The sequence below is a fragment of the Arthrobacter sp. 7Tela_A1 genome (genome assembly GCF_049311065.1).
In the GTDB taxonomy this organism is placed as follows: Bacteria; Actinomycetota; Actinomycetes; order Actinomycetales; family Micrococcaceae; genus Arthrobacter_B.
In genome coordinates this window covers 1-113848 of record NZ_JAXIOO010000002.1, presented here as the reverse complement: position 1 = coordinate 113848, position 113848 = coordinate 1, and the positions used below count along the sequence as shown (strand labels likewise).

The 113848-nt window shown below is 65.4% G+C and carries 105 protein-coding genes, 2 tRNA genes, 2 pseudogenes and 1 riboswitch (1 of these 110 cut by a window edge); of the genes and pseudogenes, 45 read left to right on the top strand and 64 right to left on the bottom strand.

Going from position 1 to position 113848, the window contains the following annotated elements; genetic code table 11:
* The 4 genes from TVB01_RS01440 to TVB01_RS01425 all read left to right on the top strand — a co-directional run.
* A protein-coding gene (locus TVB01_RS01440) for an ABC transporter ATP-binding protein (protein ID WP_422453547.1) crosses the window boundary here: on the top strand, positions 1-833 show its final stretch. Its footprint begins 988 nt before the window's first position; the window shows 833 of its 1821 coding nt (coding positions 989-1821); its start codon lies off the left edge, out of view; its stop codon occupies positions 831-833.
* 11 nt (positions 834-844) lie between these two features.
* On the top strand, positions 845-2686 hold the full coding sequence (locus tag TVB01_RS01435; RefSeq protein ID WP_422453604.1) for an ABC transporter ATP-binding protein: 1842 nt from the start codon (positions 845-847) through the stop codon (positions 2684-2686).
* 103 nt (positions 2687-2789) lie between these two features.
* A tRNA-Pro gene (locus TVB01_RS01430) sits at positions 2790-2866 on the top strand.
* Between the two features lie 146 nt (positions 2867-3012).
* Positions 3013-3654, top strand: coding sequence for a dihydrofolate reductase family protein (locus TVB01_RS01425; protein WP_422453545.1), 642 nt, complete (start codon positions 3013-3015; stop codon positions 3652-3654).
* Positions 3655-3676: 22 nt separating this feature from the next.
* On the opposite strand, the gene TVB01_RS01420 is transcribed toward TVB01_RS01425, so the two are convergent.
* Positions 3677-4570, bottom strand: a complete 894-nt coding sequence (locus TVB01_RS01420) for a phosphoribosylaminoimidazolesuccinocarboxamide synthase (protein ID WP_422453544.1) — start codon at positions 4568-4570, stop codon at positions 3677-3679.
* Entirely contained in the window at positions 4567-5877 is a 1311-nt protein-coding gene (gene purD, locus TVB01_RS01415) for a phosphoribosylamine--glycine ligase (protein ID WP_422453542.1), read from the bottom strand. Before purD ends, TVB01_RS01420 begins: the two co-directional genes overlap by 4 nt.
* Positions 5878-6002: 125 nt before the next feature.
* Between purD and TVB01_RS01410 the strand changes: the two genes are divergently transcribed.
* From TVB01_RS01410 to purM, 5 genes are read left to right on the top strand one after another with little or no spacing between them, the layout of a single operon-like run.
* Complete coding sequence (locus TVB01_RS01410) at positions 6003-7007, top strand: asparaginase (RefSeq protein ID WP_422453541.1); 1005 nt, start codon at positions 6003-6005, stop codon at positions 7005-7007.
* Positions 7008-7009: 2 nt separating this feature from the next.
* Positions 7010-7387 carry a sterol carrier family protein gene (locus TVB01_RS01405; RefSeq protein WP_422453539.1) on the top strand — a complete coding sequence of 126 codons (378 nt, stop codon included), beginning with the start codon at positions 7010-7012 and terminating at the stop codon, positions 7385-7387.
* Positions 7388-7412: 25 nt separating this feature from the next.
* Positions 7413-7733, top strand: a complete 321-nt coding sequence (locus tag TVB01_RS01400; RefSeq protein WP_422453537.1) for a hypothetical protein — start codon at positions 7413-7415, stop codon at positions 7731-7733.
* A 51-nt stretch (positions 7734-7784) separates the two neighbouring features.
* Positions 7785-9338 carry an amidophosphoribosyltransferase gene (purF, locus tag TVB01_RS01395; RefSeq protein WP_422453535.1) on the top strand — a complete coding sequence of 518 codons (1554 nt, stop codon included), beginning with the start codon at positions 7785-7787 and terminating at the stop codon, positions 9336-9338.
* On the top strand, positions 9335-10450 hold the full coding sequence (gene purM, locus TVB01_RS01390; protein WP_422453533.1) for a phosphoribosylformylglycinamidine cyclo-ligase: 1116 nt from the start codon (positions 9335-9337) through the stop codon (positions 10448-10450). The genes purF and purM overlap by 4 nt, the downstream gene beginning before the upstream one ends.
* A 218-nt stretch (positions 10451-10668) precedes the next feature.
* On the opposite strand, the gene TVB01_RS01385 is transcribed toward purM, so the two are convergent.
* The gene (locus TVB01_RS01385) at positions 10669-10902 is read right to left on the bottom strand and encodes a DUF3073 domain-containing protein (protein ID WP_227894051.1); all 234 of its coding nucleotides are present in this window, start codon (positions 10900-10902) and stop codon (positions 10669-10671) included.
* 888 nt (positions 10903-11790) lie between these two features.
* On the opposite strand from TVB01_RS01385, the gene TVB01_RS01380 reads away from it, so the two are divergent.
* Positions 11791-13209, top strand: a complete 1419-nt coding sequence (locus tag TVB01_RS01380; RefSeq protein ID WP_422453531.1) for a septum formation family protein — start codon at positions 11791-11793, stop codon at positions 13207-13209.
* Between the two features lie 91 nt (positions 13210-13300).
* On the opposite strand, the gene clpB is transcribed toward TVB01_RS01380, so the two are convergent.
* Positions 13301-15928: an ATP-dependent chaperone ClpB gene (gene clpB, locus TVB01_RS01375; protein WP_422453529.1), complete on the bottom strand. Its 2628-nt coding sequence runs from the start codon at positions 15926-15928 to the stop codon at positions 13301-13303.
* 147 nt (positions 15929-16075) lie between these two features.
* Positions 16076-16678, bottom strand: a complete 603-nt coding sequence (locus tag TVB01_RS01370) for an SRPBCC domain-containing protein (protein WP_422453527.1) — start codon at positions 16676-16678, stop codon at positions 16076-16078.
* A gap of 314 nt (positions 16679-16992) precedes the next feature.
* Between TVB01_RS01370 and betT the strand changes: the two genes are divergently transcribed.
* From betT to TVB01_RS01345, 5 genes are all read left to right on the top strand, one after another.
* The gene (betT, locus tag TVB01_RS01365) at positions 16993-19104 is read left to right on the top strand and encodes a choline BCCT transporter BetT (protein WP_422453525.1); all 2112 of its coding nucleotides are present in this window, start codon (positions 16993-16995) and stop codon (positions 19102-19104) included.
* Entirely contained in the window at positions 19101-20591 is a 1491-nt protein-coding gene (locus TVB01_RS01360) for an aldehyde dehydrogenase family protein (RefSeq protein ID WP_422453523.1), read from the top strand. The genes betT and TVB01_RS01360 overlap by 4 nt, the downstream gene beginning before the upstream one ends.
* A 4-nt stretch (positions 20592-20595) precedes the next feature.
* The gene (locus TVB01_RS01355; RefSeq protein ID WP_422453521.1) at positions 20596-22203 is read left to right on the top strand and encodes a GMC family oxidoreductase; all 1608 of its coding nucleotides are present in this window, start codon (positions 20596-20598) and stop codon (positions 22201-22203) included.
* 85 nt (positions 22204-22288) lie between these two features.
* Positions 22289-24223, top strand: a complete 1935-nt coding sequence (locus TVB01_RS01350) for a penicillin-binding transpeptidase domain-containing protein (RefSeq protein ID WP_422453519.1) — start codon at positions 22289-22291, stop codon at positions 24221-24223.
* 109 nt (positions 24224-24332) lie between these two features.
* Entirely contained in the window at positions 24333-26033 is a 1701-nt protein-coding gene (locus tag TVB01_RS01345) for a hypothetical protein (protein ID WP_422453517.1), read from the top strand.
* 3 nt (positions 26034-26036) lie between these two features.
* Here TVB01_RS01345 and TVB01_RS01340 read toward each other — a convergent pair whose 3' ends face one another.
* Complete coding sequence (locus tag TVB01_RS01340) at positions 26037-26495, bottom strand: YccF domain-containing protein (RefSeq protein ID WP_422453516.1); 459 nt, start codon at positions 26493-26495, stop codon at positions 26037-26039.
* Between the two features lie 83 nt (positions 26496-26578).
* Here TVB01_RS01340 and TVB01_RS01335 point away from each other — a divergent pair, with 83 nt between their 5' ends.
* From TVB01_RS01335 to TVB01_RS01325, 3 genes are read left to right on the top strand one after another with little or no spacing between them, the layout of a single operon-like run.
* Complete coding sequence (locus tag TVB01_RS01335; RefSeq protein ID WP_422453514.1) at positions 26579-27052, top strand: pyridoxamine 5'-phosphate oxidase family protein; 474 nt, start codon at positions 26579-26581, stop codon at positions 27050-27052.
* A gap of 1 nt (position 27053) precedes the next feature.
* Positions 27054-27623, top strand: coding sequence for a HutD family protein (locus TVB01_RS01330; RefSeq protein ID WP_422453513.1), 570 nt, complete (start codon positions 27054-27056; stop codon positions 27621-27623).
* 60 nt (positions 27624-27683) lie between these two features.
* A complete protein-coding gene (locus TVB01_RS01325; protein WP_422453512.1) occupies positions 27684-27887 on the top strand; it encodes a hypothetical protein in 204 nt (67 codons plus the stop codon).
* Positions 27888-27938: 51 nt separating this feature from the next.
* On the opposite strand, the gene TVB01_RS01320 is transcribed toward TVB01_RS01325, so the two are convergent.
* A complete protein-coding gene (locus TVB01_RS01320; protein ID WP_422453511.1) occupies positions 27939-29537 on the bottom strand; it encodes a DEAD/DEAH box helicase in 1599 nt (532 codons plus the stop codon).
* Between the two features lie 279 nt (positions 29538-29816).
* Here TVB01_RS01320 and trmB point away from each other — a divergent pair, with 279 nt between their 5' ends.
* From trmB to TVB01_RS01290, 6 genes are all read left to right on the top strand, one after another.
* Entirely contained in the window at positions 29817-30671 is an 855-nt protein-coding gene (trmB, locus tag TVB01_RS01315) for a tRNA (guanosine(46)-N7)-methyltransferase TrmB (protein ID WP_422453509.1), read from the top strand.
* A 6-nt stretch (positions 30672-30677) separates the two neighbouring features.
* Complete coding sequence (locus tag TVB01_RS01310) at positions 30678-31682, top strand: NYN domain-containing protein (protein WP_422453508.1); 1005 nt, start codon at positions 30678-30680, stop codon at positions 31680-31682.
* 95 nt (positions 31683-31777) lie between these two features.
* A complete protein-coding gene (locus TVB01_RS01305) occupies positions 31778-32446 on the top strand; it encodes a hypothetical protein (RefSeq protein ID WP_422453507.1) in 669 nt (222 codons plus the stop codon).
* Complete coding sequence (locus tag TVB01_RS01300; RefSeq protein WP_422453505.1) at positions 32439-32735, top strand: transcriptional regulator; 297 nt, start codon at positions 32439-32441, stop codon at positions 32733-32735. Before TVB01_RS01305 ends, TVB01_RS01300 begins: the two co-directional genes overlap by 8 nt.
* 48 nt (positions 32736-32783) lie before the next feature.
* On the top strand, positions 32784-33713 hold the full coding sequence (locus tag TVB01_RS01295) for an ABC transporter ATP-binding protein (RefSeq protein WP_422453504.1): 930 nt from the start codon (positions 32784-32786) through the stop codon (positions 33711-33713).
* Positions 33710-34531, top strand: coding sequence for an ABC transporter permease (locus TVB01_RS01290; protein WP_422453502.1), 822 nt, complete (start codon positions 33710-33712; stop codon positions 34529-34531). The genes TVB01_RS01295 and TVB01_RS01290 overlap by 4 nt, the downstream gene beginning before the upstream one ends.
* Before the next feature lie 155 nt (positions 34532-34686).
* Here TVB01_RS01290 and TVB01_RS01285 read toward each other — a convergent pair.
* The 4 genes and pseudogenes from TVB01_RS01285 to dnaK form a co-directional block, all read right to left on the bottom strand.
* Positions 34687-35064, bottom strand: a pseudogene (locus TVB01_RS01285) (heat shock protein transcriptional repressor HspR); the annotation flags it as partial.
* A 66-nt stretch (positions 35065-35130) separates the two neighbouring features.
* A complete protein-coding gene (locus tag TVB01_RS01280; protein WP_422453500.1) occupies positions 35131-36126 on the bottom strand; it encodes a DnaJ C-terminal domain-containing protein in 996 nt (331 codons plus the stop codon).
* Positions 36127-36225: 99 nt separating this feature from the next.
* Positions 36226-36846 (bottom strand): nucleotide exchange factor GrpE, encoded by a 621-nt coding sequence (locus TVB01_RS01275; protein ID WP_422453498.1) that lies wholly within the window; start codon positions 36844-36846, stop codon positions 36226-36228.
* Between the two features lie 2 nt (positions 36847-36848).
* Positions 36849-38726: a molecular chaperone DnaK gene (dnaK, locus tag TVB01_RS01270; protein ID WP_422453496.1), complete on the bottom strand. Its 1878-nt coding sequence runs from the start codon at positions 38724-38726 to the stop codon at positions 36849-36851.
* 234 nt (positions 38727-38960) lie between these two features.
* Between dnaK and TVB01_RS01265 the strand changes: the two genes are divergently transcribed.
* Genes TVB01_RS01265 through TVB01_RS01255 form a run of 3 tightly spaced genes read left to right on the top strand, consistent with a single transcriptional unit; the run spans position 38961 to position 40894 of the window.
* On the top strand, positions 38961-39761 hold the full coding sequence (locus TVB01_RS01265) for a methyltransferase domain-containing protein (RefSeq protein WP_422453494.1): 801 nt from the start codon (positions 38961-38963) through the stop codon (positions 39759-39761).
* 24 nt (positions 39762-39785) lie between these two features.
* Positions 39786-40292 carry a low molecular weight protein-tyrosine-phosphatase gene (locus TVB01_RS01260; RefSeq protein WP_422453493.1) on the top strand — a complete coding sequence of 169 codons (507 nt, stop codon included), beginning with the start codon at positions 39786-39788 and terminating at the stop codon, positions 40290-40292.
* Positions 40292-40894 (top strand): uridine kinase family protein, encoded by a 603-nt coding sequence (locus TVB01_RS01255; protein ID WP_422453491.1) that lies wholly within the window; start codon positions 40292-40294, stop codon positions 40892-40894. The genes TVB01_RS01260 and TVB01_RS01255 overlap by 1 nt, the downstream gene beginning before the upstream one ends.
* A 25-nt stretch (positions 40895-40919) precedes the next feature.
* Here TVB01_RS01255 and cls read toward each other — a convergent pair whose 3' ends face one another.
* The gene (cls, locus tag TVB01_RS01250) at positions 40920-42386 is read right to left on the bottom strand and encodes a cardiolipin synthase (protein WP_422453489.1); all 1467 of its coding nucleotides are present in this window, start codon (positions 42384-42386) and stop codon (positions 40920-40922) included.
* 91 nt (positions 42387-42477) lie between these two features.
* On the opposite strand from cls, the gene TVB01_RS01245 reads away from it, so the two are divergent.
* A complete protein-coding gene (locus TVB01_RS01245; RefSeq protein WP_422453487.1) occupies positions 42478-43353 on the top strand; it encodes an aminodeoxychorismate lyase in 876 nt (291 codons plus the stop codon).
* A gap of 5 nt (positions 43354-43358) precedes the next feature.
* Here TVB01_RS01245 and TVB01_RS01240 read toward each other — a convergent pair whose 3' ends face one another.
* From TVB01_RS01240 to TVB01_RS01230, 3 genes are read right to left on the bottom strand one after another with little or no spacing between them, the layout of a single operon-like run.
* Entirely contained in the window at positions 43359-44174 is an 816-nt protein-coding gene (locus TVB01_RS01240) for an energy-coupling factor transporter transmembrane component T family protein (RefSeq protein WP_422453485.1), read from the bottom strand.
* A complete protein-coding gene (locus TVB01_RS01235; protein WP_422453484.1) occupies positions 44171-45730 on the bottom strand; it encodes an ABC transporter ATP-binding protein in 1560 nt (519 codons plus the stop codon). The genes TVB01_RS01240 and TVB01_RS01235 overlap by 4 nt, the downstream gene beginning before the upstream one ends.
* 2 nt (positions 45731-45732) lie before the next feature.
* The gene (locus tag TVB01_RS01230; protein ID WP_227894024.1) at positions 45733-46332 is read right to left on the bottom strand and encodes an ECF transporter S component; all 600 of its coding nucleotides are present in this window, start codon (positions 46330-46332) and stop codon (positions 45733-45735) included.
* 58 nt (positions 46333-46390) lie between these two features.
* A riboswitch (TPP riboswitch) is annotated at positions 46391-46531 on the bottom strand.
* Between the two features lie 93 nt (positions 46532-46624).
* On the opposite strand from TVB01_RS01230, the gene TVB01_RS01225 reads away from it, so the two are divergent.
* On the top strand, positions 46625-46888 hold the full coding sequence (locus TVB01_RS01225; RefSeq protein WP_422453483.1) for a DUF4235 domain-containing protein: 264 nt from the start codon (positions 46625-46627) through the stop codon (positions 46886-46888).
* A 235-nt stretch (positions 46889-47123) separates the two neighbouring features.
* On the opposite strand, the pseudogene mnhG reads toward TVB01_RS01225, so the two are convergent.
* The 6 genes and pseudogenes from mnhG to TVB01_RS01195 all read right to left on the bottom strand — a co-directional run.
* A pseudogene (gene mnhG, locus TVB01_RS01220) lies at positions 47124-47513 on the bottom strand (monovalent cation/H(+) antiporter subunit G); the annotation flags it as partial.
* Between the two features lie 2 nt (positions 47514-47515).
* On the bottom strand, positions 47516-47776 hold the full coding sequence (locus TVB01_RS01215; protein ID WP_422453481.1) for a monovalent cation/H+ antiporter complex subunit F: 261 nt from the start codon (positions 47774-47776) through the stop codon (positions 47516-47518).
* On the bottom strand, positions 47773-48354 hold the full coding sequence (locus tag TVB01_RS01210) for a Na+/H+ antiporter subunit E (protein WP_422453602.1): 582 nt from the start codon (positions 48352-48354) through the stop codon (positions 47773-47775). Before TVB01_RS01210 ends, TVB01_RS01215 begins: the two co-directional genes overlap by 4 nt.
* Before the next feature lie 14 nt (positions 48355-48368).
* Positions 48369-49979 carry a Na+/H+ antiporter subunit D gene (locus tag TVB01_RS01205; RefSeq protein WP_422453480.1) on the bottom strand — a complete coding sequence of 537 codons (1611 nt, stop codon included), beginning with the start codon at positions 49977-49979 and terminating at the stop codon, positions 48369-48371.
* Positions 49976-50464, bottom strand: a complete 489-nt coding sequence (locus TVB01_RS01200; protein WP_422453478.1) for a Na(+)/H(+) antiporter subunit C — start codon at positions 50462-50464, stop codon at positions 49976-49978. Before TVB01_RS01200 ends, TVB01_RS01205 begins: the two co-directional genes overlap by 4 nt.
* A complete protein-coding gene (locus tag TVB01_RS01195) occupies positions 50461-53463 on the bottom strand; it encodes a Na+/H+ antiporter subunit A (protein WP_422453477.1) in 3003 nt (1000 codons plus the stop codon). The genes TVB01_RS01200 and TVB01_RS01195 overlap by 4 nt, the downstream gene beginning before the upstream one ends.
* A 189-nt stretch (positions 53464-53652) precedes the next feature.
* Between TVB01_RS01195 and TVB01_RS01190 the strand changes: the two genes are divergently transcribed.
* Positions 53653-55023 (top strand): MFS transporter, encoded by a 1371-nt coding sequence (locus tag TVB01_RS01190; RefSeq protein WP_422453475.1) that lies wholly within the window; start codon positions 53653-53655, stop codon positions 55021-55023.
* A gap of 3 nt (positions 55024-55026) precedes the next feature.
* Here TVB01_RS01190 and TVB01_RS01185 read toward each other — a convergent pair whose 3' ends face one another.
* The 14 genes from TVB01_RS01185 to TVB01_RS01120 all read right to left on the bottom strand — a co-directional run bounded on the left by TVB01_RS01185 (position 55027) and on the right by TVB01_RS01120 (position 69910).
* On the bottom strand, positions 55027-55416 hold the full coding sequence (locus TVB01_RS01185) for a DUF1801 domain-containing protein (protein WP_422453473.1): 390 nt from the start codon (positions 55414-55416) through the stop codon (positions 55027-55029).
* A gap of 141 nt (positions 55417-55557) precedes the next feature.
* A complete protein-coding gene (locus tag TVB01_RS01180) occupies positions 55558-56328 on the bottom strand; it encodes an SDR family NAD(P)-dependent oxidoreductase (protein WP_422453471.1) in 771 nt (256 codons plus the stop codon).
* Positions 56325-57956 carry an FAD-dependent oxidoreductase gene (locus tag TVB01_RS01175; protein WP_422453469.1) on the bottom strand — a complete coding sequence of 544 codons (1632 nt, stop codon included), beginning with the start codon at positions 57954-57956 and terminating at the stop codon, positions 56325-56327. The genes TVB01_RS01180 and TVB01_RS01175 overlap by 4 nt, the downstream gene beginning before the upstream one ends.
* Before the next feature lie 3 nt (positions 57957-57959).
* Positions 57960-59069 carry an alcohol dehydrogenase catalytic domain-containing protein gene (locus tag TVB01_RS01170; RefSeq protein WP_422453467.1) on the bottom strand — a complete coding sequence of 370 codons (1110 nt, stop codon included), beginning with the start codon at positions 59067-59069 and terminating at the stop codon, positions 57960-57962.
* Between the two features lie 7 nt (positions 59070-59076).
* Positions 59077-59385 (bottom strand): YciI family protein, encoded by a 309-nt coding sequence (locus TVB01_RS01165; RefSeq protein WP_422453465.1) that lies wholly within the window; start codon positions 59383-59385, stop codon positions 59077-59079.
* Entirely contained in the window at positions 59382-61172 is a 1791-nt protein-coding gene (locus TVB01_RS01160; RefSeq protein WP_422453464.1) for an FAD-dependent oxidoreductase, read from the bottom strand. Before TVB01_RS01160 ends, TVB01_RS01165 begins: the two co-directional genes overlap by 4 nt.
* Before the next feature lie 68 nt (positions 61173-61240).
* Complete coding sequence (locus TVB01_RS01155) at positions 61241-62086, bottom strand: sugar phosphate isomerase/epimerase family protein (protein WP_422453462.1); 846 nt, start codon at positions 62084-62086, stop codon at positions 61241-61243.
* An 8-nt stretch (positions 62087-62094) separates the two neighbouring features.
* Positions 62095-63270 (bottom strand): Gfo/Idh/MocA family protein, encoded by a 1176-nt coding sequence (locus TVB01_RS01150; RefSeq protein WP_422453460.1) that lies wholly within the window; start codon positions 63268-63270, stop codon positions 62095-62097.
* 36 nt (positions 63271-63306) lie between these two features.
* Positions 63307-64188: a shikimate dehydrogenase gene (locus TVB01_RS01145; protein WP_422453458.1), complete on the bottom strand. Its 882-nt coding sequence runs from the start codon at positions 64186-64188 to the stop codon at positions 63307-63309.
* The gene (locus TVB01_RS01140) at positions 64185-65528 is read right to left on the bottom strand and encodes an MFS transporter (protein ID WP_422453457.1); all 1344 of its coding nucleotides are present in this window, start codon (positions 65526-65528) and stop codon (positions 64185-64187) included. The genes TVB01_RS01145 and TVB01_RS01140 overlap by 4 nt, the downstream gene beginning before the upstream one ends.
* Before the next feature lie 97 nt (positions 65529-65625).
* Positions 65626-66528, bottom strand: coding sequence for a LysR family transcriptional regulator (locus tag TVB01_RS01135; protein WP_422453455.1), 903 nt, complete (start codon positions 66526-66528; stop codon positions 65626-65628).
* Between the two features lie 17 nt (positions 66529-66545).
* Complete coding sequence (locus TVB01_RS01130; protein ID WP_422453453.1) at positions 66546-68312, bottom strand: FAD-dependent oxidoreductase; 1767 nt, start codon at positions 68310-68312, stop codon at positions 66546-66548.
* A gap of 150 nt (positions 68313-68462) precedes the next feature.
* The gene (gene dcd / locus TVB01_RS01125) at positions 68463-69038 is read right to left on the bottom strand and encodes a dCTP deaminase (protein ID WP_227894005.1); all 576 of its coding nucleotides are present in this window, start codon (positions 69036-69038) and stop codon (positions 68463-68465) included.
* A gap of 20 nt (positions 69039-69058) precedes the next feature.
* Positions 69059-69910 (bottom strand): tryptophan 2,3-dioxygenase, encoded by an 852-nt coding sequence (locus TVB01_RS01120; protein WP_422453452.1) that lies wholly within the window; start codon positions 69908-69910, stop codon positions 69059-69061.
* Positions 69911-70009: 99 nt separating this feature from the next.
* On the opposite strand from TVB01_RS01120, the gene TVB01_RS01115 reads away from it, so the two are divergent.
* From TVB01_RS01115 to TVB01_RS01070, 10 genes are all read left to right on the top strand, one after another.
* The gene (locus TVB01_RS01115; protein WP_422453450.1) at positions 70010-70519 is read left to right on the top strand and encodes an SseB family protein; all 510 of its coding nucleotides are present in this window, start codon (positions 70010-70012) and stop codon (positions 70517-70519) included.
* Positions 70520-70760: 241 nt separating this feature from the next.
* The gene (locus tag TVB01_RS01110; protein ID WP_422453448.1) at positions 70761-71786 is read left to right on the top strand and encodes a M4 family metallopeptidase; all 1026 of its coding nucleotides are present in this window, start codon (positions 70761-70763) and stop codon (positions 71784-71786) included.
* Complete coding sequence (locus TVB01_RS01105; RefSeq protein WP_422453446.1) at positions 71783-72052, top strand: protealysin inhibitor emfourin; 270 nt, start codon at positions 71783-71785, stop codon at positions 72050-72052. Before TVB01_RS01110 ends, TVB01_RS01105 begins: the two co-directional genes overlap by 4 nt.
* Before the next feature lie 109 nt (positions 72053-72161).
* Positions 72162-72235 (top strand) — tRNA-Gly (locus tag TVB01_RS01100).
* 48 nt (positions 72236-72283) lie between these two features.
* Complete coding sequence (gene panD / locus TVB01_RS01095; protein WP_422453444.1) at positions 72284-72703, top strand: aspartate 1-decarboxylase; 420 nt, start codon at positions 72284-72286, stop codon at positions 72701-72703.
* A gap of 217 nt (positions 72704-72920) precedes the next feature.
* Positions 72921-74243: an extracellular solute-binding protein gene (locus TVB01_RS01090; RefSeq protein ID WP_422453442.1), complete on the top strand. Its 1323-nt coding sequence runs from the start codon at positions 72921-72923 to the stop codon at positions 74241-74243.
* Positions 74240-75202: a carbohydrate ABC transporter permease gene (locus TVB01_RS01085; RefSeq protein ID WP_422453440.1), complete on the top strand. Its 963-nt coding sequence runs from the start codon at positions 74240-74242 to the stop codon at positions 75200-75202. Before TVB01_RS01090 ends, TVB01_RS01085 begins: the two co-directional genes overlap by 4 nt.
* Positions 75203-76045 (top strand): carbohydrate ABC transporter permease, encoded by an 843-nt coding sequence (locus tag TVB01_RS01080; protein ID WP_422453439.1) that lies wholly within the window; start codon positions 75203-75205, stop codon positions 76043-76045.
* Positions 76046-76082: 37 nt separating this feature from the next.
* On the top strand, positions 76083-77357 hold the full coding sequence (locus TVB01_RS01075) for an ABC transporter ATP-binding protein (protein WP_422453600.1): 1275 nt from the start codon (positions 76083-76085) through the stop codon (positions 77355-77357).
* Positions 77358-77436: 79 nt separating this feature from the next.
* Positions 77437-78420, top strand: coding sequence for a hypothetical protein (locus tag TVB01_RS01070; RefSeq protein WP_422453437.1), 984 nt, complete (start codon positions 77437-77439; stop codon positions 78418-78420).
* A 93-nt stretch (positions 78421-78513) separates the two neighbouring features.
* Here TVB01_RS01070 and TVB01_RS01065 read toward each other — a convergent pair whose 3' ends face one another.
* From TVB01_RS01065 to TVB01_RS01020, 10 genes are all read right to left on the bottom strand, one after another.
* Complete coding sequence (locus TVB01_RS01065) at positions 78514-80424, bottom strand: NHL domain-containing thioredoxin family protein (RefSeq protein ID WP_422453435.1); 1911 nt, start codon at positions 80422-80424, stop codon at positions 78514-78516.
* On the bottom strand, positions 80425-82545 hold the full coding sequence (locus tag TVB01_RS01060; protein WP_422453433.1) for a cytochrome c oxidase assembly protein: 2121 nt from the start codon (positions 82543-82545) through the stop codon (positions 80425-80427).
* A gap of 122 nt (positions 82546-82667) precedes the next feature.
* Entirely contained in the window at positions 82668-82952 is a 285-nt protein-coding gene (locus tag TVB01_RS01055) for an HU family DNA-binding protein (protein ID WP_227893995.1), read from the bottom strand.
* A gap of 236 nt (positions 82953-83188) precedes the next feature.
* The gene (gene rpsN / locus TVB01_RS01050; RefSeq protein WP_055239038.1) at positions 83189-83494 is read right to left on the bottom strand and encodes a 30S ribosomal protein S14; all 306 of its coding nucleotides are present in this window, start codon (positions 83492-83494) and stop codon (positions 83189-83191) included.
* A 2-nt stretch (positions 83495-83496) separates the two neighbouring features.
* Positions 83497-83664, bottom strand: coding sequence for a 50S ribosomal protein L33 (rpmG, locus tag TVB01_RS01045; protein WP_013602737.1), 168 nt, complete (start codon positions 83662-83664; stop codon positions 83497-83499).
* Positions 83664-83900 carry a 50S ribosomal protein L28 gene (gene rpmB, locus TVB01_RS01040; protein ID WP_055239037.1) on the bottom strand — a complete coding sequence of 79 codons (237 nt, stop codon included), beginning with the start codon at positions 83898-83900 and terminating at the stop codon, positions 83664-83666. The genes rpmG and rpmB overlap by 1 nt, the downstream gene beginning before the upstream one ends.
* 367 nt (positions 83901-84267) lie before the next feature.
* On the bottom strand, positions 84268-85410 hold the full coding sequence (locus TVB01_RS01035; RefSeq protein ID WP_422453431.1) for a glucose-1-phosphate adenylyltransferase family protein: 1143 nt from the start codon (positions 85408-85410) through the stop codon (positions 84268-84270).
* Positions 85411-85917: a MarR family winged helix-turn-helix transcriptional regulator gene (locus TVB01_RS01030; RefSeq protein WP_422453429.1), complete on the bottom strand. Its 507-nt coding sequence runs from the start codon at positions 85915-85917 to the stop codon at positions 85411-85413. It abuts the gene before it with no gap.
* Between the two features lie 115 nt (positions 85918-86032).
* On the bottom strand, positions 86033-87613 hold the full coding sequence (locus TVB01_RS01025; RefSeq protein WP_422453427.1) for an MFS transporter: 1581 nt from the start codon (positions 87611-87613) through the stop codon (positions 86033-86035).
* Positions 87614-87847: 234 nt separating this feature from the next.
* Complete coding sequence (locus tag TVB01_RS01020; RefSeq protein ID WP_422453426.1) at positions 87848-88621, bottom strand: SGNH/GDSL hydrolase family protein; 774 nt, start codon at positions 88619-88621, stop codon at positions 87848-87850.
* 101 nt (positions 88622-88722) lie between these two features.
* Here TVB01_RS01020 and TVB01_RS01015 point away from each other — a divergent pair, with 101 nt between their 5' ends.
* Positions 88723-89709: a diacylglycerol/lipid kinase family protein gene (locus TVB01_RS01015; protein WP_422453425.1), complete on the top strand. Its 987-nt coding sequence runs from the start codon at positions 88723-88725 to the stop codon at positions 89707-89709.
* 15 nt (positions 89710-89724) lie between these two features.
* On the opposite strand, the gene TVB01_RS01010 is transcribed toward TVB01_RS01015, so the two are convergent.
* The 6 genes from TVB01_RS01010 to TVB01_RS00985 form a co-directional block, all read right to left on the bottom strand.
* Complete coding sequence (locus TVB01_RS01010; protein ID WP_422453424.1) at positions 89725-90543, bottom strand: M23 family metallopeptidase; 819 nt, start codon at positions 90541-90543, stop codon at positions 89725-89727.
* Between the two features lie 197 nt (positions 90544-90740).
* Complete coding sequence (locus tag TVB01_RS01005; RefSeq protein ID WP_422453422.1) at positions 90741-91820, bottom strand: siderophore-interacting protein; 1080 nt, start codon at positions 91818-91820, stop codon at positions 90741-90743.
* A complete protein-coding gene (locus TVB01_RS01000; RefSeq protein WP_422453421.1) occupies positions 91817-92710 on the bottom strand; it encodes an ABC transporter ATP-binding protein in 894 nt (297 codons plus the stop codon). Before TVB01_RS01000 ends, TVB01_RS01005 begins: the two co-directional genes overlap by 4 nt.
* Positions 92711-92712: 2 nt before the next feature.
* Entirely contained in the window at positions 92713-93654 is a 942-nt protein-coding gene (locus TVB01_RS00995; RefSeq protein WP_422453598.1) for a FecCD family ABC transporter permease, read from the bottom strand.
* A gap of 113 nt (positions 93655-93767) precedes the next feature.
* A complete protein-coding gene (locus TVB01_RS00990) occupies positions 93768-94826 on the bottom strand; it encodes a FecCD family ABC transporter permease (protein ID WP_422453419.1) in 1059 nt (352 codons plus the stop codon).
* Between the two features lie 112 nt (positions 94827-94938).
* Positions 94939-95994, bottom strand: a complete 1056-nt coding sequence (locus TVB01_RS00985; protein ID WP_422453417.1) for a glutathione S-transferase family protein — start codon at positions 95992-95994, stop codon at positions 94939-94941.
* A gap of 109 nt (positions 95995-96103) precedes the next feature.
* Between TVB01_RS00985 and TVB01_RS00980 the strand changes: the two genes are divergently transcribed.
* Entirely contained in the window at positions 96104-97162 is a 1059-nt protein-coding gene (locus TVB01_RS00980; RefSeq protein WP_422453415.1) for an NAD-dependent epimerase/dehydratase family protein, read from the top strand.
* Between the two features lie 46 nt (positions 97163-97208).
* On the opposite strand, the gene TVB01_RS00975 is transcribed toward TVB01_RS00980, so the two are convergent.
* The 8 genes from TVB01_RS00975 to TVB01_RS00940 form a co-directional block, all read right to left on the bottom strand.
* Positions 97209-98279 (bottom strand): YihY/virulence factor BrkB family protein, encoded by a 1071-nt coding sequence (locus tag TVB01_RS00975; protein ID WP_422453414.1) that lies wholly within the window; start codon positions 98277-98279, stop codon positions 97209-97211.
* A gap of 77 nt (positions 98280-98356) precedes the next feature.
* Positions 98357-98668 (bottom strand): PRC-barrel domain-containing protein, encoded by a 312-nt coding sequence (locus TVB01_RS00970; protein ID WP_422453412.1) that lies wholly within the window; start codon positions 98666-98668, stop codon positions 98357-98359.
* A gap of 106 nt (positions 98669-98774) precedes the next feature.
* On the bottom strand, positions 98775-100028 hold the full coding sequence (locus TVB01_RS00965; RefSeq protein WP_422453411.1) for a mechanosensitive ion channel family protein: 1254 nt from the start codon (positions 100026-100028) through the stop codon (positions 98775-98777).
* Positions 100029-100105: 77 nt separating this feature from the next.
* A complete protein-coding gene (locus tag TVB01_RS00960; RefSeq protein ID WP_422453409.1) occupies positions 100106-101152 on the bottom strand; it encodes an iron-siderophore ABC transporter substrate-binding protein in 1047 nt (348 codons plus the stop codon).
* 141 nt (positions 101153-101293) lie between these two features.
* Positions 101294-102523, bottom strand: a complete 1230-nt coding sequence (locus TVB01_RS00955) for an NAD(P)/FAD-dependent oxidoreductase (RefSeq protein WP_422453407.1) — start codon at positions 102521-102523, stop codon at positions 101294-101296.
* A 2-nt stretch (positions 102524-102525) separates the two neighbouring features.
* Positions 102526-102870 (bottom strand): bifunctional 3-phenylpropionate/cinnamic acid dioxygenase ferredoxin subunit, encoded by a 345-nt coding sequence (locus TVB01_RS00950; RefSeq protein WP_422453406.1) that lies wholly within the window; start codon positions 102868-102870, stop codon positions 102526-102528.
* Between the two features lie 48 nt (positions 102871-102918).
* Positions 102919-103368, bottom strand: coding sequence for a hypothetical protein (locus TVB01_RS00945; RefSeq protein WP_422453405.1), 450 nt, complete (start codon positions 103366-103368; stop codon positions 102919-102921).
* A gap of 97 nt (positions 103369-103465) precedes the next feature.
* Positions 103466-104104, bottom strand: a complete 639-nt coding sequence (locus TVB01_RS00940; protein ID WP_422453404.1) for a TIGR03085 family metal-binding protein — start codon at positions 104102-104104, stop codon at positions 103466-103468.
* A 220-nt stretch (positions 104105-104324) separates the two neighbouring features.
* Here TVB01_RS00940 and TVB01_RS00935 point away from each other — a divergent pair, with 220 nt between their 5' ends.
* Positions 104325-106304: an acyl-CoA dehydrogenase family protein gene (locus tag TVB01_RS00935; protein ID WP_422453403.1), complete on the top strand. Its 1980-nt coding sequence runs from the start codon at positions 104325-104327 to the stop codon at positions 106302-106304.
* 60 nt (positions 106305-106364) lie between these two features.
* On the opposite strand, the gene fmdA is transcribed toward TVB01_RS00935, so the two are convergent.
* Complete coding sequence (gene fmdA / locus TVB01_RS00930) at positions 106365-107621, bottom strand: formamidase (RefSeq protein WP_422453402.1); 1257 nt, start codon at positions 107619-107621, stop codon at positions 106365-106367.
* 65 nt (positions 107622-107686) lie between these two features.
* Complete coding sequence (locus tag TVB01_RS00925) at positions 107687-107974, bottom strand: FmdB family zinc ribbon protein (RefSeq protein WP_422453401.1); 288 nt, start codon at positions 107972-107974, stop codon at positions 107687-107689.
* A gap of 200 nt (positions 107975-108174) precedes the next feature.
* Between TVB01_RS00925 and TVB01_RS00920 the strand changes: the two genes are divergently transcribed.
* The gene (locus TVB01_RS00920) at positions 108175-108969 is read left to right on the top strand and encodes an SDR family oxidoreductase (RefSeq protein WP_422453400.1); all 795 of its coding nucleotides are present in this window, start codon (positions 108175-108177) and stop codon (positions 108967-108969) included.
* A 17-nt stretch (positions 108970-108986) separates the two neighbouring features.
* Here TVB01_RS00920 and TVB01_RS00915 read toward each other — a convergent pair whose 3' ends face one another.
* The 3 genes from TVB01_RS00915 to TVB01_RS00905 form a co-directional block, all read right to left on the bottom strand.
* Positions 108987-110024: an NAD(P)-dependent alcohol dehydrogenase gene (locus TVB01_RS00915; protein WP_422453398.1), complete on the bottom strand. Its 1038-nt coding sequence runs from the start codon at positions 110022-110024 to the stop codon at positions 108987-108989.
* 131 nt (positions 110025-110155) lie between these two features.
* Positions 110156-110257 (bottom strand): MFS transporter small subunit, encoded by a 102-nt coding sequence (locus TVB01_RS00910; RefSeq protein WP_422453396.1) that lies wholly within the window; start codon positions 110255-110257, stop codon positions 110156-110158.
* A complete protein-coding gene (locus TVB01_RS00905; protein WP_422453394.1) occupies positions 110254-111690 on the bottom strand; it encodes an OFA family MFS transporter in 1437 nt (478 codons plus the stop codon). Before TVB01_RS00905 ends, TVB01_RS00910 begins: the two co-directional genes overlap by 4 nt.
* A gap of 372 nt (positions 111691-112062) precedes the next feature.
* On the opposite strand from TVB01_RS00905, the gene TVB01_RS00900 reads away from it, so the two are divergent.
* On the top strand, positions 112063-113715 hold the full coding sequence (locus TVB01_RS00900; protein ID WP_422453392.1) for a hypothetical protein: 1653 nt from the start codon (positions 112063-112065) through the stop codon (positions 113713-113715).
* The last annotated feature ends 133 nt before the right edge of the window (positions 113716-113848 follow it).

The window sequence follows — 113848 nt, the reverse complement described above, 5'->3', positions numbered from 1 at the left end:
CTGAACAACCCTGCCGCCCGGCCGAAGTCCACGGGCAGCTTTCGTTCGACGACGTGCACTTCGCCTATCCGGATGCAGCCCCGGAGCGGCCGGATGTGCTCGACGGCGTCAGCCTTGACCTTCGCGCCGGTGAAACCATGGCTTTGGTCGGCATTACCGGCAGCGGAAAGTCCACCCTGCTGCAGCTGGTCCCGCGGCTTTACGACGTCACGGCGGGCAGCATCCGGATCGACGGCGCCGATGTGCGGGATTACCGGCTGGAAGACCTCCGGTCCATTGTGGCCGTTGCCTTCGAGGACACCACGCTGTTCTCCAGCTCGGTGCGGGACAACGTGCTCCTGGGAGCGGATCCTGCCAGCGACGCCGAGGCGGACCTCTTGCTCCGCGAGGCACTGGACGTGGCACAGGCCCAGTTCGTGTACTCGCTCCCCCAGGGTGCTGACACCCTGATCGGCGAGGAAGGACTGAGCCTTTCCGGCGGGCAGCGCCAGCGCGTGGCATTGGCGCGGGCGATCGCTGCCCGGCCGGGCCTCCTGATCATGGATGACCCGCTCTCCGCTTTGGACGTCCGCACCGAAGAACTCGTCGAGCACCGTCTTCGCGAGGTCCTGGCCGACACCACGACCCTGGTGGTGGCACACCGCCCGTCGACGGTCTCGCTGGCCGACCGCGTGGCGCTGATGGAAAACGGCCGCATCTCCGCCGTGGGCACCCACGCCGAGCTGCTGGCCGCCAACGAGCATTACCGGCATGTGATCGCCAGCCTTCCGGCGGAGCCGCAGGACCTGGACAGCCGGCTTGAAACCGAAGACGAAGACGGGGTGGTCCTGTGAGCCGGTTCAGCATCCGCCGGGGAGCTGCTTCCGTCCCGGCGAACAGCAGTGTTCCTTCCGGCACCGCCGGGGAGGACAACGTCAACCTTGACCGGTCCGAAAACCAGGCAGTCCGGCGCCGGTCCCTGGCACTGCTGGGGTCCCTGCTGAAGCCCAACCGGGGCCGGTTTATCCTCACGATCGCCCTGGTGGTCATCTCCCAGGCCGCCCGGGTAGCCGGCCCGGCGATTATTGCCTACGGAATCGACCATGCCCTTCCGGCGCTGCAGGCGGGTGACTCCTTCCCGCTCCTGGCCTCCGGCGGAACGTACCTGCTCGCCGCGGTTCTGGCCGCAGCCCTGACCGCAGGTTATGTCCGTTCAACGGCGCAGCTGAGCCAGGCCATGCTGCTGGACCTGCGCCTGCGCGTTTTCCGGCATACCCAGCGCCTCAGCCTGGAATTCCACGAACGCTATACCTCCGGGCGGATCATTTCGCGCCAGACGTCAGATCTGGAGGCGCTGCGCGAACTTCTCGATTCGGGCATCAGTTCGCTCGCGTCCGGGGCCATGTACATGGCTTTCGTCGCGGTGAGCATCTTCGCCCTGGACTGGCGCACCGGCGTGCTGCTCGGCGTGGCCTTTGTGCCCATGTACCTGCTCACGCGCTGGTACCAGAAGCGTTCCCAGATCGCCTACCGCGCCTCCCGGGTCACCTCCGCCAGGCTGATCGTGCATTTCATTGAGACGATGACCGGCATCCGCGCCGTGAAGGCGTTCCGGCGGGAGAAGGTCAACGCCCGGAAGAACGATGAGCTGGCCGAGGATTACCGGAAGGCCACGCTGCGGTCGATCAACCTCAACGGTGTGTTCCAGCCGGGCCTGATGTTCATTGGGAATTCCACCGTGGCGCTGGTGCTCCTGGTTGGCGGCTACCGGGTGCTCGACGGCGGGTTGGAAGTCGGCGCGCTGCTGGCACTGCTGCTGTACGCCAAGCGCTTCTTCCAGCCCGTGGACCAGATGGCCATGTTCTACAACTCGTTCCAGTCCGCCTCGGCCGCCCTGGAGAAGGTCTCGGGACTGCTGGAGGAAGTTCCCACCGTGCGTCCGCCCAGGAACCCCGTGGAACTCAAGGAAGCCAAGGGAGACATCAGGTTCGACGGCGTGGAGTTCCGGTACGGTGACGGCCCGCTGATCCTGCCGCGGATGGACCTGCACCTTCCCGCCGGACAGACGGTGGCCCTGGTCGGCCAGACCGGTGCCGGCAAATCGACCCTGGCCAAGCTGATAGCCCGCTTCTATGACCCGTCGTCCGGAACAGTGCTGCTCGACGGGGTGGACCTGCGGGACCTCACGCAGCGGGACCTGCGCCGCGCCGTCGTCATGGTGACCCAGGAAGCGTTCCTGTTCAGCGGCACCGTGGCCGAAAACATTGCCCTGGGCAAACCGGGCGCCTCGCAGCAGGACATCGAGAGCGCTGCCCGGGCCGTGGGGGCACACGACTTCATCGCGTCCCTTCCGGAGGGATACAGCACAGACGTGAACAAGCGCGGCGGCCGGGTTTCGGCAGGCCAGCGGCAGCTGATCAGCTTCGCCCGGGCGTTCCTGGCCGATCCGGCGGTGCTCATCCTGGATGAAGCGACGTCCTCGCTGGACATTCCGAGCGAACGGCTGGTCCAGCAGGGTTTGAAGTCCCTGCTGGGCAACCGGACCGCGCTGATCATCGCGCACCGGCTTTCCACCGTCGAGATTGCGGACCGGGTGCTGGTGATGGACTCCGGGGAGGTCGTCGAAGACGGCACGCCTACGGAACTGACCCGCGGCACCGGAAGTTTTGCTGCGCTCAATGCGGCGTGGCAGGACTCCCTCGTCTGAGTGTTCCGCCGGGACGGACCCCAATTTCGCGCTCCCGGCCCCTGTCGAGTACACTTGTAAAGTTGCTTCGCCGGGAGGGAAACCTTCGGCCAGGCAGTGGTTACGGGGTGTGGCGCAGCTTGGTAGCGCGCGTCGTTCGGGACGACGAGGTCGCAGGTTCAAATCCTGTCACCCCGACCAAATCGAAGAAGGGTCCATCATTTTTGATGGGCCCTTTTTGCTGCCCTGCGGCGGCTCAGTCCCCGTCGGAGTGATGGGCCCTTGACGGAGGAAACGCCGCCTGTAAGCTCGAATTCACTTTCTGCCCAGCCGCCCAGGAGGCTCCAATGGCTGTTCGTGTTGATTTGAACATTTCCCTCGACGGATACGCCACCACAACGGACCAGACCCCCGAACATCCGTTCGGCCAGGACTGGGGGCGGCTGGTCGGCCCGTACGTCGCCACCCGGACCTTTCGGGAGCGCGTGCTGCACGAGACCGGGGGCGAAGGGACCACCGGCGTGGACGACAAGTACGCCGAGGCCTACTTTGACCAGATCGGCGCGGAAATCATGGGGGCCGGGATGTTCGGCCTGCACAACTTTCCCGACGATCCGGATTGGCAGGGCTGGTGGGGAGACGAGCCGCCGTTCCGGGTCCCCGTCTATGTCCTGACGCATACGCCGCGCCCGCCGCTGGAAATGGCCAACGGGACCCGCTTCGAGTTCATCACCGCTTCCCCGGAGGAGGCCTTGGAAAAGGCATTGGACGCTGCCGGCGACGGGGACATTCGGGTAGGCGGAGGTCCCACGGTGGTCAAGTCGTTCCTGGAAGCTGGCCTCGTTGATCAGTTGCACGTTGGCATCACGCCGATCCTGCTGGGCCGCGGCATCAACCTGTGGGACGGTCTCCGCGGCCTGGAAGACGCCTACGACGTGATGGCGGAAACAGCGGAAAGCGGAGTCGTGCACCTGACCTTCCGGGGCTGAGGCTCCGGAAGGTCAGGTGCACTTAGGCGAACGCCTTTCCGGTCAGACGCTCGTAGGCCTCCACGTAGCGGGCGCGGGTGCGCTCGACGACGTCGGCCGGCAGGGCGGGCGGAGGCGTATCGGAGGCCTTGTCCCAGCCCGACTCGGCGGAGGTCAGCCAGTCCCGGACGTACTGCTTGTCGAAGGACGGCTGGGGCTTCCCGGGCTCGTACAGGGAGGCATCCCAGAAGCGCGAGGAGTCCGGGGTCAGCACCTCATCGCCCAGGGTCACCAGACCCGTGGACGGATCCAGGCCGAACTCGACCTTGGTATCGGCCAGGATGATTCCGCGTTCCCGGGCGATGGCCTCGGCAGCCGTGTAAATCGAAAGGGTCAGGTCCCGGATTTTCGCTGCGGTTTCCGCGCCGACAGCCGTAACGACGGCGTCGTAATTGATGTTCTCGTCATGCTCGCCCACTTCAGCCTTCGCGGACGGGGTGAAGATGGCGGGCTCCAGCCGCGACCCGTCTACCAGACCCTGCGGCAGCGGCACGTCGCATACCGTCTGCGACGTACGGTACTCAGCCAGGCCCGATCCGGTGAGGTACCCGCGGGCAATGGCCTCAACCGGGTACATTGCCAGCTTTTTGCAGATCATTGCCCGGCCGGCCACCTCGGCCGGCACACCTTCATCGGCGGAAATCACATGGTTGGGGATGTCACCCAGCTGGTCGAACCACCACAGGCTGAGCTGCGTCAGGATGCGCCCCTTGTCCGGAATCGTGCTGGCCAGGACATGGTCGTAGGCACTGATCCGGTCGCTGGCTACCACCAGCACGCGGTCTTCGGCGGCATCCGGACCCTCGGGAACGTAGAGGTCGCGGACCTTGCCCGAATAGATGTGCTTCCAGCCCTGCAGCTGCGGAGCGGCGCTCACAGGAGGCCCTTTTCGTTGTCGACGCCGGCGCTTCCGGCAGGAACCACGATTTCGCTGCGGGACGCCTTCAGTGCAATGTCAGTGCGGTGCTGCGAGCCTTCCAAGCCGATCTCGGACACACCGGCGTAGGCGAGGTTCCGGGCCTGCGTCAGATCCTCCCCCAGCGCGACGACTGCCAGGACGCGTCCCCCGGCACTGACAATCTCGTTCGCCTCAAGCGACGTGCCGGCGTGCAATACGTGCACGCCGTCGATCGCTTCCGCTTCCACGAGACCGAGGATCGGGTCGCCGGTGCGCGGCGCATCGGGATAGTTTTCCGAGGCGACGACGACGGCGACTGCTGTGCGGGGATCCCACTTCAGCTGTTCCATGGCGTCCAGTTCGCCCTTGGCTGCTGCCAGAAGCAGGCCGCCGAGCGGGGTCTTCAGCCGGGCCAGCACGGCCTGCGTTTCCGGATCCCCGAAGCGTGCGTTGAACTCGATCACCCGCATGCCGCGGGAGGTGAGCGCCAGTCCGCAATACAGGACGCCCACAAATGGCGTGCCCCGGGCTGCCATTTCGTCCACCGTGGGCTGGGCAACGCGGGCAATGACGTCGTCCACAAGGTTGGCCGGGGCCCACTCCAGCGGAGAGTAGGCTCCCATGCCGCCGGTGTTGGGTCCCTCGTCGTTGTCGAAGATCCGCTTGAAGTCCTGGGCGGGTGCCAGCGGAACCACGTGCCGGCCGTCGGAAAGGACAAAAAGGGAAACTTCCGGGCCGTCGAGGTATTCCTCGATCACCACCGTGCCTCCCGCGTCGAAGCAGGCAGCAGCGTGGGCCAGGGCGTCGCCGCGGTCGGAGGTCACCACCACTCCCTTGCCTGCAGCCAGCCCGTCGTCCTTCACGACGTACGGGGCGCCGAAGGTGTCCAGGGCGTCGGCTGCTTCGTCGGCGTTCGCCGCGACGCGCGCCATCGCCGTGGGAACGTTCGCAGCCGCCATCACCTGCTTTGCGAAAGCCTTTGAGGCCTCAAGCTGTGCCGCCTCTTTGGAAGGACCAAACACAGGGATCCCTGCCTCACGCACCGCGTCCGAGACCCCCGCGGCAAGCGGTGCCTCAGGCCCCACGACGACGAGGTCGGTTCCGAGCCGCACAGCCAGTTCCGTGACTGCGGCGGGGTCGCTGGCGTTGAGGGAATGGACCGGAACAATCTGGGCGATTCCGGCGTTTCCGGGGGCCGCGTGGACCTCGGAAACATAGGGATCAGCCAGCAGGGAACGGACAATGGCATGTTCGCGGCCGCCGGGGCCAACAACGAGAACCTTCACAAGAATTCAGCCTACTTGCCCGGACGCGCCGTCTGAAAGCCGCTACGCGTGCATGACGGCACTCATCCGCCCGCCTCGGTTCCCAGCGTCCCCGCTGCATCAGGGAGTGTCCGTAGACTGGCCTTATGCCTGCCACTTTCACTGCTGCCGACGCCGTCGAACTCGCTGTCCTGGAGCGCAACGGCTTCATCGAATCACGCCATGCGGGGTCCGCCGTCGTCCTGGCCTCGGACGGATCCGTGGTGACTGCGCTCGGAGATATCACCACCCCCGTGTTTCCCCGTTCTTCGCTCAAGCCATTCCAGGCCGTGGCCGCCATGCAGGCGGGTGTTCCGCTGCGCGGCGCGCAGGTGGCCCTCGCCGCTGCCAGCCACATAGGCGCGAAGGAACACACCGACGTCGTGCGGGGCATGCTCGAGGCAGCCGGCGTCACCGAAGACAACCTGCAGTGCCCCGCTGACTGGCCGCAGGACGAACAGGCCCGCACCGAACTGATCCGCTCCGGCAAGGGAAAGCAGCGGATCGCGTTCAACTGCTCCGGCAAGCATGCAGCGTTCCTGTGGGCCTGCACCGAAAACGGCTGGGACACCTCCACCTACCTGGACCCGGCGCATCCGCTGCAGCAGGGCATTGCCCGGGTTATCGAAGACTTCTGTGAAGAGAAGCCAGCCCACTGGGCGGTCGACGGCTGCGGCGCTCCGCTGGCAGCCCTGTCCCTGGCCGGGCTCGCCCGCGGAATCGGCAAGCTCGCCAAGGCGCCCTCGGACAAGCACGGAGACGCCCGGGCGGCGACTGTCGCCACCGCCATGCTGGATTATCCGTGGGCCGTCCACGGCGTGGGCCGGGAGAACTCCGTCGTCATGGAGGACCTGGGAATCGTAGCGAAGTCCGGCGCCGAGGGAGTCCTCGTGCTGGGAACGGACACCGGCGTCTCTGTCGCGCTGAAAATGCTCGACGGGAACGGGCGCGCTGCCACCCTCGTGGGTCTGACCCTGCTAGCCGCCAGCGGTGCCATCGACCCGGAGGGTGTCTTCAAGGTCCTGGCCAAAGTCGTGCCCCCGGTACTCGGCGGCGGCGAGCCCGTGGGCAGCCTGCGCCTGGCCGCTCCCGTGACGGCGCTGCTGGACTAGGCATGGCACGGCGCAGGATTTCAGCGGCAGACGGCGGCGCTGCCCTTGCCGCTGCCGCGGCAGGCGCGGCGGACCGCCAGACGACGGCGGCTGCCGTACGGTATGCCCTCGAGGAACTGGCCGAACGGGTACCGGGGAACAGCGTAGAGGTACGGGTACCCCCGTTCGGCGTGACCCAGTGCATTCCGGGCCCGCGGCATACCCGCGGAACCCCGCCCAACGTGGTGGAAACCGATGCCGCCACGTGGCTGGCGCTCGTGACGGGCACGCTTTCCTGGGCGGACGCCGTCGCCGCGGGAAAAGTCTCAGCCTCCGGCCTGCGGGCAGACCTTGCAGACTGCCTCCCGCTGTTTCCGGGGATTCCCGGAGGGAACTCCTAGCCTCTACTGCCGGTAGAATTCCCGTATGACTTCCGAGCAGCACAGCCCCGAGCGGCGCGAGATCACCATCCGGCGCGCTCCCCGTTTTGTCCCCTTCATTGCCTTGGGCGCGGTGGTGGCGTTCGTGGTTGCCCTGGTCATGGCGTACACCGGCCCGGAGAACCCGCAGTACACACGTGAAGCCGTCCTGGGTTTCTTCACCGTGATGCTGGCACTTCCCGGCGTCGCCCTGGGCTGCGTTGCCGCCCTCATCCTGGACCGCATCAGCGTGCGGCGTTCCAAGCGTGCCGTCGTTGAAGCCGCCGACGACGAACCCGGCAGCACAGGGCCGTCACCACTGGCGTAACGCACCGCCGCGGAGGGAGATGCAGACCGCGATCGTGAGAGAATGGGTCCCATGGCACGCGGTGACGGAAAGCTTTCCCACGATCTCATGCCCGGCGAGAAAGGACCGCAGGATGCCTGCGGGGTTTTCGGCGTCTGGGCCCCCGGCGAAGAGGTAGCGAAGCTTACCTATTACGGGTTGTACGCCCTGCAGCACCGCGGGCAGGAGTCTGCCGGCATCGCCACGAGCGACGGCAGCCGGATCAGCGTCTACAAGGACATGGGACTGGTTTCCCAGGTCTTTGACGAGACCACGCTGAACACCCTGCTGGGACACATCGCCATCGGCCACTGCCGCTACTCCACCACGGGCGCTTCCCACTGGGCGAACGCACAGCCCACCCTGGGTGCCACCGCAGCCGGCACCGTGGCACTGGCCCACAACGGCAACCTGACCAACTCCGCAGAGCTGTACGAGATGATCCTCGAGCGCCAGGGACGTCCCCGCTCCGGCGAAATTGCCCAGGGCAACACCTCGGATACCGCGCTGGTCACCGCACTGCTGAACGGCACGGATGGCCGCAGCCTCGAAGAAACTGCACTGGAGCTGCTGCCTATGCTGCGCGGTGCCTTCTCCTTCGTGTTCATGGACGAAGGCACCTTGTACGCCGCCCGCGATACGTACGGAGTCCGGCCCCTGGTCCTCGGCCGGCTGAACCGCGGCTGGGTTGTGGCGTCCGAAGGTTCCGCACTGGCCACAGTCGGCGCCAGCTTCATTCGCGAGATCAAACCCGGCGAGTTCATTGCCATCGATGAGAACGGCATCCGTTCCCAGATGTTCGGAGAGCCGACCCCGGCGGGCTGCGTCTTCGAATACGTCTACCTTGCCCGTCCGGACGCTTCCATCAACGGACGCTCGGTCTATGAATCCCGGGTCGAGATGGGCCGCCAGCTGGCCCGTGAAAACTCGGTCGAAGCAGACATCGTCATTCCCGTTCCGGAATCCGGGACCCCGGCTGCCGTTGGCTATGCCGAGCAGTCCGGCATTCCCTTTGCCCACGGCTTCGTCAAGAACTCCTACGTGGGACGCACCTTCATCCAGCCGAGCCAGACGCTGCGCCAGCTCGGCATCAAGCTGAAGCTGAACGCCCTGGAATCCGTGATCCGCGGCAAGCGCGTGGTCGTCGTCGACGATTCGATTGTGCGCGGCAACACCCAGCGCGCGATCGTGCGGATGCTGCGGGAAGTCGGCGCCAAGGAAGTCCACGTCAAGATTTCCTCCCCTCCGGTCCAGTGGCCCTGCTTCTACGGCATTGACTTTGCCTCGCGCGCCGAACTGATTGCCAACGGCGCCAAGGTCGACGAGATCTGCACCTCCATCGGTGCTGATTCGCTCGCGTACATCTCCGAGGACGGCATGATTGGCGCCACTCAGCAGCCCCGCGAAAAACTCTGCACCGCCTGCTTCACCGGCGTCTACCCGATTGAGCTGCCCTCCGCTGACCGGCTGGGCAAGAACCTGCTGGAGCCTCCCTCGGATGCGGACGGCTCCAACGGCTGCGATCCGGGCCCGGACAGTGAATTTGAGACCCTCCTGACCCCCACAGACAAGAAAGAATCAGTATGAGCGCGAGCGAAAACTCCATCACCTACGCCTCCGCAGGTGTGGACGTCGAAGCCGGTGACAAGGCCGTCGAACTGATGAAGGCGGCCGTGAAGGCCACCCACAATGATTCGGTTCTTGGCGGAGTGGGCGGATTCGCCGGTCTGTATGACGTTTCCCGGCTCCTCACCTACAAGAAGCCGCTGCTCGCCACCTCCACCGACGGCGTCGGCACCAAGGTCGCCATCGCCCAGGCCCTGGATATCCATCACACCATCGGCTTCGACCTGGTCGGCATGGTGGTCGACGACATCGTAGTCGTGGGCGCCGAGCCGCTGTTCATGACCGATTACATTGCCTGCGGCAAAGTGGTCCCGGAGCGCATCGCCGACATCGTCCGGGGCATTGCCGCAGCGTGCGAAGTTGCCGGCACCGCACTGGTGGGCGGCGAAACGGCGGAACACCCGGGCCTGCTGGGCGTCGATGAGTACGACGTCGCCGGCGCCGCCACCGGCGTCGTTGAAGCTGCCGACCTGCTGGGCCCCGAACGCGTTCGCAGCGGCGACGTGGTCATTGGGATGGCGTCCTCCGGCATCCATTCCAACGGCTACTCCCTGGTGCGCCGCGTCATCAACCATGCCGGCTGGCAGCTCGAACGCCAGGTCCCTGAACTGGGACGCACCCTCGGCGAGGAACTGCTGGAACCTACCCGCGTCTACGCGGCGGACTGCCTGGATCTGGCCCGCTACGCGCCTGCCGGCGTGCACGGCTTCAGCCACGTGACGGGTGGCGGTCTGGCCGCAAACCTGGCACGCGTGCTTCCGAAGGGCCTCGAAGCCACCGTGGACCGCTCCACCTGGGAACTTCCGCCGGTCTTCAAGCTGGTGAGCGGACTGGGCAACGTGCCGCTGCCGGACCTGGAGCGCACCCTGAACCTCGGCGTCGGCATGGTGGCCATTGTGGACGCTGCCGGTGCCGACGCTGCGCTGGCGCGGCTGGCTGAGCGCGGCGTTCCTGCGTGGACGATGGGAACCGTGGGCGAGGCCGGAGAGCCCGAGTCCGGCAACCCGGACTACGTCCAGGGCGCCAAGGGTGTCGACGGCGGCGCCGTGCGTCTGGTGGGCAGCTACGCCTAAGCCCTCAGAGGGCTTCCACTCCCCTACCTTCATCGAGATGACAGAAACTGCCCGTATCAGCTCTGATACGGGCAGTTTCTGTCATCTCGCGGGAACGCACGGCGAAGCTGGTCGCTTGCGCGGAATTTTCGCCCTTAACGCCCTTCAGCGGATCCACCGTTTGGTGATCCGCTGAAGGAAAGCAATTGGGCTTGTCAAGAACGAGTGGTTCGCTGCACCTAGCCGATGCGGCGGGAGCCCTCGTCGTCGTCTTCCTCGCCAAATTGATCTGCGTACTTATCCTCGTACGCCGAGTAATCCGGCTCTGCCGGCTCCTCGGGATATCGACTCGATGGACGACTCGTTGGCCCCGACAGCTCTCGCTGCAGGGCAGAGTAATCCGTGGCAGGAGTGAAGTACTTCATCTCGCGTGCCTGCTTGGTTGCTTTTGCCTTTTGACGGCCGCGCCCCATGGCGTGACCCCCTTTTTGCGTCGATCCGGAGGTGGTCGCTCGGGCAGGAGAGCGAGGCCCCGGAATATTCGGTCAATTTGTCGTAACTACAGGTTACATGTTTTCCCGCTGCTGCGTGCCCCGGAGGAGCCGCAGACACATTCAACTTCCAAGTTTAGTCCGACCATCGCTTCGGCGTGTACTGCGCTGCCACCTGCAAATTCGCTAAAGTCAGGGAGGAGATGACGTTGCGGGACCACGGAGCGGCCATAACAGGGAGGGCACACGTTCACCATGAGCGATCAGAAGAGGACGCCAAGGCCGGGCCCGGCCCTGCCTGGAAAGTCCCCGCGGCCATCGCCGAACAGCAGCGCCGCCCCCAAAGGTTCTGGCGCCAAGCCCCCTGCCGCAAAGGCAGCACCGTCCATCCGGAGCAATCCCGCGACAAGGAGCATTCCAGTTATCAAGCCGCAGCAGCCGGCCGCCAACGGGCGTCCCGCACAGAACGACTCCGCCGCTTCAGGCACCGCGGGTACCCCCGGGACACCTGCAAAAACCGGGAAGACCGGAAAACCCGGGAAACCAGGAAAGACAGGCAGGCGGATCCCCGGCTCCAAGCGGCCGGCATCGCCCAAGGGGGCGGTAGCGAAGGGACTGCTCGGTTCAAAGGGAGGACCCAAGCGGCCCCTGCGGACGGGGCCCGGAGCCAAGGAAGCCTCGGGGCCGACGGATGAGCCAACCCAGCCAGGGAACACTCCGGCATCCACCGATGCCGGAACAGGCGGCGCTGCAGCCGAGGCAGAAGCCGGTACCGGTCCGGCGCAGGCTCTTCCGGACCTCGTTTCCCACACGGAGGCCCCTGCGTGGCTGTCTTCGAACGGGTCCCGCGACGACGAGTTGTGGACGGGTATGTTCGAGGCGCAGGTTCAGGACGCAGCGCCGGTTGAGCCGGAGATCGTTCCCGCCGACGAAGTGCAGCTCAGCGAACCGTCCCTCGAAACGCCTTCCATCAGCTCAGAGGCCGCAGAGGCCGCGTCCCTCCCCGAAACCGCCGCCGAGGTCCGTGCCGTGACCGAGGAAGCGATCGAGGCCGGCAAGCAGGCCGGCATCTCGGAGGCACCGCCGGAGGGGACCGAGATCGCCGTTGACGCCGGCGAAGGAATCACCGAGCTGGAAACCCCCGCTGAACCGCCGGCGGAAAACGACGACGACGAGCCCGTGGACGGAGACCCGGCAGACGGGGCTCCCGGATCCACGGCAGACGACGCCGAGGCCGACGTCGCCGCGAATGAGACAGCAGCCGGGGACGAAACAGAAGCCGCGGATGAAACAGAAGCCTCCAAAGCTGAAACTGCTGAGACGGAAGAAGCTGATGCGGACTCCGACGCATCAGAAGCTACTCAGGCCCCTGAAGACGAGGGGACTGAAGCAGAAGAACCCGATGTTGCCGATGCCGATAAAGCTGACGCGGAGACCGAAGCAGCCGGCACCGCCGCGGATGAGGCGGGCGGAGACGGGACGGGGAAAGGCGAACCCGTCGATGAAACTCCCGGCAAGGACTCCGATACGGCAAAAGCGCCCACGACAGCCGGGGCCCCCAAGACAGGCGGAAGCAAGGAATCGAAGCCGGCACCGGTTATCGCTGCTGCCACCGTTGCCGCCGGGGGATCCGATGTATCCGCCCCGGTCACCGATTCGTTCGCCTCACTGTCCCTGACGAAGAAGGTGCCGGCCGAGGACCCTGCGGATACGGGTATCACCCACGTCGTCACCCCGTCTGGCTCCAGCGCGGTACCCGGCGACTCGCGCCGGGCCCGCCGGACGCGCGAAGCCGAAGAGGCAGCGGCCAAGAACTCCGGAGCCAGCAAAACGACCCGGATGCTGGTGCTGATCGGATCCATCCTGATCGTGGTCCTGCTGGGCATCTGGCTGGCAACCATCGTTGCGGACGGCAACCGGGAAGCAGGAGTCCTGCAGGATTCGGTCAAGCCGGTGGATCTGGAGGCAGGTGCCTGCCTCCAGGACTTCCAAAGTGTGAACGCCGAAGTCACGGTGGTTACGTGCGACACTCCCCATAATGCGCAGCTGGTGGCCAGCCAGACCTACCCGGACTCGGACACTTTCCCCGGCACTGACGCACTGGCAGCAAAAGCGGAGGAAGTGTGTTCTTCCGTGATCTACACCGATGCCGCGTCCAAGTACACGGATCTGGAGCTTAACCGGGCCGTACCCACCCAGGGCTCCTGGGACTCCGGGGACCGCCGGGTGGACTGCTTCGTCGTCGCGCCGGGCGAGGAGCTGACGGAGTCGCTGATAGTCCAGCCGTAGCCGGGCTCGGCGGAGGACGCCCGGAACACACCAAAGGAGGGCCGTCTGTCGGACGGCCCTCCTTTGGTGCATTGATGCGGATGTGCCTTGGCTACGCCACGGGAGCCGCGGCTTCGACACTGAGTCCCTGGCTCGCGAACTCTTCCTCGCCGAGCCCCTCGGGGCGATCCACCAGGACGGTGTCTCCATCCGAGATGCGGCCTGCGAGGATGCCCTTGGCGAGCTTGTCCCCGATCTCGCGCTGGACCAGGCGGCGCAGCGGGCGGGCACCGTAGGCCGGATCGTAGCCGGTCAGCGCCAGCCATTCGCGGGCGGCGTCCGTGACGTCCAGGGTCAGGCGGCGGTCCCGCAGCCTGGTTGCGAGGGTACGCACCTGGATGTCCACAATCTTGGACAGTTCATCAAGGGTCAACGGGTCGAAGAGGATGACGTCGTCCAGACGGTTCAGGAACTCCGGCTTGAAGTTGGCGTTGACCATGGACATGACCGATTCACGCTTCTGCTCCTCGTTCAGCCCCGGATCCACCAGGAACTGCGAGCCGAGGTTGGAGGTCAGGATCAGGATGACGTTCCGGAAGTCCACGGTCCTGCCCTGCCCGTCCGTCAGCCGGCCGTCGTCGAGCACCTGCAGCAGGATGTCAAAGACATCCGGGTGTGCCTTCTCCACCTCATCGAGCAGGATCACCGAGTAGGGACGCCGCCGCACGGCTTCAGTGAGCTGCCCGCCTTCTTCATAGCCGACGTACCCGGGAGGGGCTCCGACCAGGCGCGAGACCGTGTGCTTCTCGGCGTATTCGCTCATATCCATGCGGACCATCGCACGTTCGTCGTCGAAAATGAACTCAGCCAGCGCCTTGGCCAGCTCTGTCTTGCCGACGCCGGTCGGGCCCAGGAAGAGGAAAGATCCGGTGGGACGGTCGGGGTCACTGACACCGGCGCGAGAACGGCGGACAGCATCAGCCACCGCTGAGACCGCACGGCTCTGGCCGATCAGACGGGACCCAATCACGGACTCCATGTCCAACAGCTTCTGCGACTCTCCCTGCAGCATGCGTCCGGCCGGGATTCCTGTCCACGCCGAGACAACTTCAGCAATGTCGTCGGCGGTGACTTCTTCGGAAACCATCAATTCCCGGGCACCCTCGCCAAACTGGTCCTCCTCGGCTGCCTGAGCCGCGTCGAGTTCCTTCTGCATGGCCGGGATCTCGCCGTAGAGAATCCTCGACGCCTCGGTGAGGTCACCGTCGCGCTGGGCCTTCTCGGCCAGCGAGCGCAGTTCGTCAATCCGGGCCTTGATGTCGCCCACACGGTTCAGTCCGGCCTTTTCGGCTTCCCAGCGTGCATTGAGTGCCGCCAGCTGCTCCTTCTTGTTCGCCATGTCCTCGCGGAGCACTTCGAGCCGTTCGAGCGACGCCTCGTCCGTTTCTCCGGAGATGGCGAGCTCCTCCATCGTGAGCCGGTCGACGGCGCGGCGCAGCTCGTCGATTTCCTCCGGGGCGGAGTCGATCTCCATGCGCAGCCGGGATGCGGCCTCGTCGACGAGGTCAATGGCCTTGTCGGGAAGCTGCCGGCCGGTGATGTACCGGTTGGAAAGGGTCGCAGCGGCAACCAGGGCGGAATCAGCAATGGCAACCTTATGGTGCGCCTCGTAGCGCTCCTTGAGGCCGCGCAGGATGCCGATGGTGTCCGGAACACTGGGTTCACCCACAAAGACCTGCTGGAACCGGCGTTCGAGCGCCGCATCCTTCTCGATGTTTTCCCGGTACTCGTTGAGGGTGGTGGCGCCGATGAGCCGCAGCTCCCCGCGCGCCAGCATGGGTTTGAGCATATTGCCCGCGTCCATCGACCCCTCGGCGGCGCCCGCGCCAACCACCGTGTGCAGCTCGTCGATGAACGTGACCACCTGCCCCTCGGAGTTGGCAATCTCCTCGAGGACGGCTTTGAAGCGTTCTTCGAACTCGCCGCGGTACTTGGCACCGGCCACCATGGACCCCAGGTCCAGGGACAGCAGCGTCTTGCCGCTGAGGCTTTCCGGGACGTCACCGGCAACAATGCGCTGGGCGAGGCCTTCAACGACGGCAGTCTTGCCCACGCCGGGTTCGCCGATGAGGACCGGGTTGTTCTTGGTGCGCCTGCTCAGCACCTGGATCACCCGCCGGATTTCGGAATCGCGTCCGATGACGGGGTCCAGTTTCCCGGACCTGGCCAAAGCCGTGAGGTCGGTACTGTACTTCTCAAGCGCCTGGAGGGTGTTCTCCGGATCAGCGGTTGTCACTTTTCGGTCTCCTCGCACAGATGGAAGGGCGCTGACGAGCGCGTCATGGCCTGCGTTGTTGTCCCGCAGGGCTTTGCCTGCAGGGCCGTTGTCCACGGCCAGGGCCAGCAGGAGGTGTTCCGTGGAAACGTAGGCGTCGCCCAGCTGGGAGGCTTCCTGCTGGGCGGTGTTGATGGCCTGCAGCAGGGGACGCGAGAACTGCGGCTGCTGGACGGAGGATCCGGAACTCGACGGCAGTTCGTGGATGGCGTTGCTGGCCGCCACGCTGACCGCATCAGGGTTTGCGCCGGCTGCCTTGAGCAGGGCCACTGCCACGCCCTGGCGCTGGTCCATCAGGGCTTTCAACAAATGAGCGGGCTCAATTTGCGGATTACCGGCAGTAGTGGCATTCATGGCCGCGGCCTGAAGTGCCTCCTGGCTCTTGTTCGTGAACTTGGTATCCACGGCGGGCTCCTTCTCGGATTTGGAGAAAAACCATGCGAGCTCCCGGCGGAGTACGTTTTATCCGCTGAACTCAACTAACTTGAGTCTATTACACTCAACTTTGAAAGTAAAGTTATCCACAGCCAAGAACCGCTCTCTGACGTGGGATTATTCAGGACCCGGGAGGGGCGCATGCTCGCGCTCGAACTGTTCCCACACCCGCTCCCATTCAGCATTACGGGCTTCGAAAAGTTCCCGCTCCGCTCCTTCAAGCGAACGCCAGTCGGACACCCATCGATGCAGCTCGCGGCCTTCCAGATTGGCTGCCAGGTTGTCGACGAAGAACTCCCAGCCTGCGCCGGCCGCCCATTCAGTGCTCTCCGGGTCAATCAGCGAGAAGCGTTTGCGCACCGAGGCATAACGAAGTTCCAGCCGCGTCGATCCATCTTCATCGGAGAGGTGAACCTCAAGCTCTCCGGCCTTCCCGTGCGACGGTATCCAGGACACCGTCAGCAGCCGCGGCGGATCGCACCGGAGAATGATACCCGAAGCGATCCCGGGAACTTCAAACTCTCCGCCGCGCCGGAAGTCTCCCTGCGGCTCTTCAAAATACTCGCCGAGCCGGGCAGGGTCGGAAACAGCGCTCCAAACCTCGCCGATGGGCTGCGGAAGGCTCCGTCCAATCACCACCATCTGCGCGTGGCCCGCCGCGATCTGGCGTAGACCAAAAGTCCGCTCCGTCTCGGAGAGCAACGCTTCCAATTCGGACATTTACCCGCTCCTTCAGCTTGCCGTCGTTGGCAGTTCCACAGGCGGCGTCCGGATCGGTTCAGCGGTCCGGCCGGGCACCTCCGGAACCGGTGCGTGTGAGGCACGGCACAGCCCCACTCCCTTTGCAGGTTAGCAAACAACGGCGTACTGGCACAGGGCTGGACAGCAGGATTGGTGCGATCCGCGCAGTGCCACCCGAGGCAGGAAATTGTGACCCAGATCCCATAAATCCACGTCCCACAAGGGCCTTTGCTAGCCTGAACAGTGGGCTAAGGGGCCTTACTTTATTCGCGCGCTGCCTGGTGAAGGACACGATGACCAAGATTCCGGAAACTGAACTGCCGACCGTCGAGCCGGCTAAAACCAGGATGAACAAGACGGTTTTCATCGGTTCCGCCGTCGGCATCACCGCGATCGCGCTATGGGCCATGATCTCCGCCGAATCCGCGGAAACGGTCATTGGGGCAATGGTGGGCTGGGTGTCCACCAACATGGGCTGGTACTACTTCCTGGTAGTTACCCTGGTGGTCATCTTTGTCCTCGTGATAGCCCTTTCGGGCGTCGGCAAGACCAAACTGGGACCTGACCATTCAAAACCGCAGTTCGGCTTGTTCACCTGGGGTGCAATGCTGTTCGCGGCCGGCATCGGCATCGACCTCATGTTCTTCTCCGTATCTGAGCCGGTGACCCAGTACCTGGCCCCGCCGGTGGGCGACGGCTCCACCGCTGAAGCCGCCCGCCAAGCCCTCGTCTGGACGCTTTTCCACTACGGAATCACCGGTTGGGCGCTCTACGCGCTGATGGGCCTGGCCCTGGGCTACTTCGCCTACCGACACAACCTGCCCCTGAGCATCCGCTCGGCGCTGTATCCGATCTTCGGCAAGAAAATCGACGGCCCCCTGGGCCACGGCGTGGACATCGCGGCACTGCTGGGCACGATCTTCGGCATCGCCACCTCACTGGGCATCGGCGTCGTCCAGCTGAACTACGGACTGAACTTCATGTTCGGCGTGCCGGAGAACGTCAGCATCCAGATCGCGCTGATCGCGCTGTCCGTCGTCATGGCCACCGTCTCGGTGGTTTCCGGGGTGGAGAAGGGCATCCGCAGGCTGTCCGAGCTCAACGTCATCCTGGCCCTGGGACTGATGCTGTTCATCCTGGTTGCCGGGAAGACCGGTTTCCTGTTCGACGGAATCGTGCAGAACATCGGTGACGTGCTGAGCCGGTTCCCGTCAATGACCCTGGACACGATGGCCTATGACCGGCCGGACGACTGGCTGTCCGGCTGGACCCTGTTCTTCTGGGCCTGGTGGATCGCCTGGGCGCCATTCGTCGGCTTGTTCCTGGCCCGCATTTCCCGCGGGCGCACCATCCGCCAGTTCGTGTTGGGCACCATGATCGTGCCCTTCGCCTTCATCCTGCTGTGGATCTCGATCTTCGGCAACAGCGCCCTGGAACTCGTGATGGGCGGCAATGCGGCCTTCGGCGAAGTCGCCATGAACCAGCCGGAAAGAGCCTTCTACGGCCTGCTGGAACAATTCCCGTGGGTCCCGCTGACAGCAGCGATCGCTACCTTCACTGGACTGCTGTTCTACGTCACTTCAGCCGACTCCGGCGCTCTGGTGATGGCGAATTTCACCTCCCACCTGAAGGACGCGGATTCGGATGCCCCGAAGTGGATGCGCGTCTTCTGGGCAGTCATCACGGGCCTGCTGACCCTGGCCATGCTGATGGTGGGCGGTGTGGCCACCCTGCAGAACGCCACGATCATCATGGGCCTTCCGCTGTCCATCCTGCTGCTGTTCATCATGCTGGGCACCTACAAGGCGCTGCGGGTGGAAAACTCACTGGCCGCCAGCTTCCGCGCCTCACTGCCGGGCATGATCGCCGGCCGCGGCGGGGACTCGCGCGGCGGGCGGTCCTGGCGGCAGCGCCTGGCACGGGCCATGACCTACCCCGGCCCGAAGCAGGCCGACCGCTTCGTGGACACGGTGGCTTACCCGGCCCTCTCCGATGTGCACGATGAACTCGTGGCCCAGGGGGCGGAGGTCACGCTTTCCCTCACCGCCTGCGGGTCCCACAACATCCGCTCCGTGGACCTCACCGTCGGGCTCGGTGAGGAACGTCCGTTCAAGTACCAGGTCTACCCGGTCCAGTACGACACGCCCTCCTATGCCCTGCGCAGCGCTTCCAACGACACCAAGTACTACCGCATGGAAGTCTTCTCCCTGGAAGGCAGCCACGGCTACGACGTCATGGGCTACACGAAAGAGCAGCTGATCACTGACGTCCTGGACCATTACGAACAGCACCTGCATTTCCTGCACCTCAACCGTGAGGTGCCCGGCAATACCGCAATCACCGAAGACCCGGTCGTCAAGGACAACTGGGAAGCCGACTTTGTCGGCGAGGAGGAAAAAGCATGAGTAACACTGCAACCCTGTTCATCGACGGCGCCTGGGTTCCGGCGTCCGACGGCGGCACCCGGGACATCCGAAATCCGGCAGACGGCGAGCTGGTCACCACGGTCTCAGAGGCAACCCGTGCCGACACCGAAAAGGCCATCGCCGCTGCCCGCTCCGCCTTTGACCGCGGGGAGTGGGCTGCCGTTCCAGCCCCGGAGCGCGGAGATTTCCTGCTCCGCATCGCCGCCGAGCTGAAAGCCCGCAAGGCCGAGTTTGCCCGCGCGGAGACCCTCGACACCGGCAAACGGCTGGTTGAGAGCGAAATCGACATGGATGACATTGCGGCCTGCTTCACCTACTTCGGCAAGATCGCCGGACAGAATGCCGGCCGGATCGTCGATGCGGGCAATCCCGAGGTAGTTTCCCGGATTGAATACGAGCCCGTGGGCGTCTGCGGGCTCATCGCACCGTGGAATTACCCGCTGCTGCAGGCTGCGTGGAAGATCGCTCCCGCGCTGGCCGCCGGCTGCACCTTTGTGCTGAAGCCGTCCGAGCTGACTCCTTCCACCTCAATCCTCATGATGAAGGTCCTCGAGGACCTGGGCCTGCCCCGGGGAACGGGCAACCTCGTGCTCGGCGCCGGTGCCGTGGCAGGCGCACCGCTGGCCGAATCCCCCCACGTCGACCTGGTGTCCTTCACCGGCGGCGTTGCGACGGGCAAGGTTATCGCAGCTGCCGCCGCCGGCACCGTGAAGAAGGTTGCTCTCGAGCTGGGCGGAAAGAACCCGAACGTCGTGTTTGCCGACGCCGACTTCGACGCAGCCCTGGACAACGCGCTGAACGCCGCGTTTGTGCACTCCGGCCAGGTGTGCTCCGCAGGTGCCCGCCTGATCGTGGAAGAACCGATCGCAGAGCGGTTTGTTGCTGAACTGGTCCGCCGCGCCGAACAGATCCGGATGGGCGGTCCGTTCGATGAAGCCGCCGAGACCGGCCCGCTGATCTCCGCGCAGCACCGGGACAAGGTCACTGCCTATGTGCAGAAGGCCGTCGAGGAAGGAGCCACGGTCCGCTGCGGAGGAACCTGGGGCACCGGCGAACTGGAAAAGGGCTTCTACTACGCCCCCACCGTGCTGGAGAACGTCAAGCGCGGCAGTTCTGCCCTGCTGGATGAAGCATTCGGCCCGGTGGTCACCGTGGAGACGTTCAACGGCGAAGAGGAAGCCGTCACCCTCGCAAACGACACCAGCTACGGGCTGGCCGGAGCGGTCTGGTCGCAGGATGCCGGCAAGAGCCAGCGCGTAGCCCGCCGGATGCGGGCCGGCACAGTCTGGATCAATGATTTCCACCCCTACCTGCCGCAGGCTGAGTGGGGCGGCTTCGGTGCTTCCGGAGTCGGCCGCGAGCTGGGACCAACCGGGCTGGGCGAGTACCAGGAAGCCAAACACATCTACCAGAACATCAATCCCCAGGTGACCGGATGGTTCACCGACCATGGAAAGGTCAGCTAGTCCCGTGACTGATCTGCAGCAGACAGACTTCGACTACATCGTGATCGGCGGAGGCTCCGCCGGAGCAGCCGTCGCCGCTCGGCTGAGCGAGGATCCCGCCGCCCAGGTGGCCCTGGTGGAAGCCGGGCCGGATGACCGCGGAATCCCGGAGATCCTCCAGCTGGACCGGTGGATGGAACTGCTCGAGTCCGGCTATGACTGGGACTACCAGATCGAACCCCAGGAAAACGGCAACTCCTTCATGCGCCAGGCCCGCGCCAAGGTCATGGGCGGCTGCTCCAGCCACAACTCCTGCATCGCTTTCTGGGCTCCGCGCGAGGACATCGACGAATGGGAAACCAGGTTCGGTGCCGAGGGATGGAACTCGGAAATGGCCTTCCGCCTGTTCAAGAAGCTTGAAAGCAATGAGGACGCCGGGCCGGACGCCCCGCACCACGGCTCCGACGGGCCCGTCCACCTGATGAACGTACCTGCCAATGATCCCTGCGGGGTGGCCCTGCTGGACGCCTGTGAGCAGGCCGGCATCCCGCGCGCGAAGTTCAACACCGGAGAAACCGTCATCAACGGTGCGAACTTCTTCCAGATCAACCGCCGTGCCGACGGCACCCGCTCGTCGTCGTCGGTCTCCTACATCCACCCCATCATGGAGCGGGACAACTTCACCCTCCTCACCGGGCTGCGCGCCCGTGAACTGAAGTTCGACGAGAACAACCGCTGCACCGGGGTGGATGTGGTGGACGGACAGTTCGCCCGGACCCACACGCTCACGGCCCGCACCGAGGTGATCCTCTCCGCCGGTGCCATCGATTCACCCAAGCTGCTGATGCTCTCCGGCATCGGCCCGGCCGCACATCTGGCACAGCACGGCATCAACGTCCGCGTTGACTCCCCCGGGGTTGGCGAAAACCTGCAGGACCACCCGGAGGGTGTCATCCAGTGGGAAGCGAAGAAGCCCATGACCGAGACCTCCACCCAGTGGTGGGAAATCGGCATCTTCACGCCTACCGAAGACGGTCTGGACCGTCCTGACCTGATGTTCCACTACGGGTCGGTTCCGTTCGATATGCACACCCTGCGGCACGGCTACCCCACCACCGAGAACGGTTTCTGCCTGACTCCCAACGTCACGCACGCCCGCTCCCGCGGCACCGTGCGGCTGCGCAGCCGGGACTTCCGCGACAAGCCGATGGTGGATCCCCGGTACTTCACCGACCCGCATGACATGCGGGTGATGGTGTACGGCATCAAGAAGGCCAGGGAGATCGTTGCCAGCCCAGCCATGGCCGAATGGGCAGGCCGGGAGCTCTACCCGGGCCCTGAGGTCCAGACCGATGAGGAAATCACCGAGTACATCAGGAAGACCCACAACACGGTCTACCACCCGGCCGGAACGGTACGGATGGGAGCGCACGACGACGCGATGGCGCCTTTGGATCCGCAGCTGCGGGTCAAGGGAGTCACCGGCCTGCGGGTCGCCGATGCGTCCGTGATGCCCGAACTGACCACCGTCAATCCGAACATCACCACCATGATGATCGGCGAACGCTGCGCCGAGCTGGTGCGCGAAGCCCGCACCGGGACGGCAGCTGCCGCTCCGGTAATAACCGCATAGGTTCCACCGGTCCGCGAACCGGGCACGGCCGCTGCCCCGGCCGCGGCCGTGTCCGGTTTTGCTTTTCTCCCGGTAACCTGTCCGGATGGGGAAACACCGTTTGACTGCCGCCGTCCTGACGTTCTCGGTTCTGGGATTCTCGCTCGCAGCGTGCTCCGGAGAGGACCGTCCCGCCCCTGACGACGCAGCCGGAACCCTCGCCGAAGGACTCTCCCGGCTCGATGTCTCCGGGAGCTCCTTCCTGGAGGCCTCCCCCGAGGAAGCGAACACCCAGCTGGCGGAATGGACCGCCGGACTGGCCCCGCTGACGCCCAAGGTTGAAGTCGGTTCGGTGGAAGAGACTGCCGATGACGAAGCCGTGGCCACCCTGAAGTACGTGTGGGACGTGAACGCCGCGGAGACGGACTACAGCTATGACACAACGGTCGCCCTCCAGCGGAACGAGGAGGACGTCTGGCAGGTGAAATTCACGCCCACGGCTGTCCACCCCGAGCTGGCGCCCGGTGACCGCCTGGTGCGCGAAGTGACCCCCGCCCCGCGGGCGGACATCATCGGAGCGGACGGACAGGTCATCGTGACGGAGCGCCCCGTCTGGAGTGTCGGGATCGACAAGACCTGGGTCGGAGCAGAAGAACTCGCAGCCTCGGCCGCCCGCCTCGCGGAATTCCTGGAGCTGGACCCTGCTGCCTACACGGCGCAGGTAGAGGCCGCCGGAGCAGAAGCATTCGTGGAGGCCATCACCCTGCGGCAGGATGCTGTCGCCCCGCCGGAAGAGTTCAAGGCACGGGTCGCAGAGATTCCCGGCGCCGCGGCGATCGCCGGGAGCCTGCCCCTGGCGCCCACCCGCACCTTCGCCCGTGCCCTGCTGGGTTCAGTAGGCCAGGCCACTGCGGAGCTGATTGAGGCTTCCGACGGCGCCCTCAGCGCGGGGGATGTCACCGGACTGTCCGGGCTGCAGCAGCAGCATGACGACCAGCTGCGCGGCACCGACGGCGTAGTCATCCGGACAGTAAATGCCGAAGATGTCCCTTCGGCACCCCTGTTCCAGTCCGAGCAGGCCAGCGGCGAGCCGCTGCAGACAACGCTGGACGTGCGGATGCAGAACCTCGCGGAATCCGTGCTGGAAGACGAGCCCTCGGCCTCTGCCCTGGTGGCCATCCAGCCATCCAGCGGGGACATCCTCGCTGTGGCCAACGGCCCGGGAAGCGAAGGAGTCCAGACCGCACTGCTGGGACAGTATGCGCCCGGTTCCACGTTCAAGATGGCGACATCGCTGGCCATGCTCCGCTCCGGCTCAGCCCCCGAGACCGCAGTCTCCTGCCCGGAGGAACTGAACGTGGACGGGCGGCTGTTCAACAACGCGAGCACCTATCCCGCCCAGTACCTTGGAGAGATTCCGCTGCGCCAGGCCTTCGCCCAGTCCTGCAACACAGCCTTCATCAACGCCCGCGGAACGGTAGCCCAGCCGGACCTCGCCTCCGCTGCCCAGTCACTGGGACTTGGAGCGGCCGCCTCGATCGGCACGCCGGCCTACTTTGGTTCCGTCCCCGAAGCGGCTGACGGCACCCTCCACGCGGCATCCATGATTGGGCAGGGTGAGGTACTGGTCAGTCCGCTGGCCCTGGCGATTGCCGGAGCGTCGGTTGCCAAGGGGGAACGTGTTTCTCCTGCCCTGGTCCAGCCCGCAGATGAGGCTTCTCAGCCCTCCGCCCCTGCGTCCGGTTCAGCCGCCCCGGAAACCGCTCCCCTGACCGCTGCGGAAGCAGAGACGCTCCGCTCCCTGATGCGCTCGGTGGTGACGGACGGCGGAGTGCAGCTGCTCCAAAGCGTTCCGGGAGAACCCGTCCTGGCGAAAACCGGCACCGCCGAGTTTGGCAGCGCCACCCCGCCGCGTACCCACGCCTGGGTTGTGGCGATTCAGGGGGACCTCGCCGTCGCACTGTTCATTGAAGAGGGCGAACTCGGTTCCACCTCCGGCGGACCGGTGATGAAGGCGTTCCTGGACGGACTGGCCGGCTAAGCGCCGCGGTTCCCGGGCCTCTTCCCGCGCGGCAACGATTCCGGTCTCCGACGGGCCAATTCGCACCCCCTCTGTCCAGATTCGGTCCGGCCGCGGATAGCCTTTGCGGATGGGGAAACACCGCCTGCTTGCTTCATTGTTGTCCGTTTCGGTACTCGGCTGCTCCCTTGCAGCGTGCGCCTCCACCGAACGCCCCGCGCCCGAGGACACCGCCGGCATGCTTGCTGACGGCCTGTCCCGCCTGGATGTCTCGGGTGGTCTGTTCGCCAGTTCCACCGTGGACGCCGTCAACGGCATGCTGGCGCATCTGGTCGGGGGCATGGCTCCGCTTAAACCGACCGTCACGGTTGCAGGCGTCGAGGAGATCTCCGGCAACGAAGCAGAAGCCACCCTGGACTGGGTCTGGGACGTCAACGCGTCCGATACCGACTACACCTACTCCACCAATGTCACCCTTCAGCTTGGTGCGCAGAACAAGTGGGAAACCCGCTTCCGTTCCACCACCGTCCACGCGGACCTGAAGCCCGGCGAACGGCTGGTCCGGCAGACAACGACCGCTCCGCGTGCAGACATCCTCGGGGCACGTAATGCGGTGCTGGTGCGCGATACACCTGTCTGGCATGTCGGCATCGATAAAGCCGTCCTGACAGAACGGGAATACGCGACCTGGGCAGACTATCTTGCCCGTTACCTGGAGCTGGACCCCGGTGCCTACTCGGCCAAGGTCCTGGCTGCGGGACCGCGGGACTTCGTGGAGGCCAACACGCTGCGCAAGGACCGTGTTGCAGCCTCCTTCGAAGCGGACATTGCCACCATTCCAGGTGCTGCCACCCATTCAGGACGCCAGTCCCTGGCCTCCTATCCGTCCTTTGCCCAACCGCTGCTCGGCGCCGTCGGCACCGCTCCGGAGGAGCTGATCGCGGCAACCAACGGAGAACTCGCTCCGGGCGACGAGGCCGGACTCAGCGGCCTGCAACTAGAGTACGATGCCCAGCTGCGCGGAGCCGCCGCCGTAACGGTAAGGATCGCCAACGCCGAACAGGACCTCTCGAAACCCCTCTTCGAATTGCCTGCTGAACCCGGGGAGCCGCTGCAGACAACTCTGGATCCCGGTCTTCAGTCACTGGCGGAATCCGCGCTTGCCAACGAATCCTCGGCGGCTGCCCTGGTTGCCGTGCGGCCCTCCACCGGCGGCATCCTTGCAGCTGCCAACGGGCCCGGGAGCAAAGGCGCGCAGACCGCGCTCCTTGGCGAATATCCTCCGGGTTCCATGTTCGAGCTCGTCACAGGCCTGGCCGAGCAGCGTGGCGGCGAGGATTCGCCCGACAGCGTGGCCGACGCCGCGCGTGCCCTCGGAATTGGAACCGAATGGCGGCTGGGAACGGCGGCAGCAGCCGGATCCGTACCGGAGGCAGGTGCCCAGGCCGAACAGGCTGCCGTCCTGGCCGGGCAGGGCGACGTGCGGCTCTCACCGCTGGCCGTCGCCGTCGCAGGCGCCTCAATGGCACGGGGAGAACGCGTCGCACCCCTGCTGATCACTCCCGGCACTGAACCCGCGGAGAGTCCAGACACTGATTCTGTTACTTCCGGCGAAGCTGCGAAGCTCCGCCGCGCACTCCTGTCGCCCGGAGGCGGCGCCCAGATGATGGCAGGGACATCCGGTTCGGAGTCCGGGAAAGGTACGCATTCCTGGGCCCTCGCGGTGGACGACGACCTCGCCGTCGCAGTGTTTATCGACAACGGCGGAGCGGACCCGGACTCGGCAGCCGCCCTCCTGCTTGAGATCTTCCTTGCCGCGGTGGCCGGCTAGGCCTTAGCGGCCGAAGGGAGCCGGCCCGGGGCCTCCGGGATAGGCAGCGTACGGCGTCCGGGAGTTGTAGGGAACGAGTCCGGGCCCCGAGGTGGGAACAATCCGCTTGCCGAGGGGAACCAGCGAAATAGGAATCATCTTGAGGTTCGCAATGCCCAGCGGAATGCCGATGATGCTCATGAACATCGGGATGGCGGTCAGGACATGCCCGATGGCAATCCAGATGCCTGCGAAGACCAGCCAAATCACGTTTCCGAGGGTGGCAAGAACCCCGGTCCCCCGCCCGCTGTCGATCACGGTGCGGCCAAAGGGCCAGAGGGCGTAGGACGCGATTCGGAAAGACGCGATGCCGAACGGAATGGTCACGATCAGCAGGCAGCACACAATGCCGGCGGCCACATAGCCAAGGGCCAGCCAGACACCGCCGAACAGGAGCCAGATGACGTTCAGGATTGCCTTCATGACCCTATTGTTCTCCAGATGTCCTGTGGAGTCACGGCCGGCTCTCTTTCCCGGGCCGCCGCGGGTATGCCTAGACTGGGGGCATGCCGCGAACCAATGATGATGCCACGGTCCCCGTCGAGCTCGGAGCCAGCGAATGCTGGGACTACATCCGCCAGTCTTACGTGGGACGCCTCGCAGTGGTCTCCGGCGGCCGTCCCGAGATCTTTCCGATCAATTTCGCCGTGGACCACGGAACGGTGGTCTTCCGCAGTGCTGAGGGAACCAAGCTCTCCGCTGCGCTGGCCGACTCCCCCGTTGCCTTCGAGATCGACGGCTACGACGACCGTCTCGGTTTCGCCTGGAGCGTGGTGCTGAAGGGGAACGCATCGCGGCTCGAATCCGTCGAAGACGTCCTGGACTCGGCCGAGCTGGAGCTTTTCCCCTGGCAGGTGGGCGAGAAAAACCATTTCATCCGCATCGAGCCGGAAGAGACCTCCGGCCGCCGTTTCCTGATCAACAACGCCGCACGCCGCCATGTCCTCGCGGCACGCCGCCGCCAGGCGTTCACCGAATAGCATGCCCGCTCCAGTCTTGAGCTTCGCCGCTCTTCCGTCCCGGTCCTGGGGCAGCAATTCCGGACGTGCCAAGGATCTGGCCACCGGACCCGCCGGCCCCTCGGGCACCCCCGGCTGGCGCCTGTCCGCCGCAACCATCGAGAAGTCCGGCCCGTTCACATCCTTCGAGGACACGGACCGGATCACCGTCCCGGTGGAGGGCGAACTGCTGCTCCTGAACGTGGACGGCACCGAGCACGCCATGGAAAGGCTGCGCCCGCTTCGCTACCCCGGCGACGTACCGGTTCAGGCGTCCCTGCCCACCGGTGAGGTGACGGTACTGAACACGTTCGTGGACCGGAACAGCTACGGAGCCGCCGTCATGGTGGTGGAACTGTCCAAGAAGAATCCGCCGTCCCTCGGCCCGGACCAGTTTCTGGTGCTGCTCCAGGGGTCTGCCAAGGCCGTGCTTGATGGCGGAAGCCGCACCGAAGACCTCGAGCTCCTGGACACCGTTGCCGGCGGGAAAGACCGGCCCCAGGTGCTCGGCCGCGGTTTTGCCGCCGTCGTGAGTTTCTACCCGCTGGACTAAGCCGCATTCAGACCCCCAAGGTGGCTGTGCCGGGGGTCCGGGCCTGCCTAGCATCAAGGCATGAGCACATCACCGACGTCACTGAACGAACTGCCCCGGATCGGGGCGCCGGCGTCCCGGGGGCTTGGTGCCGCGGGTTTCACCACGCTTCGCCAGCTTGCCGGCATGCCGCGGCAGGAGCTCGCCCAGCTGCACGGTGTGGGACCAAAAGCCCTGGACATCATTGAAGCCGCCCTGGGTGAACACGGACTGAGCCTCACATAACAAAGGCCCTGCACCCGAAACCGGGTACAGGGCCTTTGTGATGCGCTGTGGTTAGCGGCCGCGGCGTTCGTTCGACGCCGGTGCAGTGGCGCGGCGGGGACCGGAGGAGCGGGCCGGACGGGCTGCGCCTGCCGGAGCTGCCGAACGGGTCCCGGCGGAGCGGTGCGTACCGGCAGCCGCGACGTCGCCGCCGGCGCGCTGGCCGGTGGCGGGACGGCGGTTGCGGCCCTGCGAAGTGGCTGCGGCAGCCGATCCGCGGCGGCCCTCGGGGCTGCGCTGGGCGCGGGGCGCGTCAGCGGATGCCGTGCGCTCGGCCGAGACGCGTCCACGGCCGCCTGCACCGCCGCGTCCGCCGGCACGGGTACCGGTGCCGGAACGGGCTGCGCGCTTGCGCTGGGCATTGGCGCCGGTGGAGCGTCCTGCACCCTGCTGCGGGGACTTCGCGGCCAGCTGGGCTGCACGGACGTGCGGCTCCACTACGGCTGCGCGCTCACCGATGAGCTTGGCGATGGATGGGGAATTGTGGGAGACCTTCTCGATCGAGACGTCGACGCCGGCAGCCTTCATCAGCTTGGATACCTCGCCCTTCTGCTCGGGCAGGGTCACCGTAACAACGGTTCCGTCCGAACCGGCACGCGCAGTGCGGCCGGAGCGGTGCAGGTATGCCTTGTGCTCCGTCGGCGGGTCAATGTGGACAACCAGCTCGACGTCGTTCACGTGGACACCGCGGGCGGCTACGTCGGTGGCGACGAGGACGCGGACGTCGCCGGAGGCGAACTCGGCCAGGTTCCGGTCACGGGCATTCTGCGAAAGGTTGCCGTGCAGGTCGACGGTGGGGATGCCGCTGTCCGTGAGGAACTTGGCCATCTTCCGGGCGTGGTGCTTGGTGCGCATGAACATGATGCGGCGGCCCTGGCCGGACGCCAGTTCCTTCACCAGCAGCTTCTTGGCCGTCTGGTCCTGGACCAGCAGCACGTGGTGTTCCATGGTGGACACCGCTGCCTGCGGCTCGTCCACGGAGTGGGTCAGCGGGTTGGAGAGGTAGCGGCGGACCAGCTTGTCCACACCGTTGTCCAAGGTGGCGGAGAAGAGCATGCGCTGGCCCTTTTCCGGGGTGCGGTCCAGCAGGCGCTGGACGACCGGAAGGAACCCAAGGTCGGCCATGTGGTCGGCTTCGTCCAGCACGGTGATTTCCACGGCGTCCAGGCTGATGACCTTCTGCTTCATCAGGTCCTCGAGCCGGCCGGGGCAGGCAATGACAATGTCGACGCCGGCGCCCAGAGCCTTTTCCTGGCGCTGCTGGGACACGCCGCCGTAGATGACGGTGGTGTTCAGGCCCAGCTCTGCGGCGAGGGGTTCGATGACGTTGTTGATCTGGGTCGCAAGTTCACGCGTCGGCGCCAGGACCAGACCCAGGGGGCGGTTCGGGCGGCGGCGGTAGGCAGCTTCGGCCTCCGCCAGGCGGGTCACCAGCGGCAGGGAGAAGGCGAGGGTCTTGCCGGAACCGGTCCGGCCGCGCCCCAGGACATCCCGGCCTTTGAGGGTATCGGGAAGGGTTTCCACCTGGATGGGGAACGGCTCTGCGATTCCCTGGGCGGAGAGGGTGGAAACAAGTGCCTTGGGTACGCCAAGTGCAGCAAAAGTGGTCATGAAAAGACGGCAACTTTCGGTAAGTGGCCCCCTAAGCCGTGTGGCGCAGAGGGTTCGCCGAAGAAAAGTCAGACAGTGTCCACCGCCTCGGCCAACGGATTCAGCCGGCGGGACAAAAGAAAGCGTTCATCGACGCAGGTTGCGCTGCTTACACACGCGGCTTTTAGGCGCGGCAGTCGCAACAACTTGCCCCAGTTTACCGGATGAGCCCCAGTAACCTAATCGGCGGCCCCGCGGCGGGACAGCCGCATCCTTAGCACCCGGTTAGCATTAACGGTGATGACTACTGAACCAGCCCTTCCCGTTTCTGACGACGCCGACGGCGCGGAAGGCCCGGGAACACAGCATTTCCGTGCGCCGGTGTCCTTCGTCCGCCGGGGTTCCCGGCTTCAGGGACGACGCCAGCAGGCCTGGGACGAACTCTCCGACGTCTTCGTGATCGACGTCCCCCGTGTCTCGTCCGACACCTCCGTGGATCCGGGCTACGTGTTCGACGCCGAAGCCGCCTTTGGCCGCAAGGCACCCCTCGTCGTCGAGATTGGTTCCGGCCTCGGGGAAGCCATCACCCACGCTGCCGAGCAGGACCCGGACCGGAACTACCTGGCGGTGGAGGTCTACCTTCCCGGCCTGGCCCAGACTCTGCAGCGCATTGGGCAGAAGAGCCTGACCAACGTCCGGGTAGTGCAGGCGAATGCTCCCGAGGTCCTTTCCACCATGCTGCCTGCCGGTTCGGTTGATGAACTCTGGGTGTTCTTCCCGGACCCCTGGCACAAGACCCGTCACCACAAGCGCCGGATGGTGAAGGATTCCTTCGCTGAGCTGGCGGCCCGGGCCCTGGTCCCGGGCGGCCTGTGGCGCCTCGCCACCGACTGGTCCGACTATGCGGTGCAGATGCGCGATGTCCTGGATGCCTGCCCCTCCTTCGAGAGCCTGCATGCCGGCGAGCGCGCCGGCGCCGAAAGTCCGCTGACCCAGGTGCGCGCCCGCGGACTGGAAGGCAAGGAAGCCTGCGACGACGCTGACACCCGCGGCGGCTGGGCCCCGCGGTTCGAAGGCCGCATCCTCACGAGCTTCGAGAACAAGGCCCACCAGGCAAACCGCCTCATCTTCGACCTGACCTACCGACGGATCTGATTCCCCATGACTGAACCAAACGACGCGCGGGTTGGCCTCTACATCGATTTCGATAACATCGTTATCTCCCGTTATCAGCAGCTGCACGGCCGGAACGCGTTCCAGCGTGACGGCATCCGCGATTTCGACCGCTCGAGCCGGGACGCGGACCCCGAAATCAGCGCCAAGCTCACCGCTGCGACCGTCGACTTCAACGCCATCATCGACTTCGCTGCCTCCTTTGGCACCTTGGTTGTCAACCGCGCCTATGCGGACTGGTCCGTGCCGGTCAACGCCAGCTACCAGCGTCAGCTGATGTCCCGTGCCGTGGACCTCACGCAGCTGTTCACCACCACCACGCGGGGAACCAAGAACGGTGCGGACATCCGCTTGGCGGTGGACGTCGTCGAAGACCTGTTCCGCCTCCCCGACCTCACCCACGTCATTATTGTTGCCGGGGATTCGGACTACATTGCCCTGGCCCAGAAGTCCAAGCGCCTGGGCCGTTTCGTGGTGGGCATCGGTGTTGCCGGCTCCACCAGCACGTCCCTCGCAGCAGCCTGCGACGAGTTCGAAGACTACGATTCGCTGCCCGGCATCGACCGGGCACCCGCTGCTGCAGCTGCGGAGCGGCCAACCCCGGATCGGAAATCGCCGGCACCGGCGCAGGCTCCCCGCGAGACCCCGGACACGCCCCGCAAGCTCACCACGATCCCCATGTTCTCCCACACCGAAGACATGCAGTTCGAGGAAGCCGACCCGGCCGAGGATATTGATCCACAGACCCTGGCCACGGAATTGCTGGTGCGCGCGCTGCAGATCGGCCATGCGAAGGGCGACGCCGACGAATGGCTGAACACGGGAACGATCAAGAACCAGATGCGCCGAATGGACCCTTCCTTCAATGAGAAGCCCCTCGGTTTTCGGTCCTTCACCGACTTCCTCTCGTCGCACGCGGATCTTGCCGAACTCCGGGAAGACGGTTCGCAGCGGCTGATCCGACTCCGCCCGGAGAGCGGCGCCAGCCACTGAGCCGGCGGCCCGGCACTCCCCCGTATCGGCACACTCCGAAAAATGACCGGCAAAACCCCTTCCCACAAAGCAGTTTGTGATGCAAACTACTTTGCATGAGTTCACTTTCGGGAAACACCCCGCCTGCACCGACGGATGAGTCACTGGACCTGCGGGCGGCGCTGGCCGTAGTGCAGGACGCCGAACGGTCCGCGCGCCGCGGCCTCACCGGCAACACGGCACTGGTCTACCTGTTGTGGGGCGTCACCTGGATCGTCGGGTACGGCGCCTTATGGGGCACGCAGCAGGACTGGCTGCCGCTGGAACCGACGACGGCGCTCATCATCCTCGCTGCAGCGCTTGCGGCTGCCACCGCCTCCACCATCGTGATCTTTGTTCGCGGCAGCCGCGGCCTGCGCGGAGAGTCTGCCTTCCAAGGCGCCATGTACGGAACGGCCTGGGCCCTCGGATTCACCGTCATGGGAGCGCTGAGCGCCGTCATCGGCAGGGCGGTCGACGATTTCTGGCTCCGCGGAATGCTCATCAACTGCATTTCGATCCTCATCGTGGGACTGCTGTACATCACCGGAGGAACAACCTTCAACGACCGCGCACAGTCTTTCCTGGGAATCTGGCTGCTGGTCGTCACCACTGCCGCGCTGGTCTCCGGCCCGGAGTACTTCCTGGCCGTCTTCCTCTTCCTGGGCTCCACCGGGATGCTGGCCGGCGCCGTCGTCGAGCATCTGCGCACCCGCCGGCGCCGGAGCGGACCGTCCCATGCCTGAACTGGACCCCGTTATCCACGCTGAATCCCGGCTGCGCGCCCTGACAATGCTCAACGAAGTCGGAGAGAACAACCAGATCGCCTTCACTAAGCTGCAGAAGATGCTGGAGATGACGGCAGGCAACCTCTCCACCCACCTGCGCAAGCTTGAATCGGCCGGCTATGCGGAAGTCACCAAGACCATCGAGGGCCGCACTCCCGCCACGTACGTCGGCATCACTCCCGAGGGCCGGGCTGCCTACGCGCGCTACCGCAAGAACCTGAACGACCTGCTCTCCGGGCTCTCTTAGCCACGCCGAGCCCCGTCCCGTCCGGTCCCGTCCCGAGGAGACACTCCGATGACCGCTCTTCCCACTGGTACACGACACGTCCTGGCCCGCGCCTACGGCGTCAGCAAGAGCTATGGCTCAACGACCGCACTGGACGGGGTCGACTTTTCCGTCACGGCCGGGGAGACGGTTGGCCTGCTGGGGCCCAACGGTGCCGGCAAATCAACGCTGCTGAACCTGCTCAGCGGGCTGCGGCAGCCGGACTCCGGCCGGGTGGAACTCTTCGGCCAGGATCCCCGGAACCCGCCGGCACGCCAGGGCCTGGGCACAACGCCCCAGGCTACCTCGGTACCCGCGACCCTGCGGGTGCGCGAGACGGTGGATTTCGTCGGCTCGCACTACGCCGATCCAGTGCCTACCGCGGAGCTGCTGGAGGGATTCGGGCTGGGCGCCGTGGCCGGCAAGCAGTGCGGCGGGCTCTCCGGCGGCCAGCAGCGCCGCCTCCTGGTGGCACTGGCCCTGGTAGGGCGCCCGCGGCTGGTGATTCTGGATGAACCCACTACCGGACTGGACGTGGAGGCGCGGGAGAACCTGTGGGAACGGCTGGCGGATTACCGGGCAGGCGGCGGAACGCTGCTGATCACCAGTCATTACCTCGATGAGATCCAGACACTCGCAAGCCGGGTAGTGGTCATCAACGACGGCTCCGTGGTGGCCGACGGCGATGTGGATGCCATCCGCAGCAGGGTCAGCGTCAGCCGCGTCTCATTCCACACGTCCCTGCCGCCGTCGTACTTCGCGGCGCAGCCGCATACCGTGTCGGCCAGCCTGTCAGCTTCAGGTGCCACCACGGTACTGACGAACGACGCCGATGACACGGTCCGCAGGCTGGTGCAGGAAAACGTTGATTTCCGCGGGCTTGAGGTGCACGCCGCCAGCCTGGAAGAAGCCTTTATCTCGCTGACCCATTCCACCGCCGAACGGAAGGCAAGCCGATGACCGGCACCCAGGCAGTTCACCCGCCCACCATCCCGGCGGCCAGCAAACCGCTGTTCGAGCTGGTCCGCATTCATACCAGGGCCCAGGTCCTCGAACAGCTGCGCATCCCGGTGGCCGTTCTGTCCTCCACGGTCTTCCCGACCCTGGCCCTGGTGTTTTTCGTGCTGCCGCAGACCGCGGTAACGTCCAACCCGCAGGCCTCGCTGATGGCGATCGCCCAGCTGGCAGTCTTCGGGGTCATGAGCGCGTTCCTGTTCAACTACGGGATAGGCGTGGCCGAGGAACGGGCCAATCCTTGGAGCAGCTACGTCCGGACGCTGCCCGTCGGCGCCTTTCCTGCCACCGTGGCACGGGCAGTCACCGCCATGATGTTCGCGTTCTTCGCGCTGATCCCGGTGCTGGCGGTCGGTGCCACCACCACCGCCGGACTGCAGCTTTACATGGACGGAACCCTGTCCTGGTGGCGCCTTCCCGCCTCGGTGCTGGTGTGGCTGCTGTGCGGGCTTCCCTTCCTGTTCCTTGGACTGCTGGTCGGTTACCTGTGCACGTCCAAAGTGGCCATTGCGGTGACGCAGGTGGTCTTCTTTCCGCTGGCCTTCGCCGGCGGCATGATGCTTCCGCCGGAGATCTTCTCACCCGGCCTGAACACCTTCTCGCAGTTCCTGCCGTCGCGGGCCGCGCGTGATATTTCCGTCTCAGCGTTGTCCGGGGAAGCCCTGCCCGCAACCTCGGTCGTCTGCTTCCTTGCCTGGACCGCCCTGCTGTGCGCCGGCGCGGTGTGGGCAAACCGGAGGGATCAGGGACGCCGTTTCCGCTAGCCCTGGCTGGAGCGGAAGAAGTCGCCCCGGTCTGCGGTGTAACCCAGTTCGGTTTCCACCGCGTGGCCCTTGCCTGCCGGGAGCGCCATGACCCGCCGGCTGCGCGCCACCAGGGTCGCGAGCCCAAGCTGTTTGCCGGCCGGCTTGGCTGCCGGGGGCCGCTGCCCGCGGTTGAGCGTGACGACGTCGCCCGCCAACCCGGCAGCGAAGATCCGGCCCATGTCGCTGCTGCGCTGCTGGATCTGGTCCAGCTCGGCGGAGAGCTGGTCCACCCGTTCGCGCAGCCCGGAGACCTGCTGCTGCAGCTGCATGATGCGCTTGATCCCTTCGAGGGAAACACCCTCCTGCGAAAGCCGTTGGACCTCACGGAGCATCTCGATGTCCCGCTGGGAGTAGCGGCGTGACCGGCCCGGGGCCCTGCTCGGACTCACAATCCCCAGCCGGTCATACTGGCGCAGGGTCTGCGGATGCATGTCGGCCAGCTCAGCGGCAACAGAGATCACGAAGATGGGTGCGTTGACGTCGATGCCCATTGCCCTCTCCTTCTCTGCCTGGTTGTTGTCATAGTAGCCGTGCCGCCGGTCGTGCAGCCGCTGCCCCTAGAGGCGCGCCTTCGCTGCGAGCCCGGCCCGCGGGTCTTCGCCCTTGGTCGCTGCGGCGAACGCCTCGACCGCAGCCTTGGCGTCCTTGTTCAGATGCGACGGAACGGCGACGTCGATGGTCACCAGCAGGTCGCCGTCGCCCTTGGACGTGTGGACGCCGCGGCCCTTGACCCGGAGGGTCCGCCCGGAGGGGGTTCCTGCGGGGACCTTCAGCTTGACCCTGTCCGCCGTGAGGGTCGGGACCTCGATCGTGGCGCCCAGGGCGGCTTCCGGGAAGGAAACCGGCACGTGGATCCGGATGTTGTTGCCGTCCCGCACAAAGAAGTCGTGTGGCGTGACGTGCACGGTGACCATCAGGTCTCCGTTGCCCGCTGCGCCGGGCTGGCCCTTGCCGCGCACCCGGATCCGCTGGCCGTCCTTGACGCCGGCGGGAACCCGGACCTCCACGACCTCCCCGCTGGGTTCACGGAGGCCAATGACCGTTCCATTGATGGACCCTGCAAAGGAAATGGTGGTGCTGGCCGTCCGGTCGGCGCCCTTCTGGGGCGGAGCCGAGCCAAACCCGCCTCCCCCGCCGAAGCCGCCGCCGCCAAACAGGTCAGCGAACTCGGGAGGAATGTTGCTGCCGGTGCTGTAGGTATTGCGGGTGCGGCTGCGTCCGGCAGACTGCCCGAACAATCCGCCGAAAATGTCTTCGAATCCGGCGCCGGCTCCGCCTGCGGGGCCTGCGCCGCCGCCTGCCGAGAACCTGGCGCCGCTCCCCATCGCGCGGATGGCGTCATACTGCTGCCGTTCTTCGGCATCGGACAGGACGGAGTATGCCTCGGAAACGTCCTTGAACATCTTTTCCGCCGCCGGATCATTCTGGTTCTGGTCCGGGTGGTACTTTCTCGCCAGCTTCCGGTACGACTTCTTGATGTCGGCGTCGGAAGCATCCTTGGGAACACCCAGAATCTTGTAGAAATCCTTGTCGACCCAATCCTGACTAGCCAATTGGTGTCCCCTTCTGTGTGTGGTGCTTGTGGTGCGCTGGAAACCGGAGATCCACCGGAGATGCCCGGGACCGCCAAACGGCGGTCCCGGGCATGCGGACTACTGCTCCGGTACGGAAACGATGACCTGTGCTGCACGCAGCACACGGTCGTTCGACTTGTAGCCGGTGCGAAGGATCTGCGTCACCGTGTCGAACTGCACGTCCGGGCTCTGCTGCTGGATCAGTGCCTCATGGATGTTCGGATCGAACTCCACTCCGGTTTCATCGATCCGGCCGAGGCCATAACCCTTGAGCGTGTTTTCCAGCTTGACGGCGATGGACGCGAACGGACCTTCGGCGAGGTCCCCGTGCTGGCGGGCCGCATCGATGTCGTCCATGACCGGCAGGATCGAATTGAGCATTCCGATCACAGCCATTTCCCGGGCAACATCACGGTCCCGCTCCACACGCCGGCGGTAGTTCACGTACTCCGCCTGAAGGCGGAGCAGGTCGTTGCGCAGTTCCGCGGCTTCGGGAGATCCAGCTTCAGCAGGTGCCTCGGCGCCCGCACTGTTCAGGATTTCCTCCGCCTGGGACAATGCATCTCCCTGGGCGTTGCTTCCCTCCGCAGCCGGCGCGGCGCCGGCCTCGGAGGAAGAAGCCTGCTGCGACTGCGGTTCCTGGTTCTCCTCCGGCTCGCCGCCGGGGGTCTGGTTTCCGTTGTCGTTTTCAGCAGCCATGATTACTTCTTTTCTTCGTCATCAACGACTTCGGCATCCACGATGTCCTCATCGTTGGAGTCCGAGCCGCCCGGAGTGCCTTCACCCGCGGCGGACCCGCCTGCTGCACCGGAGTCGCCGGCAGCCTGTGCCTGCGAGTAGATGGCTTCGCCGAGCTTGGTCTGGGAAGCCTGCAGCTTCTCGAACGCGGTCTTCACCTCGTCGTCGTTGTCTGTGCCTTCCAGCGCCTTCTTCAACGCGTCGACGTCGCCCTTGACCTCGGACTTGACGTCCTCGGGCAGCTTGTCGTCGTTGTCGGTGAGGAGCTTCTCCACGGAGTAGGCCAGCTGCTCGGCGGAGTTGCGGACATCGGCGGCCTCGCGGCGCTTCTTGTCTTCGGCAGCGTGTTCTTCAGCTTCCCGGACCATGCGGTCGATGTCTTCCTTGGAGAGGGAAGAACCACCGGTGATGGTCATGGACTGTTCGGCACCCGTGCCCTTGTCCTTTGCGGAGACGTGAACGATGCCGTTGGCGTCGATATCGAAGGTGACCTCAACCTGCGGCACGCCGCGCGGAGCCGGCGCAATGCCGGTCAGCTCGAAGGTGCCCAGCGGCTTGTTGTCCCGGGTGAACTCACGCTCGCCCTGGAAGACCTGGATCGCCACGGACGGCTGGTTGTCATCAGCAGTCGTGAAGGTTTCGCTGCGCTTGGTCGGGATGGCCGTGTTGCGCTCGATCAGCTTGGTCATCACGCCGCCCTTGGTCTCAATACCGAGGGACAGCGGGGTGACGTCGATCAGCAGAACGTCCTTGCGCTCGCCCTTCAGCACACCGGCCTGCAGTGCGGCACCGACAGCAACAACCTCATCCGGGTTGACGCCCTTGTTCGGCTCCTGGCCGCCGGCCAGTTCCTTGACGAGCTCGGAGACGGCAGGCATACGGGTGGAACCGCCGACGAGGATGATGTGGTCGATGTCCGAAACCTTGATGCCGGCCTCGGAGATGACGTCGTGGAACGGCTTCTTGGTCCGGTCCAGCAGGTCCTTGGTGAGGTCCTGGAACTTGGCCCGGGAGAGGTGCTCGTCCAGGTGGACCGGACCTTCGGGGGTGACCGAGAGGTACTGCAGGGAGATGTTGGTGGAGGTAGCCGAGGACAGTTCCTTCTTGGCCTGCTCCGCGGCTTCCTTCAGGCGCTGCAGGGCAATCTTGTCCTTGGACAGGTCTGCGCCCTTGGCCTTGGCCTGCGCCAGCAGGTAGTCAACGATCCGCTGGTCCCAGTCGTCGCCGCCGAGGCGGTTGTCACCTGCGGTGGCGCGGACCTGGATGGTGGAGAAGTCGTCTTCGTCCTTGCCGACTTCGAGCAGGGAGACGTCGAACGTGCCGCCGCCGAGGTCGAAGACCAGGATGAGTTCATCTTCCTTGCCCTTGTCCAGACCGTAGGCCAGTGCGGCGGCGGTCGGCTCGTTCACGATGCGCAGGACGTTCAGGCCGGCAATTTCGCCGGCTTCCTTCGTTGCCTGGCGCTCGGCGTCATTGAAGTAGGCGGGGACAGTCACGACGGCGTCAGTGACCTTTTCACCCAGGTACGACTCGGCGTCGGCCTTCAGCTTCTGCAGGATACGGGCAGAGATTTCCTGGGCGGTGTACTTCTTGCCGTCAATGTCCACGCTCCAGTCGGTGCCCATATGGCGCTTGACGGAAGAAATGGTGCGGTCAATGTTGTTGACGGCCTGGCGCTTGGCGATCTCGCCGACCAGGACCTCACCGGACTTGGCGAAAGCAACAACCGACGGGGTGGTGCGGCCACCCTCGGCGTTGGCGATAACGGTGGGCTCACCGCCTTCGAGGACGGAGACGACGGAGTTCGTGGTTCCGAGGTCGATACCTACTGCACGTGACATATTTGCTTCCTCTTTCCTTGGAAATCGATGGCCCGCTGCCTGCGAAAGACGCCGGCAGCGGCCACCACTCGCGCCGCAGCGCATATTGAGCCTTCTGTACTCAACTTTACCGCGGCGTGCTTTTTTGTCAACAAACTTGAGTCGGCACGACTCAAGTTCTGAACCCGTCCGGCAGTGTGACACCGCATGACCGAAAGCAGGACACGTACCGCCCGTGCGGCGTATCGTCCTGCTATGCCCCAGGACACTTACTCCCACGGCCATCACCGCAGCGTCGTCAGCGCACACGCCACGCGAACCGCAGAAGACTCCGCTGCGTACCTCCTCCCGCATCTGTCAGCAGGGATGCGGATGCTCGACGTGGGCTGCGGCCCGGGGAGCATCACCGTGGACCTCGCCGCACAGGTGGCGCCCGGGCAGGTGACCGGCCTGGACCGGTCCGAAGAAGTGCTGGCGCAGGCAAGGCAGCTCGCGGCCGAACGCGGCGCGGACAACACGGAGTTCACCCCGGGGAATGTCTACGATCTTGAGTTCGCTGACGACACCTTCGACGTCGTGCATGCGCACCAGGTCCTGCAGCACCTCACCGACCCGGTGGCGGCGCTGCATGAGATGCGCCGGGTCACGCGCCCCGGCGGCATCGTGGCAGTGCGCGACGCTGATTTCCGCGCCATGAGCTGGTTCCCGCTGGTCCCGGAACTGGACGAATGGATGGAAACCTACCAGCGCATTGCCCGCGGCAACCGGGCCGAGCCCGACGCAGGCCGGCGGCTCGTGAGCTGGGCCCTGGAAGCGGGGTTCACCGAGGTGGAAGCATCGTCGTCGAACTGGCTGTACGCCAGCGAGGAACGGCGGCGCTGGCACGCAGGCACCTGGTCGCAGCGGGTCCTGCATTCAGCTTTCGCTGACCAGGCCCTGGACCTTGGGCTGTCACAGGAAGACCTGCAGCGGATCGCCGACGGGTGGCTGCGCTGGGGTGAGGCGCAGGACGGCTGGTTCCTGATGCCCAGCGGAGAGCTGCTGGCCCGGGCCTGAGTACTCCGTCGGTACGCTTAAACCATGTACCGCATCATCACGGTCTGCACCGGCAACATCTGCCGCTCCCCCATGGCCCAGTTCTGCCTCACCCGGGCGCTCCGCGACGCCGGACTTGAAGAGGGCGTGACCGTAGACTCGGCCGGTGTCAGCGGGTGGGAGGCCGGGCGCCCCATGGACCCCCGCACCGCAGCCGAACTGCAGAAGAACGGGTTCGGCGAACCCGCCCTGGACAGCTTCCGGGCAAGGGCCTTTGAACCGGAATGGTACCGGGACCGCAACCTCATCCTGGCTCTGGACTATGGCCACTTCACCCACCTGCAGGCCGAAGCGCCGGCCCGGGACCGCGGCAAAATCCGGATGCTGCGCAGTTTCGATCCGGCAGCCGCCGGCCTGCCGCCCCGGCAGCAGGGCATCGAGGACCCCTGGTACGGCGACATGTCCGGCTTTGACTCCTCCTACGCGCTGATCATGGCCGCCGTTCCCGGCGTCGTGGACTTCGTCCGCAGCGCACTGGCGGACGGTCCCTGATGCCGCGACCGTCCACGCGCCCGCTGCTGATCGGCATCGACGGATTCTCCGGCGCGGGCAAGACCACGCTGGCACGCGAACTGGCTGCCCGGCTTCGCGCCCACCGCAGCGTCGGAGTTTTCCATTTGGAGGATGTCTATCCCGGCTGGGACGGGCTTGCCGCGGGCATGGACTACTACCGCAGCACCGTCCTGAAGCCGCTGGCTGCCGGAGAAGTAGCGCATTGGCAGGCCTGGGACTGGCAGGCAGGCCGCTACGGGCTCCGGCGCACCACGGCGCCGGCAGAGATCGTGATCTTCGAGGGAGTGGGCGCGTCCCACCGCGCCGCGCGGCAGCTGCTGGACGCAGTGGTGTGGGTCGACGCTCCCGAAGCCGAACGGCGGGAACGGGCCCTGGCCCGCGACGGCGATACCTACGCTCCCCACTGGAACCGCTGGGCTGCCCAGGAAGCGCGGTGGGCAGCTGCTGATCCGGCCCAGGCCAGCGCCGACCTGCAGGTGGCGGCCGGGGATTCCACCGGGCGCGCTCCGCTGCACGCCGCTGTGCTGGGGGCCTTGGGGGCCTTGCCGCTGCCCGCCCCGGGACTCGGCCTGCCGCAGTGAGGGAGCGCGCCGGAGGACCAGCGCGTTACTGCAGCGTCGCCGTCAGCCTGGCGACGTTGTCCACGTAGCGCTGCCAGACGGGACGGTTCTTCCACTCGTCCAGGATCAGTTCCTTGGACAGGGACCTGTACGTGTCTTCGATCTTCCGCATCTTTTCCACGATGTCCCCGCCGAACATCATCATGGAGACCTCCAGGTTCAGCGAGAAGGAGCGCATATCCATGTTGGAGGACCCCAGGACGGCGACGTCGCTGTCCACGGTGAAGTGCTTGGCGTGCAGGACCAGCGGAGCAGGGTACTGCCAGATCCGGATACCGGCTTCCAGCAGTCCTTCGTAGTAGGAGCGCTGGGCATGGTCCACCAGGAACTGGTCGCCGCGCTCGGAGACGAACAGCTCCACCTGGACGCCGCGCTGCGCCGCCGTCGTAATGGCATAGAGGAGGGAATCATCCGGCACGAAGTACGGGCTGGTGATGGAGATCCGCTCCGACGCCGAATACAGCAGCGACGTGAACAGGCGGAGGTTGTTTTCGGTCGTGAATCCGGGTCCGGACGGAACCACCTGGCAGGTGATGTCGCCGGGCTTTGAGGTCCACTCGTACAGGCTCAGTTCCTGTTCGAGGTTCTCATCCGTTTCCATGTTCCAGTCGGTGGCAAACACAACGTTGATTTCATCCACCACCGGGCCTTCGAGCCGGCTCATGAGTTCCACCCAATTGCGCCCGATCCGGTGGTTTCTCGGCTTGCGGTAGCCCGGCTCCACCAGGTTCTGCGAGCCGGTGAAGCCGATCACGCCGTCCACCACCAGGATCTTTCGGTGGTTGCGGAGGTCCGGGCGCCGCCAATGGCCGCGCAGCGGCTGGATGGGCAGCATGCGGCGCCACAGGATTTTGCTGTCTTCGAGCTCCTTGAGAAGCTTCCGGTAACCCTTCACCCGCAGCGTTCCAATATGGTCGAACAGCAGGCGGACGGTGACCCCGCGCGCGGCTGCGTCCTTGAGCGCGGCAAAGAACTCGTGGGTGACGGCGTCGTAGCTCATGATGTAGAACTCGACGTGGACGTAGCGGGAGGCACCGCGGACCGCCTCGGTCATTTGGCGGATCGACTCTTCATAGTCGCGCTGGAGTTCCACGTTGTTACCGTCCAGGCTGGGGAAGGATCCCAGCCTCCGGTTCAGTTCGACGGCGGAGAGCACCCACTCCGGCCCGGAATAGGAGCTGGTCTCCGCGTCGAGTTCTCCCGTGTTCTCACGCACCGCCTTGCTGATTTCCGTTTGCCGCTGCACCCGCTGCTCGGACAGCCTGTGGTTGCCGAAGAGGGAAAACAGGATGATGCCCGGAACCGGGAGGAAGAAGATGCAGAGCAGCCAAGCCATCGCCGTCGTGGGCCTCCGGTTGCCCGGGACAACGCCGAGCGCAACAATCCGGATGCCGAAGTCCAGCACGGTCAGCGCAGTGGCCAGCCAGGCTGGAGCACTAACTGTCCACCACACGTTGTCTTATCCCTCCCGCCAACCCAAATATCTTCAGCCTAGTCGGAAGGGTGCCGCGGAACGTGTTCCCGCGCGGCACTAGGCTTGGCACATGACTGTTTTGGTGTTCCTGGACCCCGCGTTCCCCTCCGGCCGCGTTGCCGATGCTTCCGTTCCCCAGCTGCTGGCAACCGACCTCGGGGCCACCCGCGGAGACGGTGTCTTCGAATCGATGCTGGCGGTGGACGGCAAGCCGCGGAAAGTGTCCATGCACCTGGACCGGATGGCGGCCTCCGCAGCGGCGCTGGAACTTCCGTTCCCCGCTCCGGAGCAGTGGGAACCCGCCATCTCCACGGCCCTTGCCGAGTTCGGCCGCCTGCACGGGGAACCGCAGGCCGTGGTGAAGCTGATCCTGACCCGCGGCCCCGAAGGCGCGGACCAGCCAACCGCCTGGGTCCAGGCCTCCCCCGTCCCCGCCTCCAGCGCCCGGCAGCGGGAAGAAGGGCTGGACGTGCTCCTGCTGGACCGCGGCTATGACAGCACGGTTGCCGAGCACGCCCCGTGGCTGCTGCTGGGTTCCAAGACGCTGTCCTATGCGGTCAACATGGCCGCCATCCGCTACGCCCGCGGACACGGCGCCGACGACGTAATCTTCACGTCTTCGGACGGAAAAGTCCTCGAAGGTCCCACCTCCACGGTTGTCCTGGCCACGGTCCAGGACGGCATCAAGACCCTCCTGACGCCGGAGCTGGAGAGCGGGATCCTCCCCGGCACCACGCAGGGCGCGCTCTTCAAGGCCGCTGCAAGCGCCGGCTGGCAGCTGGGCTACGGCCCGTTGGAGCCTGTGCACCTCCACCAGGCCGACGGCGTGTGGCTGGTCTCCAGCATCCGCCTCCTGGCACCGGTGAAGTCGATCAACGCCGAACCCATCGCGGTGAGCCCCTCGCTCACAGCCGAACTCGCTGCCCTGGTGGAAACCGTCCTTTAGCCGTCCTAGCTAAGGATGAAGTTGAACGTCCCGGCTCCCACCGCGGCGGCCACGGCCGCTGCTGCGAGCCCGACGCCGTAGGCCAGTACCCAAGCATCGATGCGGCTGAACGTGGACGTCCGGGCCCAGGTCCGCGTCCCGCTGCCGAACCCGCGGGCTTCCATCGCCACGGCCAGGCGCGTCGCCCGGCGGATGGCCTGGACCAGCAGTGCCAGACCCTGGCCCAGGAAGTTCCGGAACCGTCCCAGCGGGGAGCTCGCGGCGTCGGCTCCCCTGGCGTGCCTGGCCAGTCCCAGCGTGCGCCATTCCTGGACGAGCAGGCCCACCAGCCGCATCGCGGCCAGCGCACCCAGGACGAACCGGGAGGGCAGGCGCAGCCGCTGGGCCAGCGCATCCGCCAGGTCCGTTGGATCGGTGGAGACCAGCAGGAAGATACCGGGAAGGGCGATGGCCAGTCCACGCAGCCCGATGGCGATTCCGGCCGTCACCGAGTCGGTGGTGAAAAGCAGCGGGCCGGCGTCGAGCAGAACCTCACCGGTTTTCTCCGCGAGCAGAGCTGTCCCCCATGCCCCGATGGCGGCGGCAATGAGCAGCGGCCACATCCGTTTCACCAGGGTCCAGGGGCCAATCCGCAGCAGCGGCAACAAGGCCAGCTCTCCGGCGAGGACAACAGTGGCGCTGACCCAGTCCACGGTCAGCAGTACCGCGGCCGTCACGGCAACCGCGGCGCCCAGCGTCGAGAGCGGATTCGCTGCCGACAGCCGTGAGGTGCGTCCGCCCGGACGTGCCTGCTCCCGGGGGCGCAGCACTGTGGCACTCATGCGGCTCCTCCCCCGGCGCCGCGGCCAGGGCCGCTGCTGGTTTCACTGCCGGTCCGGAGCTCTTCAGGCTGCGGAACGTCGCTCACCCGGCCGTTCGCCACCTGCAGGAGCCCACCGCCCAGCGCGGCGGTGAACTCGGCGTCGTGGGTTACTGAAACCACCGTGCATCCGTGCTCGTCCCGCTGCTCCGCGAGCAGCGTGACGAGTTCCCGCCAGGTGTTGGCGTCCTGTCCGAAGGTGGGTTCGTCCAGGATCAGGATGTCCGGAGCCGTGGCCAGCATGGTGGCCACGGACAGCCGCCGTTTCTCGCCGCCCGAGAGCGTAAAGGGATTGACCGTAAGCAGCTTTTCCAGTCCCAGCCGCTCGGCAAGACGGTCTGCCCGCCGCAGGCCTTCGGCTTCCGGGAGCCCGGCCCGGCGGGGGCCGAACGCCAGTTCGTCCCGCACGGAGCCGGTGAGGAACTGGTGTTCCGGTTCCTGGAACACGGTACCGATGCGGGTCACCAGCTGCGCGGACTTCCAGCCGGACGGGACAGACCCTGCTTCGCGGGCGAGGGCAGGGGACGCCGCAAGCTCCCCGCTGCGGGGACGGAGCAGCCCGCCCAGTGTGAGCGCCAGGGTGGATTTTCCGGCGCCGTTCGGTCCCGTGATGCCCAGGGCGGTTCCGGCCCTGAGCGTTACCTCTACGCCTGAAAGCACGGCCGGTCCCTTGGGCTGGCGGGCAACGTCCATGCCCCGTGCCGTGAGCAGCTCCGCTGCCCGGGGGTTCGGCGGCGGGGGCGGCGGGAAGACAGGATCCGCGCCGGGGAGCCACACCCCGGCAGTTGCCAGCCGGGAGCGGGTTTCCGCACCCGTGAGCACCGTGGCGGGCGGCCCGTCGGCCAGCAGTCCCCCGCCGGCGTCGAGCACTATCACCCGGTCCACCACATCCGCCCAGACTGCGACCCTGTGCTCCACCACGATCAGTGTGGCACCGGTGCGGTTCAGCACGCGGGCGACGGCGTCCCGGATTTCCAGTACGCCATCGGGGTCCAGGTTTGCGGTGGGCTCATCGAGGAGCAGCAGGCCCGGCTGCATGGTGAGGATCGATGCCAGGGCCAAGCGTTGCTTTTGTCCGCCGGAAAGCGCTGCCGTGGAATGGTCCAGCGAAACGTTGAGGCCAACGTCTTCGAGCGCGGTGTGGACGCGTTCCCAGATCTCGTTGCGCGCAATGCCCAGGTTCTCCGCCCCGAAGGCCACTTCATCCCCCACGCGGGACAGCACAATCTGTGCATCCGGGTCCTGCAGCAGCAGCCCGGCACGGCCGCGTGCGGCCTGCGGATGGACACCGTCGAGCGTCAGGGTTCCTGTCTCGGCGCCGCCGGTATCCTCACCCAGCACACCGGCGAGGGCGTGGAGCAGCGTGGATTTCCCGGCGCCGGAAGCGCCGAGCAGCAGGACCCGCTCCCCGGGCTGGATCTGGAAGTCCACCCCGGCGACGGCGGGTGACCTGCGCCCGGCATGACGCCAGCCCCATTGTGCCGCTGTCACCGCGGCTGGAGCCGTTCGGGAAACCATCGCTAGGCGTCCGCGGTGCGGCCGGCTGCGAAGGCAGAAAGCGCCCCGGTGCGTGCCAGCGACCGGACCGCCAGCCAAGACAGGAGCCCCGCGAGGACCAGTCCGGAGACTGCTGCGAAGAGCACGTACAGTGCCTGCCACTGGAAAGCCCATTCGGGCTTGTAGAGGATGGATTCGCTGACGCCCAGGAAGACTCCGGAGACCAGGCCCGCCAGCAGGGCGACGGGAAGGTTGAACTTCTTATACATAAAGAGCAGGAAGACCAGCTCGGCACCCAGCCCCTGGATCGCGCCGGAGAGCAGCACGGAGAGGCCGAACTGGGTTCCCAGGACTCCGGACACCGCTGAAGCAAGGACCTCGCAGTACAGGGCTGCCCCTGGCTTGCGGATGATCAGGGCGCCCAGGACGCCGGCAATCAGCCAGCCGCCGGTGTACAGTCCGCCAATCGGCGGGAAGGCCAGGACAATGGCTTCAACGCCGCCGTAGGCCAGCGACCAGGCCCAGAAGACGACGCCGACGGCGACGGCGACAACCGAGGCGACAACGATGTCCACCACGCGCCAGGACCAGCGGCTTCGGGTGGGTGGAAGTGTGTGCTGCATGGAAAGGTTCCTCCTGTTTTCAGGAGGGGAGGGAAAGCCGCCGCAGCTGCGGCGGCACACCCCTGAGATCTCGACTCCCTTCGCCGGTACTAACCGGAGCAGGTTCGAGGGTCTGCGGCTTGATCCGCACTCTCAGCGCCCGGATTCCGCCCTCCGGTTTCCCGGATCCGCGGAAAGCTGCGCTCCCCTGTCGTGTGTATGCGAGGTCCACTGTACACGGTGCCCGTCAGCGTTTTAGGGCAGCGGCGGGTAGCGTAGGACCAACACCAACGTACAACGCCAAGGAGTACTCATGAACCTGATCCTGAAACTGCTGGGAACCGGCGTCAGCATTGGCGCGGGCCTGGCTTCGGCAAAACTCCTGGACTTCGTCTGGACCAAGGCCACAGGCAATGAACCCCCCAAGGACAAGGACGGCGCACTGGACGCCAGCCTGCGCTCGGCCGTCATCTTCGCCCTGGTCTCCGGGGCCGTCAGCCAGGTTATCCGCGTACTGACGAACCGCGGCACGCAGCGGGCCATCGCCCGGTACCAGCGCACGCCCGAGGTCGTCTAACCCGTTTCCTCCTCACCGAGATGACAGAAACTGCCCGTATGAGCACTCATACGGGCAGTTTCTGTCATCTCGGGGGACGTACCTCCCCGCGTCAGCCCTCGCGGCTGCGCCCGGGCGGTGTTGGTTTCTCAGCCGCGGCACGCGCCCGGGCCAGTTCCTCATCGTTCAGGTCCCCGGTGTAGTAGCTTCCGTCGCTTTCGCGCTCCGGTGAGCCGCCGGTCGTCGGGTCATCATCGCCTGAGTCGTCGGCCGGCTCGTTCGCGGCCTCGAACATCAGCTGCTGGGCACGCTCGACGACGTCGTCCAGCTCGTCGATGGTGAGCAGCTCGGGACGAAGGTGCTTGGTGCGGTACCCGGCCCGTCCCACCATGTGGGCGGAGACCGGCGCAGTGAGGAGCTGGAAAATCCAGCACAGGGCCAGCACCGGCACGAAGATCCAGCTGCCGAGTTCAACGGCCATGGCCAGGAGGAACAGCAGCAGTCCCAGGACCTGGGGCTTGGAGGCAGCGTGCATCCGGCTCATCAGGTCCGGGAAACGCATCAGGCCGATTGCGGCGGCCAGGGACATGGTGGCCCCGCCCAGCAGCAGGACCGCCACGATCACGTCAATCACTGTTTCGCTCATGGCTACCTCCGGTCCGTCACGAAGCGGGCAACGGTCACGGAGCCGATGAAACCGATCAGGGAAATCGCGATCAGGAGCGCCAGATAGTCCACGTTGCGGTTTACCACCATGTCAATGACGAGTGCACCGCCCACGATGGCCAGCAGCACGTCTGCGGCCAGCACCCGGTCCAGGATGGACGGCCCGCGGATGATGCGGAAGATCGCTCCGCCGGCGGCCACCGCCAGCATGAGTGCCGCCACGACAATGATTCCGGCAGTCATCGGCTGACCTCCCCGTTCCGCAGTTCCCGCAGGTCCTTTTGCTCCGCCCGTACCAGCGAGAGGTCTTCTTTGGTTCCAATCGCGCGGATCAGCCAGGACTCGGTGGATCGGACGTCGTCACGGATCTTTTCAGCGGCTTCCTGCGTGGCCACTCCCAGGCAGTGCAGGTACAGGGTGGACGTGGACCGGTCCACCTCGACTACCAGCGAGCCTGGGATGAGCGAAAGAGCGTGCCCGGTGGCAGTCACCAGCAAATCCGAGTGGCTGCGCAGTTTCACGGCCACCACGGCGTTCTTGATGTTCGGCCCGTGCGCTATGGCCAGCCACATGACATGGACGCTGGCTTTGACGAGCTTGTAGAGAAAGCGAACGCCGAATCCCAGCACATAGAGGATGTTGAAGCGTCCGCTGAGCTCCACCGGCGGCAGGTAGAAAATGTTCGTCACTACGAACGCGATGATTGCACCGAAGAGCAGGTTGCCCGCGCTGAAGTCCTGCCAGAGGGCACCCCACAGCAGGACCAGCCAGATGATCAGCGGCAATTCCTTGAGCAGCGGAATCCGCGGATGGGAACGCATGCGTGCTTTTTTGGTCACGGTGCGGTCCCTTCGCCGAAGACTGCTTCGATGTACGGTGTCCGGTCCAGCAGGTCCTGGGCGGCCCGGTCGCTGAGTGAGAAGAGCGGGCCGGCAAGGATGGTCAGGGATACGCCCAGCGCTACCAGTCCCACCGTGGGGTAGACCATGGTGCGCGGCAGCAGGTTCACGGTGGACCGGCCGGCGAAGCGCCCGCTCGAGTGATCGCGGACGTTGCCCGAATCGCGGACAACGCTGCCGTCAGTCGTCGTCGCCAGCAGGATCGGGTCAGGGTGCACGGCATCCTCGGGGGTACGCCAGAACGCACGGTTCCACACCCTGGCCATGACCAGCAGCGTCAGCAGGGAGGTCAGCACGCTGGCAGCCACCAGGATGTACGCGAGAGGCGTCCCCAGTTCCACACCGGCCTGCATGAGTCCCAGTTTCCCGAGGAAGCCGGAGAACGGCGGAATGCCGGCAAGGTTGATGGCCGGGACAAAGTACAGGACGGCCAGCAGCGGTGAAAGCCTGGCCAGTCCGCCCAGTCGGTCCATGTTGGCCGTTCCGCCGCGGCGCTCAATCAGGCCGGTAACCAGGAACAGGCTCGTCTGGACGGTGATGTGGTGGACCACGTAAAACACGGCTGCACCGATGCCCACCACTGAGGAGACTGCCAGTCCGAAGACCATGTAGCCGATGTGGCTCACCAGCGTGAAGGAGAGCATTCGCTTGATATCCGTCTGCGCGAGCGCACCCAGGATGCCAACCAGCATGGTCAGCCCGGCGACGATCATCAGCAGCGTATTGATTCTGTCCCCCGGGAACAGCAGGGTTTCGGTGCGGACCATCGCGTAGACGCCCACCTTGGTCAGCAGGCCGGCGAACACTGCGGTGACCGGCGCGGGAGCCGTGGGATAGGAGTCGGGCAGCCAGAAGGACAGCGGGAACACAGCTGCCTTGATGCCAAACGCCACGAGCAGCATCAGATGCAGCATCATCTGGGTGCCTGGATCCAGTTCGCCGAGCTTGATCGCGAGGTCTGCCATGTTTACTGTGCCGGTGGCCGCGTAGATCATGGCGATGGCGATCAGGAACAGCACCGAGGAAATGACACTGACGACGACGTAGGTGACGCCGGCCCTGATTCTGGGCGTTGTGCCGCCGAGGGTCATCAGCACGTAGCTTGCCGTCAGCAGGATTTCGAAGCCGACATACAGGTTGAAGAGGTCACCGGCCAGGAAGGCGTTGGAGACCCCGGCTACCAGGATCAGGTACGTGGGATGGAAGATCGAGATGGGGCCGTCTTCGTCCCCGTCCGTCATGCCCTGGCCTGCAGCATAGATGAGCACCGCGAGGCTGATCGCCGTGGAGACCACCAGCATCAGTGCGGAGAACTGGTCCACCACCATCGTGATGCCAAACGGCGGCAGCCACCCGCCCAGGTTCACTGCCTGGGCCCCGGTTTCCCAGACGGCGCCCAGGAGCAGGCATTCCAGCAGCAGCGTCAGCGTCAGCACGGTAACGCTCACGATCCGCTGGGAGCGCTGGTGCCGGATCAGGATGAAGGCCAGCGCCGCACCCATGAAGGGCAGGACGACGGCGAGCGGGGCAAAACTGGAAGCATTCATCGTTTTGCCTCTCCTGCACTTGCGGAACCCTGCCCGCGCTGCGAGCCGGGAGCTTCTTCAGCTTCCTCAGCCGGGGTGAACTCTGTGGTGTCCTCGGGGACATCGGCGTCGTCCTCGGCGTCGTAGCTGCTCTGGCTGGCCACGCGGCGGTCTTCGATATCGTCCTGGACCTCGTCCTGGCGTCCCAGGACCCAGGACCGGTAAATGATGCCGAGCATAAAGGCCGTCACGGAGAAGGAGATGACGATTGACGTGAGGATGAACGCCTGCGGAAGGGGATCGCTGTAATCTTCCGCCGGAATCTCCGCGCTGAACAGCGGAGCCAGGCCCTGGTAGCCGCCCGTGGCCAGCAGCAGGATGTTCGTGGCGTTGGTCATCATGGCCAGGCCCAGCACCACCCGGGTCAGGCTGCGTTCGAGCACAAGGTAGATGCCGGCTGCGAACAGGGCGCCCATGATCAGCAGCAGCGTGATGTTGACGCTCATCGGGTCACTCCTTCCACATCCTGCAGTTCCGGTTCGGGTTCAATGAAGTCCTCGTCGTCCGAGGATCCGCCTTCGCTGCGTTCATCGATCTCCGAGCCGAGGCTGCGCAGCACGTCCAGCACCAGGCCGACCACCACCAGGTACACGCCGATGTCGAAGATGGTTGAGGTCACGAACTTGATGTCGCCGAAGACCGGCCACGTGAACTCGATGATGGCGCTCTGCAGGATCTGCCCGCCGAAGAACAGCGGTGCGGCGGCCGAAAGCGCGGCAAGTCCCAGTCCGCCGCCGAGCAGCATGCCGGCGCTCACCGGAGTGGCTTCGGCGAGTTCGAAGCGCCCGCCGGCGAGGTAGCGGATGGTCAGGGCCAGCCCTGCCATCAGGCCGCCGGCGAAGCCGCCGCCGGGCAGGTTGTGCCCAGCCAGCAGCAGGTAGATCGAGAAAATGATCACTGAGTGGAACAGCAGGCGCGTAATGACTTCGAAGATGATGGACCGGCGTTCCGGGGCAAGGGTCCGTCCTGCCACAAGCCAGGCTTCCCGGGAAACGGAGGAGAACTTCCGGGCCAGCGCCAGCGTCGCCGCCTCACGGTCAGATGAGCCAAAGTGCTCGCGTCCGCGGTCCACTGAACCGGTGGCGACCTCATCGGCACGGCGGCGCTTGTCACCGCGGCCGCGGATGAAGATCAGTGATGCCACGCCTGTCGCGGCCATGGCCAGCACGGAGATTTCACCGAACGTGTCCCAGGCCCTGATGTCCACCAGGGTCACGTTGACAATGTTCAGGCCGCCGCCGCCCTTGTACGCCAGCTCCGGGTAGGCCAGTGAAATGGGTTCGGCAACGCGGGAGGCCATCGCGGACATGGCGAAGACCACCATGGCGCCGCCGAAGGCGATGCCGAGCAGGGCTCGCATCAGCCGCTGGCCGGTGGGTTCCCGCTTCCAGAGCCGGGCGGGCAGTGAGCGCAGCGCCAGGACAAAGGCCACCAGGACAATGGTTTCCACGAGCATCTGGGTCAGGGCCAGGTCCGGTGCCCCCTGGAGCGCGAACAGGAGCGCAATGGAGTAACCGGAGACACTGACCATGAGCACGGCCAGGAAACGCTTGTTGGCGCGGGCGGCTCCCACCGCTCCGATCACCGCGGCGGCGCCGATGACGGCCTGCAGCGGGGAATCGAACCAGTGGAACTCTTCAGGCATGGGTGCGTCGCGCAGCACCACGGCGGAGAGCGGGCTGACGATCGCCATGCTGAGGATCACGAACAGGTAGAAGGTCAGGGAGCCTCGCTGCGTACGGCCGGTGACCCAGACGGCGACGTCGTCCAGGATGCCGATCAGTCCGCGGTAGGACCGCTCGGCGTCCAGCGGGCTGGCGGTGCGTGCCTGGAGTTTCTCTACCCGGACGCGCTGCCAGAAAAGCAGCAGCCCGAGGAGGATGGTCACGCCGGTCAGGCCGAGCGCCAAGGTAAACCCGTGCCACAGGGCAAGGTGTGTTGCCTCGCCCTCGAGCGGATAGAGGTCGGCGTACGGGGTGATGATCGTGTCCAGCGGCTTCGGCCACAGGCCGAAGAACACGGTGGCGGCGGCGAGCAGGGCCGGCGGCGCCAGGAAGGGCCACGGCACGGTCTTGAACGGCGTGGGTTTGCAGCTGGCTTTCGTCGCGAACCCGCCCCAGACAAACCGGCAGCTGTAGGCAAAGGTCAGGACTGCGCCGGCGACGACGCCGATCAGCAGGACCCAGGCAGTGACGGTTCCCTGCTTCTGGGCGAAGTGCACATACGTTTCGTAAACGGATTCCTTCGCCACGAATCCGAGCAGCGGAGGCAGGCCCGCCATGGAGGCTGCGCCGATCGCGGCGACAACGGCCAGCAGCGGAGCGGAGCGCCCTACGCCGGACAGCTTGCGGATATCGCGGGTGCCTGCCTGATGGTCGATGATTCCCACGACCAGGAACAGTGTGGCCTTGAAGAAGCCATGGGCCACCAGCAGGCCAATGCCCGCCAGCGCCGCTTCCCGGTTGCCCAGTCCCACCACAAGGGTCAGGAAGCCGAGCTGGCTGACAGTTCCGTAGGCCAGCATGAGCTTGAGGTCGTGCTGGCGCAGCGCACGCCAGCCGCCCAGGAGCAGGGTCGCCAGGCCAAGGATGGAGACCACGGCAGACCAGTACATGGTGTCCGAGAACCCGGGAGCCAGGCGCGCCACCAGATAGATACCGGCCTTCACCATGGCCGCGGCGTGCAGGTACGCGCTGACCGGCGTCGGGGCAGCCATGGCGGCCGGAAGCCAGAAATGGAAGGGGAACAGGGCCGACTTGGAAACTGCGCCAAGGAGCAGCAGGACCACCGCGACGTCGACAATCACGCCGCTCGCCGCCAGCTGCGGCGCCTGCGACATGATCTCGGAGATCCGGTACGTTCCCGCCGCGGAGCCGAGCATGATCATGCCCACGAGCATGGCCAGGCCGCCGAACGTCGTAACGATCAGCGCCTGCAGGGCGGCACGGCGGGCCGAAAGCCGGTGCGCCGCGTAGCCGATGAGCAGGTAGGAGAGGATGGTGGTCAGTTCCCAGAAGATGAACAGCAGAATCAGGTCATCGGCTGTGACCAGACCGAACATGGCTGCGGCAAAGGCCAGCAACTGGGCACCGAAGCTGCCCATCTTCGGATCTTCGGGACGGAAGTACCTGGCGCAGTAGAACAGGACCAGCGAGCCGACGCCGAGGATGAGGATGGAAAGGACGGCTGAGAGCGCGTCCATGCGGAAGGCCAGCTCCACCCGGAGGTCGGGAATCCAGGGGATGATGACCGACGGCGGCGCGTTGGGAGCGCCGGAAGCGAGGGTCTGGTCCGCCCCGGTATAGCGGCTGAACGTTGCCATCAGCCACAGGAACGCCACTGCGGGAACTGCGGCCAGGATGTAAAAGGCGGACCTGCCGAACCACCGGAAGAATAACGGCGCCACCAATGCCACCGTAAACAAGACGGTGAGCACAAGTAGCACGTAGATCTCCCGGGTTCTCTGGGGGTTTGCAGGTCAGAACACAGCTTTAGTTATCAACGATGCGGGCGAAGGGTCTTGTTTATTCTACCCATGGCATACGCCCTCAGCCCATTCGGGGGTGTGTCACGGTTACGCGTTTCGACCGCGCCTGCCCGCCTCACGCCGCTTGGGCGGGCTAGCATCTGGACCATGGCATCAACTACCGCGCACATCACACCGGGGCATCATCCCGGTCCCCCTGCCCGCCTTCGACGGCGGGAGGTTTGGGCCTGGGCCTCGTGGGACTGGGGATCCGCAGCCTTCAACGCTGTGATGACGACCTTCGTCTTTACCGTGTACCTGACGTCGGCTCCGTTCGGCGGCAAGGATCACGCATCGGCAGTCCTGGGCGCAGGCCTTGCCGCCGCGGGCGTCGTGGTGGCCGTCCTTGCTCCCGTGACCGGGCAGCGCTCCGACGCCGGCGGACGGCGGAAGCTGTGGCTGGCGCTCAACACCCTTGCTGTGTGTGTGGCGACAGGACTGTGTTTCTTCGTCTACCCGAGTGAAAACTTCCTGCTCGTTGGGGTGGCCCTCATCGCCCTGGCCAACGTGTTCTTCGAATTCGCCAACGTGAACTACTTCGCCATGCTCAAGCAGGTCTCCACCCCGGCCACGATTGGCAAGGTCAGCGGCTTCGGGTGGGCTATGGGGTACGTCGGCGGCATCGCCGCGCTTGCCCTGGTCCTGGTCGGCTTTATCAACCCCGACATCGGATGGTTCGGGGTCACGTCCGAGAACGGCCAGAATATCCGGGCCGTCGCCGTTTTCTCAGCTGTGTGGTTCCTGCTGTTCTCCCTTCCGATCTTCTTTACCGTGCCGGAAGTGCCCCGCACCAAGGCCGCCAAGATTGGCTTCATCGCGTCCTACGGACTGCTCTTCCGCCGGGTCAAGGCCATCTACAAGACCAGCCCCCACACGATCTTCTTCCTCCTCGCCTCAGCCGTTTTCCGTGACGGGCTGGCAGCGGTATTCACCTTCGGCGGTGTCATCGCGGCCGGAACGTTCGGCTGGGAACTGCCCCAGGTGATCATGTTCGCCATCTTCGGCAACATCGTGGCGGCGGCAGGCTCCTTTGCGGGCGGTTTCCTGGACGACCGCATTGGTCCCAAACCCGTGATCGTCGGCGCCCTGACCGGCCTCTTGCTGGCCGGATCTGCCATCGCCGTGCTGGGCGCGGACGATGTCAGCATGTTCGGACTCAGCTGGACCGGCGACACCACGTTCTGGATCTTCGGCCTGGCCCTGTGCCTGTTCGTTGGCCCGGCGCAGTCGGCGTCCCGGGCGTTCCTGGCACGGCTGGCCCCCGACGGCGAGGAGGGCGAACTCTTTGGCCTCTATGCCACCACGGGCAGGGCAGTGAGTTTCCTGGCGCCGTCGCTCTTTGCCCTGTTCATCACCATCTTCGGTGCGCAGCGGTACGGCATCATCGGCATCCTGCTGGTCCTGCTGCTGGGCCTGCTGGCACTGCTGCCGGTCCGCTCCCCGGAGCGCACGCCGAAAGCGGTGGTTCCGGAGGTCTAGGTCCTATTCCAGCTGGGAAACCCACTGCCGGACGACGTCGGTGAAGTCCTCCAGTCCCGCGTCCGCGGCAGCGCGGCTGGGGAAGGTAATGACTCCCCGGTTCCGTCCGGCCCAGCGAAGCACCTTCCGCGGATCGGCCACGGTGATTTCGCGGTGCTCAGGCTTGGGTTTGGCGCCCGTGTGCAAAACGACCTGAACGGCCTGGGGCCGGTTGAGGTTGAACGTGGCGAAGTCGTCGCGCAGGAAGAAATTCGGCGAATGCCATTTGACGTTTTCCCGGATCCGCGGGTCCACGGACAGGATAGCTTCACGCAGCTTCTGGACCGACGAGCGCATCGGGTGGTCCAGGGAAGCCAGGTAGTCCGTCAGTGCGGACGGTTCGGCGGGTTCCATGCGCCCAATCTGGCACCATGCCTCTCCGGTGTCCACAGTAGGACCGGCTAGGGGCGGCGCTGCCCGCTAGATGCTGGTGCGGTGGAAGTTTAGGTGGCTGCGCGACGAGGTCGGGCCCCGCTGCCCCGCCGGGCTCATTCTTCAGGCAGTGTTTCGGCCTCCGCTGAGGTCCAGTGTCTGCCCCGTCATGTAGCTGCATTCGGGAGAGAGCAGCCAGGCTGCCAAGGCCGCGAATTCCGCCGGATACCCCACTCTGCGCATTGGCACCCTGGCGAGCAGTGACGCATTGCGTTCGGGACTCAGGTCCTTTAGCAGCGGCGTCGCGAACATCGACGGGGCAACACAGTTGATGGAAATGCCTGCGGGGGCGGTTTCCTTGGCCGCCGACTTGGCCAGGGCAATCAGACCCGCTTTGGAGACGGAATAGGCCGACATGTTCTCGTTCCCTTCCCTCCCGGCGATCGAGGCCAGCATGGCGATCCGGCCGTATCCGGCGGCTTGCATGTGCGGGATCACCGCCTGCAGGCCGTAGAAACAGCCTGTCAGGTTGATCTCCAGTGTGCGGTTCCACCCCACGTGCGGCACGTCCTTCACCGGAGCTTCCGGGCCCTGGACTCCGTGGCAGAACAGAGCGCCGTCCAGCCGACCGAAACGGTTCATGATGTGCCGGAGCACCTGATTCCACTGGTCCGGGTCCGTGACATCCAGCCCAAGGGACTCTCCGGCGCCTGGTGCACCCCCGGCCGGTGCCGTGACATCTGTGGCCACGACGCATGCTCCCTCGGCCCACAGCCTGATGGCTGCCTCTGATCCCAGCCCTCCGCCGGCACCGGTCACCAGGACAACCCTGCCGGCGAACCGGCCAGGCCATATCTGCAGGTGGGGCGGCGGGGACACCGGCTCCGGGATCATGCGGTGTCTCCGCAGAGGTGGCGGGCCGCGGCATAGGCACGGGTGACGGCAGATCCCAGCGTCGCCCCTCCGCCCGGGTAGTGGTTGCGGAAAACCCCAGCTGCTGCGTTGCCCGCCGCGTACAGGCCGGTGATGGGAGAGCCGTCCCAGCCCAGGACCTGTCCGTGCTGGCTGACCGCCAGCCCGCCGGAGGTTCCCAGCATCCCTGCGTGCACGCGGACTGCATAGAACGGCGGCCTGTCCAGCGGGGAAAGGCAGGGGTTGGGCAGGTTCGACCGGTCGCCCAGGTGCCGGTCCTGTTCGCTTGCTCCACGGCCGTACAAGGTATCTATGCCCTGCCGGGCATCACTGTTGAAGAACCGCACCGTCTCAGCCAATCCGGCAGCGTCGATTCCTGTCTTTTCAGCCAGTTCCTGGAGGCTGGCCGACCCGTTCATCCAATCCTGCGCCACACCTGGCACCGACCCCGCCACCGGATATTTCGCGTGAAAGTCTGCGTCGAAAACGAGCCACGCCGGATTGTTCTGCTGGCGTGTGCTCCCCGGATCGGTATTGGCGAAGACCCGTGCGGCGTCGTGGTAGTTCAGCGCTTCGTTGACGAAGCGCCGGCCGGCGGCATTGACGGTGATGGAACCCGGCAGCGTCATTTCAACGTTCGCCATCCGCCCTGTGGGCTGACCGTCATACCGTGCGCCCGGCGGAGTTATCACCGGGACTCCCCACATCGCCGTCATGTCCCGGACTGCAGCGCCGGCAGCGAGCGCCAGTTCGAGCCCGTCGCCCTCATTTGACGGGGCACCGATCGGCGTGACCGGCAGGGGAAGGAATGCTGCGCGCATATCCGCGTTGAACTCGAATCCACCGGAGGCTACGACGACGGCGCCGGCCCGGATTGCTTCCGCCCGGCCGGCGATCTCCACGTTCCATCCACTGCCGGAACGGGACAGGCCTGTCACCGGCGCCTGAACGGCAAGACGCACTCCCAGATCAATGGCGGTGGCGGCCAGGGACCCCGCCAGGGCCCCACCCATGGTCCGGATGCCTTCATCGGCGCGGCTGCGCAGCAGCTGCGGGTCCGGCGCCCGGCCGTTGAGGTTGTCCCGTTCAATCATGGTGAGCAGCGGGAAGTACGTTGACGGCCGCAGCAGTGCTGCGAGTCCCGGGTGGTCTTCATCTGAGAACGGCAGGTTATCCAGGCTCCGGCCTCCGGCTGCGGCACCGTCCCATTCCAGGTGGTAGTCCGGACGGGCCAGCGGAGCCAGGCGGACGCGGGTGTGGCGGTCCAGGAACCCAATGACGTCCGCTGCGGTCTCAACGAACCACTCAATGTCATCCTGCGGCATGGCGTGGCCTGCTGCTTCCCGCAGATAGCTGATGCCCGCATCCCGGGAATCCTCGAATCCCGCGGTGCGGGATAAATGGTTGTTGGGTGCCCAAATAACGCCGCCGCCCGCAGAAGTGGTGCCGCCCAGCAGACCTGCCTTCTCAAGCACCAGCACGGAGGCACCGCCGTAGGCTGCCCGGACAGAGGCGGTGAGGCCAGCTGCACCGGACCCCATCACCACGACGTCGTAGGCGGACGCCAGATCGGCAGGGTTCGTGGTGACAGGAGCTTCCATAGGTCCCATGTGTCAGTTCTCCAAGTGTCGGCCGGCATGTGTACCGGCGTGTGCGCCGGCGCGTTCTCCGGGCTGGGACGCCGGCTCAGGCACGGGCATGCTGATGACGATCTTCCCTGCACCCTGGGCCGGATCAAGCATGGTTTCGAAGGCTTCCTGAACCGCGGCCAAGTCGAAGGTATGGGTAATCAGATCTTCGGCCAGGTCCTGATGCCGGTTTAGGGCCGCCAGGGCGGCAGGGATGAGGTTTACGCTGTTCCTGCTGCCGAGGATGTCCAGTTCCTTGAACGGGACCGTCCGCATGGACAGTGCCGCAGTTGCAGTGGAGATACCCACCTGGACAATCCGTGCCGTCGGTGCTGCCAGGGTAAGCGCGTTCTCGAACGACGCCGCCGCACCGGTCGCTTCGATGAGCAGGGTGGGTCCGGACATCCGGCACCAGGATTCGAGCTCCTTGCGCTGAGAGGAATCCGGAAATGGCCCGGAGCCGGCCAGCATCGTGGCCACTGCTCCGAATTTCCGGGACATTTCGAGCTTGGCCGGTACCAGGTCAGAAGTTATAACGTTGACGCCGAGCTCGGTCAGGAAAAGCGTCGTCAGCAGCCCGATTGGCCCGCAGCCGAAAACCATGGCCGTCTCCCCTGCTTCGGGTCTGCCGCGGTTCACAGCCTGCATCGCAATCGATCCCGGTTCGCCCAGCACCGCCAGCCGCAGTGGCATGCCCTCGGGCACAGGGTGAAGCTTCGATACTGGAACGCTGATGACCTCCGTAAGGGCTCCGTCTTCGTAGCACCCCAGGCAGGAGATCGATTCGCAAACGTTGGGGCGCCCGCCGAGGCACGGCCCGCAGCTCCCGCAGTAAACCATAGGACTAACCGCGACGGCGCTTCCCACCGCCAGCTCCGAGCCGGCCGCCTGGTCAATGGCTTCGATCCGCCCGGTGAACTCGTGTCCCTGGACCAGCGGCAGTTCGGTCGGATAATCGTCGTCCCAGATGTGCAGGTCGGTCCCGCACAGGGCCACCTGGTGTACCCGGACCAGCGCGTGCCCCGGTATAAGCGCAGGTGGGTCCTCGTCGCGCAGCTCGATCGTCCGCCGTCTGACGGTATGGGCTCGCAGCATGCCCGCCCTATCCCCGGGCGCCCGCAGGGACCTGAAGCTTGTCCCTTCCGAAAAAGATGTTCCAGTGGCTGATCCTGCGCTCCGATACCAGCCCGGACTGGGCGAACGGGTCGCCGTCCATCACCGCGGCTGCTTCAGCCTCGTCGGTCGCCTGGATGACCAGGAGGGCACCGGTACCTGCATCCAGCGGTCCGCTGACCAGCAGCCTGCCCGAGTCGAACAGTGCCTGCAGGAACTCGACGTGTTTCGGACGAACGGCGTCACGCTGAGCTGCGGATTCGGCTGAGTAGGTGTAGGTGACGGCATACGTGTTCATGGCTGGAACTCCTGGGAATCTGTTGTTGGTGTGCTGGAACTGGCCGTGACGGGTGTCCCGTCGTCTTCGTAGGTTGTTGCCCCGGCAAGGTCGCGTCCCGCGACGTAGCCGAAGGTTAGTGCGGGGCCGAGGTTGATGCCGCCTGCGGGATAGTGGCCGCCCATGACGCTGGCCTGGTCGTTGCCCGCTGCGTAGAGCCCCTTGATGGGCGAACCGGCTTCGGTGAGCACTCGGGCGGAAGCGTCCACCGCGAGGCCGGCGAAAGTACCGAAACTGCCTGGCAGCACCCTGACGGCGTAGAAGGGGCCCCTCTCCAGGGGGGCGAGCGTGGGGTTGGGACGGGTTTTCGGATCTCCTCCGGAACGGTTGAACGGGGTCTCACCGCGCCCGAATTCAGGATCGACGCCGCGGCGGGCGTTGCTGTTGAACTCCTCCACCGTCTTGGCCAGGGCATCAGGGTCAATGCCGCATTTTGCCGCCAGCTCGTGGAGCGTCCTGCCCCGGACGAGGTACCCGCTGCGCAGGTACGGGAAAAGCGGCACGGGCAGAGGCTTGGCCATGCCCAGCGGGTAACGGCGCACGAAGCGCGAATCGGCTATCTGCCAGGACTGGACGGTGTCGCCCTCATCGGTCGCCTTGATCATCGCGTCGACGTAGTCCCAGTAACCGTTCGCCTCATTCACGAACCGCTTCCCGGACGCCAGCACCCCAATGCTGCCGGGTTTGGCACGGTCCATGATGTGTGGGAACACACCCTGCTTGCCGTTGGGATACTTGACCAGGGAGACCGGGCACCAGGCCGCGGGTGAGGCAACCTGCGTTACGAACCGTGCACCGGCATCCAGTGCCAGGTCCAGGCCCGAGCCGTCTGCCTCGGGGGGTGCCAGAGTCCAGTGTTCAACCCCGGTAGGAGTTTTCGGGAAGAGCTTGGCGCGGTACCCGGTGTTGCTGGGAAACCCTCCTGTTGCAAGAACGACGCCCCGGCGCGCAGTGATCGTGTAGCTGCCGCCTGTGCCGCGCACCCGGAGTCCGGTAACTTGGCCGGCGCTGTCCGTCAGCAGTTTTTCCGCGGTCGTCGCGACGCGGATGTCCACGCCCAAGTCGTCCGCGGATTTGAGGAGCCGGGCGGTTAGCGCCGTACCGTTGACCAGCTGCATGTTCCTGCGGTGCAGGGCGAGGCCCACCAGGTGGGCGGTCACCCGCCTTGCCGCATGGAGCAGGCCGGCCGGGTTGCCGCGGGACGCCGACAAGAACTTGGTCAGGTCAGGACCGGCCATGATCCCCATACCCAGGAAACTGGTCGCGTAGAGCTGGTGCCGCATCTTGCTGCGCAGCCCAGGCTTTACGTTCCGGGCGTTGAAGGGCGCCGGAGCGACGGAGCGGTGTCCGGTGCCCGCTCCCGGCAACGATCCGTAGATGTCGTTGATCCGCGTGCCCGGTGTGAACTGGAGCGAGGTGCGGTTATGGAAAAAGCCCACCATATGCGGCGCCGCTTCCAGAAACGCGTCGATCCGCTCGGCGTCGTAGTCCTGCCCCAGGACGTTGCGGAGGTAGGTGCGGAATTCTTCGCGGTCCTCCTGGACGCCGTCGGCCTTCGCCAGGGGGTTGCCCGGAGCCCATGCCCAACCGCCGGAATGGGAGGTGGCGCCCCCAAGAACCTCTGCCCGTTCCACCACCACCACCTTCAGTCCGTGGTAGGCGCTGGTGACCGCAGCGGACAGGCCTCCTGCGCCTGACCCGACGACGACGACGTCTGCTTCGGTGTCCCTGCTAACTGTGGTGCTCATCTGTTATTCCGTTCGTTTGCATTGGTGTGCTGTTCCGGGTGTCGGGGTACCCGGACGAGGGTGGCAGCTCAGGGCTGCCGAAGGGCGCGGGCAGCAACTCTCAGGTTTCCAGCGGAGGCGATCACCGAGTCGGCGGCCTGCTTCAGGCGGTTCGCCCAGGCCTGTTCACCGATCTGGGCGAGAGATGAATCGGAAGGGGTTTCCACACTCACCGGGGTTCCTTCGGGCAGCGCAGCGATCATCTCCGCGAGCCGGAATCCGCCTTCTCCGGGCACCTGGCGCTCGGACCGGGATTCGAACAGCAGGCCGTTCCGGCTGGCCGGAGCGGCCACCGGACCATCGCACAACTGCAGCAGCGGAACCAGTTCGCCGAATTCATGGAGTTCCGCGTCCGTGGTGCCCACCCTGCTCAGGTGCAGTGTGTCGGCCACAATCCTGCAGCCGGACTCCCGTGCCAGTTCCGCGGCCAGCGGGAGTGAATTCACGGACTGATAGGAGATAACTTCCAGGGTGGGGACAATGCCGAAATCAGCGCCGTCCTTCGCCATCTGCGTGAGGATCCCGCTCAGCCGTCCGTGATCCGTGAGCGACGCGGCAACCGTCAGGGTCGCAGCCCCCAGTGCCTTCCCCGCCTCCATCATCCGGAGCCAGGCGGACCGCTGGTCGCTCCCGTCAAGCAACAGGAACTCAATGTCCTTGATGACCACCCCCGTCTCTTCGACGGCGCGCATTGTTTCACGGAACATCGGCGACCCCGGGGCGAGGTCGTATGGCAGCTCCGTTGCCGTCACCTGGCGCACCCGGGCGCCCACGAAGTCGAAACCTGCGGCAGCTGCGATCCGCACCAGCCGGGGTGGCTCGGTGCGGAGCAGGGACAGCTGGGCAAGGCCAATCTCGGGGCTGTGGGTTCTCATGTGTTCTCTCAAATCTTCAGGGGACTTGTGCATGCGGAGATTGCTGGTTGGGTCTCAGCCGGCGCTCCGGAACGTGCCGGAGGAATCGCCACCCCGGCGGGGAACGGTGCAAACCGGACCGGCTCCCCGGTCCGGGCTGACTCGTAGACCGCCAGCAGGATGCGGAGGGCATTCGTACCATCCCGTCCGGTAACAGCGGGGACGCCTCCGCTCCTCACTGCGTTCACGAAGTCCTCGATTTGCGCCCGGTGATGCGGGATCAGCGCTTCGTTGATGGCCGCCAGGTCCACGTTGGCCCCTGCGGTGATGCCGCCAGGAGCTTCAACCCCGGATCCCCCGTCTGCCGCGATGGTGAGGCGCCCGTCCGTACCCTCAGGGAATTCACTGAGCTCGGCCGTCGCTCCGGTTGAACCCGTGATGCGGATTTGCACCCCGAGGGACGGACTGGCGGCGGTGGAAGCGTTCAGCGTGGCCAGCGCTCCGCTGGTGAACTTCAGGACAGCACTTGCCGAGTCCTCGACCTCGATATAGTCCCCGTGCTTGAAGGTGTTGACCGCTCCGTAGACTTCCGACACCTCGCCCAGATACCACTGCAGCAGGTCGATGTAGTGGATCGCCTGCGTCATCAGCACACCGCCGCCGTCGTTCGCCCAGGTTCCGCGCCACGCATCTGCACGGTAATACTCAGGATCCCTCTGCAGGAGAACCGAAACCTGGCCCATCACCGGCCGTCCCAGGGTGCCGTCGTCAATGGCTGCGCGGAGGGCGGCTGCGGCCGGCCAGAACCGGCGCTGGAAAAGCACGCCCAGTGCAACACCGTGGCTCTCGCAGGCCTCAACCATGTTCCGGGCAGCCGCGAGGTCCACCGCGATTGGCTTCTCGCACAGCACGTGCACCCCGGCTGCCGCAGCCTGCAGGACAACTGCTTCATGCGTCGGATGCGGAGTGCAGACCGAAATGATGTCCAGCCCGAGGTCCAGGAGCGCTGCTGCCGAGTCCACTGCGTTGGGTATCTGCCAGGCGGCGGCTGTCTGCCGTGCACGGGCCATGTCGACGTCGCAGACCCCCACAACCTCCGTTTCCCCAAGTGCGGCATAGGCCTCGATGTGGTTGCGGCTGATGTTGCCGCAACCCACGATTCCGACGCGCAGGCGGGGTGCTTGTGTACGTGCCGAGTCAGTCATCGTCCTCTTTCGGGGAGTAGTGGTGGGGGCGGCTAGTTACCGCATTGCAGGTGCAAGGAGCCAGGCGAGGTGTGAACGCATCCTTGTCCTCACCGGCTCAATGCCCGTGACGAGTGCGAAGGTGTCCGCTGCCTGTTCCACGAGCATGGTCGTGCCGTCGACCACAGGGCAGCCCAGCGCTGATGCTTCAGCCAGCAGCGCTGTCGTTACCGGACGGTAGACGACGTCTGCCACCCAGTGACCGGGCGTGAGCCACGCTGTGTCAAAGGGCGTACCGGGAATGTGCTCCATCCCGATCGGCGTAGCGTTGACCACCCCGTCGGCAGTGCTGACCCACTCGCGGGCTCGTTCTTCGCCGCCGGCCTGGATGCTGGTACCGCCACGTGCCGGGTATGCCAGCTGCAGCGCAGCGTTCAGCTGTTCCCGCCGTTCGGGATCCGGATCTATGATCCTCAGATCCTGCACACCAAAATCCAGCAGCGCAGCTGCAACGGCAGACCCTGCTCCCCCGGCACCAAAGAGGGTTGCGGTTCGGTGCCCGGTGCCGGCAGGGAGCACGCGGCGGAGCCCGGCGAGGAAGCCGCTGCGGTCTGTGTTGTAGCCCCTCAGCCCGGTCTCCGTCGCCACGATCGTGTTTACGGCGCCGAGTACGGCGGCATCAGGAGCAACTGAGTCCAGGCAGGGCAGGATGGCCTGCTTGTGGGGATAGGTGACGTTGAAACCCGTAAACCCGTCGTGCAGCGCTTCCTGCAGCACCTCGGCCAGGTCCACTGCGGCCATGCCGGAGAGGTCAAGGCGCTCATACCTGTAACCGGACAAGCCCAGTGCCTTGGCTTCTTCCTCATGGATCAGGGGGGAGAGGGACGTTGCCAGGCCGTTGCCGATGAGCCCTATCCGCAGCGGGCCGCCGGTGCTCACTGCTGCTTCATCTCTTCGCGCTCGGCGCGGGTCAGCCCCAGCTGGGCTGTGGGAATCCGGTACGTTTCCGGACCCGTGGCAAAAGCAACCGCAGCAATCACTGTGAATCCAAGGCACATCAGCGCCACCGGCATCCAGTTGGTGAGGTCACCGGCGGTCATGAGGGTGCCGATCGCCGGGGTGAAACCGGAAACCAGCAGCCCGAGCATCAGGCCGATCGCCATGCCGGAGTAACGCACCTTTGCGGGGAACTGTTCAGGGAAGGAGGCCATGTACGAACCGTTTGGCGCGGCATACAGGCCACCCATGAGGATGATTGAGGAGATGAAAATCAGCGCGACGTTGCCCGTGCTGATGGCGTTGAAGAACACGAACATCATGGCACCGGCGCCCAGGGCACCGCCGATGAACACTGGTTTGCGGCCGACCTTATCTGCCAGCAATCCGAAGAGGGGCTGGGTCAGCACGGCGGAAAAATTCGCGGCCGCAATAACCGTGAGCATGGTGGTGCGTTCAATGCCGTTGTGCTCCACTGCGTAGGCCAGGGCGAAGACGTTGACGATGGTGTTGATCATGGCGAATGTCGATGAGAACATCACACGGATCACGGCGGCCCAGTGATATTTGAAGAGCTCGACCAGCGGAACCTTGGCGACCTGGTTGGATTCTTTGGTTTCCTCGAAGACCTCCGGCTCTTCCAAATGGCGCCGGATCCAGAATGCTACGCCCGTCAGGAGAATGCTGATCCAGAACGGGATCCGCCACCCCCACGTCAGCAGCTGCTCATCCGGCAGCGAAGCTACGGGAATGAATACCAGCGTGGCCAGCACAATTCCGAACATGATGCCGCTCATCGTGAAGCTGGCGAAGAAGGAACGGCGGTGGTCCGGCGCGTGCTCCATGGACAGGGACGCGGCACCCGGTGATTCCCCGCCGGCGGACAGGCCCTGCAGCAGCCTCAGCACCACGAGTGCCAGCGGCGCCAGCAACCCTGCTTGATCATAGGTGGGCAGGCAGCCGATTAGGAACGTCGAGATTCCCATCAGCAAAAGGCAGGCCATCAGAGTGGAACGGCGGCCAAATTTGTCCCCGAGGTGTCCCCAGATGACTGCGCCCAAGGGCCGCGCCACGTATGCGACGCCGAGCGTGGAGATGGAAAGCAGTACGGAGTTCCCCTCCGATGAGAAGAACACGTGGGAGAAGACAAGTGCGGCTGCTGAACCGTAGATAAAGAAGTCGTAGTACTCGAGCGTGCTCCCCAGGAAACCTGAGAGCGCGGCACGGCGGGCCTGAGGCGTCGCCTTCCCGGAAACTACCGGTGCGGTGGAAGTGGCAGTCATGATGATCCTTTCTCCCCCATCGGAGGAACATCATCCAGTGTGATCCACCACACTTATTATGTCTACGACCTAATTACACATAGACTATGTAGCTGTTTTACATGATTTGAACGGGGGTCGGCAGCACAGTTTCACTGAGCTCCAGGACAGCATCACGTGCCTTGGAACCCGGACGTATAGACCAGGCAAGCCCGTGATTCATGTACTGCGGTTTGCCCGCCAAAGGAACGTAGACTGCACCCGGCGGGAGCATGGAAGCTACCCCCTCCGTCAGCACCGCCACGCCGATTCCGGCCGCCACTAGCATCATGACCATGTACGGATCCGTGATGGCCTGCCCCACTTTGGGATAGAAGCCCGCCTCTGAACAGGCGCGCATCGTTCCCTCATACAGGACCGATCCGGCACTGCGTGGAGGAAGGATGAAGGACTCGTCAGCGAGCGCCGCCAGGTCCACGGCATCCATGCCTGCCATCCGATGCCCCTCGGGCAGGACCACTCCGAACGGTTCCTGCGCGAGCAGGCGGGCGTTGATGCGCGAGGAATCCACCGGCAGGCCGACGAAGGCCAGGTCCAGTGAGCCCGATTCCAGCTGCTGGACCGCATCCTGGGTCATCACCCGGCCTACCAGCGTCAATGCGATTTCCGGATATGCCTGCTGCACCGCGCGCGCCAGCGGCGGCAAGGAGAAATGGTTCAGGACCCCGGTGAATCCCAGGGTGAGGTTTCCGTAAACCTGGCCTCGGGGCAGCTTGACGGCCTTGGCAGCGACGTCCAGCTGCCCCAGGACCTCACGGGCGTAGGGCAGCAGGGCATGGCCCGGGGCGGTGAGTTCCACCGAGCGGGTGCTGCGGTGAAACAGCTCAACACCCAGCGAACGTTCGAGCTTGCGGATGGTCTGGCTGAGCGGCGACTGCGCCATGCGCAGCCGGGCTGCCGCATTGCCGAAGTGGAGTTCCTCTGCGACGGCTACGAATGCTTCCAGCCAACGGATTTCCACGAATACTCAACCTAACGCTAGACGGCCCCGGATTCCTTCACCCTACCCAGTGATTCTTCCTCCGCGACCGCATGGCGGGCAGCTGCCCATCCGAACGTCAGGGCGGAACCAACCTGCACTCCGGCGCCGGGGTACTCCGAACCCATCACCGAGGCTGCATCATTTCCGACGGCGTAGAGACCGGGCACCGGGTACCCCTCGGCATCAACGGCCTGCCCGTTGCCGTCCGTAAGGATCCCGTAGGCAGTGGCGAGCGGCGTCGGCACCACTGCCATCGCATAGAACGGGGGCCGCTCGACGGGGCCGATGTTCGGGTTGGGTCCGTGCCCGGGATCCCCCGCCGCCCTGCCAAAAGCCAGTTCGCCCTTATGGAATTCTTCGTCGACGCCGGTCGCCGCGAAACCGTTGTACCTCTGGACGGTCGCTTCAAGGCCGGCCGGGTCGACGCCGATCTGTCGGGCAAGGCCGGCGAGGGTCTCGGCTTCATACAGGTACCCGTCCTTCACGTACCTCTTCAGCGCGGCCCGGGGCAGATGGGGCATCGTAATCATGCCCAGTCCATACTTGGCGAGGGTCCGTGAATCCACCACCAGCCAGGCGGGAATGGCAGCGCTTCCGGAAGAAGCAAACATCGCCCGCACAAACCGGTGATAGGAGCAGGACTCGTCCGTAAACCGCCTGCCGTCGGCTCCCACGGCAATCACCCCCGGCTTGGCACGGTCCCAGATATGCGGGAAGACCACCCTGGAACCATCGGCCCTGCGGCCGATCGAACTGGGGAACCACAGCGCGTTTTCCCCGTTGTCACGGCCAAGTGCGGCCCCGGCCGCCTCTGCCAGGGACAGGGTGTCTCCGGTGGCTCCTTCCCCGGCCCGCGAGTACTGCGGGGTTGGTTCGGGCATCAACTCAGCACGCATCCGTGTGTTGTGGGCAAAACCGCCGGCCGCAAGCACCACCCCGCGGCGTGCCCGGATCCGGAGGGTCCTGCCTTCGTGCGTTACACGAGCGCCCGCGGCACGGCCGTCGTGGATGATCAGCTCACCGGTGTGCGCACCGAACCGGAATTCCGCCCCCCGCCGCCGCGATTCATAAAACAGCCTGGCCACGAGGCCGTTGCCCATCACCAGCCGGGTGCCCCGGGGACGCGTGACGCGGTCCAGTGCCCACCTGGCACCCAGCCTGGCTGCCAGGCCGACTGCTTTGGCCCGCTCTGCCGGTGAACCGTTAAAGAGCTTGAGCAGGGCGGCGACCTCTGCCCGCCGGAGCATGAGCGTTCCACCCATGAGGGCGAATTCCGGCACCGGTGGACGGACGCGCCGAAAATCAGACTTATCCAGCAGGCGGCCGTCGAAGGGATCCGGCTCAAGCGCACGCCCTGTAGCACCTGCCTCGGGCAGCTCGGAATGGTAGTCCACTACCGCCGGCGAATGCCGGAAGGTCACGCCGAGCTTCTGAAACTCCTCCAGCATCCGGGGCGCCGCCTCCAGATAGGCCAGCCAGCCGCCCCGGGGAGCCTTATCGCCGACGACGGCATCCAGGTAGCGCGCAGCGCGCTCGTGGTCATCATGAATCCCCAGCTGCCGCTGAAACCGGTTGTTCGGCACCCAGCAGGTCCCGGCGGAGTACGCGGTGGTGCCGCCCAGGTACTCAGTTTTTTCAAGGACCAGAACTGATGCACCCTCGGCTGCTGCGGTCAGCGCCGCAGACAAACCGCCCGCCCCGGCCCCCAAGATCAGGAGGTCGAATTCCTGGTCCCATTGTTCTGCTGAGGTGGACGGTTCCATGGTTCTCCTTCGAGCACGCCGCAGCGTGCGTCGCCTGCGCTCTGTCGTCCCAGTATGAGCTCCAAACCATGTAGCGTCCATGACTAATTCAGTCATGGATTATGTGCAGGATTAGAACAATGGGGAGGCGGAGTTCCGGCGCACTGCCCGCTAGATGCTGGTGCGGTGGAAGTTCAGATGGCTGCGCGACGCCGTCGGGCCCCGCTGTCCCTGGTAGCGGTTGCCGTAGGCGCCCGTTCCGTAGGCATACTCGGCGGGCGAGGTGAGCTTGAAGAAGCAGAGCTGGCCGATCTTCGACCCGGGCCAGAGCTTGATCGGCAGGGTCGCCATGTTCGACAGTTCGAGGGTCACGTGGCCGGAAAAGCCCGGGTCGATGAAGCCGGCCGTGGAGTGCGTCAGCAGTCCGAGCCGCCCCAGTGAGGACTTGCCCTCCAGCCGTGCCGCGACGTCGTCGGGCAGCGTGACGGATTCGTACGTGGATCCCAGCACGAACTCACCCGGGTGCAGGATGAACGGCTCATCGGGTGCCACTTCCACCAGGCGGGTCAGGTCCGGCTGGTCGAGGGACGGATCAATGTGCGCGTACTTGTGGTTGTCGAACAGCCGGAAGTACCGGTCAATCCGCACATCCACGCTGGAAGGCTGGACCATTGCGGGGTCGTAAGGGTCCAGGACGATCCGCTCGTCAGCAATTTCGGCTCGAATGTCGCGGTCAGATATCAGCACCTTCTAAAAATAGCGCATCGTCAGCGCTGTCCGATTTCGGTCCGGACGGCGTAAAGCTCAGGGAAAAACGTGAGGTCCAGGGCACGTTTCAGGAACCCCGCACCCGAGGAGCCGCCGGTCCCGCGTTTCATTCCGATGGTGCGCTGCACGGTGAGCAGGTGCCGGAAGCGCCAGAGCTGGAAATTGTCCTCCAAGTCAACGAGTTCCTCACAGGCCTCGTAGATGTCCCAGTTCTCAGCGGGATTCTCATAGACGTGCCGGAAGACCTGCATCAGGGATTCGTCGAAGACATGCGCCTGGGTGATGTCCCGCTCGAGGAGTTCCGGTGCAAGGGTGTAACCCATCCGGTGAAGGGCGCGGATGAACTCGTCGTAAATGCTGGTCTGCCCAAGCAGCTCCTCCAGCAGCGCCTGCGCCTGCGGATCCGCCGCAAAAACCTCGATCATGCCGGCGTTCTTGTTTCCCAGCAGAAACTCGACGGCGCGGTACTGATAGGACTGGAAACCGGAGGACGCGCCAAGATCGCCGCGGAATTCCGCGTATTCCGACGGCGTCAGGGTGGCCAGGACGGACCACTGTTCGGTCAGCGAGCGCTGGATGTGCTTGATCCGGGCGATGCCCTTCATGGCTGCACGAAGGTCGTCCGCCATGAGGCGGGCCCGGACGGCCCGCAGCTCGTGCAGCACCAGCTTCAGCCACAGCTCCGAGGTCTGGTGCTGGATGATGAAGAGCATTTCGTCGTGGTGTTCCGGCTTGCTGACCGGATGCTGGGCCGCGAGCAGGTCCCCGAGCCCCAAATAGGAGCCGTAACTCATCTTCTGGCTGAAGTCCCGTTCAATTTCCGGTTCCAGGTCGCGGGTGTTCTTGTCCATGGCTTCACGGTAGCTTCAGGCTCCCGTGATCGGCTTCTGCGCCACGGCAGGGCTGTGGAAGACTGGCCGTTTATGCAACCGACCATCCAAGGAGGCCCCATGGATCACGAAGCCAATAACGAATCCACCGAACCGACCGAAGCTGCCGGCAGCACGCCGGAAGCCGGCGGCCCCGGAGCGTCAGGCGCGCTGGAACCCTCCACCGGCCTGGAACAGGCTATCCAGGAGGGCCAGGAGGGCAAGATCAGCAACCAGGACGTTATTACGGCGATCTGGAACTCCGACCTGCTGAGCGTCGGACGACTGACGGTCGAAGACGACCCCGCCAGCTTCCAGGCACTCGTCCTCCAGTCTCCCGAAGGAGCTGCACCGGTGGCCGCAACGTTTACGGATGCGCAGCGCATCCCGCAGCGTATCCGGGACACCGCCCCCATCATGGTCAAAGCCTCCGGGGAAGCCACCCTCCGCAGCATCGCCCCCGGGTACGGACTGGCCATCAACCCCGGCAACTCGCTGGGCCTGGAGCTCGGGCCGGAAGGCGTGGAGGCCGTTGTCGCAGCCTTCGGCGGCCAGGCTCGTCCCGAAGCCGGGGAAACCGCAGCCGAATAACACACCAAACCGGCAAAACCGCAGATTTCGGGTGCTTTTTGTTTCCTTATGGACAAGCATCAGCGGTTTTGCCGGTACTGCCTTGCAGTGTCGGTAGCGGCGTCTAGTCTGGGGAAACTCACTACAGATGGAGGGCTGTAAGGTGACCCGCACAGTAGATCCACTCAGAGATTCCGCCAGTCATGCCCACGGGCATGTCCACCGCCATGTTCAACAGAGTTCAGCTGGACGCTGCTCCATAGTGCCGCCCTACCTGCTTTCGCGCATTGCGGAGCGGCCGGACCGGGTGGCCGGGGCCGCCGTGGCCGCACGCCGGACCCTGCTTGAATTTGATGCAGTCGCTGAAGCCGGCCAGCTGGGCCGCTCCGCCCCCGCACCCGGTTCAGGTACCGCAGTCACGCCCAAGCTGCGCCGCACGGTCTTCGACGCACAGCAGCGTCAGGACCTTCCCGGGGTCCCGGTCAGGGCGGAGGGTGCTCCGCCCACGTCAGACCCGGCGGCCGATGAAGCCTACGACGGGCTGGGAGCGACGTATGCACTCTTCAATGATGTCTTCGGCCGCTCCTCGCTTGACGGGGCCGGGCAGCCGCTCCAGGCCACCGTGCACTACGGGATCGATTACGACAATGCCTTCTGGAACGGCGCACAGATTGTCCTGGGCGACGGCGACGGAGAGGTCTTCGAACGGTTCAGCAAATCGCTGACGGTCATCGGCCACGAGCTGTCCCACGGGATCATCCAGTACACGGCCCGGCTCATTTACCAAGGACAGGCCGGGGCCCTGAATGAATCGGTCTCGGATGTTTTTGGCGCCTTGACGGAGCAGTACTTCCTGGGCCAGACGGCGTCCGAAGCGTCCTGGATTATCGGCGGGGGGCTGTTCACTCCCGAGGTCAACGGACGCGGACTGCGTTCCATGTCCGAGCCGGGATCCGCCTACGACGACGACGTGCTCGGCAAGGATCCGCAGCCCGCCGACATGACCGGATATGTGGAGACCACGTCCGACAACGGCGGCGTGCACCTGAATTCGGGCATCCCGAACCGGGCATTCCACCTCACGGCAGCCAGGCTTGGCGGCTTTGCCTGGGAACGGGCAGGCCAGATCTGGTACGACACGATTACCGAGCCGAATTTTCCGGCAGACTGCACCTTCAGCCTTTTTGCTGCAGCCACCATCACGGCCGCGGAAAAGCGGTACGGAGCCGGAGCCGAGGAAAGTTCTGCTGTGCAGGCAGCATGGCGAGAGGTTAATGTCATGGTATGAGACTGGTTGTGGTGCGTACGGGCGGGCTTGCTGGCATGCGGCGTACCTGGAGCAGCGAGGTGAGTTCCGAGGAAGCCGAGGAACGCTGGCTTCCCCTGCTGCAGGACCCGCCCGAGTCCCGCGCGTCCGGCAACGACCGGTTCACCTACGAAATCAGTGTCGGCCAAAAGGCAGTCACCATTCCCGAACAGTCCCTCCAGGGGAGCTGGCGGGAACTGGTCGACCGCGCCCAGGAGGGATCCTCCCGCCAGGCCCGCCGGGCCTAGGCCAACCGTCCGCGGTGTTACTGCCTCCGCGGTCACCATGAACGCCGGTTGCACCCGTGGTGCAGAAGGCATGTAAAGTAGTTTCCTGTGCCGGTTCTCCACCGGCCACGCGGGCGTAGCTCAATGGTAGAGCGCTAGCTTCCCAAGCTCGATACGCGGGTTCGATTCCCGTCGCCCGCTCCACTGCAGCCGCTTTCCGGCCGCTGGCCGGGGCGTACACTTGGACACGCTATGAACCGCAAAATGTTTAAGTCCAAGATCCACCGCGCCACCGTCACCCATTCGAATCTCCATTACGTCGGTTCCGTCACCGTGGACCTGGACCTTCTGGAAGCCGCCGACATTCTTCCCGGCGAACTCGTTTCAATCGTCGATGTGAACAATGGTTCCCGGCTGGAGACCTACACCATCGCCGGCGAACGCGGTTCAGGTGTCATTGGCATCAATGGCGCGGCTGCCCACCTCGTCGACGTCGGTGATCTGGTCATCCTCATTACGTATGCCGACATGACCACCGAGGAAGCGCTTTCCTACACCCCTGCCGTCGTGCACGTTGACGAGGCGAACCACATCCTCAAACTCGGCACAGACCCGGCAGAGGCAATGACCGCCGGAACCGCCCGGCCTCCGCTGTCTGTTCCCGCACTCTAGCGGCCCTTCCACACACCCCTCCCCGGGGGTTTCTGACGCTCCCCGTCTCGAAAAAACAAGGCCCCCTTTCGCCCTCACTAGTCGTTCTGCCGGTTTCGCTGCCAAGAGTGGCGCAATACGCGCCAAGGGCTTAGGGTCGATCGAAAGGTTGCTGAGCTTTCAGCCTTTGGCGGAAATCACTCTGTCCGTGCCTACGACGAGGTGGAGGCATACACCAATGCCAAGAGACGCAAGACTTCCCGGCAGGGCCCGCAGGAAGAAGTTTGCAGCTGCAGGGTTCGCCGCTGCTGTGGCCGCCACCGTGCTGGCCGGCTGCAGTTCCGACGCCGGGGCCACACCAACCTTGACCTGGTACATCAACCCTGACGACGGTGGACAGGCGGAGCTTGCCAAGCGGTGCACTGATGCCGCCGATGGCAAGTACACCATCGAAACGTCCCTGCTCCCCAACGATGCTGCCTCACAGCGCGAACAGCTCGCTCGACGCCTGGCTGCCGGTGACACCAGCATGGACATCATGAGCCTGGACCCGCCAAACGTCCCGGAATACGCCGAGCCGGGCTACCTCGCTCCCATACCTGACGATGTCCGCGAACGCACCACGGCAAACGTTGTGGAAGGCGCCCTCGCCGGCGCGACGTGGAATGACGAAGTGGTCGCGGTGCCGTTCTGGGCCAACACGCAGATCCTCTGGTACCGCAAGTCCGTGGCCGAAGCTGCCGGACTGGATATGAGCCAGCCCGTGACATGGGACCAGCTGATCGAGGCGGTCAGCAGCCAGGACAAGTACCTGAGCGTGCAGGGCGCCCGCGCCGAGTCGATGACTGTGTGGGTGAACGCACTGGTCGAATCCGCCGGCGGGCAAATCGTGGAAAATCCGGACGCCCCGGCGGACGAAATCCAGATGGGCCTGGACTCGGAGGCCGGGACACAGGCGGCCGAGATCGTGTCCACCATCGGCAAGGAAGGACTCGGCGGCCCCGGACTTCCGACCCAGACCGAGAACTTCTCAATGATCCAGTTCCAGGGGGACAAGGGCGCGTTCATGGTGAACTACCCCTTCGTCTGGCCTGCAACCAATGCCGCTGTCGAGGAAGGAACACTGCCGGCAAACCTGATTGATGACATTGGCTGGGCGCTTTACCCCCAGGTCAACGCCGGAGAGGACACTGCGCCCCCGCTGGGCGGCATTGATCTCGGTGTAGGTTCCAAGAGCAAGCACCCGGACCTGGCCTTCGAGGCCATCGAGTGCATCGTCAGCCCCGAGAACCAGGCGTTCTACTTCGCCAGCAATGGCAATCCGCCGTCGAACCCTGACGCCTACAACGATCCCGAGGTCATTGACACGTTCCCCATGGCGGGAACCATCCGCGAGTCGCTGGAACTGTCGAAACCACGCCCGCAGACTCCGTACTACAACGAAATCTCCACCGGCATCCAGCAAACCTGGACGCCGCCGCAGGATGTCAATCCGGAGACCACCCCGGAAACGAGCCAGCAGTTCATTCTTGAGGTCCTGAAGGGAGAGAGGCTGCTATGAGTACGTCTGTCGAGACACGTGCCTCCGCCGGCGGCAGTCCCAAACCCCGCAAGACCCGGCTCAGCGACCGTGCCAGGGCCGAACGCAGGCTGGGCTTCTGGCTTGCGGGCCCTGCGTTCATCATCATGCTGGCCGTCACGGCGTACCCAATTCTCCTGGCCCTCTGGGATTCGCTGTTCAAGTACCGGCTCACCGCACCGGACGACCGGGAATTTGTCTTCTTCGGCAACTACGTCACCATCCTCACCGACGAAGTCTTCTGGCGGGACCTGGGCGTAACTCTCCTCATTACCGTTGTCACGGTCGTCATCGAACTGGTCCTCGGCTTCGCCCTCGCCATGGTGATGAACAGTGCATTGAAAGCGGTCCGGGGCTGGCTCCGAACCGCAATCCTGGTTCCCTACGGCATCATCACCGTAGTCTCCGCCTTCGCCTGGTTCTACGCTTTCGACATCAACTCCGGCTACGTGAACCACTGGTTCGACTGGGTACCCGGAATTAGCCCCGACCTGAACTGGTTTGCCGATTTCGGCACCGCCATCACGGTGATCATGGCTTCCGAAATCTGGAAGACGACGCCGTTCATCTCGCTGCTGCTGCTGGCCGGCCTGGCACAGGTGCCTGGTGAGCTGACCGAGGCAGCCGAAGTCGACGGTGCCACCTGGTGGCAGCGCTTCAGCAGGGTGATCGTGCCGAACATGAAGGCGGCCATCATGGTGGCAGTCCTGTTCCGCGCACTGGATGCTTTCCGTATTTTCGACAACGTGTACATCATGACCAGAGGCGCCTACGGCACGGAGACACTGTCGCTGCTGGCGTACCGGACATCCATCACCCGGCTCGAGATCGGAATGGGCTCAGCCATCTCCGTGCTGCTCTTCCTCTGCGTGATCCTCATATGTTTCATAGCAATCAAACTCTTCAAGGTGGACCTGACCGGCGCACGAGGGGGCAATTAAATGAAGTCGTCACCGATACGCAGGCGCGTCACATGGACCATCATTTCCATCGTCGTGATCGTTTATGCACTGTTTCCGGTCGCTTCAATTTTCGCGACATCGTTCAAGCTTCCCAGTGACCTGACCTCGGGGTCATTCCTCCCCACGAACTGGTCCACGGTGAATTACGAACAGATCCTGGTCGGAGACGCCCAGGAGCTCTTCCTCTCCGCCCTCCGCAACTCAATTGGGATCTCGCTGATCGCCACGTTCATTGCCGTCGTACTGGCCACACTGTGTGCGTACGCGATCGCCCGGCTCGATTTCCCGGGCAAGCGGCTGGTGCTGACGACTGCGCTCGGCGTCTCGATCTTCCCGGTTATTTCGATCGTGACCCCGCTGTTCAACCTCTGGCGGAACATCGGCCTGTACGATACCTGGGCCGGTCTGATCATCCCCTACCTGTCCCTGACCCTTCCGATCTCCATCTGGACCCTTGCTGCGTTCTTCCGGCAGATCCCTTGGGAATTGGAGCAGGCTGCGCAGGTGGACGGAGCCACCACCTGGCAGGCCTTCAGGAAAGCAATCGTCCCGCTCGCCGCTCCCGGCGTCTTCACGACGGCGATCATCGCCTTCTTCATCGCGTGGAACGACTTCGTCTACGGCATTTCCCTGACCTCGACCTCGGCTGCCCGTCCCGTGCCGGCAGCCCTGGCCTTCTTTACCGGAGCATCCCAGTTCGAAGCGCCGACTGGAGCAATTTCCGCAGCCGCGATCATTGTGACCATCCCGGTCGTTGTACTTGTACTGCTGTTCCAGCGACAGATCGTTTCCGGACTAACCCAGGGCGCCGTCAAGGGCTAGCCCCCAGACGCACGGTACTAGAAAAGGAGCCATGAGCATGGCATCGATTACGCTCAAGAACCTCGTCAAGAAGTACGGCGACGGTTTCCCCGCCGTCAATGACGTCAGCCTGGACATCGCGGACGGGGAGTTCATCATCCTCGTTGGTCCCTCCGGCTGCGGCAAGTCGACGCTGCTGCGGATGATTGTTGGCCTGGAGGACATCACCTCCGGCGACCTGCTGATCAATGGTGAGCGCGTCAACGACAAGGCACCCAGGGACCGGAACCTGGCCATGGTGTTCCAGAACTATGCCCTGTACCCGCACCTTACGGTCTTCGAGAATATCGCCTTCCCGCTGCGCCTGAACAAGGGCAAGTACTCCGATGAGGAAGTCCGCAGGCTCGTGAATGAGGCTGCGTCCACCTTGGAACTCACTGAACACCTCGACCGCAAACCCGGCAACCTGTCCGGCGGCCAGCGCCAGCGCGTCGCGATGGGCCGGGCCATCGTCCGCCAGGCTGACGCCTTCCTGTTCGATGAGCCGCTGTCCAACCTGGATGCCAAGCTCCGCGGACAAATGCGTTCCGAGATTTCCCAGATGCAGCGCAGGCTGGGCGTCACAAGCGTCTACGTCACGCACGACCAGACGGAGGCCATGACCCTCGGAGACAGGGTCGCCGTCTTGAAGAAGGGCATCCTTCAGCAGGTCGCCTCCCCGCGGGAACTCTACGAGCAGCCGGTTAACCTGTTTGTCGCCGGCTTCATCGGATCGCCTTCCATGAACTTCCTCCCGGCGACCTTCAAGGAAGGCAACATCCTTGAAACTGCTGTCGGCGATATCCGCATTCCCGAAGACAAGGCGGCCAAGGCTGCAGGCAAGAAAGTCGTCCTGGTGGGGATTCGGCCGGAGTTCTTCGAAGACGCCTCTTTGGTTGAAGGAGACAAGAAGGCCCACGGCTCTACGTTCACGGCACCCATCACGCACACCGAGTGGCTGGGCAACGAACAATACGGGTACATCCACTTTGACCCGACCCCGGAGGTCCGCGAACTGCTGGACAACCTGGCCAGGGACATGGACGCCGACGAGCTGCGGCCGCAGGTGGTTGTCACCCTCGACGCGGCCAGCCGGATCCGTGGCGGACGGGACGCCGAACTGTGGCTGGATACCCGGCGAATCCACCTGTTCGACCCCGAAACCGGCGAGAACCTCACCCGTGATCCGGAAGCGGGTGCGGAGTTGACTGAAGAAGCCAACGAACGGCGTGCCGAGGAGATTGCCATGGCTCATGAGGACCAGCAGGAGGCCGCCGCGACCACGTCTGAGTAGCAGGATGCGGGTGCCCCCCGAGGATCACGGGCGCACCCGCCGGATCGGACAGCACGCCTACTGCGGGTAACGTAAGAGCGTGCAGGGAACATCACCGGTAATCAAAGCCGTCGCCACGTGGCTGACGGCCCTCATGCTTACGATCGCGGCCGCCGTCGTCGTCATTTGGCTTGTCAACGCCAAGGTTTACGGCCCAAGCAAGCAGGTGGAGGACTACCTGCAGGCACTGCAGGAGGGCGATGGAGCCCGCGCGCTGGGCCTGCTGAACGCGGAAGTCCCTGAGGCGAATGCAGCGCTCCTGGGTGGAGAGGCCCTGCGTGCCTCCACGGACGGGCTGGAAGTGCTGGAGATCACCGAGGCCGACACAACGGTGGATGACCGCAAGAACGTCGAGGTGGCATACCGCCTGGATGGCATCGAGGAGCGGTCGGCTTTTGAGCTGGAGAAGACCGGGAGCCGGTGGCTGTTCTTCGACCAGTGGAGTTTCCGCCCCGATTCGCTGCCCAGCGTCAGGATCACGGCGGCCAACCAGAACGAGGCAGTCCTCAACGGCATCCCCGTGCTCCTGCCGGAGGGCACCAACACCTTCGCTGCCTTCTACCCGTCGCGCGTTGCCGCGTCGTTTAGCAGCGGTTACTTCGAGGCTCCTGAGCAAAGCGGCGTCCTGGCCACTGCGTCAGGGTCACTGGACCTGACGCTCCAGAGCCGGGCCACCCCCGAACTGGTCGACGCCGTCGACGCTCGGGTACGCGAGTTCCTGGACAACTGCGCCGGCGAGCAAAACCGGCTGGCGCCACCGGGCTGCCCCTTCTACCACCTCACCGACAACCGGGTGGAACCGCCTATCACGTGGGAAATCGTTGAGTACCCGACAGTGGAGATCTCGCCCGCGGAGGGTCACTGGGGCCTGGCACCCCTGAACGGGACGGCCCGCGTCACGGCAACCCAGACCGATCTTTTCTCCGGGGCCCAAAGTCCCTTGGTGGAGGAGAAGGAGTTCTCCTTCGGAGCCCGGCTGTCCGTCACCGACGGCGGCATCAGCCTCACCGCCGTGATCGAATAGGCCCCCTCCCCCGACCATCCAGATGGCAGAAACTGCCCGTATCAGTGCTGATACGGGCAGTTTCTGTTATCTGGATGAAGGGCGGCCGGCTGCCTAGTCGAGGCCGCGAAGGTCCAGCGTCAGTTCTGTCTCGCCGCCCGGCTGCATAATGACCGGGATTCCCCAGTCCTGCTGGTACAGGTGGCAGGCGGCATGGTCGGGGATCTCTCCCCCGGGTTCGCCGTCGCACGCCGCGGCACGGGCAGTAATGTGCAGGACGCCTTCGGAAACCGTGTCCGAGAGCACCAGCTCACGGACCAGCCCGACAGCCGTTCCGCCACCGGATACCAGAAGCTCTTCGGGTGAGGAAGAGATCTTCAACTGCGTGGGGTCTCCCCAGCGGTCGTCGAGCTTCTGTCCCTTCGGAGCGGAGAACCTGATGGTGAGTTCCAGCGGCCCGGCAGCGATGGCTGTCTTGGGGCGCTGGGTCTGGCGGGCCCCTTCATCCACGGACTGTGCTTCCTTGGGGATGGGCAGGCGGATGAGCTGGTGCTGGTTAGCCTCTACAACGATCAGGAGCGGCTCGCCGGCGGTTGAGTCGATAAGGACACCGGAAGGTTCCGCCAGACCGCGTGCGAGCGTCGAGACGGCTTGCGACGCCGGATCGTAGCGCCGCACTGCTCCGTTGTAGGTGTCGGCGATTGCCACGGAACCGTCGGGAAGGACTGCCACCCCCAGGGGGTGCTGCAGCCGTGCCTCGGGGGCAGCACCGTCGCGGTAGCCGAAATCGAACAGCCCGGCGCCTACGGCGGTCTCCACCGTGACCACCGGGGTGTCCCCGGAAACGTCGAAGGAGAGCTTACGCAGGGCTGAGGTCTCGGAATCAGCCACCCAGATGTTTCCCCCTGCGTCCTGCGCCAAGCCCGAAGACTGTGCGAACCAGGCTGAGTCCGCGTCGCCGTCGAGCAGCCCTTCCAGCCCGGTTCCGGCGAGGATGGAGAGCGCGCCCGTCGCCGGGTCGAAACCGAAGATCTGGTGGGTGCCGGCCATAGCAACGACAGCCTGGCCCAACGCGGTGGACCACAGGACATCCCACGGCGAGGACAGCGAAGTGCCCAGCGGATCGGTACCGAGATCCGTGGAAACGGGTGCGGATTGATTCTCGGCGTCGAGCAGGCGCTGCACGCCGTTGCCGGCCAGGGTCGTGACGGCACCGGTGGCGAGGTTGACGCCGCGCAGCCTGTGGTTGACGGTATCCGCCACGATGACGTCGTACTCCAAAGTCTCAGCAACCGCTGCCGGGAGTACGGCCAAGCCCTGCGGTTCGTTGAAGCGCGCAGTCCCGGCGTCGCCGTCGCGCCAGCCCTTGGTACCGTCACCGATCACGCGGCGGACGGTGGCGAGGTCGGCTTCAAGTTCAACGAGCCTGTGGTGGCCGGTATCCGCCACCAGGAACGTTCCCTCGGGCAGGGCGACTGCCTTGCCGGGGAAACGGAGGTCTCCCGACGTCGCCTCTGCGGGCACGTACGGTCCGTCGCCGCGGTGCAGCGTGCCCTTCTCCTCGTGCTCGGCGACCAGTTCGGCGACAAGCGACTCAAGGCCGGCAGCATGGCCCTCCCCGGACAGGTGCGCGACGATGTAGCCCTCAGGGTCGATGACGACCAGCGTCGGCCAGGCACGCGCCGTGTAGGCCTGCCAGGTGTCCAGCTCCGGGTCGTCCAGCACCGGGTGGTGGATCTCGTAGCGTTCGACGGCGGCCGCCAGCGCAACCGGATCGGCTTCGTGCTCGAACTTGGGTGAGTGCACCCCGACCGTCACCAGGACGTCGGAGTACTTGGCTTCAAGCGGGCGCAGCTCGTCCAGGACGTGCAGGCAGTTGATGCAGCAGAAGGTCCAGAAATCCAGCAGCACAATCTTGCCCCGGAGATCTTCGAGACCCAGCTGCCTGCCACCCGTGTTCAACCAGTTGCGGCCTACAAGCTCGGAGGCCCGGACGCGGTATCCGGCGCGCACCGTTTCAGTCATCTAACGTTCTCCTTGGTCTGACTTTGCATCGCGTTCGGCCAGCTGGGCGAACATATTGTTGTAAGCCGTAAGTTCAGCATCATTATTCCGCTCGGCCGCACGGTCTTTGCGTTTTGTTTCACGTGCATCCGTCCGTGACCACTGCAGGGCCACGCCGATGGCCACCAGGACGGTGGGAATCTCGCCGATGCCCCACATGATGGAGCCGCCCAGCTGCTGGTCCTCCAGTGCGCTGAGACCCCAGTCCCGGCCCATGTTCCCGAAGTAGGAAGCCTGGATGAGGGACGTCTGCCCCATCACCGCGACACCAAAGAAGGCATGGAACGCCATGGTGGCCAGCAGGATGACCAGCCGCAGCGGGTAGGGCGCCCGGGTGGGAAGCGGATCGATGCCAATCATGGTCAGGATGAAGATGTAGCCGGTGAGCAGGAAGTGCAGCACCATCAGTTCGTGGCCCACATGCTCGCGCAGGGCGAAACCGAACAGGTCGGAGTAATAGAAGATCACGATCGAACCGGCGAAGTTCACCGCCGCAAAGATCGGGTTCGTGATGATCTTCGAATAGCGCGAGTGCACGCCGATCAGGATCCATTCGCGCAGGCCCCGGCTCCCGTCCCCGCGCGGGGTGAGCGCCTTGAGCGCGAGCGTCAGCGGCGCACCCAGCACCAGGAAAAGCGGCACCACCATGGTCAGGGCCATGTGTCCGAGCATGTGGGTGGAGAACAGCACCATGCCGTAGACGGCCGGCGCTCCGGAGGTCACGTAGGTGAGAGCGATCAGGCCCACGAACCAGGACAGTGTCCGGACAATCGGCCATTTGTCGCCGCGCCGCCGCAGCTTCCGCAGCCCCAGGATGTAGGCGGCGCCGATGGTCACAACGATGGCAACCCACAGCCAGTCGAAGCGCCATTCCGTGAGGTAGCGCTCGGGGGTCAGCTCCGGAGGGAGGTCGTAGCCGGTGAGGATCCGGGCGGGAGAGGCGTTTGGCGGCAGCTCTTCGGGCCGCGGCGGAGCGGTGCGGGCCAGGGCTGCGGCCACACCGGAAATTGCCGCCATGATGAGCAGCTCCACCCCGATGAACTGCCACAGGACCCGCTTGGCTCCCAGTGGTGCGGGCGAGGGGGCAGCGCTCTTACTGCCGGGCGCAGAGAGCCGGGGAATGAGCCACCGGCGGTGGAGGACTCCGAAGATGCCCAGCACCAGCGTGGCAGCGATCTTGAAGAGGACCAGCGCACCCCAGCGGGAGTTCAGCTGGTCCAGGGACGTGATGCGCAGCGAAGCATTCACGACGCCGGACGCCGCTACGAGCACGAACCCGAACCCGGCAAGGGCGGAGAACCGCCTCAGCACCGTTTCGGTGATGTCGCCCAGGTTCTTGGAGATCACGGCCAGGACGATGATGCCGCCGATCCACAGGCACACGCCGAGCAGGTGGAGGCCGATGGAGTTCACAGCCGCGCTGTGGTCGTCGCCTCCGGCTGCGTGGCCGACGAGCGCCATGGGCAGCAGCCCGCCGACGGCCAGCGCCGTCGTCAGCGCCAGTCCGGTCAGGGAGCGTACACCAAACGTCAGCGTGGTGACGACTGCGGCAATAATGCTCACCGCCAGCCAGGCCCGGCCGGTGGAGAAATCAGTGAGGAACGATGCGAGCCCCTCCGTGTACGAAGGTGCGGGGCTGAGCGGAAGGCCGGAGACGTCTGAGTAGGTGAACAGCATCACCGCGATGGCGGCCAGGGTCCACACTGCCGCGGCGGCGGATGCGAGGGACAGTGCCTGGGTGAAGGCAGGGTGTTCGGGGCGTGTCTCCCGCTCCCCTTTGCCGCGCCGCGCGCCGGTGTGCTTGGGCAGGATAAAGACTGCAAACACGAGGGAACCGATGACGGCGGCCACCGCCCCGTTTTGAACGGCCTTTGCGATCGGAAGCCCCCAGCGGGTCAGCGCGCCGGGATCGGAGAGCTGGGAGGCTGCGGCTGCACCGGTGAAAAGCAGGGCGACGCCGAGCGCCAGGATCATGACAGCGATGCCGGCAGCTACCCAACCGCTGCGAACCGCAGTTCCCGTTCCGTCCGCGGCGGAGGAGCGGTCCGGCAGGGTGTTCTGGGGCTTGGCAGAGTTTGGCACGCTACCTATTCTCTACCCGCTGCAAATAATGGGCCAACTTGCGCTCCGCCCTGGCCTTCCCGGCGCAGACAAACGGAGGACCGGTGCCATTGGCACCGGCCCTCCGTTGAAATGCGAAAATACTACTTCTTGGCGACAGCAGCCTTCAGCTTCGAGCCTGCGGTCAGCTTGACGCTGTGGCCGGCCGGGATCTGCAGGGTTTCGCCGGTCTGCGGGTTGCGGCCCTGGCGAGCGGCGCGGTCGGTGCGCTCAACAGCGAGCCAGCCCGGGATGGTGATCTTCTCGCCGTTGGCAACGGAAGTGGCGAAGATGTCGAAGACAGCATCGAGCACGCCGTTGACGGCGGTCTGGCTGTTGCCGGACTTCTCTGCGACTGCGGCAACAAGTTCACTGCGGTTCATAGCCAATTTATGTCCTCCTGGACTCTGGTGTTTAGCGCGAGCGGTTCACGGATGCGTAACCGCCTCTGTTCGAAAACTTACCAGCTACGGCACGCTTCGAAGGGAGAAAACCGCGGGTTTTCGGGGTTTTTTCGGGATTTTCGGCCAGAAGGGCAACTTTGAGGGGCTCATTTGGCCCGGCAAACGCAAAAAGGGCGGCAACCGGGAAGGTTGCCCCCCTTTTCAGGCGTGGAAAGCAGTGCTTACCAGCTGGACTTCTTGATGCCGGGCAGTTCGCCGGCGTGAGCCATGTCGCGGAAACGCACGCGGGAGATACCGAACTTCTGGAGGGTACCCCGGGGGCGGCCGTCGATCTGGTCGCGGTTGCGCAGGCGGACCGGGGAAGCGTTGCGGGGCAGCTTCTGCAGGCCGAGGCGTGCAGCTTCCCGTGCTTCGTCGGTCGCGTTGGGATCAACCAGGGTCTTCTTCAGTTCGAGGCGCTTGGCAGCGTAGCGCTCAACAACAACCTTGCGCTGCTCGTTGCGGGCAATCTTGGACTTCTTTGCCATTCTTAGCGCTCCTCACGGAATTCGACGTGCTGGCGGATCTTCGGGTCGTACTTCTTCAGGACCATGCGGTCCGGGTCGTTACGACGGTTCTTGCGGGTCACGTAGGTGTACCCGGTGCCGGCGGTCGACTTGAGCTTGATGATCGGACGGACGTCCTTATCCTTAGCCACTAGAGCTTCACACCCTTCGCGAGGAGTTCGGTGACGACTGCGTCAATGCCGCGGACGTCGATCGTCTTGATGCCGCGGGCCGAAACCTGCAGCGTCACGTTGCGGCGCAGGGACGGAACCCAGTAGCGCTTCTTCTGAATATTCGGGTCGAACCGGCGCTTGTTGCGACGGTGCGAGTGCGAAATGCTGTGACCAAAGCCGGGAACAGCTCCGGTTACCTGGCAGTAAGCTGCCATGATCTCTCCTCCAGTTGTAGTAAATATGACGGTCCTCAAAAAACAAGCACCAGGCGATGCCGCCATGGCACCTGCATTAAAGAGCGTCCCGCCACCAGTTTTGACACCGTTATTACTGCGACTTTCCGGAGGTTGACCTGGCGGGGTGAGATCCAGCCGAAGTGCCTCGCCGCGGGGAAGACGGTGAAGTTCAGGAAGCCAAAACGGTAATCCGCTGTGACAGCCTTCAATTCTAGGTTTATACGGGCGGCCACGCAAATGCCCTGCACCGCACCCCGGAGGGGCAGAACAGATCAGAGGCGTGACTTAACGCCTTCCTATCCTAGACGTTTCGAGCCCCTGATCCAAACCGGGGCAGCGGCCATCCTCAGTCCGAGGGCTTCTCCAGCGCACCTGCCGAGGTGACGACGGCGATCCCCGTCTCCTGGTCCTCTTCGGCTCCGTCCAAATCGGTGGCGCCGCCAATGACGGCCCCCGAATCCACGACCATGTTCCGCAGCCGGGCACCGCTGCTGACGTGCACACCGTCGAGCAGGACGCACCCGTGGATCTCGGCACCGGCCTCAATTTGGCAGTCCGGCCCCACGACCGACCGGGATACTCTGCCTTCGACTCGTGAGCCGGGGGCCAGGAGACTGGTCTCGACGCTGGCCGCGGCACCGACGAAGGCGGGAAGCCTGCGGGGAGTCGCGGTGAGGATCGGCCATTCCGGATCATCGAAGACCATCCCGTGCCCGTCCAGCAGGTCCATGTGGGCCTGGTGATAGCTTTGCGGCGTTCCCATGTCCCGCCAGTACCCGGGCAGCCGGTGCTCAACGACCTTTTGTGTTTCCACCAGGTACGGGAGCAGCTGGTCTCCGTAATCCTCCAGCTGACCGTCCCGTTCGACCAGCTCATCGAGGCTGCGCAGCAGCACGTCGGCGTCGTAGAGAAAGATCTCTGCCGCGATCAGGTCGCTCTGGGGATTCTCCGGCTTGTACTCGAAGCCGGTGACGATGCCGCCGCTGGTTTCCACCACACCGTGTTCAGAGGCGTCATGGCGGATTTGGTGCGTCACCACGGTCAGGGCAGCATCCGCCTCGCTGTGGGTGGCGACGACGTCCCGGTAGTCCAGCCGGTAGAGATGGTCGGCACTCAGCACCAGGACAAGGTCCGGGTCATACTCCCGGATGTAGTCCGCCTGGCGGTAGAGGGCGTCGGCGTTGCCCTCCGCGAAACCTTCGCCGTTCGAGCCCTGGTACGGGGGCAGCACCCGCATCCCTCCGTTGGTCCGGTCCAGGTCCCACGGCCTGCCGCTGACCAGATGGTCATTCAGCGACTTGGGTTCGTACTGTTCCACGATCCAGACATCGGGAAACCCGGAATTGTGCAGGTTGGAGAGCGGGATGTCGATCAGCCGGTAGGAACCGCCGACAGGCATGGCGGGCTTGGCCCGGGTCTCGGTGAGGCTGCCGAGCCGGCCGCCGGAACCTCCGGCGAGGATGATGGTCAGTATGCGGGGCTGGCGCATTCAGGCTCCTTCGGTCGGGGCGCCCGGACGGGCCGAGGCGGGGTCGAGCAGGGTCAGGATTTTATTGCCGATCCGGGCGAGGTCGGCTACGTCTTGGTCGTCCAAGGCATCGAAAACGGCTTTCCGGACGGATTCCACATGCCCAGGCGCCAGGTCCACCAGGGCGGCCATGCCTTCGTCGGTGATCGCCGCCGTCGTGACCCGTGCGTCCGTGGTTGACGGGGACCGGCGCATCCAGCCCCGCTGTTCCAGTTTTTTCACCACGTGCGAGAGCCGCGAGAGCGAGGCATTCGAAAAGGCTGCCAGCTCGCTCATGGCCAACTGCCGATCCGGAGACTCCGAGGTCATGGCGAGCACGTGGTAGTCGAACAGGGTGATCCGCGCCCGGCGGAAGAGGTCCGCGTCAAGGGTTCCGGGCAGTCGGGTGGCGACAGCGTAGAGCGCCAGCCATGCCTGCCGCTCTTCGGGACTGAGCCAGCGGGCGGGAACGGACTGCGGTTCGGTCATGGGCGCCATTCTCTCACGATGCTTGAGCCTTCAAGCCAGTCCTCCGGGAAGGACAGCTGCGGCTCGTTCGCCGGGGAACGAAACCGCAACTGCCCTTTCGACAGCGGGGGACGGGTCAGCGCGCCGGTTCCGTATCGCCCGCGGGGTCCGGTGCCTGGTCGAACGGGAGGGAGTCCACGTCGAGCAGCGGGTTCTCGTCCTGGGTCTCCACGAGTTCCCGGGCTTCCGACTCCGTGGCAACGCTCGGCATGGACCCAGGCATGGGCCGGTTCGCCGATTCCTTCATGATGCCGATGGCGACCGCTCCAACGGCTGACGTGGCCATCAGGTAGTACGCGGGCATCATGTCGTCCCCGCTGATCTCGATCAGGCCCTGCATGATCAGGGGCGCCGTGCCGCCGAAGATAGCCACGGCGAAGTTGTACGCGATGCCCATCGCCCCGTAGCGGCTGGCGGTGGGGAACAGGGCAGGAAGCGACGACGCCAGGTTCGCCACGTAGAAGGTAACCGGGACAGCCAGCAGTGCCAGGCCAAGCAGGGTTGTCCAGATAGGGCCCTGGTCGATCAGCAGGAAGGACGGGATGGCGAAGACGATCGTGGTGCCCGCACCCATCCACAGCACCGGACGGCGTCCGATCCGGTCCGAGAGGCGCCCGGTCAACGGAATGCACAGGGCCATGGCGACCAGCACGGGGATGGTCAGGAGGGTCCCGTGCACCGGGTCATAGCCCTTGGAATCCGTCAGGTACGACGGCATGTAGGAGGTCAGCGCGTAGCCGACGGTGTTGGCTGCAGCCACCAGGACCATGGCCAGCACGATGGGCCTCCAGTAGGCGCGGAAGATGCCGAAGGTTCCCAGGGCCGCGGCGTCCTTGTCCGCCTCTTTCCCGGCGGCGGAGGCAGCCTGTTCCTCCTGGGCATCGAGGGTGGCTTGGAACGCCGGTGATTCTTCAATCTTGAGGCGGAAGTAAATGGCGATGGCCCCCAGCGGGCCGGCGATGAGGAACGGGATGCGCCAGCCCCAATCGAGCATCGTTTCTTCGCTCAGGGTCAGCTGCAGCGTGGAGACGGTCAGGGCGCCCAGCGCGAAGCCCATGTAACTGCCCAGGTCCAGGATGCTGGCGAGGAACCCCCGCCGCTTGTCCGGTGCATACTCCGAGACGAAGGTGGTGGCGCCGGCATACTCGCCGCCGGTGCTGAAGCCCTGCAGCAGCTTCATGAGAACCAGCAGCACAGGTGCTGCCATGCCGATCTGCGCATACCCGGGCAGCAGGCCGATGGCAAAAGTAGACGCGGCCATCAGGATCAACGTCGCGGCGAGGGTCTTCTGCCGGCCCACGCGGTCACCGATGCGGCCGAAGATCACACCGCCCAGCGGACGGGCGAGGAACGTTGCAGCGAAAACGCCAAGGCTGAACAGCAACTGGGAGGCCGGGTCCGCGTCAGAGAGGAAGACGGCGCCCATGGTGACGGCGAGGTAACCGTAAACACCAATATCAAACCATTCCATGGTGTTTCCGACGACGGTTCCGCCGACAGCTTTTTTCATCATTGAATGGTCGACGACGTTTACGTCTTCAACTTTCAGGCGGCGTTTCGTCAGCGGTCTCCGGCGTGGCTTGCCGTGCGGGGACGGTGCTCCAGGCGCTGCCGTACCGGGCGGTGCGGCGCTGTGATCAGGTGCTTCTTGCGGCATTTGGGCCTTCTTCTCTAGAGGTCATCTGCTGTGGGGCAATTGCATCCGATGCCGGGACAGGGCCCCGGCAGACCTACAACTCTAGAAAAGAAGGGAGAAAACTCCGAATCATAAGGGAACTTACGGGCGAGTTGGGAAATACCAAACCCGCCCATTCCCTGCAAATCCGGGGGAATGGGACTTTAGTGTGAAATGAGTCACACTGCCGGTCTGGGCGCCGCCGTTCCCTTCGGTTCAGCTCTCCGGAGTGATCTGCACCGGCACGGGATACCTGGCGCTGAGATTGTCTCCGGAGGACACACCCCGGAGCCGGCGCCCCACCCACGGACCGAGGTATTCCCGAGCCCAGCGGGCGTCATGCTTCAGCCGCTGGATCCGGTCACGTGCAGGCAGGGTGTCCAGCTCAGGTACGTCCAGCGCGTCACTGGCCCGGAGCACCTCGAGGACTTTCTTGGCTGTGAGGATGTGCCCTGCCGGAGACATGTGGAGACGGTCCACGTCCCAGTACCTTTCGTCCTGCAGCACCTTCATGCGCCAGTAGTCCACGAGGATTGCTCCGTGGGCGTCCGCTGCCTCACGCACCAGCTCGTTGTACAGGGCCGTCCGCCCCCTGGTCCGGCCGAAGATTGGAGACTGGCCGGAGTCGAAGCCGGTGAAGACCAGGACGGCGGCACCTCCGGAACGAAGGCGGCCTATGGCGTTGTCGTACGCCTGGACGATCGCGTCAATGTCGACCTTGGGCCGAAGGATGTCATTGCCGCCCGCATAAATGCTCACCAGGGACGGTTCCAGCGCCAGAGCCGGTTCGATCTGCTCATCGATGACCTGCCGCAGCTTCTTTCCGCGGATGGCGAGGTTGGCATAGCTCCACCCCGGATCCGCAAGGGTCAGCTGTTCAGCCACACGGTCCGCCCATCCCCGGACCCCGTTGGGCCGGGAAGGATCCCAGTCCCCCACGCCTTCGGTAAAGGAATCGCCAAGTGCCACATAAAGCCCGTTGTTAGTCACCAGCCCAGCCTACAAGCCGCTGCACCCCGGGTTTCGCCCGGGGTAGCCTGATCGCGGTTTAGACTCGGAGCCGGAACACTCCCCGTCAATCGAAGGGCACCATGTCCAGCCACACCGAGGCAGAAACGGCCCAGGCCCCATCGGTCAATCTCCGCCGCGCCGCCGTTGTCATCAATCCCACCAAGAAGACCGAGGTGGACATCCGCGCCCTGGTGGAGGAAACCTGCCGCGCGGAAGGCTGGGCCGAGCCGCTCTGGCTGGAGACCGAGGAAGATGACCCCGGGCACGGGATGGCCCGCCAGGCAATGGCGGAAGGGGCCGACGTCGTCATCGCCGCGGGCGGTGACGGCACCGTGCGCTGCGTGGCGGCCGAGCTCGCCGGTACCGACACTCCCCTGGGCCTGCTTCCGCTGGGCACCGGCAACCTGCTGGCACGCAACCTGGACGTCCCGGTCGATGACCCGGCCGGTGCCATCCGGGCCGCTCTGACCGGAACCGAACGCCGGATCGACGTCGTCCATGTCACGGTTGACGAGGCCGTGGACAGCGACATCTTCCTGGTCATGGCCGGGCTTGGTTATGACGCCGTGATGATGGGAGACACCAACACCGCGCTGAAGGACCGGGTGGGATGGCTCGCCTATGTGGACGCAGGGATCCGCAACCTTCCGGGCAAGCCGGTGAAGACCATGATTTCCATTGACGGCGGCAAGCCCTTTTCCCGCCGGCTCCGCAGCATCATGGGCGGCAACTGCGGCAAGATCATGGGCGGCCTGGAGGTCTTTCCCGGAGCACGGATAGACGACGGACTGCTCGACATCATGACCATGGCCCCCAAGGGCAGCCTTGGCTGGCTTTCCGTGGTTGCCGGGCTCCTGCGCCGCGGAAAAGGGCGAGGGACAGCGGTGGAATACTTCCAGTGCAAGAGCGCCGAGATCTGGGCCGATGTTCCGCAGGACTTCGAGATGGACGGCGATCATCTGGGTAACGCCACCCACCTGGCGCTGCGCGTCGATCCGCGGGCACTGCGCATCCGTATGCCCTACGGCAAGAAGGACCCGGCTATCCTGACGAACCCTACGCCGTAACGGCTCTTCCCGACCTCAGAGCCAGCCCATGGGATCCACGAACTCGCCGTGGATCATCACCTCGAAGTGCAGATGCGGTCCGGTGGAGTTCCCGGTGCTTCCAATGCCGCCGATCACCTGCGCCTCATCCACCCACTGGCCGGGCTCCACCCAAATGTCGTTGAGGTGGTTGTAGGTCGTCTGGACGCCGTCTCCGTGGTCCACGACAATCCGCAGTCCACCGCCGCCGGTGGTGTGCCATCCGGCTTCCGTGACCGTGCCTCCGCGGGCAGATTTCACGGGGGTTCCGGTGACACCGCTGAAGTCCGTGCCGGTATGCCATTCCTGGCCGTAGCCGGTCATCGGATTGATCCTCCAGCCAAACGGCGAGGTAACGGTCAGCTCATCCACGGGAACGGGCTGCTTTGGGGGAGCCTCGCCTTCCACGGGCGCCTCACCTTCCACGGGAGCCGTCGAGCCGACCCCTTCGCTCGATTCACCGTTGTCCCCGCCCTCGCCGGAGGACGTTTCCTCAGACGGGACGGTGCTTACCAGCTGCCGCTCCACTGCTCCTTCCGGCGCCGTGACGACGGCTGCCTCTGCCACTCCGAAAACCATGCCGGTGAGCAGCAGGGAAGCGCCCGCTCCCAGGGCTGCCGTCTTTTGGGTCGGGGAGTCAATGTTGCTGGCCTTTACCCGCAGTTCCTCCGTCCGCCGCGCAAGATCAGCCCACAGGCTGTCCCAGACAGGGCGGACGTGCTTTCCCTTTGCCCGGGAATGGGCCACGGCGTCTTCAAGTCTCCGGCGGACAGAGTCAGCGAGGTTCCGAACGGTCTCGTTGACGTGCAAAGTCATTCAGTTCTCCACTGTGAATAGGCAACAGTTCTGTCAGTGCTTTGCTGCTGGAGAAGGGTGCGTCGAATGCGCTATACGAGTGACTTCATCCAGTTTAAGCGACGGGCTCTTGACAGTGGAGGTTAAGTGTGAGATTGAACAGTGGCAGGTGGTCGGGCTTACGTTCGGAATGCTGCGGGACAGGCCACAGGCAGCGGTCAGGACAGCTCGGCGCGGCCCTGCCTCCAGTACCCCATGAACGCCACCTGCTTGCGGTCGATTCCAGCGTCCTTGACCAGGTACCGTCGCAGGCCGCGGACAACCGCTGCTTCCCCGGCGATCCAGGCGTAGAACGGCAGGGCACCGGCAGGCGTAGTGGGACTGGGCGAGTTCTCGAGTACCTCAGGCGCCAGCCGGGCAGGCGTCTCCCAGAGGATGGCCGAATCGATGTCCACATCCTCGGGTTCGAGTCCGCGGCCCGGGACCGGTGACGCCTGCCGAGCGCCGTCCGTTCCGCCGACACTCAGGTACCCCGGGACGGCAACGGCTTCCCTCACTGCTGCCTCGAGGAGCTCACCGTGCGGCCTGGCGCCGCGCGGGAGCCAGCTGACCTGGACCTTCGATGCGGTCTGGAGCGGCTGAATGTCCGCAGTATCAGGAACTTCGAGCAGTGCGTGGCCGGTGATGTCATTCGGGAGGTTTTCCAGGATCGAGGCAATGGCGGGCACAGCCGTCTCGTCACCGGCCAGCAGCACGTGCTGGGCCAGTCCGGGCCGCCATTCGATCCCGCCGTAGGACTCAGCCGTGATGCAGTTCACGGCATGGGGGCCGATAACCGTCACACGGTCGCCCGGCGTCGCGGCTGCCGCCCAGGAGGACGCCGGCCCTCCCACACCCGCCTCATCAAAGTGCAGGACGAAGTCGACGTCGATCTGGGGGTCAGCCGCACCGCACCGCGAGGCGCGGAGCGTGTACGTCCGCATCGAGCCGCGCTGGCTTGGGTCCATGGCGAGCCAGCGCTGGTACCAGCCGGCGTCGTCGCAGGCCAGTTCGGGCAGGTCCTGCCGCGTCCCGTCCTCCGCCAGGGGAGGAATGACCACCTTGATCCGCAGATCGTCGGCCGGTCCCTGCACGCCAAATTCCCGAAGGCATTCCCCGCCGAAGGTGATGCGCTGGAAGTTGGCGCTGATCCGCTGGACGGCGCGGACTTCGACGTCGAAGGCCATGACCGCTGCATTCGCACCCTGGCGGCGGGGACGGACAGCCGTACTTTCACGGCTGGGACGGGTAACGCTCATGAAGCTGCCTCCAGGGGATTGCGGGTTGCCGGGCGGAAATCGTGCGGATTGGGCAGGTAACCGGCAGCCGGTGCCTTCGGAGCCGGTTCGCGGTACCGCCGGGAGTGGTGCCTGCCGACAGGGACCACCATGGGCGTGCCGGACACCGGGTCAGGAATGACCGAGGCTTCCAGCCCGAACACGTTTCGAACCAGGTCGGCCGTGACGATGTCGGTCGGGACGCCTTGGGCCGCGATCGTCCCTTCCTTCATGGCGATGAGGTGGTCTGCGTAGCGGGCAGCCAGGTTGAGATCGTGCAGCACGATCACCACGGTGGTGCCGGCCCGCCTGTTCAAGTCCGTCACGACGTCCAGGACTTCGATCTGGTGGGTGACGTCAAGGAACGTGGTCGGCTCGTCAAGCAGCAGGATGTCCGTCTGCTGGGCCAGGGCCATGGCAATCCAGACCCGCTGGCGCTGCCCGCCGGACAGTTCGTCCACGTTCCGGCCCGCCAGCTCGAGCGTTCCGGTGGCTTCGAGCGCTGCCGCGACGGCGTCGTCGTCTTCCTCGCTCCACTGCCGGAACCATCCCTGATGCGGATAGCGGCCGCGGCCAACCAGGTCCGTGACCGTGATGCCCTCCGGGGCGTTGGGCGTCTGCGGCAGCAGGCCCACGGTGCGGGCGACTTCCTTGGTAGGAATCGTGCCGATATCGCGGCCATTGAGGTGGACGACGCCGGAAGCGGGCTTGAGCAGGCGCGCCAGACCGCGCAGCAGCGTCGACTTGCCGCAGGCGTTGGCGCCGACGATCACCGTGATCTGCCCGGGCGGGAGTTCGACGGTCAGTCCGTCGACCACCAGCCGGTCACCATAGGAGAGCACCAGGTCCTGTGCTCCCAGCTTGTTCTGCATTCTTAGCCTCCTCGGCCAACACGGTTGGAGCTGACCAGCAGCCACAGCAGGAACGGCGCTCCCAGCGCACCGGAGATTACGCCGACCGGGAGGACGGTCCCCGGGATGAGGTTGTGGCCCGCGAAGTCTGCGGCGAGGAGAATCACCGCTCCGGTCAGCCCCGCTGCTGCCAGCGAAGCCCGGCCGCCGATGAGCCGGCGCGAGATCGGTCCGGCAAGGAACGCCACAAAAACCACCGGGCCGGCTGCCGCCGTGGCTACGGCGGCAAGGGCAACGCCGGTGAAGAGCAGTCCGGCGCGGGTGCGTTCCACGGGCAGTCCAAGTCCGGCAGCAAAGTCGTCACCGAGTTCCAGGACCCGAAGGCGCCTGCCCAGCAGGGCAGCAGCGGGCAGCAGCACCGCGAGGGCAAGCGCAACGATGCCGGCACGTTCCCAGGTGGCGGAGTTCAGCGAACCGGTGAGCCAGACCAGCGACTCGGCTGCGGTGCGTACGTCGGTACGGGTCAGCAGGAAATTCACGACAGCCTGGAGCACGGCGGCAAACCCGATGCCGATCAGGACGAGCCTGGCCCCGGAAGCGCCTCCGCGCCGGGTCAGCAGGTGCAGGGCCAGCGCAATGGCGACGGCACCCGCCAGAGCGGCCAGCGAGACCGCGCCCCCGGTGGCGCCGAACGCCACCATGGCCGTCACCGCTGCGGCAGAGGCGCCGTAACTTATGCCGATGATGTCCGGGCTGGCCAGCGGGTTGCGCAGCATGGTCTGGAACAGGTGCCCTGAGACGCCGAACGCGGCGCCGATCAGGATGGCGGTCACCGCGCGCGGCAGCTTGCTTTCCATCACGATGAAGGACGCTCCGGGAATCCTCTCGCCGCCCAGGATCCGCAGGAAGTCCGGGATGGTGACGGTGTAGCTGCCCAGCAGGACACTGACGAAAAACAGCACCACGACGGCGCCGGCAAGGGCGGCGAGGACGGTGTTGCGGCGGCGTCCCGTGTGCCGGCGGGTGCGGCGGACCAGGTCGGCCCCTGCGCGGCGCTCCTCAGAGAGGACTGCGGGGCTCACAGTTCAGCCAGCTTCCGCCGCCGGACGATGGCAATGAAGACGGGAGCTCCGATCACCGCGGTCATGATGCCGACCGGGATTTCACCGGGAGGCAGGACCAGGCGGCCAACGACGTCGGAAACCAGCAGCAGCAGCGGTGCCAGCACGGCTGAGAGCACCAGGATCCACCGGTAATCGGGACCAGCCAGGCCGCGGACCAGGTGCGGGATGACCAGGCCAAGGAAGGCGATGGGCCCGGCGGCTGCCGTTGCCGCGCCGCAGAGCAGGACCACGCCCACAGCCATGATGCCGCGTGAGGCATTGACCCGCTGGCCCAGCCCGCGGGCGACGTCGTCGCCCAGGCTCAGTCCGTTGAGCGCCCGTCCGGATGCCAGCAGGATCACGGCACCGGCGGCAAGGAAGGGAACCAGCGGAACGAGCACGTCCCAGCCGCGGCCGGAAACCGTGCCGACCTGCCAGAAGCGGAAGGTGTCCAGGGTCTGCCGACTGGTCACGAGGACCGCGGAGAGCAAGCTGGTAAGTCCGGCGGTCAGGGCGGCACCCGCCAGCGCCAGTTTCACCGGGGTGGCGCCTTCCCTGCCCAGTGCGGCGACGGAGTACACCACCAGGGCTGCCAGGGCCGTGCCGGCCAGCGCGAACCAGACATATCCGGTAAAAGAGGTGACGCCAAAAACGTAGATCGCGGTAACGACGGCGAAGGCAGCCCCTGCGTTCAGGCCCATGATGCCGGGGTCTGCCAGCGGATTGCGGGTCATCCCCTGCAATGCGGTGCCCGCGAGTCCCAGCGCGGCGCCGACGAGCAGCGCCATGACGGTGCGCGGCAGCCGGCTCAGCACCACGGCATGGTCCCCGTTCGCTGCGTCCGGGCCGGTCAGCGCCTGCCAGACGGTGTCCAGGGACAGCGGCCGGGCGCCCAGGGCTACGGAGGCGAAGCACGCCAGGACCAAGGCGATCACACCGGCCGCAAGGAGGGCGGCGGGGCTGATCCGCCTGCTGTTTCGTGCCGGGGGCGCGGGAACGCCGACGGAGGTGCGGTCAACTGCCGTTGAGGTCACGGCGGCACCTCCTGGGGCGTGCGGAATCGGGGCTAAAGTAAGGCTAACCTACGGTAGGACACATTAAGAAACATTTGTATGCCGTATTAGCCCTCAAGACCCTTCCGTTTGCCTACGCGGCCCCGTGGCCCGGGGTGACTTCCTCGCCGGGCCGAACCGGCCCCGGGGCGGTGCCGTTTCCGAAAGGACGGCCGCCGAGCTCCTCGCGGCCGTGCGGCGTCAGCCAGACGGAGTTATCCGGTCCCGCCGGGACGATCTTCGTCGGATTAATGTCCTCATGCACGATGTAGTAGTGCTGCTTGATCTGCACGAAGTCCACGGTGTCGCCGAAGCCCGGTGTCTGGAACAGGTCCCTGGCATAACCCCACAGGGCGGGCATCTCGGTGAGCTTGTTCCGGTTGCACTTGAAGTGTCCGTGGTAGACGGCATCGAAGCGGACCAGCGTGGTGAACAGCCGGACATCGGCTTCCGTAATGGTGTCCCCCACCAGGTAGCGCTGCGTGGAAAGGCGCTCTTCCAGCCAGTCCATGGCAGTCCACAGCCGCTCGTAGGCGGCGTCGTATGCTTCCTGCGATCCGGCGAAACCGCAGCGGTAGACGCCGTTGTTCACTTCGGTGAAGATCCGCTTGTTGACCTTGCGCATCTCCTCAACGTGCTCGGCCGGCCAGAGGTCCGGGGCGCCGTCGCGGTGGAACTCCGTCCACTCGCTGCTGAAGTCTTCGGTGATCTGCGGGAAGTTGTTGGTGACGACGGCGCCGGTCGGGATATCTACGACCGCCGGAACGGTGATGCCGCGCGAGTAGCCGGGAGTCCGTCGGAAGAAGGCTTCCTGCAGCCGCTCGATGCCGAGTACCGGATCCTTGCCGTCCGGATCCAGGTCGAAGGTCCAGCTGCGCGAATCGTGGGTGGGGCCGGGCGTGCCGAGGGAGATGGCGTCTTCGAGGCCGAGGAGGCGGCGCACGATGATGGTGCGGTTCGCCCAGGGGCAGGCGCGGGCTGCGATCAGCCGGTAGCGTCCGGCTTCGACGGGGTACCCGTCACGGCCGTCGCGGGTGATGCGCGTCTCGATGTAGTTGGTGTCCCGGGTGTACTCCTGCCCGCCGGAGACATAGGAGCCCTTGGTGCTGTAGTCAGCGCCGGTTTCAGCCTTCTGGGTTGCATCCGCCATGATCGTTCCGTCCTCAAGCCGTGGTCTTCCTTCCACCCTAGCGCCCTGCCCGCAGCCGGTGCTTCGGCGGTAGAGTCGTGGACCAGACCCAAACCAGCACGCTGAGCTTGTGGAAGAAGGGACTATCCCGATGCGCGTAGCCGTCCTCGGAGCAACCGGAAATGTAGGTACCGCCGTCCTGCGCCGCCTGCAGGCCGCCCGTACGGAGCGGGAGAACGGATTGGAGATTGTCGGCGTGGCGCGCCGGACTCCGCTGCAGGCAACCGGTCCGTACGAAGGCGTCGAGTGGCACAGCATCGATGTCGCTTCCCCTACCGGACACGATGAACTGGCCGAGGCCCTGGCCGGCGTCGATTCGGTGGTCCATCTTGTCTGGGCCATCCAGCCCAACCGTGACGAAGCCGAACTGCACCGGATCAACGTCCGGGGCACGGAGAACATGCTCTCCGCCGTTGCGGAGGCGGGTGTGCGCCAGGTGGTCTGCGCTTCCTCGGTCGGAGCCTACTCCCCCGCCCCGAAGGACCGGCTCACCGATGAGAGCTGGCCGGCGCGCGGCATTGCCACCTCGCATTACAGCCGGCACAAGGGCGAGCAGGAGGAGCTGCTTGACGAGTTCGAGCGGCAGTACCCGGAGATCCCCGTCGCCCGGCTGCGCCCGGGCCTGATCTTCCAGTCAGACGCCGGGAGCGAGATTGGCCGCTACTTCCTGGGTCCGCTGGTTCCGCGGTTCATCCTCAACAAGCTGAGCCTCCCGCTGATTCCGCTTCCGGAAGAGTTCTCCTTCCAGATCGTCCACGCCGATGACATTGCCGATGCATACTGGCGCGTTATCGACCAGCGGGCTGAAGGTGCCTTCAACATTGCCGCAGATCCGGTCATCACCCCCGAGCTCCTCGCGGGCATGCTGGGGGCGCGGCGGATCATCAATATTCCGTTGCGCGTGATCCGGACCCTGGTGGGGATCACCTGGGCAGCCGGACTGCAGGCCACGGACCCGGGCTGGATCGACATGGCAGCGGGTGCGCCGCTGATGGACACCTCCCGGGCACGGGATGTCCTGGGCTGGGAGCCCAAGCGGTCTTCGCTGCGGGCTTTCCAGGATGTCCTGGACGGACTCAGTGAGCAGGCCGGCGTTCCGGCCTCACCGCTGCTGGGCCCCGGGAGGTAGGAGCGCGCCTCCCGTCCTTCTCCGGCGGTCAGGACGGGAACTGGAACTACAGCTCGTCGTCGAAATCCTTGCCCGCATGCTGCTGGCGAAGCTCGCGTCCCTGTTCGACGTCCTTCTGTTCCTGTTCGGCACGCTTGTCGATCTGGCGTGTGTCGCGCGGCGGCAGCTGGATGGAGTGCTCCGCCTGGATGCCTGCCTGGAGCTCCCGGCCGCGTTCCACCTCTGCGTCGAACTCCGCGCCGAACAGCAGCGAAATGTTGGCAAGCCAGATCCACAGCAGGAGCACGATCACGCCGCCGATCGCTCCGTAGGTCGCGTTGTAGCTGCCGAAGTTTCCCACGTAGAACGCGAAGCCCAGCGTTGAAATGGCCAGGACCACCAGGGCCAGGAAGCCGCCCATGCTCATCCAGCGGAACTTGGGCTGCTTCACGTTGGGGGTGGCGTAGTACAGCAGCGCGATGAGCACGACCGCGAAGATGACCATCACCGGCCATTTGGCGATGTTCCAGACGAGCACGGCTTCGCTGCCCATTCCGATGAAGTTGCCGATCGTCTCCGCTACCGGACCGCTCACCACCAGCATGATCAGCAGGCTGGCTGCCAGGAGGATCATGATCAGGGTTACGAGCAGCTGCAGCGGGCGCAGCTTCCAGATCGGGCGCCCCTCTTCGACCTCGTAGATCCGGTTCATGGACCGGCCGAAAGCACCAACGTAACCGGACGCGGACCAGAGAGCGCCGGCAATGCCGACGAAGAGCGCCAGGCCCGCCCCGCGGGACGAAGTCAGCTGCTCGATCGGCCCCTTCAGCACGTCCACGGCTTCCTTCGGGGCAAAACCGCCCAGGTACTCCAGCATTGCGTCGGTGGTGGACTCTGCCTGGCCCACCAGTCCGAGGATCGAGACCATGGCCAACAGTCCCGGGAAAAGGGACAGGACGGTGTAATAGGTCAGCGCTGCAGCGAGGTCGGTGCACTGGTCCTTGGAGAACTCGCGCACGGTCTTGCGGAAGATGAATTTCCAGCTGGGCTTGGTGACCTCGGTCGGATTGTCCGGCTTGGACGCCGTGCTTAGTGATCCGCCGTCCTGGCGGTCGGCGTCGTTGTCCTGCTGAGCCATGGGCCCTCCTGGCTGGTCGAATCCCGGATGTCCATCGTATTGCTAAGCAGGCTTACATCCAACCCGGCCCGCCGGGGTCACCAGGACTTGTAGTAGTCCTCCAGCTGCGCTTCTTCTTCCGGTGTCAGAGCGCCGCCGTGATCCATGTCGGGCGAATCCTCGATGGCCTTGCGGGAGTAGTCCACGTACAGATCGTCATCATCCCGCCGCGAGCCGGTGAGCGGGACGAAGTACTGCCGGCCCTCGAACAGCCCCAGTGCCACCGTGATCCAGGCCGGCTGGCCCGTGGCGCGGTCCAGGTGGACATTGCCCACCAGGCCCAGCCGCTCACCGTCCTTCGCCCATACGTTGGAGCCCTGCAATTCGTGGATCACGTACTGGTCGGCCATGTTCTTGGTTCCTTCCGTCGCGGTGCATGGTTTCAGCCCTTCCGGCACCCTTGCGGGCGGCGGGTGGTTATCATTCCAGCCCCTCGGCCCCCGGGCTTGTCAACACCTAGCGGTCCACGCGCTCGTCGCGATCCTCCCATGCTTCCTGCCCGGGGCCGGAAAAATTGCGGTTCCGTTCCACGGCGTCGATGCTGCCTGTGAACAGCTGCGACGTGCTGGTATCTTCCGGGCCGCCGCTGCGGCGCGGCTGCTGCCGGTATCCGGAAAGCTGCCGAACGCCGTCGTCCAGCCGCTCGAACCGCTGGCGCGGAAGGGCGGCGGGATGGTTCTGCTGCAGGAAGGAAACCAGTGATTCCCGCACCAGGCAGCGCAGGTCGAACAGTGTTCCGCTGTCCGGTGCGGAGACCAGGATGCGCACCCGGACCAGTCCCTTGATGGCGTCGGTAATCTGCAGCACCCCGGTGCGCCCGTCCCAGAGGTCGGTCCCGGCCAGGACGCGCTTGAGTTCAGAGCGGAGTTCTGCGATCGGCGCGTCCCAGTCCAGGTCGAGTTCCACGGTGCCCAGGATCGCGGACTGCGTGCGGGTCCAGTTTTCGAACGGAGTCGACGTGAAGTAGGTCGAGGGCAGGATCAGCCGGCGGTCATCCCAGATGTGCACCACGACGTAGGTCATGGTGATTTCTTCGATGGTTCCCCACTGGCCTTCCACGACCACCACGTCATCCACCCGGATTGCGTCCGTGAACGCGAGCTGCAGGCCCGCGAAGACGTTGCCGAGTGTGCTCTGCACGGCGAGGCCGGCAACGATGGAGAGGAGACCGGCGGAGGCCAGCAGGCCGGCGCCGAGCGCGCGGACTTCTTCGATGGTGAGCAGGACGCACGCCACGGCAACGGTGATGACCAGCGCGACGGCGACGCGGCGGCCAAGGATCACCTGGGTCTTCAGGCGGCGCAGGCGGCGGTTGTCCTTGGTGTCGGTGTCGTACTTGGTCAGGATGATTGCCTCGACGATCAGCAGGGCGACGACGGCGAGCCACCCAAGAGCCGCGATCAGCCCGATCACCAGCACGTAGTCCACCGTCTCGTACCAGGACTCCGTCCGTGCGGTGGTGCCGAGGGCGATCCGGGAACCAATCAGCGCCAGGACCAGGCGCAGCGGGTTCCGGCCGAGGGCAGTCACGTCCCGGATATGCGGGACCCTGCGGAACAGCCGTGTGGCAGAGCCCCGCACAATCCGGGCTGCAATCAGCGCGGCGGCTACTGCAATCAGGACGGCGATCAGCGGGCGAAGCGGTTCAAGGGCGTCGAAGAATTCCTGCATGAAGCCGATCATGGCAAACCTGCCCGGGGGGCTGTCCAATTCTGTGAGCTGGGTCCTTTAACGCCGAAGTGCCCCTCGGGTACGACGTGGAGGGGCACTTCGAAACGCGCAGCGGCCTACTTGACCTGCGCTGCAGCCTCGCCGAGCAGGGGAACGAAGTTGTCCAGTGCATAGGGAATGCTCAGCACGTTGGCTGCCGAAATGGACAGCGTCAGCGTGTTGTCGGAATCAGCAACCAGACCTCCGTTTTTGAGCGCAGGAATCTGGCTCAGCAGCGGATCGGCGGTGATGGCATCCTTGGCGGCATCATCGGCAACCCAGCTCACGAAGAGGTCCGCCTCCAGCTCATTGGCACGCTCCGGCGACCAGGTGAGGTAGAAGGCATCCTCCGGCGCGTTTTCATCCACGATCGGCGCCTGGACCATGCCCAGCTCCTTCAGGAACTTCGGCCGGTTGTCACCGGAGGTGTAGATGGAAATCTGGTCGGCACCGGCGGTGGTATCCAGGTTGCCGTAAATGAAGCTGGTCCCGGCGAGATCGGGGTACTCGGCGGCCTTGTCGGCAATGGCCTTTTCCGTGTCCTCGACCAGCTGGGCTGCTTCGTCGCTCTTGCCGAGGGCTTCGCCGATCATCGCTGCCGAATCCTGCCAGGACGTGTAATACGGCGTCTCGGGGTAGGCGACGACGGGAGCGATCGCGCTGAGCTTCTTGTACTCCTCTTCAGTGATGCCGGAGTACGCAGCCAGGATGACGTCAGGAGTGGTGGCAGCGATCTCGTCGAAGTTGATGCCGTCGGTCTCGGAGTACTGGACCGGCGCGTCTTCGGAGCCGATGGGAGCGCCGAGTTCCTCGAGCGCGTCGTCGATCCACGGCGTCGTGCCGTTTTCATTCCCGCCCCACTCATACAGCGGCATGCCAACGGGCACGACGCCGAGGGCCAGGGCCGTGTCCGTGTTCACCCAGGAAACGGTTGCCACGCGCTCCGGCGCAGATTCGATCGTCGTTTCACCGAAAGCGTGCTCAATGGTGACCGGGAACTGGTCGCTGGAGCCGGCAGTGCTTCCGGTGCCCGCATCCGACGTGGAACCGGTGGAGCAGGCAGACAGGGACAGCGCGGCGACGGCGGCGGCGGCCGCAAGGCTGCGCAGGCGGGACAGGGCCATTTGGGCTCCTCGATAGTGCAGTATGTGGACGGGAGATGCCGGACGTTTATTCGGCAAGGTAAGGCTAACCTACGGATACCCTAAATACGCAACGCAGATGTGCCCTAATCCAGATATGGCGTTCGCCATGCCGCGCCGGCGTCAGCGGCGGGACCGGGCCAGGCGTCGCAGGTCGGTCTCTGGATCGGCGAGTTCACGCGGGTCCACAGGCGTGCCGAGCGCAATCAGCCTGCGTGCCGCTCGAAGCGCTTGTCCTGCATCGATCCCCGCAGCGCCAGCCAGAGTGCCGGCCGGTGACACGTGGAAGACGAGGTAACCCGGGCCCGGGATTCCGCGGCTCACGGATGTGCCTTTGCCGTTCAGGCTGCCCACGGCTTCGACGTGCACACCATAGCGGTCGGTCCAGAACCACGGCACGGGATCCGCTTCCGCCTCCTGCCCCAGGATTCCTGCGGCGGCGGCCTGGCCCGAACGGACGGCCGCATCCCAGTGCTCACTCCGGCGTTCCGGCATTCCGGCAGCCGTCCGGCGGACAGCATCCCCGGCGGCGAAAACGCGCGGATGGCTCGTGCGGCCGAGGTCGTCAACGAGCACGCCGCCGTCCACGCTGATCCCGGCCGCCTCGGCGAGCGCGGTGTCGGGTTCCATGCCGACTGCGGCGAGGACGGCGTCGGCCGCTATCAACGACCCGTCATCCATGAGCACGGCCAGGCCCTCGCCCTCTTCCACGACGTCAACGGGGAGCCCTGTCCGCGTTTCGACCCCGGCGGCGGCATGCATTCCATGCAGGTGGGCAGCCAGTTCCGGGCCCACGGCCGGCACCAGCGGAACGGGCACCGGATCGATGAGCACGACGGCGGACCCCAGAGACACGGCGGTGGAGGCCACTTCCGCGCCGATCAGTCCCGCGCCGATGACGACCAGCCGCTTATCGGGGCCGAGCGCCGCCCGGAGCGCATCGGCGTCGTCCCTCTTACGCAGCGTGTGGACCAGTGAAGCACCGGGGAACAGCGGCTTGCGCGCCGTTCCTCCGGTAGCCAGGAGCAGGACGTCGGCGTACATCTCGCCACCTCCGGCCAGGGTGACGGTACCGTTGTCCGGGGCGATGCGCTCTGCTGTGCCTGCAATGATACGGACGGAGTTCTCCCGGAACCAGTCCGGGCCGGCCAGGGCAAGGGCATCATGATCCAGGGTGCCGGCCAGGTAGGCCTTGCTGAGCGGCGGCCTGTCGTAGGCCTCCCCCGACGGATCGATCAGGTCAATCGTCCCGTCGAAGCCCCGGCGGCGCAGTTCCGCGGCAGCACTAAACCCTGCCGGACCGGCGCCGATAATCAGCACGGACCGGACGGCACCGAAAGAGATCCCTTCCACCGCTAGGAACCGGCGGGAGCGTCGCCCGGGTGAAGGATGACGTCTCCATCAACGACTTCCACCCGGTGCGCCACCGCGTCCACCGTGGCCGGAAGGCACAGCGCCTGCCCCGTCTTGAGGCAGAAGCGGGCCGAATGCACGGGGCATTCCACCTCGCCGTCTTCAATCCAGCCTTCGGCCAGCGACGCCTCTTCATGGGTGCAGGTGTCATTGAGGGCGTAGAAATTGCCGTCGTCGCTGTGGAAGACGGCGATGTCATCCGCCGTCCCCGCAGTACGCGCATCGACGGTAACCGCCTCGCCCTCACCGATTTCGTCCGCTGCCGCTACCCGGATACCTTCACTCATGGATTCAACGTTACCGCGCAGCCGTGTACCTGCCTGCCGGCGGATTCCCTAGGAGGCTCCGGCTGTCCCGGCGATGCCGTACTGGCGGCTGCTCTCGAGTTCGGTGATCAGCGTGATCAGCTCCTTCCGCAGCGCCGGCCGGAGCTCGGCGGTGAGGCTCTGGCCCTCCAGCTTGATCGCGTCGTCCAAGGCCACGCGGCCGTGCTCAGAGATCTCCACAGCCCGGCGGGGAGCATCTCCGGCCCCGTCACCAAGTTCCTTAACGAGCCCTTGTTCGCGCATGCTCACGAGCGTTGTACCCAGCGTCTGCGCCGTCACACGCAATCTTCTGGCCAGCTCCGCCCGCCGCATCGGCCCCGCATCACGCAGGACTTTCAATGCTGTGACACGTTCCTGGGTGAGCCCCATGGCTCGCAGCCTGTTATCCATCTCGCGGCGCAGCATCCTCGCGGCCGTGGACAGCAAGCGGATGGCTTCCCAATCCCCCTCGTTCTGCATTCCCTGGTCCCCCTGAGATAGCTTTACTTTGGCGTCCGAATTCTCAGTATACTTACAATCCAAACCGCCACCGGGGGGCAGGTGTCAACCCCGGGACTTATCCGGGGGCTGTGAAGCGTGCAAATGCCCGCTGTGCCTCGAAATCGCCCGCGATGTCCACCCGGGCGTTTCTCCTGCGTCCCATCGTGTGAAGGACCAGTTCAACGATCCCGCCGGAGACCGTCACGTACGTCCCGCCTGACCGGACCCGTGTCTGTTCCCCGGTTGGCAGTTCCAGCACGACGCCGACGGGACTGCGCAGATAGCTGAGCTTGGCCATCACGGGAAGCCGGCGCCTCAGCTCGGCTTCCTCTCCGCGCGGCAGTTCACGGGGCGGCACGTCCCCTGCGCCGCGGCGGATGTCTTCGTGGTGCACCACGTACTCGATGAGATTGGCTGCATCCCCGCCCCAGCCCACCGGTGACCAGGCCGCCGGGCCGGCCGCGAAGCGGTCAACCAGTGCACGGTAGCCGGCGTCGGTGCGTGCTTCTTCGACCAGGAGCCCGAGCGCCTTCTCCCGGCCCGGAGGATCACGGCGCAGCACATCACCGGCGAGCTTCCAGGGTTCCTGGTCCCGCAGGACCAGATGGGCCAGCAGCCGCGAAACGTTCCATCCCGCGCACAGAGTGGGCGCGTCCGGGTCGGTGCCGTGAAGCGTCTGCACGAGTGCCTGCCGTTCCGTCTCCATCCAAGCCATGCCCGGTACCCTACCCGTTTCGGCGGCGGCGTCCACCCGCAGGCGATTCTGTGCTGCGTTCCGCTGCGCTGCGGGCGGCGGCCGGCGCCGCGAAAGGTGTTTCATCACGGCGTACTCCTGTTCTTACCGCTTCCCCTTTACCGGTCAGTAGGAACGCGTAGCATGGTCGGCACAGCCAGCCGAGGCTGCAGGGGGAGCGGCCCTGACCTAGGGGAAACACATGAGTTCCACGAACTTGCAGGATGCCCAAAATACCGGAGAAGACGATTCAGTCCGCAGGCTGCGCGAACGCAGCGTGAGTGAAAAGGACGCGCGCGACGTCGCCGAAGCGTCCCGAATTACCGATGAGCAGCGGCCCAGTTTCGCCAAGGGAATCTACATGGGCGATTTCGACCTCTCCCTGATCCGGCCGCATCCACCCCTCCCTCCCGCCGAGGTGGAGCGGTCTGAGAAGTTCCTCGCGGACCTGACCGAGTACTGCGCTGCCTTGGACGGCCAGCTCATTGAACGAACCGGCGTCATTCCGGATGAGTACCTGGCGGGACTGGCCGAGCTGGGTGTCTTCGGGATCAAGATCCCGCAAAAGTACGGCGGCCTGGGCCTTTCACTGCTGTACTACGGGCGCGCCCTGATGATCCTGGGCACCGTCCATCCCAGTCTCGGCGCTCTCGTTTCCGCGGATCTTTCCATCGGCGTTCCGGAACCGGTCAAGGTCTTCGGCACTGAGGAACAGCGCCGGGAATACCTGCCGCGCTGCGCCTCGGGGGCCATCACCGCCTTCCTGCTCACGGAGCCGGACGTCGGTTCGGACCCGGCGAGGATGCGCACCACGGCGGTGCCCTCCGAAGACGGAAGCGAATATGTGCTGGACGGCGTGAAGCTCTGGACCACCAACGGCGTGATCGCTGAACTGGTGGTAGTCATGGCGGCTGTCCCGGCGCACGACGGCCAGAGGGGCGGCATCAGCGCCTTCATCGTGGAGATGGACGCTCCGGGCATCACCGTGGAGAACCGCAACAACTTCATGGGCCTGCGCGGCATTGAAAACGGTGTCACCCGGCTGCGCGGCGTGCGGGTCCCGGCCGCGAATCGGGTGGGCAAGGAAGGCCAGGGACTGAAGATCGCCCTGACAACGCTGAACACCGGGCGGCTGTCCATCCCGGCCATGTGTGCTGCAGGAGGCAAGTGGTCGCTGAAGATCGCCCGCGGCTGGTCCGGTGCCCGCGAGCAGTGGGGCCGGCCTATTGGCAGGCACGAGGCCGTGGGCAAGAAACTTTCCTTCATTGCCGCCACCACGTTCGCCCTGGAGGCGGTGTTCGAGCTCTCGGCGGAAATGGCCGACGCCGGAACCAAGGACATCCGTATCGAAGCAGCGTTGGCGAAGCTGTGGGCCAGCGAAATGGCCTACAACATTGCCGATGAGCTGGTCCAGGTCCGCGGCGGACGCGGGTTCGAGACAGCAGCCTCCCTCGCTGCCCGCGGCGAACGAGCCGTGGCGGCCGAGCAGCAGCTTCGCGACCTGCGCATCAACCGCGTCTTCGAAGGTTCCACGGAGATCATGCACCTGCTGATTGCCCGGGAAGCAGTGGATGCCCACCTGAAAGCCGCCGGCGACCTGGCCGTCGCGGACGCATCCCTGACCAGCAAGGTGAAGGCAGGCGCCAAAGCCAGCGGCTTCTACGGCAAGTGGCTGCCCACCCTGGCCGTCGGCCACGGCAACGTGCCGACGTCGTACGCCGAATTTGGGCCGCTGGCCAAACATCTGCGCTTCGCCGAACGCGCCTCCCGCAGGCTTGCCCGCTCCACCTTCTACGGCATGGCACGCTGGCAGGCCGGGCTGGAACACCACCAGGCATTCCTCGGACGGATCGTGGACATCGGCGCGGAGCTTTTCGCCATGTCCGCGTCCTGCATGAAGGCCGAGACCATCCGGCGGCAGGATCCGGCTGAAGGTGCCTCGGCCTTCGAGCTGGCCGACACCTTCTGCGCCCAGTCCCGGGTGCGGGTGGACGCCCTGTTCACCGAGCTCTGGAACAACTCGGATCCTGAGGACCACCGGCTGTCCAAGAAGGTCCTCGCGGGGAACTACACCTGGCTGGAAGAGGGAGTGCTGGACCAGTCCGAGGGCACCGGCCCCTGGATCTCTACCACGGCCACGGACGGCACCCCGAAGGAGAACCTGCACCGGAACTACCGGTAGCTGGCACAGGCTGCCTGCCCGGGACGTTTCCCGGGGCAGGCAGCCTGCCGGCACAACAGGTCAGCGGCTGGATGCCCTCGGCGCGCCGATGCCCGGATCAACCTGGAACGGCCCGGAGGCCGACGGACGCACGTCGAAGTCGAAGATCGACGTGGGGATGTAGACCGTGGAACAGGAGTTCGGGATGTCCACCACCCCGGACAGCCGGCCCTCGATCGGCGCGGCTCCGAGCAGCAGGTACGCCTGCTCCGGGCTGTAGCCGAACTTGGTCAGGTAGTCGATCGCGTGCAGGCACGCCCGCTGGTAGGACAGGTGCGAATCCAGGTACCGCTGCTCGCCGTCGAGCGTTACCGATGTGCCGGAAAACGCTATCCACTCACTGAACTGCGGGTCCACGTTGCCGGGCATAAAGATCGCGTTCTCGTGGACGCCGTACGTGTCCATCCCGTCCTTGATGATGTCCACGCGCAGGTCGATGAATCCGCCCATCTCGATGGCGCCGCAGAAGGTGATCTCGCCGTCGCCCTGGGAGAAGTGGAGGTCCCCCACCGACAGGTTGGCGCCGTCCACGAAGACTGGGTAGAAGATCCGGGACCCCTTGGAGAGGTTCTTGATGTCCTGGTTGCCGCCGTTCTCCCGCGGTGGTGCGGTGCGCGCCGCCTCGCCGCCCACCCGGGCCCAGTCCTCCCGCGGCAGACCACCCAGTACGGCATGTTCAGCTTCGGGCGGCAGCGCCAGCGGCGGCACCCGGTGCGGGTCCGTGGCGATGAGGTCGCCCTCTCGCTTGTTCCACTTCGCGAGCAGGGCGGCCGACGGCGCAGTACCCATCAGGCCCGGGTGGATCAGGCCGGTAAAAGAGACCCCCGGAACGTGGCGGGAAGCTGCGGTCTGGCCCTCGAAGTCCCAGATGGCCTTGTAGGCGTCCGGGAACTGGTCGGTGAGGAAGCCGCCGCCGTTCTCTTTTGCGAAGATCCCGGTGTATCCCCAGCCCTGACCCGCCAGCGGGCCGGAATCCTCCTGCGGAATGGGCCCGACGTCGAGGATGTCCACTACCAGCAGGTCTCCCGGCTTGGCACCTTCCACGCCGAAGGGGCCACTGAGTTTGTGCACGGTAAGCAGGGGTGCGTTCAGGATGTCCTCGGCAGAATCGTCGTTGACGATCGCGCCGTCGAACCATTCCCTGCAGTCAACGCGGAAGGACTCTCCAGGCTTCACCACGGCCACCGGCGGGATGTCCGGGTGCCACCGGTTATGGCCCAGTTTTTCCTGGTCCTCGAACTTTTTCGACGAATCCAGCGGGAAGACGGCTTTCGGCATGATTTCTCCTTTGAGGGAATACTGCGTCCTGAGTCTGGCCTGAGGATCTAGTCAGGCCTGAGGATCTAGTCAGGCCTGGGGAGCTTTTGGTGCAGCGGATTGGAGGTTGTCCCGCTGCTTCGGCGGGGCCGCGCCCCGGGCGAAGTCACCACTGCTGGTTCCGCGGCAGTGCGTGCGGTGCCTTCGATCAGTTTCCAGGCACTCGAGGAGGCCTTGGAAAGGTAAGGCGCGGAGATGAGCCGTTTCGACGCGCCGCCGCAGTCCGGGCAGGGAACCTCATCGCGAACCTGCTGCATGGGTGAATGGAGTTCAAAATCGCTGCAGTGGGAACAGCGGTAGGCATAGAGCGGCATGGGTGGCCCTCCCCTGGCTGGATCCAGTGGCGCCATCGCCGCTGAGGTTGTGCTCGACCCTAATGACACGCTGTCCTGGGCGTCAATGGAACGCGGGGGCTTTGACCCGTCCGAATATGCCGACCGCATGCCTTGACACGCCTGCAGCCCCTGGACAAGACTCGCCCCAGCCAGACGGCTGCCAATCGGGAGGGACCTTCGTGAACAGCTCCGCCGGACAGGGGCCCGGCCGCTCCCGCCGGCTGGAAGGCCGCACCGCCGTCGTCACCGGCGCCAGCCGCGGCATTGGCCTTGCCATTGCCCGGCGGTTCGTGGACGAAGGTGCCCGCGTGATCCTGACCGCCCGCGAGGAGCCTCTCCTCCTGGACGCAGCTGAGGGTTTCCCGGACGGGACGGTCCTGACGGCCGCGGGGAACGCAGCAGATCCCATTCATCAGCGCGAGGTCCTCGATCTGGCGGCCCGGGAGTTCGGCCGGCTGGATGTCCTCGTGAACAATGCGGGCACGAATCCGGTCTACGGTCCGCTGCTGGATCTGGATCTGGATGCGGCGCGGAAGATAACGGAAGTGAATGTCCTGGCCGCCCTGGGCTGGGTGCAGGCGGCGTGCAGGCATCCCCGGGCCGGCTTCCTGGACGGAGGCGGGTCGGTGATCAACATGTCCTCCGTGAGCGCCCAGACACCGGCCAAGGGCATCGCCTGGTACGGGATCAGCAAGGCCGCGCTGGAACAGCTCACCCGCTCCCTCGCCGTCGAACTGGCACCGGCAGTGCGCGTGAACGCGCTGGCTCCCGCCGTCGTCAGGACCCGCTTCTCCCGCGCCCTGTATGAAGGCCGCGAGGAGAAGGTTGCGGGGTCCTATCCCTTGAACCGGCTGGGCAGCCCGGAGGATGTCGCGGCCGGAGCGGCCTTCCTGGCGTCCGACGACGCCGCCTGGGTCACCGGACAGATCCTCACGCTCGACGGCGGTCTGCTGATTGCCGGCGGCTCGGCCTGATTCGCCGACCGGGAGAATTACGGAACGACGACGGCACGTCCGAGTAGTTGGTTGTTCTTCAGCTTCTCGTAGGCTGCCGGAGCGTCGTCGAGTGAAAAGACCTCGGTGTGCACGGTGACGTGTCCGCGCCGGGCCAGATCCAGGACTTCGAACAGCTCAGTCCGCGAACCCCAGTATGGCGATCGCACGGACACATCCCAGGCGGCCCCCGACACCAGTCCTACCTTCAGGGTTCCGGCGCCGGCTCCGAGCAGCACGTGGTCGCCCTGCGGGCGGACCATTGCCTGGCCCAGGTCCAGGGTGGCCTGGTTGGCCACGAAGTCGAAGACGGCGTCAACGCCCAGGCCATCGGTAAGGTCGCTGACCATGGTCGCTGCACCGGCTTCGGACGGGAAGGTGTACTGGGCACCGACGTCGCTGGCGAGATTCAGCTTTGCTTCGTCAATGTCCAGCGCAACGACCGTGGCGCTGGTGAGTGCGCGGAGGATCTGGATGGCCACGTGCCCCAGGCCGCCCACGCCAATAACGACGGCGGTGGCACCGGAGTGCAGCTTCTCCAGGGATCCCTTGATTCCGTGATAGGGCGTCAACCCCGCATCTGTCAGGGAAACGTTCTTCACCGGGTCCAGGTCGCCGAGTGGAATCAGGTGCCGGGAGCTGTCCACAATGATGTACTCGGCCATGGCTCCGGGTGCACCGAGCCCGGGAGGTGCGATGCCGAATTTGGCTGCGTTCCGGCAGTAGTTCTCCCGGCCCGAGGAGCATTCGTAGCAGATCCCGCAGCCCCAGGGCCCGTAGATGGCCATCGGCTGCCCTTCTTCGATGAACTTCACGCCCGCGCCGATCATGTCCACCGTTCCGGCGCCTTCATGGCCCAGCGTCAGGGGCAGGCCGTAGACGTACTCATCCTCAGGCAGGGACATGATGTACTCGTCCGAATGGCACACGCCGGCCGCTGTCACCTTCAAGCGGATCTGCCCGGGTCCGGGCTCCGGAGTGTCGATCTCCACGACTTCGGGGGCGGAGCCGATGCTGCGATACTGAAGAGCCTTCATGGCGTACTCCTAACTCCGCGCCGACAGATCCCGCCCGCACGGGTGGATGGATTTGCCCTTTAAGCGTTGCACCGCTGCGCGAAATGCACAGCCCGCGGCGCCTGCTGGGGCTGCCCGGGCCGTGCATTCCTTCAGCCGAAGAGTGCTGCGGCCTTGGTGAGCGTCTGGAAAACGCCGTAGGCCAGTGGGATGCCTACCAGCGCCCAGCTAATGGTTAGTTGAACCTTGCTCATCGGTTTCCTTCCTGTACGGCGGTTTTAGCCTCGGGCTGCTGCCCGTCTGCGGGGGCATCTGATGCGGCCTGCGGCTTGCCCGTGGACTCGTGGTACTTGTCGGACACCGGTTTGATCAGCAGGTTGGCGATGAAACCGATGATGAGCAGTCCCACCATGGTCAGCAGTGCCGGCTGGTAGGCCTCGGCGGTCAGTTCACCCGGTGTTCCCTGCGCATCCAGGAACGAATTCACGATCAGCGGTCCGGCTATTCCGGCGGCGGACCACGCGGTGAGGAGCCGGCCGTGGATGGCCCCCACCTGGAACGTGCCGAACAGGTCCCGCAGGTAGGCCGGAACGGTAGCGAATCCGCCTCCGTAGAAGGAGAGGATCACGAAGGCCAGCAGCACGTACAGGATGGTGGACGTGGATCCGAAGAGCGCCAGCAGCACGTAGCAGACAGCACCCACCCCGAGGTAGACCATGTAGATCCGTTTGCGGCCGATGATGTCGGAGGTGGAGGACCAGACGAACCGGCCGCCCATGTTGCCGATGGAGAGCAGGCCGACGAAGCCGCCCGCCACCGCTGCGGTGACCAGTGAGGCACCGTCGGGCTGGCGGAAGAAGTCCTGGATCATCGGTGCGGCTTGCTCCAGGATGCCGATGCCCGCCGTGACATTGCAGAACAGCACGATCCAGACCAGCCAGAACTGCTTCGTCTTGATGGCGTTCGACGCCGACACATTGGATGTGGTGACCAGCGGCTTCTTTGCCACGGTGGCCGGGTCGAAGCCCTTTGGCTTCCAGTCGTCTGCGGGCACCCGGATGGTCCATGCCCCGTAAAGCATATAGAGCAGGTAGACGACGCCGAGCGTGAGGAAAAGCTTGCCGACGGCGTCGCCGCTGGCTACCCATCCTTCGGATCCGGAGTCCGGATCGTAGAAGGCCAGCAGGGCCGAGGAAACGGGGCTCGCTATCAACGCGCCGCCGCCAAAGCCCATGATTGCCATGCCTGTGGCGAGGCCGGGCCGGTCAGGAAACCATTTGATCAGGGTGGAGACGGGAGAGATATAACCGATGCCCAGCCCGATGCCGCCAAGGAATCCGTAGCCCACGTAGACGAGCCAGAGCTGCTGGGTGAAGATGCCCAGTGCCCCGACCATAAAGCCGCCGGACCAGAAGACTGCCGAGACGAACATGGCCTTGCGGGGACCATTCCGGTCCACCCAGGTACCCATGATGGCTGCCGAGAGGCCCAGCATCACGATGGCGACGGAGAAGATCACGCCGATCTGCGTGAGGCTGGCATCGAAGTACTCCACCAGTGCGGTCTTGTACACGCTGGTGGCGTAGGCCTGGCCGATGCAGAGGTGAACGGCAAGCGCTGCCGGAGGGATCAGCCAGCGGTTGAATCCCGGCGGGGCGATGATGCGGTCACGGTCCAGCCAGCTCATAATGCACTCCCAGTTCGCACAGCACGTCATTTGGCTGGCCGGGGGCCCCCCGGGCGCCCCCGGCCTGTGCGCCCCAGCATGGTGCATTCCGTCCCGCCGGGGTATCCGACACGCCGCCTGACGTGAGACCACACTCGTGCGGGAACTGCAACCTACCGGCGGGTAACTATTTTTCCGAAACCCTTGCGTTGTTACCGAAGAGTAAGTTAGATGTAACCGACATCACATTCCTACCGGCCGGTAACCCCTGCAAAAGACACCACATAACGCAGGGCAGACCCGGACGTCGCACCACGAAGGCGGGGGCCGCACGGCACTGCCCGCAGTCCGAGCGGTCTCAAGACCGAAGTAGAACCAGAAAAGGGATATTCAATGACGAGTTCCACGTCCGGCCGGTCCACTAACCGGCCGCACACCATCCTGACCGGCCTCCTGGCCCTGTTCCTGGTCTTGTTGCTGACCTTCTTTGTGCTCTTTACGAACCAGGTCTCCAACGGTGCTGCCCAGCTGTCCGAAGGGGCGGAGCGCGCCTCCGCCGGTGCCGGTGACCTGAAGGACGGCGCTGCTGCTGCGAAGGAAGGTGCCGACAAGGTTGCTGCCGGCAGCGCGAAGCTGGACGACGGCGCCGACACCCTGGCCAAGGGCATCGGTACCGCCAAGACCGGCGCCACGTCATTGAACGAGGGCGCGGCCACCCTGAACGACGGCGCTGCTGCCGCTTCCGAGGGTGCCAACAAGCTCGCCACCGGCGCCACGAATGCCTACACGGGTGCTTCGACTCTGGCCAATGGTGCGTACGCTGCCTCGGAAGGTGCCAACCAGCTTGCTACCGGCGCGACCACTGCCCGTGAAGGTTCGGAAAAGGTTGCCGGGGGCAGCGGCCAACTGGTTGCCGGTGCCGAGCAGCTCACTGCGGGTGCCCAGCAGCTGCAGTCAGAGATGCAGCCGTTGGTTGACGGTTCTGCGCAGCTGGCCACCGGTGCTGACGAAGCCGTAGCTGCAATCGCGCAGCTGTCTGAAGGGGCTGGCGGCCTTTCTGCTGGCGTCCAAAGGGTCTACGGAGTTATCAATACGCCCCAGGTCCCCGGAGATGCAACAACCAGCGTCGCTGCCCAGATCGCTGATGACCTCTCTGAGTACAGCCCGAACGGCACATCCGCTGGTGCCGCTGAGCTACGCGGGGCCGCGGTTCTAGTTGGCGGCGCGGCTACACCGATGGGGGCCAAACTCATTAAGGCCGCTGACAAGCTCGAAGGTTTAGAGCGACTTGTAGTTGGGATTGATCTCGGCCTGAAGGGGTTCCAAGAAGAGACAGGCACATTCGTTCCTGAAAAGGGACTCTTGGGAGGTTCACAGCTGCTCGCCGGCGGATTGGCTCAGCTCGACGAGAAGGCGCCCGCACTGGCAACGGGCGCCGAAGCAATTGCTGCAGGTGCACCCAAGCTCCAGGCCGGCGCAGGACAGCTGGCTGCAGGCGGGGCCGACCTGACCTCCGGCGCAAAGACCCTGCAGGCAGGGGCACAGAACCTCAACCAGGGCCTCGTGACCCTGGAGTCCGGCGCCTACAGCCTCTCCGAAGGCAACGCGAAGCTCGCCAACGGAGCAGGAACCCTCACCACGGGCCTCGGCACGCTGGAAGCCGGCGCCTATTCGCTCTCCGAAGGCAACGCGAAGCTGGCCGACGGCTCCGGCCGCCTGCTCTCCGGCTCCGATTCCCTGAACGAAGGCATGGTCAAGCTGGACGACGGCGCCAAGACGCTCAAGGACGGCACCACCACGCTGAAGACCGGCGCCGCGGACCTGGCTGAAGGCAACGGGAAGCTGGCCGACGGCACCGTCACGCTCGCCGACGGCAACGGTGAAATCTCCGCCGGCGCCGGAACCATGATGGAACGCACCTCCGCCATGACACCGGGAGAAATCCTCACCTCCCCGGCCATCCTGGCGGTCCTGATCCCGGTGGTCCTGCTGCTGATCCCGCTGGCCCTGTTGATCTCGGCCCGCAGCCGCCGCTCGCAGCACTAGGAGCGGCGCGGACAGAGCGCACCACCGACGATGAAAGGCCGGTACCGCCGCCCGCCGGGGCGGGACCGGCCGTTGAGTCCGCCCAAGACGCCCGGGGTCGGCGCCCCCGGGGACCCCCCACGCAAAAAATACC

Excerpts from the sequence above, each read along its gene's own strand:
- betT (WP_422453525.1), top strand. The coding sequence starts at position 16,993 with ATGACCAAGATTCCGGAAACTGAACTGCCGACCGTCGAGCCGGCTAAA.
- TVB01_RS00925 (WP_422453401.1), bottom strand. The coding sequence starts at position 107,974 with ATGCCGCTCTATGCCTACCGCTGTTCCCACTGCAGCGATTTTGAACTC.
- TVB01_RS01090 (WP_422453442.1), top strand. The coding sequence starts at position 72,921 with ATGCCAAGAGACGCAAGACTTCCCGGCAGGGCCCGCAGGAAGAAGTTT.
- TVB01_RS01085 (WP_422453440.1), top strand. The coding sequence starts at position 74,240 with ATGAGTACGTCTGTCGAGACACGTGCCTCCGCCGGCGGCAGTCCCAAA.
- TVB01_RS01210 (WP_422453602.1), bottom strand. The coding sequence starts at position 48,354 with ATGCGTTCCCATCCGCGGATTCCGCTGCTCAAGGAATTGCCGCTGATC.
- TVB01_RS01230 (WP_227894024.1), bottom strand. The coding sequence starts at position 46,332 with ATGCAGCACACACTTCCACCCACCCGAAGCCGCTGGTCCTGGCGCGTG.
- TVB01_RS01165 (WP_422453465.1), bottom strand. The coding sequence starts at position 59,385 with ATGAACACGTATGCCGTCACCTACACCTACTCAGCCGAATCCGCAGCT.
- TVB01_RS01205 (WP_422453480.1), bottom strand. The coding sequence starts at position 49,979 with ATGAATGCTTCCAGTTTTGCCCCGCTCGCCGTCGTCCTGCCCTTCATG.
- TVB01_RS01325 (WP_422453512.1), top strand. The coding sequence starts at position 27,684 with ATGAGCACATCACCGACGTCACTGAACGAACTGCCCCGGATCGGGGCG.
- TVB01_RS00935 (WP_422453403.1), top strand. The coding sequence starts at position 104,325 with ATGAGTTCCACGAACTTGCAGGATGCCCAAAATACCGGAGAAGACGAT.
- TVB01_RS01275 (WP_422453498.1), bottom strand. The coding sequence starts at position 36,846 with ATGGCTGCTGAAAACGACAACGGAAACCAGACCCCCGGCGGCGAGCCG.
- TVB01_RS00940 (WP_422453404.1), bottom strand. The coding sequence starts at position 104,104 with ATGGCTTGGATGGAGACGGAACGGCAGGCACTCGTGCAGACGCTTCAC.
- TVB01_RS01215 (WP_422453481.1), bottom strand. The coding sequence starts at position 47,776 with ATGACTGCCGGAATCATTGTCGTGGCGGCACTCATGCTGGCGGTGGCC.
- TVB01_RS00970 (WP_422453412.1), bottom strand. The coding sequence starts at position 98,668 with ATGGCCGACCAGTACGTGATCCACGAATTGCAGGGCTCCAACGTATGG.
- TVB01_RS01345 (WP_422453517.1), top strand. The coding sequence starts at position 24,333 with ATGGGGAAACACCGCCTGCTTGCTTCATTGTTGTCCGTTTCGGTACTC.
- TVB01_RS01080 (WP_422453439.1), top strand. The coding sequence starts at position 75,203 with ATGAAGTCGTCACCGATACGCAGGCGCGTCACATGGACCATCATTTCC.
- TVB01_RS00950 (WP_422453406.1), bottom strand. The coding sequence starts at position 102,870 with ATGAGTGAAGGTATCCGGGTAGCGGCAGCGGACGAAATCGGTGAGGGC.
- TVB01_RS01105 (WP_422453446.1), top strand. The coding sequence starts at position 71,783 with ATGAGACTGGTTGTGGTGCGTACGGGCGGGCTTGCTGGCATGCGGCGT.
- TVB01_RS01255 (WP_422453491.1), top strand. The coding sequence starts at position 40,292 with ATGCCGCGACCGTCCACGCGCCCGCTGCTGATCGGCATCGACGGATTC.
- TVB01_RS01140 (WP_422453457.1), bottom strand. The coding sequence starts at position 65,528 with ATGACTGCCACTTCCACCGCACCGGTAGTTTCCGGGAAGGCGACGCCT.
- TVB01_RS01010 (WP_422453424.1), bottom strand. The coding sequence starts at position 90,543 with ATGACTTTGCACGTCAACGAGACCGTTCGGAACCTCGCTGACTCTGTC.
- TVB01_RS01305 (WP_422453507.1), top strand. The coding sequence starts at position 31,778 with ATGAGTTCACTTTCGGGAAACACCCCGCCTGCACCGACGGATGAGTCA.
- TVB01_RS01025 (WP_422453427.1), bottom strand. The coding sequence starts at position 87,613 with ATGCCGCAAGAAGCACCTGATCACAGCGCCGCACCGCCCGGTACGGCA.
- TVB01_RS01200 (WP_422453478.1), bottom strand. The coding sequence starts at position 50,464 with ATGAGCGTCAACATCACGCTGCTGCTGATCATGGGCGCCCTGTTCGCA.
- TVB01_RS01155 (WP_422453462.1), bottom strand. The coding sequence starts at position 62,086 with ATGAGAACCCACAGCCCCGAGATTGGCCTTGCCCAGCTGTCCCTGCTC.
- TVB01_RS01150 (WP_422453460.1), bottom strand. The coding sequence starts at position 63,270 with ATGACTGACTCGGCACGTACACAAGCACCCCGCCTGCGCGTCGGAATC.
- TVB01_RS01300 (WP_422453505.1), top strand. The coding sequence starts at position 32,439 with ATGCCTGAACTGGACCCCGTTATCCACGCTGAATCCCGGCTGCGCGCC.
- fmdA (WP_422453402.1), bottom strand. The coding sequence starts at position 107,621 with ATGCCGAAAGCCGTCTTCCCGCTGGATTCGTCGAAAAAGTTCGAGGAC.
- TVB01_RS01160 (WP_422453464.1), bottom strand. The coding sequence starts at position 61,172 with ATGAGCACCACAGTTAGCAGGGACACCGAAGCAGACGTCGTCGTCGTC.
- purM (WP_422453533.1), top strand. The coding sequence starts at position 9,335 with ATGAGCGCGAGCGAAAACTCCATCACCTACGCCTCCGCAGGTGTGGAC.
- TVB01_RS01185 (WP_422453473.1), bottom strand. The coding sequence starts at position 55,416 with ATGGAACCCGCCGAACCGTCCGCACTGACGGACTACCTGGCTTCCCTG.
- TVB01_RS00910 (WP_422453396.1), bottom strand. The coding sequence starts at position 110,257 with ATGAGCAAGGTTCAACTAACCATTAGCTGGGCGCTGGTAGGCATCCCA.
- rpsN (WP_055239038.1), bottom strand. The coding sequence starts at position 83,494 with ATGGCAAAGAAGTCCAAGATTGCCCGCAACGAGCAGCGCAAGGTTGTT.
- dnaK (WP_422453496.1), bottom strand. The coding sequence starts at position 38,726 with ATGTCACGTGCAGTAGGTATCGACCTCGGAACCACGAACTCCGTCGTC.
- TVB01_RS01350 (WP_422453519.1), top strand. The coding sequence starts at position 22,289 with ATGGGGAAACACCGTTTGACTGCCGCCGTCCTGACGTTCTCGGTTCTG.
- TVB01_RS01290 (WP_422453502.1), top strand. The coding sequence starts at position 33,710 with ATGACCGGCACCCAGGCAGTTCACCCGCCCACCATCCCGGCGGCCAGC.
- TVB01_RS01015 (WP_422453425.1), top strand. The coding sequence starts at position 88,723 with ATGTCCAGCCACACCGAGGCAGAAACGGCCCAGGCCCCATCGGTCAAT.
- TVB01_RS01030 (WP_422453429.1), bottom strand. The coding sequence starts at position 85,917 with ATGACCGAACCGCAGTCCGTTCCCGCCCGCTGGCTCAGTCCCGAAGAG.
- TVB01_RS01065 (WP_422453435.1), bottom strand. The coding sequence starts at position 80,424 with ATGACTGAAACGGTGCGCGCCGGATACCGCGTCCGGGCCTCCGAGCTT.
- TVB01_RS01360 (WP_422453523.1), top strand. The coding sequence starts at position 19,101 with ATGAGTAACACTGCAACCCTGTTCATCGACGGCGCCTGGGTTCCGGCG.
- TVB01_RS01385 (WP_227894051.1), bottom strand. The coding sequence starts at position 10,902 with ATGGGGCGCGGCCGTCAAAAGGCAAAAGCAACCAAGCAGGCACGCGAG.
- TVB01_RS01000 (WP_422453421.1), bottom strand. The coding sequence starts at position 92,710 with ATGCAGAACAAGCTGGGAGCACAGGACCTGGTGCTCTCCTATGGTGAC.
- TVB01_RS01260 (WP_422453493.1), top strand. The coding sequence starts at position 39,786 with ATGTACCGCATCATCACGGTCTGCACCGGCAACATCTGCCGCTCCCCC.
- TVB01_RS01240 (WP_422453485.1), bottom strand. The coding sequence starts at position 44,174 with ATGAGTGCCACAGTGCTGCGCCCCCGGGAGCAGGCACGTCCGGGCGGA.
- TVB01_RS01245 (WP_422453487.1), top strand. The coding sequence starts at position 42,478 with ATGACTGTTTTGGTGTTCCTGGACCCCGCGTTCCCCTCCGGCCGCGTT.
- TVB01_RS01335 (WP_422453514.1), top strand. The coding sequence starts at position 26,579 with ATGCCGCGAACCAATGATGATGCCACGGTCCCCGTCGAGCTCGGAGCC.
- rpmB (WP_055239037.1), bottom strand. The coding sequence starts at position 83,900 with ATGGCAGCTTACTGCCAGGTAACCGGAGCTGTTCCCGGCTTTGGTCAC.
- TVB01_RS01235 (WP_422453484.1), bottom strand. The coding sequence starts at position 45,730 with ATGGTTTCCCGAACGGCTCCAGCCGCGGTGACAGCGGCACAATGGGGC.
- TVB01_RS01370 (WP_422453527.1), bottom strand. The coding sequence starts at position 16,678 with ATGTCCGAATTGGAAGCGTTGCTCTCCGAGACGGAGCGGACTTTTGGT.
- TVB01_RS01005 (WP_422453422.1), bottom strand. The coding sequence starts at position 91,820 with ATGAGCGTTACCCGTCCCAGCCGTGAAAGTACGGCTGTCCGTCCCCGC.
- TVB01_RS00905 (WP_422453394.1), bottom strand. The coding sequence starts at position 111,690 with ATGAGCTGGCTGGACCGTGACCGCATCATCGCCCCGCCGGGATTCAAC.
- TVB01_RS00900 (WP_422453392.1), top strand. The coding sequence starts at position 112,063 with ATGACGAGTTCCACGTCCGGCCGGTCCACTAACCGGCCGCACACCATC.
- TVB01_RS01405 (WP_422453539.1), top strand. The coding sequence starts at position 7,010 with ATGGCACGGCGCAGGATTTCAGCGGCAGACGGCGGCGCTGCCCTTGCC.
- trmB (WP_422453509.1), top strand. The coding sequence starts at position 29,817 with ATGACTACTGAACCAGCCCTTCCCGTTTCTGACGACGCCGACGGCGCG.
- TVB01_RS01175 (WP_422453469.1), bottom strand. The coding sequence starts at position 57,956 with ATGGGACCTATGGAAGCTCCTGTCACCACGAACCCTGCCGATCTGGCG.
- TVB01_RS01170 (WP_422453467.1), bottom strand. The coding sequence starts at position 59,069 with ATGCTGCGAGCCCATACCGTCAGACGGCGGACGATCGAGCTGCGCGAC.
- TVB01_RS01380 (WP_422453531.1), top strand. The coding sequence starts at position 11,791 with ATGTTCGAGGCGCAGGTTCAGGACGCAGCGCCGGTTGAGCCGGAGATC.
- TVB01_RS00985 (WP_422453417.1), bottom strand. The coding sequence starts at position 95,994 with ATGGCGGATGCAACCCAGAAGGCTGAAACCGGCGCTGACTACAGCACC.
- TVB01_RS01190 (WP_422453475.1), top strand. The coding sequence starts at position 53,653 with ATGGCATCAACTACCGCGCACATCACACCGGGGCATCATCCCGGTCCC.
- TVB01_RS01295 (WP_422453504.1), top strand. The coding sequence starts at position 32,784 with ATGACCGCTCTTCCCACTGGTACACGACACGTCCTGGCCCGCGCCTAC.
- TVB01_RS01340 (WP_422453516.1), bottom strand. The coding sequence starts at position 26,495 with ATGAAGGCAATCCTGAACGTCATCTGGCTCCTGTTCGGCGGTGTCTGG.
- purF (WP_422453535.1), top strand. The coding sequence starts at position 7,785 with ATGGCACGCGGTGACGGAAAGCTTTCCCACGATCTCATGCCCGGCGAG.
- TVB01_RS01120 (WP_422453452.1), bottom strand. The coding sequence starts at position 69,910 with ATGGACAAGAACACCCGCGACCTGGAACCGGAAATTGAACGGGACTTC.
- TVB01_RS00945 (WP_422453405.1), bottom strand. The coding sequence starts at position 103,368 with ATGCAGAACGAGGGGGATTGGGAAGCCATCCGCTTGCTGTCCACGGCC.
- TVB01_RS01320 (WP_422453511.1), bottom strand. The coding sequence starts at position 29,537 with ATGACCACTTTTGCTGCACTTGGCGTACCCAAGGCACTTGTTTCCACC.
- panD (WP_422453444.1), top strand. The coding sequence starts at position 72,284 with ATGAACCGCAAAATGTTTAAGTCCAAGATCCACCGCGCCACCGTCACC.
- TVB01_RS01310 (WP_422453508.1), top strand. The coding sequence starts at position 30,678 with ATGACTGAACCAAACGACGCGCGGGTTGGCCTCTACATCGATTTCGAT.
- TVB01_RS00975 (WP_422453414.1), bottom strand. The coding sequence starts at position 98,279 with ATGGCTCAGCAGGACAACGACGCCGACCGCCAGGACGGCGGATCACTA.
- TVB01_RS01410 (WP_422453541.1), top strand. The coding sequence starts at position 6,003 with ATGCCTGCCACTTTCACTGCTGCCGACGCCGTCGAACTCGCTGTCCTG.
- TVB01_RS00915 (WP_422453398.1), bottom strand. The coding sequence starts at position 110,024 with ATGAAGGCTCTTCAGTATCGCAGCATCGGCTCCGCCCCCGAAGTCGTG.
- TVB01_RS01180 (WP_422453471.1), bottom strand. The coding sequence starts at position 56,328 with ATGATCCCGGAGCCGGTGTCCCCGCCGCCCCACCTGCAGATATGGCCT.
- TVB01_RS01425 (WP_422453545.1), top strand. The coding sequence starts at position 3,013 with ATGGCTGTTCGTGTTGATTTGAACATTTCCCTCGACGGATACGCCACC.
- TVB01_RS01035 (WP_422453431.1), bottom strand. The coding sequence starts at position 85,410 with ATGCGCCAGCCCCGCATACTGACCATCATCCTCGCCGGAGGTTCCGGC.
- TVB01_RS01330 (WP_422453513.1), top strand. The coding sequence starts at position 27,054 with ATGCCCGCTCCAGTCTTGAGCTTCGCCGCTCTTCCGTCCCGGTCCTGG.
- TVB01_RS01075 (WP_422453600.1), top strand. The coding sequence starts at position 76,083 with ATGGCATCGATTACGCTCAAGAACCTCGTCAAGAAGTACGGCGACGGT.
- TVB01_RS01115 (WP_422453450.1), top strand. The coding sequence starts at position 70,010 with ATGGATCACGAAGCCAATAACGAATCCACCGAACCGACCGAAGCTGCC.
- TVB01_RS00960 (WP_422453409.1), bottom strand. The coding sequence starts at position 101,152 with ATGGCCCTGTCCCGCCTGCGCAGCCTTGCGGCCGCCGCCGCCGTCGCC.
- TVB01_RS01265 (WP_422453494.1), top strand. The coding sequence starts at position 38,961 with ATGCCCCAGGACACTTACTCCCACGGCCATCACCGCAGCGTCGTCAGC.
- TVB01_RS01130 (WP_422453453.1), bottom strand. The coding sequence starts at position 68,312 with ATGGAACCGTCCACCTCAGCAGAACAATGGGACCAGGAATTCGACCTC.
- TVB01_RS01400 (WP_422453537.1), top strand. The coding sequence starts at position 7,413 with ATGACTTCCGAGCAGCACAGCCCCGAGCGGCGCGAGATCACCATCCGG.
- TVB01_RS01225 (WP_422453483.1), top strand. The coding sequence starts at position 46,625 with ATGAACCTGATCCTGAAACTGCTGGGAACCGGCGTCAGCATTGGCGCG.